Consider the following 115343-nt stretch of genomic DNA (forward strand, 5'->3'; position numbering starts at 1 on the left):
CGGCCACCCCGACCGGCACGCCCAGCGGCACGCCGACCGCGACGCCCACGGGCACCCCGACCGGCACCCCCACGGCCTGCCCGGACCCGACGGCCACGCCCACCGGCACTCCGACCGGCACGCCCACGGGCACGCCCACCCCGACGGGCTCCCCGTCCCCCACCGCCACGCCCACGGGGACCCCCACGACCACGCCCACCGGCACTCCGACGGCGACGCCCACCGGCACCCCCGGCTGCCCGACCCCGACCCCGACGGGCACCCCGAGCGCGGCGCCCAGCGCGAGCCCCCACGCCTCGATGTCGCCCTCGGCGGCCCCGAAGAAGTGACCCGACGGGGGCGCGGTTCTGCACAGCGGAACCGCGCCCCCCGGCCGTCGTCGCCGTTCCGCGGACCGCAAGGACGCACGAATCGACGGAATGAACAGGCCCGCACGGGAGTTGAGGGCTCGTGACCGGTCGGCCCGAGCGCCGCCCGGCCCCCGGCTCCGGACTCCCGTCGAAAGGCCCGTCGTGCCCCAGCTGAGCCTCGGTGTCTCGCTCCAGCCCCACCGCCCGTCGGACGACGGCACCGGACTGCTCCGCGCCGCCCGGCGGGCCGAGGAGCTGGGCTTCGACCACGTCGCCGTCGGCAACCGGCTGCTGGAGAGCGGGTTCGGCCTCGACACCGACCCGTTCGTCCTGCTGGCCGCCGTCGCGGGCGCCACCACCCGGTTGCGGCTGCTGACCTCCGTACTCGTCGCGCCGTACTACCCGGCGGCGGTGCTGGCCAACCAGGCGGCCACGCTGGACGTGGTGTCCGGCGGCCGGCTGATCCTCGGTGTGGGCACCGGGTGGAACCCGGAGGAGTTCTCGGCGGTCGGCGTCCCCGTGCGCGAGCGCGGCGCCCGGACCGACGACCACCTCGCCGCCGCCCGGGCGCTCTGGTCGCACCGGCCCACCGACTTCGACGGGCCGTTCACCACCCTGCGCGCGGCCCGGCTCGGCGTCACCCCGGTCACCCCCGGCGGGCCGCCGGTCTGGATCGGCGGCCACAGCGACGCCGCGCTGCGCCGGGCCCTGCGCCTCGGCGACGGCTGGTACGGCACCGGCGTGGACGCCGAGGACCTCGCCGCCGTACGGGACCGCTTGCGCGCACTCGCCGAGGCGGAAGACTACCGCGCGGAGACCCAGCACGCGCAGGCCGAGCACGGGCAGCCCAAAAACGCGGAAGCCGAGCACGCGGAAGCCGACCACCCGGAAGCCGACCACGCACAGGCCGAGCGGGCCGACGGAGCGGAGCGGACGGACCCCGAGCGGCTGACGCTCGCCTCCGCCGTCTTCCTCACCCCGCCCGGCATCCCCGCCGCCGTGCCCGTCCCCGGCCGGCCGCTCGGCGGCGAGGCACCCACCGCGCCGCGCGTGGCCGAGGAGTTGGCCCGGCTCGCCGACGCCGGGCTGGCGGCCTGCACGCTCTGGCTGCCGATCGCCGGCGAGCGGCTGGAGGAGGCGATGGAGTGGATCGCCGCCGAGGTCGTACCGCTCCTCGACTGAGCCGGGAGCGGAGGCGGGTGGTCGGGCCCGCCCGCCCCGGAGGCGGGCCGAGCGGAACGAGCGCCCGCGTCAGCCGATCGGCAGGGTGAACTCGGCGGTGTGCAGCCGGCCGCCGGTCTGGAACTGCAGGAAGACGCGCCAGTTCCCGGGTTCGGGGAGCATGGCCTGGAAGGTCAGTGTCGGGCCGCCGTGGTCACCGGTGACGGCGTTCGCCGGGTGGAGGTGGGCGAGGGCCTGGTCGCCCTCGTGGAAGGCGCTGAGGTGGGCGTAGCTGTCCAGGTAGGGCTGGAGGTCGGTGACGGGGCGGCCGTCCTGTTCGACGGTGGCGGTCAACTGGTGGGCACCGGACATGGGTTGGGCGTGCAGGGTGACGGTGTAGCCGTCCACGGTGGTGCGGTCGGCGGGGGCGGGCAGCGGGACGGGCGTGGCGTCGCCGGGCACGGTCACGGTGCGGCTGAGGACGTACTCCGTGCTGTGGGGGCCGGTGTTCGGGATGAAGTCGGCGTACAGCCGCCAGGTGCCCGGGTCGAGGGGGGCGAGGTCGGCGGTCCAGCCGCCGTCCGGAGCCTGGTCCGGGTGCAGGTGCTGGAAGCCGGAGAGGTCGGTGCGGACCGCGTAGAAGTGCAGCTTCTTCGTCTGGTGGACGGTGAGGTCGGTGACCGGCGCGCCGTCCGGCCCGGTGACGGCGAAGCGGACGGGCGCGGGACGGCCGGCGGGCGGGGCGGGGGACTCCACCGTGAGCCGGTAGCCGTTCTCCTCCGGCGCGAGACCGCGGGCGAGTCCCGGGGCGAGTCCCCGGGCGGGTCCGTCGGCGGGCCCGGGCGCTTGGACGGGGGGTGTCGTGCCGGCCCGCCCGGGCACGGCCGACGCCGCGGCGGGCGGTGCGCTCCGCGGCACGGACACCGCCATGCCCAGCACGAGCAGCGTGGGTACGCAGGACGCGAGCAGCCAGCCTCGGGCGAACGGACGGGCGGCAGCGGTCATGGCAGGGGTCCTTCGGGTGCGGGTGATCGGCCTTCTCGAAGAGGAGACCCCCGCGGCGGCCCGGGATCACAGAAACCGCGTGACGGCATCCGGCGCTCCCGGCCCGCACTCCCTCCACCGGCAACCCGCCCCGGGCCCGCCCATCCGCGCCCACCGGGCCCGCCCGGTGCCCACCGGCCCGTCCGGCGGCGCCCGCCGCGCCCGTCCGGGGCTCGGGGGCCGCACCCCGCCCGTCACCCGCTCAGAGGTGCTTGACCAGCTCCGGCATCAGGTCCTGGAAGGTCCGGCCGCTGGCCGGCTGGCCGATCGCGGTCATCTGCCAGCCGGTCGCGGTGCGCTGCACCTTGGCCATGATCTGCGCGGTGTACGGGCCGCCGCCGGTGAGGGTGTAGCGGGCCAGCTCGGCGCCGGTGGTCTCGTCCACGAGCCGGCAGAAGGCCGCCTCGACCTCCTGGAAGGTCTGCCCGGTGAAGGAGTTGACGGTGAAGACGATCTGATCGACGTCGGCCGAGACCGTGGTCAGGTCGACGGTGATCGACTCGTCGTCGGTCGCGCCGCCCGAGCCGCCGACCAGGTTGTCCCCGCTGTGCCGCACCGAGCCGTCGTTGCTGGTGAGGTGCTGGAAGAAGACCACGTCCACCGGGCGCCCCTGGGCGAACAGCACCGCCGAGGCGTCCAGGTCGATCTCCCGGCCGGCGGCGAGCAGCTTGGCGAGGAAGCCCTTGCGCTCGGCCGCCTTCCAGCCGAGGCCCATCCGGACCACGCTCAGCTGTTCACCGCCCGGCTTCTCCAGGCTGATCTTCTGCCCTTTGGCCAGCGAAACGCTCATCGCGTCCTCCTCGTTCTGCCGCCGCCGCGTGCCGTGTGCCGTGTGCCGTGTGCCGTGTGCCGTGTGCCGTGTGCCGCGAATCTACAGCACTGTAGACAACCTGGGATCATCCGACGGACGTCCTGCCGGCACCCTTACCCCGCACTCCCCCGCGCCGCACCCCCGACAGCGGTCCGCACACTGAGGGAACCGGTGGTCCGACGTCTGTCGTAGAGACGGACCGGGACCGAACGACCGGGACAGCGCACAGTCTAGGGTCGGCCCCGAGACGCCGCCGGTCGCAACGGCGGAGCGTCTGCGCACCGTTCGTTCCGTGTTCACCACCGTTCCCGTGTCATGCCGACTCACGCTGGGGGGACCACCATGCCCGAGCAGCACGAAGGAAACGACCACCACGCAGGAACCGGACACCACGGCGGGCCACCGGCCGCGAGCCCGGCCACCACCTCGCGCCTCGGCCGTCGGCGTCTGCTCCGGGCCGGGCTCGGCGCGGGCGGCGCCCTCGCCACCGTCCGCCTGCTGCCCGGCGGCCGGGCCTGGGCCGCCGACGCCGCGACACCCGGCCCCGGCCCCCTCGTGGACGCGAGAGCGGCCCAGCCGACCCTCCGCAGCACCGCCACCGGTCAGACCTGGCCCGACTGGGCCCGCTACGCCCGGATCGCCGACGGCACCTTCAACGAGCCCGCCGACATGCAGAGCGCCGTCGACGCCCTGAAGGCGCAGGAGGTCAGCGTCATCGAGCTGGACACGCTGCTCTCCAACTGGCTCACCGACGCCGAGTTCGCGGCCCACATGGCCGAGGTGAAGACCTTCACCGGCCTGGCCCACGCCGCCGGGATGAAGGTCGTCATGTACTACCCGTCGCTGGAGCTGATCTCCCCCGGCGGCGAGAAGGGCCGCTCCTTCTACAAGAACGACCAGGGCAAGAACTGGGTCCAGCGCGACCTCGCCGGCAAGCCCAACGTGTTCTACGGCAGCGTGGTGGTCTGGGTCGACCCGGGCGACGAGAGCGTCTGGCTGAGCCCCGACTCGCCCTGGCGGGACTACTACCTCAAGCGGATCAAGGGCGTGGCCGCGACCGGCGTGGACGGCATCTGGCCGGACGTGCCGCTCTACTTCGACGGCGTACTCACCTGGTGCGACGCCTCGACCTGGGGCGCGGCCGCCTTCAAGGCCGACACCGGCCTCGCCCTGCCCAAGGCCGCCGACTTCGCCGACCCGGTCTTCCGCCGCTACGTCGAGTGGCGCCACCGCAACCTGCTCCGCTTCCAGCTCGACATCGCCGACGCCGGCCGCTCGGTCAACCCCGACCTGGTGACCTTCGTCGAGACCGTCTCGATGGACTACCGCTACGCCACCTCGATCGGCCTGGACGGCGGCTACCTGCGCCAGGCGCCCGGAGCCGTCAGCCAGGTCTGGGAGGTGGACATCCTCGGCAACTACGACGGCATGCGGCACGCCACCGCCTCCGACTGGGTCTGCCTGATCTCGATGTACAAGTACGCCCGCGCCGCCAGCGGCACCAAGCCCGCCTGGGCCTTCTCCTACGGCTGGCAGCCCGACGACGCCTCGCTGGTGCTGTCCCAACTGATCGCGGCCGGCTGCAACCCGTACGAGGTGAAGACCCCGTACAAGAACGACACCGTGGACGCCGCCATGCGCACCCGGATGTACCGCTTCGTCCGGACCAACCAGCAGAAGCTGTACGACCCGGCCTCGATCGCCCGGGTCGGCGTCTACCACTCCGCGCCGTCCCGGGACTACGTGGCGCCGGGCGAGGGCAACGGGATGTACGTCAACGCCACCGCCCCGGCCGGGATCACCGACTGGTGGGGCGGTGACGACCCGCAGATGAGCTGCGCGCAGGTGCCCTGGCTGGGTGAGTTCCGGGGCACCGTGAAGGCGCTGGTCTACGCCCATGTGCCCTTCGACACGGTGCCCAGCCCCGGTCTGACCGCCGAGGACCTGGCCCGGTTCAAGGTGCTGCTGCTGCCCGACCTGCAGGCGGTGTCGGACGCCGAGGCGGCGCTGCTGCGCGCCTTCGTCGCGGGCGGCGGCACGATCGTGATCACCGGCCCGGCACCCACCGCGCTGGACGAACTGGGCGGCCGCCGCACCGAGTTCGCGCTCTCCGACGTGCTCGGCCTGCGCCTGGCCGACCCGCTGCCCGCCAGCAAGCAGAACTCCTACGGCAGCGGCACCTGTTGGTACGTCAAGGCGCGGGCCGGGCTCAGCTACCTGACCAAGACCGACCAGGCCTCGGCGGACCAACTGCTCACCGCCGTCCGGCAGTCCGCGCCGCCGGCGGTCACCCTGGCCGGGGACCGGCGGATCTTCCTGGACGCCCGGCGGCTGGGTGCCGACACCGTCGTCCACCTGGTGAACTTCACCAACTTCGGCGACACCCCGGGGGCCTTCCGCACCACGCCGGCCAACTGCACGCTCTCCTACGCCCTCCCGGCCGGGGCGGCGGCCACCGCCGTCACCGTGGCCAGCCCGGACGGCACCGACCCGGCGCCCAAGCCCGTCCCGTACACCGTCACCGCCGGGACGGTCAGCGTGCCGCTGACCGTGACCCAGTACGCGGTGGTGACCATCACGGTGGGCTAGGCCCCTCATGTGACGTGCTGGTCCATCGGCCGGAGGAGTTGGCGAGTCGTTGCCGGTCGTGCCGTCACTGCCGCCGACGTGCCCCGGGCCTACTCGGGCGGCCCGGGGTCGGCCGGGGCCCGAGCAGGCTAGCGGGGGCTGAGCAGGCAGAACTCGTTGCCCTCCGGGTCGGTCAGGATCCGCCACGAGATGGCGGACTGGTCGATGCCCGGGTCGGAGGCGCCCAGGGCGCGCAGCCTGGCCTCCTCGGCGGCCGGGTCGTCCCCGCGGTAGGGGGCGAGGTCCAGGTGGACGCGGTTCCACCCGCTCTTGGTGTCGGGGGTGCGGACGAACTCCAGGTACGGGCCGACGCCCTGGGCGGAACGCATGGTCGCGAAGTCGTCGGCGACCTCGTGCACCGTCCAGTCCATCGCCTCGCCCCAGAACCGGGCCATCGCCCGCGGATCGGTGCAGTCGACCACCACCGCGGCGATCGGCCCGGTGTCCCGGTAGATCTCCCGGGGCTCCAGGACGCAGAACTCGTTGCCCTCCGGGTCGGCCATGACCGTCCAGGGGACGTCGCCCTGCCCCACGTCGGCGAGCGTCGCGCCGAGGTCCTTCAGGCGTGCGACCAGCTCCGTCTGATGGGCGGTCGAGGTGGTGGCGAGGTCGACGTGCACCCGGTTCTTCACCGTCTTGGGTTCCGGGCGCGCGATGAGGTCGATGCAGACGGCCGCGGGGTCGGGGTAGGTGAAGCCGACCGGTTCGAGGTTGGTCACGCCGGGGCCCTCGCTGTCGACACCCCAACCGAGCGCCTCGGCCCAGAACCCGCCGAGCGCGGCGTCGTCCCGGGCCTTCATGTTGATCTGCACGAGTCGTGTTGCCATACGGCAGATCCTAGATCGGGCGGCGGCCGGGATCAGGTGTCGCCGTCCAGCAGGTGCTGGCGCACCTCGTGGAAGGCCCACGCCCCGCCGGCCGGCCGGGAGAAGGTCCAGATCGTGTCGAACCGGTCCGGCCACTCGGCGGGCACTCCGGTGTGGGCGGCGCCGAGCGCCTCGACGATCCGCGGGATCCGCGAGTGCTCCCAGCAGATCAGCACCGGCTGCGCCTCGCCCGTGTCGGAGGTCGGCCGGGCGGAGTCGGCCAGGACGGCGCCGGCCAGCGCGGACTCCTGGGTCTCGGCGTAGCCGGTGTTCACCGTCAGCCCGAGCGCGCGGGCCAGCGGGCCCACGGTCTGGCGCATCCGGTGCGCCCCGGCGTGCGGGCCGACGTCGGCGGCGGCCAGGATCCGGGCCGGCACCTGCAGGCCGGGCACCGGCGGGGAGAACAGCGTGGGCAGTGCTTCGGCCCGCTCCCAGCCGCGCCGGGTCAGCGACTTGCCGTCCGGCCGGCCGGCCTCGTCCAGGCCCGGGTGGCTTCCGTCGGGCTTCTCGCCGTGCCGGATGATCATCACGAACGCCGCCCGGCCCGGGTCCGGCTCCTGGACCCCCGCGGTCTTCCCCGGCTTGGCCGCTTCGCCGATCAGCGCGCACCCCGCCACCACCAGCGGGGCGACGCCCGCCAGCCCGGCCAGTACGGCGCGCCGGCCGGGCAGGGCACGCCGGGCGGGCGGAGTGGGCGGGCGGCCGGTCACGCGGCCGCCCGTTCCAGCCGGACCAGCGCGTCGACGGCGACACCGCCGGCGTCCCCGCCCGCGTCCCGGTGGCCGGGCTCGCCGACCGTACGGTGCACCCGCTCGGCGCGGACGGTGCGCAGCCCGAGGTCGGCGAGGTCGGCCAGGACGTCCTCCGGGGTGAACAGCACCGCCGGGTCCTGCGGGCCGCCGACGCCCTCGGTGAGGTTGAGCAGGTCGTGCCCGACCACCAGCAGGGTGCCGCCGGGGGCGAGCGCGTCGGCGGCACGGCGAAGGGCGGTCCGGCGGTCCCGGGCGGGGAGCTGGAGGTAGGCGACCAGGACGAGGTCGTAGCCGGCGGCGGGGGCGTCGAAGGTCCGGGCGTCGCCGTGGCGCCAGGTCAGGCGGTCGGCGACCTCGTCGGGCAGGTCGGCGGTGAGCCGTTCGGCCCGTTCCAGGGCGACGGCGGAGAAGTCCAGTCCGGTGACCTCCCAGCCCTGGGCGGCCAGCCAGATGGCGTTGCGGCCCTCGCCGGCGGCCAGGTCGAGGGCGTGGCCGGGGGTGCGGCCGGTCAGTTCGCGGACCACCCACCGGTTGGGCGCGGTGCCCCACACCAGTGCGCTCGCGGCGTAGCGGTCGTCCCAGTCCTGGCTGTCCATCGCGGCTCCTCCGTTCGACGGTCGTTCGACGGGCCCGTTCGTACCGTCAACCTACCGGCCCGCCGCGCCCCGGGCGCCCGGCGGTCCGACCGGCGGACACCCTTGACGCCGAATATTGGTCCAGTCCAATCTGTTCAGTCGTGGCCTTCCCGGGCCGGACGCCCGGGAAGCGTCCACTCACGGCTCGTCAGCACGCGTCATCCGCCCGCGCGCTCCCCACCGCGCCCGGGCCGGCTCCCCACGGCCCGACCGGGCCACCGCACCGCCGGAACCCCCACACATCCGGAGGACACCCCGCATGCACGACCGCGTCCTGCCCGCACGGCCCGACCGCTCCCGCCGGGAGCGCACCGGGCGCCGGGCCGCCCCGCGCAGCAGAGCCACCGCACTGGCCCTGGCCGCCACCCTCACCACCAGTGCCGCCGCCCTCGCCCTGACCTTCGGCTCCGCCGCCGCCGCGCCGGTCAACCTGCTCGCCAACGGCGACTTCGAGACCGGCACCCTGGCCGGCTGGAGCTGCTCCAACGGTTCGGTCGTCACCACGCCGGTGCACGGCGGCACCCGCGCGCTCAGCGGCGCCGCCTCGGCCGCCGACACCGCGCAGTGCCGGCAGACCGTCGCCGTCCGGCCGAACACCACCTACACCCTGGCCGGCTGGGTCCAGGGCAGCTACGTCTACCTGGGCGCCACCGGCACCGGCGTCAACTCCTCGACCTGGACGCCCGGCGGAACGGGCTGGACCCAGCTGAGCACCAGCTTCACCACCGGCGCCGCGACGACCTCCGTCACCGTCTTCACCCACGGCTGGTACGGCACCGGCGCGTACTACGCGGACGACCTCAGCCTGACCGGCCCGGCCGGGCCCACCCCGTCCACCAGCCCGACGGCGACGAGCAGCCCGACAGCGAGCCCGACCGCCACCGGAAGCCCCACTGCCAGCCCGACCGCGACCGGCAGCCCCACGGCGTCCCCGACCGGCACCCCCACCCCGACGGCCACCCCGACGGCCACCGCGAGCGGCCCGGCCGGGGACGGCAAGGTCACCACCCCCACCGGCTTCGCGGTCACCAGGGCCACCGCCGACGCCGTCGTGCTGACCTGGCAGCCGTCCACCCCCACCGGCGGCGACGGCCCGGTGGCGTACAAGGTGTGGTCCAACGGCCAGTTGGTCGCCACCTCGATGGGCACCTCGGTCGCGGTGAGCTCCCTGCTGCCGGGCCGGAGCTACACCTTCAGCGTCCAGGCCTACTCGGGCAGCCACGCCTCCGCCCAGTCCGCGCCGGTGAGCACCACGACGGCCGCCGCCCCCGCACAGCGGCCGGTCCGCTCGGCCTACTTCGACCAGTGGGGCATCTACGAGAACGCCTACTCCCCGAAGTCCGTGGCCACCAGCGGCGCCGCGGCCAAGCTGGACGTCATCCACTACGCGTTCGCCAACATCGACCCCAGCAGGTTCACCTGCTTCCAGGCGGTGAAGGCCTCCGACTCGGCCAACGAGTCCAACCCCGACGCCGGCGACGGCGCGGGCGACGCCTACGCCGACTACCAGGCCGACTACAACTCCGGCACCAGCGTGGACGGCAGCGGCGACACCTGGGAGCAGCCGCTCAAGGGCAACTTCAACCAACTGCGCCAGCTCAAGGCGGCGTACCCGAACCTGCGGTTCACCATCTCGATCGGCGGCTGGACGTACTCCAAGTACTTCTCCGACGCCGCGGCCACCGACGCCTCCCGGAAGGCCTTCGTCTCCTCCTGCGTCGACATGTTCCTCAAGGGGAACCTGCCGACCGGTATCGCCGGTGACGCCTCGGGCGGCCAGGCCTCGGCGGCGGGGATCTTCGACGGCATCGACCTCGACTGGGAGTACCCGGGTTCGGCCGGCGGCCACACCGGCAACCACTACTCCCCCGCCGACAAGCAGAACTTCACGCTGCTGCTGAAGGAGTTCCGCACCCAGCTGGACGCGCTCGGCTCCGCCCAGGGCAAGCGCTACCTGCTGACCGCCGCCCTGCCCAGCGGCCAGGACAAGATCGCCCAGCTGGAGACCGACCGGATCGGCGCGTACCTGGACTACGCCGACGTGATGTCCTACGACATGCACGGCGCCTGGGACGCCAAGGGCCCCACCAACCACCAGGACCCGCTGCACGACAGCCCGGCCGACCCGACCACGCCGATCACCCCCGGTACCCGCAAGTACAACGTGGACACCACGATCACCGGGTACACCACCGGCCTGCCGGAGTACGGCATCCCCGGCGGCTTCCCGGCGAACAAGCTGGTGCTCGGCATCCCGTTCTACTGGCGTGGCTGGACCGGCGTCCCGGCGGGCCCGAACTCCGGCCTCTACCAAGCCGCGACCGGGCCGACGCCCGCCAAGCCGCTGAGCCAGGAGGCCGGCCTGGCCGCCTGGAAGGAGCTCAACCCGACCGCGGCGCAGACCCATTGGGATCCGGTCACGGAGAGCAGCTGGGTCTACGACGGGACCGACTTCTGGACCGGGGACACCCCGCAGGCCGTCCAGGCGCGCGGGGCCTACGCCAAGGCCAAGGGGCTGGGCGGCCTGTTCGCCTTCTCCCTGGAGAACGACGACACTGCCGGTTCGATGCTCAACGCGCTGGACGGCAGCCTGCGCTGACGGGCCGTCGGACCGGAGCCCGAGGGCGGCCCGCGCGAACCCGCGCGGGCCGTCCGCCGCTCAGCCCTTGAGGTCGAGCGAGGGGAAGAGGTCCTCGAAGGGCTGGGTGGTCACCGAGACGCTGCGCGCGAACGGGTTGTCGAAGTCCCAGATCATGAACAGCAGGAAGGCGATCAACGCGCTGAAGCAGAGCGCCAGGACCAACTCCCTGCGCGTGTTGCGGATCTGCAGCGCGAACAGCATGCCGACCGTCACCACGGCCCCGCCGATCAGTCCGAACCAGACCACGTCCGGCATCGTCGGACCGGCGTTCTGGCCGCGCGAGTTGCGGGCGTCGGAGGCCTGGTCGATCCGGTCCAGCATCGGCTGGTAGGCCTGGGACTCCAGGTCGGAGGCCGGCGGCCGGGTGGCGACGTCCGTCTGCAGCTTCTGCAGCAGCTGGCCGCCCTTCTCGGTGAGCTCGCCGTTGTCCTGCATGTAGCTCCACTCGGTGTTCACCACGTACGTGACGTAGGCGTCCACGTCGGCGCGGACCTGGTCGCGGAACTCCGCCGGGTAGACCACCGCGCGGTCGCTCACCTCGCGCAGCGACTGCGCTTCGCGGAACAGGTCGTCCTGGGCGGCGCCGCGCGCCTCCCAGACGCCCGCGATGGCGAGACCGAGGACGATCGCGTAGACCACGCCGATCATCATCGTGATGTACTCGATGACGTCCGGTGTCTCGTCGACGTTCTCCACGGCGCTCGCGCGGCGGTGCCTCAGCAGCACCACCGCCACCACGACGACACAGGCCGCCGCCATGGCGATGATCAATGCCACCCACTCGGACATGGGAACTCCCTTCTCTGGCTTGGCTTGTGACGGGAACGGAAACTCAGGGGGCAGCCCCGGGCCGAGGCGGTCCCGGGGCCGGGCGGCGGGCGCCCGGGCCCGCGGGGTGGATCAGGACCGGCCGGAGCCGCCTCGGCCGTTGCCCCCACCGCGGCCGCCGCCACCGGGGCGCAGGGCCGCCGCCGCGAGCACGGCGGGGACCATGACCAGCAGCATCGTCTTGGTCATCGAGCCGCCGTGGTGGCGCTGGGGCGCGGCCATCGGCTTCGCCACCGGCACGTGGAACGACGGCGGCGCCGGCGCGGTCGGCCAGATCGGGCTCGGACGCGGCGGCGACGGGACCGGGCTGGGCGCCGCCGGGACCGCGGGCGGCGGGACCACGGGGGCCGGGACCGGTACGGGCGGTGGCGGCGGAGCCGGAACCGGGGGCGCGGGCGGCGCCGGAGGCGGCGGTGCGGGCACCGGCGGCGGGGGCGCCGGTGAGGAGGGCGGCCGCGTCGGGTCCGGCGTCGGGCTGGGCTTCGGCGGAGTCGGCGTGGGGGTCGGTGTCGGCGTGGGGGTGGGAGTCCGCGTCGGCGTGGGCGTCGGCGTCGGGGTGCGCGTCGGTGTCGGCGTCGGGGTCGGCGTGGGAGTCGGACTCGGGCAGGGGTGCGGGTGGTGGTGGTGCGGGGGCTTGTGACCGTGGTGTCCCGCGCCAGCGTGGGGGGCGACGCTGACCCCGACCTGGACGTCGACCCCGACGCCCACGTCCACGCTGCCGCCGGGCCCCACGGAGACCGAGACGTCGGTCTCGGTGCAGACGCAGGTGTCCACGACCGGGCCGTGCGGGTGCCCGTCGCCGTGTCCGCCGTGCCCGGCGACGGACGCGGAGGCACCGGTGGCCAGCGCGAACATCGCGACCACCCCGACCGCCGCGCCGATCAGCCGTACCCTCCGCCCAGTGGCCGCCGCCCCACCGCCCTGCGGCGATATCCGTCGTAACTGCCGACGCTGGGACATGGGCTCCACACACCTCTCGGGTCGCCTAGGGAGTACGGGGAACGGGGCGCGGGGACGCGCTCGATCGACCCGCCGGGTCGGAGCGGGCAGGGGGTGACAGCAGTCGCGTCCGATCGACAACCAAGCGGGATTCGATCGGGCACGACCAGAAACGATCAGACCCGCTCAGCCGGACGGCCCACCTCCGGGGGCGGGCCGTCCGTCATCAGGTCAAACGATCATCGAGCAGGCCGGTTACGGCTCGTGCTCGTTGTTCCGCGTACCGGGCAGCGGCGCTCAGTGGCGGCGGTGCGCGATCTCCACGTTCTCCAGGACGCCGACGGCGTCCGGCACCAGGATGGCGGCCGAGTAGTAGGCGCTGACCAGGTACGAGATGATCGCCTTCTCGTCGATCCCCATGAACCGGACCGAGAGCGAGGGCTGGTACTCGTCCGGGATGCCGGTGTGGTGCAGGCCGATCACGCCCTGGTTCTCCTCACCGGTACGGATCACGAGGATCGAGCTCGTGTTCTCCTTGGTGATCGGGATCTTGCTGCACGGCAGGATCGGCACCCCGCGCCAGGCCGGCACCTGCTGCCCGCCGAGGTCGACGTGGGTGGGGTACAGACCCCGCGCGTTGAACTCGCGGCCGATCGCGGCGATGGTCCGCGGGTGGGCCAGCAGGTAGTCGGGGTCGCGGCGGCGGTTGAGCAGCTCGTCCAGGTCGTCCGGGGTGGGCGGGCCGGAGTGGGTCTGGATCCGCTGGTCGAAGTCGGCGTTGTTGAGCAGGCCGAACTCCGGGTTGTTGACGATCTCGTGCTCCTGGCGCTCGCGCAGGGCCTCGATGGTCAGCCGGAGCTGGTGCTCGATCTGGTTCATCGGCTCGTTGTACAGGTCCGCGACCCGGGTGTGGACCTTGAGGATGGTCTGCGCGACGCTCAGCTCGTACTCGCGCGGCTTCAGCTCGTAGTCCACGAAGGCGCCGGGGAGTTCGAACTCGCCGTGGTGGCCGGCGGACATGGCGATCTCGGCCTCGCCGCGCTCGTTCTGGGCCTGCAGCGGCAGGGCCAGGAAGGCCTGGAGGTGCTCCTGCAGGCTCGGCGCGTTGTCCCGGATGGCGGCGAAGTCCGCCCGGGACAGGGTGAGGGCGACACCGGAGGTGGCGGTCTTGGCGGTGAAGTCCCAGGCGGCGTCCGGGTTCAGCAAGGCGTCGTCGCCGAAGCGGTCGCCGTCCGCGGCCACGCCGATCTCGATCTCGTCACCGTACTTGCCGGTGCCGACCAGGTTGACCCGGCCGTGCGCGATCAGGAAGATCCGGTCGGCGGCCTCGCCCTGGGTGGTGAGCACCTCGCCGGGGCCGAAGTCCCGCTGCTGGCAGCGGTCGGCGAGGGCGGTGAGCACCTCCACGTCCTCGTACCCGCGCAGCAGGGCCAGCTCGCCCAGCTCGGCCGGGATGACCCGGACCTGGGAGCCGGTCTTGATGAACTCCACCACGCCGTTGCCCACGGCGTAGGTGAGCCGGCGGTTGACCCGGTAGGCGCCACCGGCGGCCTGCACCCAGGGGAGTACCTTGAGCAGCCAGCGGGAGGTGATCTCCTGCATCTGCGGGGCGGACTTGGTCGTGGTGGCAAGGTTGCGGGCAGCGGCCGTCGCAAGGCTCTGCTGCTTGACCTGCTCTGTCTCCGGGGTCGTGTCCACGGGCATCGGCAGGGTCTCCATTCCTGTGGTCGGGTCACGCGGCCAGGGCCATGGGGACCGCCCTGGGCGCATGCCGTGACGGATCATCAGATCCGCAGACTGGTGGGGGCGTTGGCGAATTGTCGCGAATGCGGCCGTCGTCACCCGGCGGCCCATCCGGAACCCTAGATCACCAGAACCCGACCGGGCCCGTACGGACGCCCAGTACCCCCCGATAGGGTGAATCTCCCGTGATCGGCACCCACCGCACGGAGATCGCGAGGAACATCCGTTCGCTCCTGCGGTTCCCGTCCCGCCAACGGCTTTCCCACCCGCGCCTCCTCCCGCCGAGCACCCCCGGGGCCCCTCGCCCGGCGTCAACCCGGCACACCGGGCGGGTGGTTCGTCGGCACACCGGCCCAGTGGTTCGACGGCACACCGGCCGGGCTCCCGGGAGAAAGCGAACGGCCCGCCAGGTGCCGGAACGGGGGTGGCCGGCACCTGGCGGGAGAACGGGGGGCGCGCCGTGGGGGACGTGCACCGGGACGGTCAGGCGCAGGCGACCTGCGTGCCGGGGACGCCGACGATGCCCGACTTGTTGTTCAGTCCGCCGTTGTACTCGAAGTACAGGTAGGAGTAGAAGTCGATGCGGGTGGCGTCGCCGCAGGCCGAGTCGGGGGCGACGGCGTAGGTCACCGTGAAGGAGCTGCTGGCGCCGGGGTCGAGCGGCACGTTGTACCGGGCGATGCCGCCGTGGACGTTGTCGCTGCAGCCGTTGGTCTGGGTGCCGCAGGCCGTCGCCGTGAACTTGAGACCGGTCTGCAGACTGGTCCCGTAGGTCTCCTGGACGCTCTGGTAGACGAACTGGATGGGTGTGTCGTACGGGTTGGTGAGCGTCAGGGTGAGGGTGAACTCGCCGCCCCGGACGGTCGTCTGTTTGTCGGAGACGGCCGTGAGGGGCAGCGGGGAGTCGGCCCGGGCGGGAGCGGAGGAGAGGAGCAGACCGACGACGAGGGCCGGGCACGCGACGAGCGCGGCGCGGATCGGATGTGTACTGCGCATGACCAAGGAGCGTAGGCGGAGCCACCGCTTCGGTTGCCCTCCTCGGCCCCGGTCCGTACCGACGCAGGAGGGGGGAGCGGACGCCGTGCACCGCCCGGTCGCGTTCCGGCCCCACCGGGGCGCCCGGGGGCCTATGCTTCGCCGCTCCCCCGGCCCGGATCCCCGGCCCTCGCCACTCCCGCCCGTCGCCTCCCGTTCGCCCCGGCAGCCCCTCGTGTTCAGGCCGACGGCGGCAGGACGTCGCAGAGCGCCGCGACCGCCGCCGCGTAGGCGTGGTCGGGCGGGGTGGCGTAGCCGACCACCAGGCCGTCGGCGGCGGGCATCTCCTCGGGGGCGATCGCCGGGTGCCGGAAGTCGGCGAGGCCGTCGACGGCCAGGCCCCGGTAGGCGGCGGCCTTGAGCACCGAGCGCTCGGTGCCCGGCTCCAGCCGCAGCACCGCGTGCAGGCCGGCCGCGATGCCGGACACCCCGACGTGCGGCGCGCTCGCCGCGAGCGCGCCCACCAGGTGGTCGCGGCGGTCCCGGTAGTGGCGGCGCATCCGGCGCACGTGCCGGTCGTAGCCGCCGGAGTCGATGAACTCGGCGAGGGTCAGCTGGTCCAGGGCGCTGGCCCAGCCCTCGCGTTCGCCCTTGGCGGCGAGCACCCGGTCGACCAGGTGGTCCGGCAGCACCATCCAGCCGAGGCGCAGCGCGGGGCTGAGGCTCTTGCTGGCGCTGCCGAGGTAGACCACCCGCTCGGGGTCGAGGCCCTGGACGGCGCCGACCGGCTGGCGGTCGTAGCGGAACTCGCCGTCGTAGTCGTCCTCCAGGAGCAGTCCGCCGCGGCCGCGCGCCCAGTCGACCACGGCGGCGCGCCGGCCCGGGTGCAGCGGGCCGCCGGTGGGGAACTGGTGGGCGGGGGTGAGCAGAACGGTGCGGACGTCCCGGTGCCGCGCCAATCCGTCGACGACGGCGCCCCGTTCGTCGATCGGCAGCGGTACGGCGGTGACCCCGGCGGCGGCCAGCAGCCCGCGGTGGAAGCCCAGTCCGTACGCCTCGACGGCCAGCGGACCGTACTCGGCGGGCGGCAGCACCGGTCGCGCGCCGTCGAAGAGCAGCCGCAGCGCGTGGGCGAAGCCGGAGCAGATCACGATCCGGTCCGGGTCGGTGCGCACTCCGCGGGCGCGGGCCAGGTAGTCGGCGAGGGCGGTCCGCAGCTCGCGGCGGCCCTGCGGGTCGCCGGGGCCGAAGGCCTCGTTGGGCGCCACGGACAGGGCCCGCCGGGCGGCCGCGAGCCAGGCGGTGCGGGGGAAGGAGGCGCCGTCGGGCTGGCCCTGGCGCAGGTCGTGCCGGGGACCGGGCCGGGGGGCGGGCCGGCGGGCCCGGGTGGGCGGGACGGGCTCGGCGCGATCGGCGACGGCGGTGCCGGAGCCCTGACGGGCGGTCAGCCAGCCCTCGGCGACGAGTTCGGCGTAGGCCTCGGCGGCGGTGTTGCGGGCCAGGCCGAGGTCGGCGGCGAGCGCCCGGTACGGCGGCAGCCGGGTGCCGGGCGCCAGTCGGCCGCTGCGGATCGCCTCGCGCAGGGCCGTCATCAGCGCGGCGCGGCGGCCGCCGGTGGCGGGGAGGTCGAGGTGCAGGTCGTTCCCGGTCGGGTGGGCGGGCTCGGAGGGGTGCGTGCCCCGCGTGTCCGTCATGTTCACGCACCCTACCCGCCGCCCCACCCCGCCCCGCGCGCGGTCCCGCCCGCGCTCCGGGCCCCCGCCGGGCACCCCTCCCACGGGACGACGGGCACCTCCTATGGGACGGCTTCCGGGACGGCGGCCACCTCTTCACGGGGCGACGGTCACCGGTCACCTCCCTACGGGACGACGGTCACCGGCCAGCGGCCCGCCTTCACCAGCCGGACGGCCACCGATCCGATCACCTTGTGCCCGGCCTGCTCCGAGACGCCGACCACCACCGCGTCCGCGCGCAGCTCGTCCGCGAGCTTGGCCAGTCCGCCGTACGGGTCGCCGCGCATGGTCAGGAAGCGCCATTCCACCTTCCACACCTCGCGCACCCGCTCCTCGGCCTCGCGCAGGGCGGCCAGCAGTTCCTCGGCGATCTCCTGGGTGGTCTCCTCCACCGCGGCCCCGGCCAGGGCGGTCGCGGCGCCGAGGACCGGCTGGATGTAGGCCACCGCGAGGACGGCGCCCTGCCGGCGGGCCAGGCCGGCGGCGTAGGCGGTGGCGCGCCAGGAGGAGTCGGAGCCGTCCAGCCCGGCCAGGACCACCTTGGGCCCGTCCGTGCCCAGCTCGAAGCCCCGCGGTGCGGCCGCGGCCTCGGGGCCCTCGTCGCCGATCGGCACCCGGGTGGGCGCCCCCTCCGGCGTCCCGGCCCCGGCCGCCCCTCCCCTGCCCGCGTCCGCCGCTCCGGCGGCCGCGGTGTCCGCTGCATCGCTGTCGTTGCTCATGCGCCAGAGGCTATGCCCGACACCGTGCGTGAGCGCAGCGGGCACCCCGGGTGAGGCCTGTGGTGCGGGCCACCCGGAGCCGCGGCGGGGCGGGCGGAACCGGCACCGCCGGCGCGGGCGCCGTCACGCGCTGTCGACGATGTGCGGGGCCTCACACGGCTTCTCGTGTGGCCCGGGCCACTTCACGGCCTGGTTTGATCTTGGAAATAGGTGCAAATCGGGCGAAATTGCCACAATTCCTTGATCCTTACCGACGGTAACAGGCCTCTGACGTGGCTAAACCTTCGAATCCTTGAACCCGGCACCACCGCCCCCGTAACTTCGAACCCGTTGCACCGAGCGATCCGCTCCGGAGGGCCTCACCGCCCCCGAGCAGGACACGGTGCCGGACCACGCGAGTGACGTGTCCCCGAAACCGACGGCCTTCCGAGGGCCTGGTTCCGCGCGCTCGCAACCCCCTCCGAAAGGAAATCCATGACCTTCCGTAACGAGACCGCCGCTGCCACCACCACTGCCACCCCGAAGCGCCGCAACCGCGTCCGGATGGCTCTGATGGCCGGGGCGCTCACCGCCCTGCCCGTGGCCGGCCTCGTCACGGCGACCAGCGCCTCCGCCGCCCCGTCCACCGTGTGGGACAAGGTCGCGGCCTGCGAGGCCACCGGCAACTGGGCCATCAACTCCGGCAACGGCTTCTACGGCGGCCTCCAGTTCACCTCCAGCACCTGGGCGGCCTTCGGCGGCACCTCCTTCGCCCCGCGCGCCGACCTGGCCACCAAGGACCAGCAGATCTCCGTCGGCGAGAAGGTCCTCGCGGCCCAGGGCCCGGGCGCCTGGCCGATCTGCTCCGTCAAGGCCGGTCTGACCAAGTAAGGCCTGCGCACGCAGGGCCTGAGCAGCAGAGGCCCGAGCGAGCAGAACCCCGCGAAGCCGCCGCACCCCCACGGGTGCGGCGGCTTCGTCATGCCTCCGGCTCCGGCCGGGGCGGGAGCGGCAGCGGCAGGGCGGGCAGGCCGTCGATGCTGGAGACCACGAGCGGCTTGCGCTCGCAGTACGCGCCGAACTCCTCTTCGCCCTTGCGGTCGAAGTACTGGGCGTGCAGATCGCGGTCGGCGCGGTAGTCCATGAACGGCACCGCGTAACCGCAGGAGTCGCTGACCCGCTCGGCCCGCACCAGCACGATCGCCCGCAGGCCCGCACCGTCGGCGGCCGGACCGAAGTGGCCGAGGAGCTCCGCGAAGCGCGGATCGTCCCGGAAGACCGGCTCGCCCCGCCCGTGCACCCGCACCACGGTCGGGGGCCCCTCGAACGCGCACCACATCAGCGTGACCCGGCCGTTCTCCCGCAGGTGCGCGACCGTCTCGGCCTGCGAGCCGCCGAAGTCCAGGTAGGCGAGGGTCAGTTCGTCGAGCACCGCGAGGGTGCCGGAACGCCCCTTGGGCGAGAGGTTGACGTGCCCGTCGGCGGCCAGCGGAGCGGTCGCGACGAAGTAGACCGGCTGGCGCTCGATGAAATCGCGCAGCCGCCCGTCGATGCGTTCGTACAGCTTTCCCATGGGCGCGATTCTGCCCCCATCTCGGCTGGCGGGAAAGGAAGATCCATTCCCCGAGACACCCGCGCGGCAGCGGCGGGACTTCCCCGGACGGTCCGCGGACGGTCCGCGGACCGTGCCCCGCGGTGCACCCGGGATCATCCGTGCACACGTCACCCACCCCGCCGAGCACGGGAGTTGGGATGGCCCCGAGCACCCCGCCGACGACCGCGCCCGTCCTGGTGCCGGGCGCACCCGCACGGGTACGAGACGCGCCGCGGCCCCGTCCGGCACCTTCGGGTGGCCCGGCCGGCCCGGGGGCCGGCCGGTCACCGATGCGCGGACGGGGCCGGCAGGGCGGGGCGCGAGGTCACTGCTTCATGTAGACGCTGTCCATGAAGTCGATGATCTGCTGGTCGGTCAGCCGCTGGCCGTCGCGGTGGCCCATCGCCAGGTCGGCCTCGCTGATCATGCCCACCAGCCGCTCCCCCTCGATCACCGGGATGCGCCGGATCTGGTGCTGCTCCATCTTGCGCAGCACCGCGTCCATGCTGTCGTCGGCGCGCACGCAGTGCAGGTGGCCGGACAGCTCCATGGCCGTCATCGTGTTCGGGTCCTTGCCCTCGGCGATACATCGCAGCACGATGTCGCGGTCGGTGATGATGCCCTTCAGCTTCTGGTCGTCGCCGCAGATCGGCAGCGCGCCCACGTTCTTGTCGCGCATCATCATCGCGGCCTCGGCCAGCGTCTGGTGGGCGCCGATGCACTGGGCGCCGGTGTGCATGATGTCTCGGGCAGTGGTCACGGGGACTCCTTCGTCGGTGGTTCCCCCCGCCATCCCCCCGGACGGTGCTCCCGCACGCCCGGGCCGGGCGTGCGGGGGGTGACCGCGCCATCACCATAAGCAACGCCGGGCCCGTCCGCGACCGCGACCGGACGCCGCCGGCCGGCGCCGCCGATACTGGAGGAGTGACCACGGACACCGGGAATCCGGCCGACCGGGCCGCCGATCCGGCCCCCGGCGGCGCCGTCGACGAGGCCGTCCGGGCACGGCCCGCCACGGCGCTGCGCCCGTACGTGGCCTGCTACTCCGGCTACCGGCAGCGCGGCCTGGCCCCCGCCGTGCACCGCGGCCTGCCCTCCCCGTACCTGACCTTCATCCTCACCCTCGACGAGCCGCTGGTGATCGCCGGGCATCCCGACCCCGCCCAGCCGCCCGGCAGCTACCCGACCCTGCTCGGCGGCCTGCACACCACCCCCGCGCTGATCACCCACCAGGGCGCGCAGTCCGGGGTGCAGATCGCCGTGCACCCGCTCGCCGCCCGGGCGCTGTTCGGGCTGCCCGCCGGGGAGTTGGCCGGGATCGACGTGCCCGCCGACGAGGTGCTCGGCCGGCTCGGCCCGCGGCTGCAGGAACGCCTGCAGACCGCGCGCACCTGGGCGGAGCGGTTCGCCGCGCTGGACGGCGCGTTGCTGCGGGCCGCCCGGCCGTCCGGGCAGGTGCCGCCCGAGGTGGGCTGGGCGTGGCGGGCGCTGCGGCGCAGCGGCGGCGCACTGCCGGTGGCGGCGCTGGCCCGGGAGACCGGCTGGAGCGCCCGGCACCTGCAGGAGCGGTTCCGCCGGGAGACCGGGCTGACGCCGAAGGCCGCCGCCCGGGTGATCCGCTTCGACCGGGCCCGGCACCTGCTCGCCGGCACCGCCCCCGCACCACGGCTGGCGCAACTGGCCGTGCACTGCGGGTACTTCGACCAGGCGCACCTGGCCCGCGAGTTCCGCGCGCTGGCCGGGGCGGCGCCGAGTGCCTGGCTGGCGGCGGAGGGGCCGGAGACCGCGAAGTTCCGAAACGTCCAAGGCGGGGCACCCGAGGCGGCCGCAGAGTGGGAGGCGTAGCGGAACCCGGGACCCCGGACCCCGCGCACTCCACCGACGATCCCGAGGAGAGCGGCCATGGACGCCACCGAGACCCCCGCCCCGCAGGTCTGGCCCAGCCTGCGCGCCACCGACGCCCGAGCCCTGATCCGCTTCCTGGTCGAGGCCTTCGGCTTCCAGGAGGTCGTCGCCTACGGCGAGGACGACTTCGTCGCCCACGCCGAGCTGGCCTGGCCCGAGGGCGGCGGCGTGATGCTCGGCTCCGACCGCGAGACCCCCGAGGGCGCCGCGCCCTGGGCGGGCAAGCCGGGCGGCTTCACCGCGTACGTGGTCACCGCCGACCCGGACGCCGTGCACGACCGGGCGGTGGCCGGCGGCGCCCGGATCACCACCGCGCTGCACGAGACGGAGTACGGCTCGCGCGACTTCGCCGCCGCCGACCCGGAGGGCAACCGCTGGTACTTCGGCACCTACCCGGGCGCGCCCCGGCCCGCCGCGCGGTGAGCCCGGTGCCCCGGGCGGTGGCCGCCGAAGCGGGGCAGACTGGCCTGCGGGGGCCACCCACCGGAGGCGTCGGAGGCGGACCGTGCCGCAGATGACGGTGGACGGGCGCACCCTCGCCCTCTCCCACCTCGACAAGGTGTACTACCCGCGCACCGGCACGCCCAAGGGCGAGGTGCTGCGCTACTACGCCGCCGTCCACACCGCCCTGCTCCCCCACCTGCGCGACCGCCCGGTCTCCTTCCTGCGCTGCCCGGACGGCGTCGAAGCGGAGGTCTTCGTCGCCAAGAACCCGCCCCCGGGCACCCCGGACTGGGTGCGCACCGTCGACGTCCCCAGCAACACCGGCGAGCTGCGGCAGGTGGTGCTGGAGGACGGCGCGGCGCTGCTGGCCCTCGCCAACCTGGGCTGTCTGGAGCTGCACGTCCCGCAGTGGCACGCGGCCGCCCCCGCCCTCGCCGACCGGCTGGTCCTGGACCTCGACCCCGGCGAGGGCGCGGACGTGCTCACCTGCCGGACGGTGGCGCTGCTGCTGCGCGAACGGCTGGCGGCGGACGGCCTCACCGCCTGGGTGAAGACCTCGGGCTCCAAGGGCCTGCACCTGCTGGTCCCGATCGAGCCCACGCCCAGCACCAGGGTCTCGGCCTACGCGAAGGCGCTGGCCGCCGCTCTGGAGGCCGAGCACCCGGAGCTGACCGTGCACACCATGGCCAAGGCCCGCCGCCGCGGCCGGGTGCTGGTCGACTGGTCGCAGAACAACGCCAAGAAGACCACCGCCGCGCCGTACACCCTGCGGGCCCGGCCGCTGCCGACGGTCTCCACCCCCCTGTCCTGGGCGGAACTGGAACGGGCCGCCGGCGAACGGGAGCTGACCTTCACCCTCGCCGAGGTCCCCGGCCGGCTGGCCGCCGACGGCGACCTGTTCGCCCCGCTGCTGGACCCGGAGCGGGCCCGCCCGCTGCCCGGCGAACCGGCCGCACCCGCCCCGGCCCGGCCCCGGGCACCCCGGGGGCGGCCCCAGGTGCTCCGGCCGCCCGTCGAGGTGATGCGCCCCGCCGCCGTCACCGCCGTCCCGCCCGCCGACGGCCTGGGCGGCGGCGGTGTGCAGTACGAGCTGAAGCTGGACGGCTTCCGCTGCGTCGCCTTCGCCCGCGGCGACGACCCGCCGGTCCTGCAGTCCCGCACCGGCCGGGACCTCGCCCCCGAGTTCCCGCCGATCGCCGCCGCCGTCGCCCGGCTGCCCGAGGGGGTGGTGCTGGACGCCGAACTGGTCGCCTGGCGCGGCGGCCGCTTCGCCTTCGGCGAGCTGCTGCGCACCCGCCAGGCCCGGGCCGCGGCCCCGGACGTCGCGCTCGGCCTGATCGCCTTCGACCTGCTGGCCCTGCCCGGCCGCGACGTCCGGGGTCTCCCGCTCACCGACCGTCGCCGTCTGCTGCTCGCCGCCCTGGCCGACGTCCCGCCGCCGATCCAGCCGGTGCTGGCCACCACCGACCGGACGGAGGCGCTGGAGTGGATGGAGCAGCTCGCCGACACCGGGGTGGAGGGCCTGGTCTGCAAGGCCGCCGCCTCCCCGTACCGCCCGCGCGGCGCTGGCCGCGCCTGGGTGAAGTACCGGCGCAGCGACACCCTCGACGCCACCGTCCGCGCCGTCACCGGGCCGGCCGCCCGGCCGCACGCGCTCATCCTCCAACTCGACGACGGCCGGGTCTTCCTGACCACCCCCCGGCTCACCCCCGTGCAGTCCCGCGAGGTCGCCGACGTCATCCGCCCCCTGCTCGGCCCGCCCTCCACCGACCCCGACCACGGCCCGGTCCACCCCCTCACCGCCCCGCTGCGCGCCGAACTCACCCTCACCGGCCGCCCACCCACCGCCACCTTCGTCCGCCTCCGCGGCGACTGACCCGGCGGCCCGGCCGCCGCCCGGGCCCGGGCGCGGCGTCATGACCGTGCGCCCCCCGCACGGAAGCCGCCCGCCGTGTCGCGCGCCACCCTGGTGTCCGCGCTGGGCGCTCCGGGGCCGCCCTTGCCCCCGCTAGCGCCGCTTGGCCGCGGCGTGGGCGAACTCCGTCACGAAGGCGTCCTCGAAGAGCGGGAGGTCGGCGGGCTTGCGGCTGGTGACCAGGGGGCCGGGGCCGTCGTGGCAGACGTGCACCGGTTCGTCGACCCAGTGCGCGCCGGCGTTGACCAGGTCGGTGCGCAGGCTGGGCCAGGAGGTGAGGGTGCGGTCGCGGACGGCGTCGGCCTCGATCAGGGTCCAGGCGGCGTGGCAGATCGCCGCGGTCGGGCGGCCCGCCGCGCAGCAGCCGTGCACGAAGGCGACCGCCGCCCGGTCGAGGCGGAGGTGGTCGGGGCTGGCGACGCCACCGGGCAGGACCAGGCCGTCGTAGTCGGCCGGGTCGGCGTCGGAGACCAGGGCGTCCACGGCGAAGGTGTCGCCCGGGGCGCGGTGCCGGACGGCCTGCACGCGCCCCGCGGCGGTGGACAGCAGGCGCGGGGTGCCGCCGGACTCGGCGACCGCCTGCCACGGGGAGGTCAGCTCGGACTGCTCGACGCCGTACGGCGCGACCAGGAAGGCGATCGTCCGGCCGGTGAGCGTGGTGGACGGCCAGCGCATCGGTGCGGGCCGCTCAGCGCGGTCGGGGGGCGGTCAGGTCGACGGCGGCGGGCGGGGCGGAGCTGAGCCTGGCCCGCGGGCAGTCGAGGTGGACGGCGAGCACCAGGTGGTCGACCCGGGCGACCAGGCCGACCGGGACGAGCACCCGGGTGCCCGGCACCCAGGGCTCGGCGTCGACCAGCAGGTGGTCCCCGGTGTCCTGCTCGACCCGGCCGACCGGGCCGTCGGTGGCCAGCACCTCGTACCCGACCAGGCCGAGGTCGGCGGCGGGGTGGGTGCCCGGGCGGTGCTCCCACAGGTCGGTGGTCATCGCGTCACGCCTCCGGCCGGTCCCAGGGCCGTCGTTCGCGGCGCTCCTCCGGCTCGGCGGCCGCGGCCCGTTCGGCCCGCGCGGCGCCGCGGCGGCGGAGCAGTTCCGAGGTGGCGACGGCGGCCGCCACGGTGGCCGCCCAGACCACCCCGAGCGCGGCCAGTACGGCCGTGGTCGGGGTCCGCACGCCCACGCTGAGGCAGATCGCGCTCATCACCAGGGCGGTCAGCACCACCCCCGCCGTGACCCGGCGCCCGACGGCGCGGAGCACGCGCCGGACCCGGCCGGGGCGCTTGGCCCCCATCGTGCTCAGCTTCCGGTCGAGCCGTGTGTCATGGCGCAGATCGGACTCGATCTCCTCGAGGAGCCGCCGCTCCCATCCGCTCAAAGCGGGTCCGTCCATCTCGGTCACCTCCGGCACTTCCGGTGACGTGCTCGCACCGGGGCGGTTGCCCGGTGCGAGGCGGCGCTAACCGTTCCGGGCACCGCCCGTCCCCGCGCCCACGGGTCCGAAGGCCCGGGGGCGGGCGAGCAGGCTGTCGTCCAGGACGCGCAGCAGGGCGGCGGCGTCGCGGTGGACCTCGGCCGCACCCGCCGCCCGCAGCTCCGGACCGGCGTTGCCGCCGGTCTCCAGGGCGACGCACGGCACCCCGGCCCGCCGCGCCGCCCGTACCTCGCGCACGCTCCCGGCGACGGCCACGGCGTGCGAGGGCTCGCCGTCCACCAGCGCCAGCGCGGCCCCCACCGGGTCTCCCCCGGGGTCGGCCACGGTCAGGACCGGGACCCCGAGGGGACCGGGCCCGGTCAGCACGACCGTCCAGCCCCGGGCGGCGCACTCGCGCAGCAGCTCGGTGCCGCCGGGCGGCGCGGGCCGCCAGCCGGTACCGAAGAGAGCTGCCGAGATCACCGTCATGGCCACCGCTTCCGTTCGAGGGCCAGGCACCGTATGCGCCCTTCCAGGTTAGGCCGCTCCTCCGCCCGGCGCGCTGCCTACCCGGCGCGGACGCCGGGGGACGGGGGGAGAGCGGGCACGGGGAGGGCACGGCCCGGGGCGGCCGGGAACCGGCTGGGTGGCGGGCGGGGACTGCCGGCGACGGCGCGGGACGGGGACTGCCGAGGCCGGGGGCACGGGCGAGGGCGCCGGGGGCCGGGGAACGGCCGGGCGGGGAAAAGGGCTTGGCGGCCCGGCGGGGCCCCGCGATACTCCGGGGGTCCGTGAGTGGGGGGAGCGCGAGTGGCAGTGTTCGTGTGTGCCGGGTGCGAGGGGGAGCTGAGTGTTCCGGTGTCCCGGGTGGCGCTGCCGGCCCATGCGCACGGGGAGGGCGGCGACCGGTTCCTGCCGCCGGTGCTGCAGCCGGGCAGCTACGCCGTCGATCCGGAGCCGTCCGGGCCGCCGTTCCGGAGCTGGTCCGGGATCGGAGCGCGGGAGGCCGCCGCACGCGGGGTGTACGCGCCGGTGCCCGCCCTGTCGTTCGCTCCCCCGGGCCGGATCCTGCTGGCGCCCGGGGACACCCGCGGCACCGTCCTGATCCCCGAGCGCTGCGACGGCTGCTGCGCCTCGGACGGCCGGCTCGGCCCCAACCTGGCCTGTGCCCGGTGCGGGCGCGAGGTGGGCACCCGGATCGACGACTGCCACCACTGGCAGGCGGTCTGGTTCGAACCGGACGCCGTGCGCGAACTGCCCGTCGAGGGCCCGACGCGGCCGGCCGGGGACGGCTGGAGCGTGCCGGGCCTACCACCGGTCGAGCCCCAGGGCTGGTGGAGCGCCCAGTGGCGGGCCGCCGTCGGGACGACGCTCGCCGACCTCCTGGCGGCCTCCGGGGGCGAACCGCTGGACCTGCCCGAGGGCCTGCTCACCGAGACCTTCGGCCACACCCTGGCCGGGGTGCTCCCCTGCGGCACCCCGGCCCGGCGCGTCGCCCTGGCCGGGCCCGGCCTCGTCCCCCCGATCCCCCCGGCTGCCCCGGTCTCCCCGGTCGCCTCGCCGGACATCGCGCTGGTTCCCCGGCACCCCTGGACGGGCGCCGTGTGGCAGCCCTCCGACGGCTCGGTGCCCGTCCCCCTGGACGCCGAGGTGTGGACGTACCTCGCCTTCCCGCAGCCGGCGTCCCCGACCCGCCTGCCCGAGGGGGTCGAGCGCGACGACCCGCTCCCGCTCCGGCCGCACCGGCTGTTCACCCCCGACCGGTGGCTGCTCCTGCACCGCCTGGCGCGGCTGCCCACCGTCCGGGAGCCGTGGCTGCGGGCGATCTACGACCGGCTCGCGGCCGACGGTCCGTTCTGAGGGCGGGGGCGGTCCCGGGCCGGCGTCAGGCCGCCGTCGGCACGCCCGCGTTGGCGAGGACCTCCCGGGCCGGCAGCGCGACGCTCGCGGCGGCGGTGAGGCCGGTGGCCGCGAGGTGGGCGTCCGCGATCCGCAGGCCGGCCGCGTACCCGGCGAAGTCGGGCAGCCCCACCGGCTCGCAGCCCATCAGCCGGGCGGTCGCGTCACCGTGGACGTACGGGGGCAGGTTCCGCATCCCGGCCACCTCGATCCCGGCGGCGACCTTCCGGTACGCGCGCTCCAGCTCGGCCCCCGTCAGGGCCGTGGCCCACGGACCGAGGGCCCGCTCCCCGGCGAGTTCCCGGACGAAGGCCTCGGCCAGTCCCTCGGCGACGACCTGCTCGCCGACGGTGACGGTCACCGGGTTCCAGGCCACGTTGGCGTAGCGCACGTTGTGGTGGAGCTCGTGCGCCGCCGCGTGGCCGATCTTCGCCAGGGCCGTCGCGGTGGGCCACATCAGCAGCTGGATCGCGCCGGGGAAGCCGCCCATCCCGACGTAGCCGTGGTTGCGGACGGTCAGGTGCTCGTCGTCCGGGTCGCCGAGCACCAGGACGACGTGCACGGTGTCGGCGTGCGCGATGCCGGGCACCGCGCCGTCGATCCGCTCCCAGGCGGCGGCGAGCGCCTCCTCGACCCGCTGCCAGACCCCCGCCGCCCGCATCTCCCGCACGGCGGGCAGGTACCGCTCGTCCTCGCGGTCGAAGCGGAAGCCGCTGCCCAGCCGGTGCATCCGGACCGGGTCGGCCTCTCCCACCACCCGGGTCAGCACGCCCTCCAGGGGGCGGTACAACTCCCGCAGGGCGTCAGCCCGTTCGGCCACCGGTCGCCGGAGGAGGTCGAGCATGGCGCTCGCCGTGTCGTGAACGATGATCCTCATGACACGGACGCTAGGCCCTCCCGTTGCGTGAGGGTCAACACCTCCGGGGCGGGAGGGCGGCCCCGCCGTTCACGCCGACAGGGCCGGGTACGGGTCGGAGGCGAGCCGGGCGTGCAGGTGCTCGTCGTTGTAGTCCCGGCCCTCGTGGCGGAAGGAGGCGCGCAGGGTGCCCTCGTACGGGAAGCCGGCGCGGACCGCGACCCGGCAGGACGCGTCGTTGCCGACCCCGTGGAAGAGTTCGATGCGGCGGGCGCCGGCGGTCTCGATGCCCCAGCGGGTGACGGCGTCGGCGGCGCGGGTGGCCAGGCCGCGGCCGCGGGCGGCGGTGAGCAGCCAGTAGCCGACCATCGCGACGCCCTCGGCCCGGTCCGTCCAGCGCAGGATGACGTTGCCGAGCAGGCCGCCGTCCGCGGCGTCGGTGATCGCGAAGGAGGCCGTGGTGTTGTCGGCCCAGTGGGCGTCGCAGCGGTCCAGGTAGGCCTCGGCGCCGGCCGGGTCGGTGCTGGTCAGCGGGGTCCACAGGGCGACGGCCGGGTCCGCCGAAGCGGCGACCAGGGCGGGCACGACGCCGCCGGGCAGGTCGAGGGCCCGCCCCCAGGGGCGCAGCAGGGCGTCGCCGAGGTCGAGGACGGTGGAGCGGAAGGTGCGCGGGTCGGTCGCGGGGGCGGTCCCGGCGGCCGTCGCGGGTTCACCGGCGGAAGCGGGGCCGGCGGAAGCGGGGCCGGCGGAAGCGGTGGCGGAGGAGTCGGTGGTGGTCATCCGGCCTTCCTATCCCCGCTCCCCCGGGCCCGCCAGCGAATATTCCGCCCGGGCGGACGGGTCCGGGTGCGAGGATCGAGCGGTGATCGAGCTGCTGACGGCCCACACGGCCGAGGTGGAGCGCGCCGTGCTGGACGAGGCGCGGGCGCTGCTGTTCGAGGTCTTCGACGACATGGCGGACGAGGACTGGGAGCACGCCCTGGGCGGAGTGCACGCGCTGCTGCGCGAGGACGGCGTGCTGATCGGGCACGCGTCGGTGGTCCAGCGCCGGATGCTGCACGGCGGGCGGGCGCTGCGGGCCGGGTACGTGGAGGGCGTCGGGGTACGGGCGGACCGCCGGGGGCGGGGGCACGGCGGGGCGCTGATGGACGCGATCGAGCGGGTGGTCCGCGGCGCGTACGAGGTGGGGGTGCTGGGCGCCGCGGACGATGCGGTCGCGTTCTACCGGCGGCGCGGCTGGCAGCCGTGGCGCGGGCCGCTCTGCGCGATCACGCCGGGCGGTCTGCGGCCGACGCCGGACGAGGAGGGCGCGGTGTTCGTGCTGCCCGGCTCGGCGCCGCTGGACCTGGACCGCCGGCTGGCCTGCGACTGGCGCGACGGCGACGTCTGGTGACCGCCCGGGCGGGGTGATCCCCCCAGGGATGGCCCACCAGGCCCGGTGGCCCGGTGGGCGGGGTGATCCACCGAGCGGGGTGGTCCACCGGACGCCGCCGTCCGTGCGGGCGGGTCAGATCCGGGCCAGGTACCCGTTCTCCACCAGCCAGAGCACGTTCAGCCTGGCCGGGCCACCGGGCACCAGGGCGGCGTCGAGCTGGTACTGCAGGCCCCAGCCGGGCTGGTTGAACCAGGGCGCGATCGGGCCGGCGTGCACCGTGAACGCCTTGACCACCTTGTAGTCGTGGTAGTTGCAGGCGGCCGGCGGGTTGCCGTCCAGGCTCTGCGGCGGGATCGCGCGGTTGGCGTAGGGCAGGCCCTCGGGGGCGAGGAAGGCGCCGTACTCGCTGCCGTAGCGGTCGATGTTCTGGTTCGGGTAGAGGGTCAGGTCGAACTCGATCGGGCTGCCGTCCGGGAAGGTGACGTAGCCGTCGGCGGGCGGGTAGATCCAGCCGCCCTTGCCGCCGTTGGCGGCCGCGTCGTAGTACCTGGCCAGGAAGTCCCGGTCGCTCGCGCCGCCGGTGCGCTGGTAGCCGAGGAGCTGGCGGCCGACCGGGCCGGTGCGCGGGAGGTCCTGCGGGCCGAGGCGGGCGTCGTCGTGGAAGAAGGCGGCCGAGCACTGGTCGGCCGCGGCGGCCACGGGGGCGGGGGACGCGGCGGCGGCCGGGAGGCTCGGGGCGAGGGCGGCGGCGGCCGCGACCAGGGGTATGGCGAGCAGGCGAAGGCGCACGGTGTCTCCGTCAAGGGGGCTCGTACGGAGGGTCGTGTCACTCACCCTCCGCGTTCGGACGACCACCAGGCAAGCGGATCTTCTGATCATCCGTCAACACGGCTTGGCCGAAAGTGCGCTGGATCCGCCGGTTTCCTCCGAGTCCGGCACCTTCCGTTCAGCGCCCCGGGGCGACCCGTCCCACCAGGTGGAGCAGCCGGTCGAGGGAGTCCTTCGCGTGGGGCTCGGTCAGGTTCACCATGAGCCGGAAGGCGACCTTCAGCAGGGCCGGGCTGCCGAGTCCGGCCGAGCCGGCGGCGCCGAGCAGCCGGGGCCGGCCGAGCAGGTCGGCGGCCAGCCGGCCGAGCGCGAAGTAGCCGGCGTAGGCGGAGCGCAGCGTCTGCGGGTAGGCCCGCAGGGCGAGTTCGCGGCTGCGGTCGGTGCGGCGGGCGAGCGCCTGGACGATCGCCTCGGCGGCGTAGCGGCCGGATTCCATCGCGTAGGCGATGCCCTCGCCGGTGCCCGGGCTGACCGTGCCACCCGCGTCGCCGACGAGCAGCAGGCCGTCCGCGTAGTGGGGTTGGCGGTTGAGGCCCATCGGGAGGGCGGCGCCGCGGATCGGCTCGGTGACGCCGTCGGGGGTGTAGCCGTACGCCGGCGGCAGGTCCTCGCACCAGCGGCGGAGCAGCTCCCGCCAGTCCACGTCGGTGCCGGCGGTGTCGAGGACGCCGAGGCCGACGTTCGCGGTGCCGTCGCCCATGCCGAACACCCAGGCGTAGCCGGGCAGCAGGCGCCCGGCCGGGTCGTCGGGGTCGCGCAGGTCGAGCCAGGCCTCCAGGTAGCGGTCCTGGTGGCGCGGGGTGGTGAAGTACGTCCGGTAGGCGACGCCCATCGCCCGGTCGGTGCGGCGGTAGCGCTTCATGGCGACGGACAGCCGGGTGGAGTTGCCGTCGGCGGCGACCACGATCGGGGCCCGGTAGACGGCGGGCCGGCGCTCCTCGCCCAGCTTGGCGGTGACGCCGGTGATCCGGCCGGTCCGCTCGTCGACCAACGGGCCCGCCACGTTGGCGCGTTCGACCAGCCGGGCACCGTAGGAGGCGGCCTTGCGGGCGAGCAGCTCGTCGAAGTCGGCGCGGCGGCGGACCAGTCCGTACCCGGGGAAGGCGGAGAGCTCGGGCCACTCGAATTCGAACGAGCGCCGCCCGGTGACCAGCCGCAGGCCGCGGTTGTGCAGCCAGCCGGCCTCCTCGGAGACGTCGATGCCGAGGTCGGTGAGCTGCTTCACCGCGCGCGGGGTGAGGCCGTCCCCGCAGACCTTCTCACGCGGGAAGGCCGACTTCTCCAGCAGCAGGACGTCCAGCCCGGTCCGGGCGAGGTGGGCCGCGGCGGTGGAGCCGGCCGGGCCGGCGCCGACCACGATGACGTCGGCACTCTCCTCGGGGGCGCCCTGCTCGGCGGTGCCCTGCTCGGCAGCACCGTCCTCGGCGGCGCTCTCCTCGGCGGTCTGCTCTGGGCCGGGCATCGCACTCTCCCACGGGTCGGATCGGCTGCGCGCGCAGCGGATTCAGCGGACTGGGCGGTTCCAGACGGACGATAGAGAAAGCCGGTGCCCGCCCGCCGCCCCGACACGCAGGCCGCCGACGGGGACCGGTCAATACCGGCCACCTCGGCCCCACGGGTTCACCCCCCGGCTCGGGGCCCGGAGTTGACCCGCCGCCGGCCGCACACCGGCCAGAACGCACACGAAACCATGACAACCGGGTGATCGGATCGTTGTAACGAACTAAGCGGACCAACTACTCAGAGCGATGCATTTCGGCCAAACCTCCCTTGCGTCACGTTTCCCACTGCGGGAACTTTTGTGCCCCTCACGTCGTACGGCACCGGCTCCCGCCGAAACGGCCGACCAGAGGCTCCCTCCCGCCGCGCAGGCTCGTCCCGGCCTGCCGTACCCGATGGAACGCCCATGCACATCCGCTCCACCGCCGCGCGCTCCCTGGTGGCCGTCCCGACCGCCGCCGCCCTGATGCTGCTCGCCCCCGCCGCCGCGCACGCCGTCGCGGGCGGCAAGGGCGGTGCTCCCGGCAACAACGGCACCGTCAAGATCCACGACGCCGGCACCGGCCAGGAGGACGTCCGCAACGAGCCCAAGGTCTGCACCTTCTACCTGGACTCCTTCGGCTTCGACGCCGGCCAGGACGTGATCTGGGCGATCACCACCGTCGGCGGCGGCCCCAAGGAGAAGCTGGTCGCGTACGGCGACCTCCCGGTGGACGGCCACGGCCACGTCCGCACCGAGGACATCCACCTGCCGGACGGCCACTACAAGCTGTACTGGCAGTCCGTCGAGCTGGTCGACGGCGAGCTGCCGCAGGACGCCAAGCTCAACAACCCCAAGCACAAGGTCTTCAAGGTGGACTGCGGCGCCGAGACCCCGGCCCCGACCGGCAAGCCCTCGCCGACCGTGACGCCGACCCCGACCAAGACCCCGTCGAGCGGCCCGACCACCGTGCCGACGCCCCCGGCGCACAGCCCGTCCGCCCCGGTCACCCCGTCGGCCCCGGCCACGCCGACCGCCACCACGCCGGCGAAGCCGACCGCGACCCCGAGCGCCACGGCCACCACCCCGGCGCCCACCACCCCCGCACCCACCGCGCCGGCGACCGACGAGCCGACCGTCGCCCCCACCGGCGCGCCGAGCGCCGGCCCGTCGACCCCGCCGACCGCCACCGTGCCGGTGCACCAGCCCACCACCGACACCCAGGTCAGCCCGGACGCGCCGCTGACCCTGCCCACCAAGGTCAGCGTCCCCACCCCGATCCCGGGCGCCCCCTCGGACGGCAAGAAGCTGGCCACCACCGGTAGCGACGGCACCCTGCTGTACGCGGGAGTCGGCACCGCGCTGCTGCTCGGCGGCGCGGGCGCGGTGGTCTACACCCGCCGCCGCCGCACCTCCTCCTGAGGCCGTGCGCCCCGGGGGCGGTGGGCCAGACGGCGCCACCGCCCCCGGGACGCCGGGGTCCGTCGCCGGACCCTGGGGGCCCGAAGGAGCAAGCCCGTCCGGGGCGCTGACCCCGCCCCGGACACCGCGCCGCGTCTGAGCCGTGGCGTGCAGGGCCCCTGGACCCGCGAGCAGCCGCGGGGCCAGGGGCCGACCGTCGTCGGCGGCGCCCGTGTCCCGGGGGGGCCACGGCCGACGGCACCGCCGACGACGAGGGACTCCCGGCCACGGGGGTGAACCGGGGCCCTCATCCGGCTCTACGGCCGATCGGGCGCCCCGGGTTCACCACCCGCACCACGGACACCGGCCGGGCCCCCACGACCACGGGCCACGACCACCGGCCACGGAACGCCGGAGGCCCCTGGCTCCATGGGGGAACCGGCCAGGGGCCTCCACCCTTCAGCACGGACGGCCCGGCCCCGCCGGTTCACCACGCGCACGGCCGGTTCACCGCGCGCACGCCGACCCCGCCGGGCCGGGAACGCCGGAAGCCCCTGGCCGCACGGGGGAACGGGCCAGGAGCTTCCACCCCCCCACTACGGCTGAGCCGCCGTCACGGGTTCACCGCCAGCACCACGTACCCCGCCAGCACCGCCAGGTGCACCGCGCCCTGCAGCGGCGTCGCCCGGCGCGGGATCACGGTGAGGATGCCCAGCACGACCGTCAGCGTCAGCAGCACCATGTGCGCCGGCCCCAGGCCGAGCACGAGCGGGCCGGACAGCCAGGTGGAGGCGATGGCGACCGCCGGGATGGTCAGGCCGATGCTGGCGAGGGCCGAGCCCAGGGCCAGGTTGAGGCTGGTCTGCACCCGGTTGCGGACGGCCGCGCGCAGCGCCGCGATGGTCTCCGGCAGCAGCACCATCATGGCGATCACCACGCCGACCACGGCGTGCGGGAGTCCGGCGTCGTCCACCGCCTTCTCGATGGTCGGCGAGACACCCTTGGCCAGGCCCACCACCGAGACCAGCGCGACGGCGAGCAGCAGCAGGCTGAGCCCGGCGGCCCGGACGGAGGGCGGGCTCGCGTGGTCCTCCTCGTCCAGCACCCGGCCCTCGGGGGTGACGGCCAGGAAGTAGTCCCGGTGCCGGACGGTCTGGGTGGCGACGAAAAGTCCGTAGACCACCAGCGAGGCGGTGGCCGCGTAGATCAGCTGGGTGGTCGAGAACTGCGGGCCGGGCGAGCTGGTGGTGAAGGTCGGCAGCACCAGGCTGAGGGTCGCGAGGGTGGCGATGCAGGCGAGTGCGGCGCCGGTGCCCTCGGCGTTGAAGACGGCGGTCCGGTACTTGACCGCGGCGACCAGGATGGACAAGCCGAGGATGCCGTTGCAGGTGATCATCACCGCGGCGAACACGGTGTCCCGGGCCAGGGTGGAGGACTTGTCCCCGCCGTCGGCCATCAGCGTCACGATCAGCGCGACCTCGATCACGGTGACCGCCACCGCGAGCACCAGCGATCCGAAGGGCTCCCCCGACCAGTGCGCGATGACCTCGGCGTGGTGCACGGCGGACAGCACGGCGGCCACCAGGAAGCAGGCGACCACGCCGACCACCCAGCCGGGCAGGTCCTCGTGCCAGGTCAGGGCGAGGACGACGAAGGACACCACCGGAACGACGACGGTCCATTGCGCGGCGGCCGCGCGGAGCTTCGTGATCATGCCGCCGAGGATCCCAGACCGCGAGCCGGTCACCCGCGTGCCCGCGCCGGGATTCGTAGGGATGTGGCACGAGTCGCCCCGGTGCGTCCCCTCACCCGCCGTAGTCGGACAGGTAACGGAGCATCCGGTCGACGTGCGGCCGCACCCGCTCCGGGACGCCCCGGGCCGTCTCCACGGTCTTGTCGCTGGTCCGGTAGGCGGCCGTGACCAGGGCGGGCAGGTCGCTGCCGAAGCCGGCCCGCTTGAGCTGCTGGTCGAGCCAGCAGACGTAGTTGCCCATCGCGGCGATCGCGTCGCCCGGGTCCAGGTAGGACTTGGGACCGGGGTGGGTGGCCGCCTTGGACCAGGCGTCGAAGACGGAGGGGGTCCACATCGCGATGCCGTACTCGCCGGTCTCCGGGCTGGCCGCGTTCGGGTCGAAGCCGCTCTCGGCCTTGAGCATCGCGGCCAGCAGCACCGGGGTGACCTCCGGTTCGGGGCAGCGCCGGGCGGCGGTCTCGATCATGCCCCGGTAGGCCACCGGGACGTCCGAGCCCGCCGGGATCGCGCCGGGCAGCGGGGGCGGCGCGCGATGGGCACCCGGCCGGGCGGGCTCCGGCCCTCCGGTCAGCGCGAGCACCGTGAACGCGCAGGCCAGCAGGCCCGCCCCGGTCCGTACGGCGGCGCGGCGGCGCCGGGCCGGACGGGCGGTGGCCCGGGCCACCAGCCCGGCGAGGTCGGCCCGGGCCCGCTCCTCCCGCCCGGCGGCCAGGCAGGCGGTCACCACCGGGCGCCAGCGCACCGGCAGGGCCTCGTCCAGCCGCAGCGGCGCCGCACCGCGCGCGTACGCCTGGGCGGCCAGTGAGCGGGCCCGGGCGGTGGCGCCGAGGAAGGGGTGCAGACCGCCGGTGAGCAGCTGGTGGGCGATCACCCCGAAGGCCCAGACGTCGGCGCTCGGGCGCACCGCGACCCCGCGCGCGCCGGTGCGCTGGGACCACCACTCCGGCGGCACGTGGTCGGGCGAGCCGAGCGGCGGGGCGTAGGCGTGGGTGCCCTCCAGCTCGGCGGTGAGACCGAAGTCGGCGATCTTGGCGGTGCCGTCGGGCATCAGCAGGACATTGGCCGGTTTCAGGTCCCCGTGCACCCAGCCGGCCCGGTGCATGTGGGTCAGTCCGGCGCAGACCCCGGTGAGGATCCGCTCGGCTCCGGGCACCGCCGTGCCGGGCCGGGCGGCGGCCAGGACGTCCTGCAGGCTGCGGGCGGCGCGCTCCATCACCAGGGCGACGGCGCCGTCCAGAGCGGGCTGGTCCGGGTCCCGGACGGTGACCACGGCGAGGGTGCGGATCAGGTGGGGGTGGTCGGCGCGGCGGCTGAAGCGCTGCTCGCTGCGGGCCATCTGGACGACGGTCCGGCGCTGGCCGGGGCTGAACCGGGCGGCGCCGAGGAGCTTCACGGCGACGGGGGTGCCGTCCGGGGCCTGCGCGGCGTGGACGCGGCCCCAGGCGCCCGCGCCGAGGAGGGCGCCGAGGCGGTAGCCGGCGATCGGGTAGCCCTCCGGGACCTCGGACAGGCCTTCCGGTGGGCCGTCGGGCGGTCGGCCCTCCGGCGGCGGCCCGGCGGGCGGCTCCGGTCCGGGCGGCCCGGCGGCGGGGCTCACGGCCGGGCGGCCGCGCGCCGGGGCGGGAGGAGCGCCAGGTGTTCCTCCCGGACCAGGTCGAAGCGCAGTGCCAGGGCGGCGAGTTCCTCCCGCTTGCCGCCGCCCGGGCCCTCCTCGTACGGCTCGCGCAGCCGCAGCTTCGTCTCCACCAGGTAGTCGATGTGGTAGTTCACCGCCGAGCGGGTCAGCCCCCGGCAGGAGGGCAGGGCGCGCAGCCGGGCCAGCACCTCGGTCACCCCGGGGACGACGGCGGCGGAGGGGGAGCGCAGCCGGGGCTCGCAGAGCGCCAGCAGGACCAGGAAGTACTTGGCGGTCGGGTCCAGGGCGAAGGGGCTGACGGTGCGCTCACCGCCGGCGTCGCCGGGCCGGCCGTCCAGGTAGGCGTGCTGCGGGGCGAAGACCTTGAAGGAGGCGGGCTCGCCGAGCGCGGGCAGCAGCACCCGGGAGAGCTCGAACGGCACCGGCGCCCCGAGCCGGCCGGGCGCCACCTTGACGTGCTCCCCCGCGCCCTCCAGGTTCTCCACGACGTAGGTGGCCGTGGCGCTGAAGTTGGACAGCCGCCAGTAGTCCTCGGCCGCGACCACCTCGCCGGCGCGGCGCGAGACGCCCTGGTCGGGCAGTGGGACGGCGACCGGCCGGCCGGGCTCGCCGCGCCCGAACACCGCCGCCTCGCCCGGGCCCATCCGCAGCAGTCCGGGGGCGTGGCCGGGCGCCATCTCGGGCCCCGGGCCTGGAAGTTGCACGATGACCGTGTCCACGCAGCCACCTCCGTGGGATCGGAATCGATGGTATCCGCCCTTTTCGCCCCGATGGCACCGCGCCACCCGGACGAGTGAAGGGCCACCGCCAACGCCGCCCGGCCCGCCGGGAGTTGCCGCCCACCCGCAGGGACCGCCCACCCCGCCCCGACGGTGCGTACACGGCGGGGAAAGGGTGATCCAAGACTTGGTCAAGGCGGCGGCGCTCGCCGCGCGGCGGCACCGGCGACCGGCCACCGCGGCGCTTCGGGGCGCCGTGAATCCCTGGGGTCGCTCGTGCATCGTGGAGTTGACGCCGTTCTCCCGGCCGGCGCGGGCCGCGGCGGCCCGCGCCGCCGCTGACCTCGGACATCGCCGAGCACCGGAGGACGCCGCCGAGAGGCCGACGCCGATGAACCGATCATCCGTCAGACGCCGAGTCGTCCGGATACCGAACACTGGGCGAATGGTTGCAGCATGTAGTTGAACGGTCACCATGAGTGTGACGCAACGCACACCATCCGACGTCCACAATGTGTGCAAGACTCATCCCAAGGAGTGAGATTCCCTTAATTTCCAAGGAGGTTCGCATCATGCGCACTCGGATCGCAGCTGTGATGATGACGGTGGCAGGGATCGCCGGACTGACGGCGGGCCCGGCCACGGCCGCCACGGCAACGTCCGAGACCGACACCGCGGCCTGCGCCACGGTGCTCAACCGTCCCTGCATCTCGCACCAGACCGACGGCGAGGGCGTCGTCGGCGTCGCCCAGGTCACCGCCGACCCCGGCCAGTTGACGATCGTCAGGGTCGAGGTCCGCACCCAGGCGGCCTGGGGCAGCCCGTGGGAGACCGCCGCCTCGGCCACCACCGTGCGGCTCGGCTCCGCCAAGGCCGTCACCCCGCGCGTCGTCACCACCGACCTGCACATGATCTGCGCCACCGCCGGCCCGGCGCTGGACGCGGCCAAGCAGGTCACCACCTGTACCAGCCCGTTCTGATCACGGGAGGGCCGGCCGCCGGGACCCCCGTTCCCGGCGGCCGGGCCGTCCGCCCGACGCCCCCGCCCGGCCCCCCGTCCAGCTCCCCCGCCCAGCCCCCGTCCAGCCCCCGTCCAGGCGTCCGGACCGAAGAACAGGAGGTCAAGGACCGCCTCCCACCGGCCCCGGGTGGACCTGGGGCACCCGTTCACGGCAAACTGGTCTAGACCTCGGAGGTCTAGACCTCAGACGCGCCTCAGAACGGTGGACCCAGTATGGAAATCGTGATCGTCCCAGACGCCCCAGCGGCCGGCGAACTCATCGCCGCGGCGATCACCGATCTGCTGACCGACAAGCCGGACGCCCTGCTCGGCGTGGCGACCGGCTCGACCCCGCTGCCGATCTACCAGGCCCTCGCCGCGCGGGTGCGCGACGGCCGCCTGGACGCCTCCCGGGCGCGGATCTGCCAGCTGGACGAGTACGTCGGCCTGCCCGCCGGCCACCCGGAGTCCTACCGCTCGGTGGTGCTGCGCGAGGTGGTGGAGCCGCTCGGCCTCACCGAGGACTCCTTCCTGGGGCCGGACGGCAACGCGACGGACATCGCCGCCGCCGCCACCGCCTACGACCGCGCGCTGGCCGAGGCCGGCGGCGTCGACCTCCAGCTGCTCGGCATCGGCACGGACGGCCACATCGGCTTCAACGAGCCCTGCTCCTCGCTCGCCTCCCGGACCCGGATCAAGACCCTGACCCGGCAGACGCGGGAGGACAACGCCCGCTTCTTCGACAGCATCGACGAGGTCCCGCACCACGTCATCACCCAGGGCATCGGCACCATCCTGGAGGCCCGCCACCTGGTCCTGCTCGCCACCGGCGAGGCCAAGGCCGAGGCCGTCGCCCTCTCCGTCGAGGGCCCGCTCTCCGCCGCCGTCCCCGCCTCCGCCCTCCAGCTCCACCCGCACGCCACCGTGGTGGTCGACGAGGCCGCGGCCTCCCGCCTCAAGCTCGCCGACTACTTCCGCGACACCTACGCGGCCAAGCCCGCCTGGCAGAAGCTCTGAGCCCTCCCGCACGCCGGGGCGCTGCCGTGCAGCCGTGACGCCGGGGCGCCGGCCACCGATCCGTTCGGTGGCCGGCGCCCCGGTTCCGTTCCGGGCCGGCGGTGCGGGTCGGCGGTGCGGGCCGGCGGTGCGGGCGCGGGGCGGTCAGCGCTTGCGGAGCCAGCCGGCGAAGGCTTCCAGGCCGGGGGCGGGGTCGCGGCGGCCGAGGCCGATGCGGAAGCGGTCGGTCGGGGTGGGGGTGAGCTCGGAGCGGAAGATGCTCGCGGGCAGCAGGAGGACGCCGGCCTGTTCGACCAGGCCGGTGCAGAAGTCCTCCACGCCGTCCGCGCCGAGGTAGCGCGGGAAGGCGACGCAGCCGCCGTCGGGGGCCCGCCATTCGAAGAGGTCCGCGAACTCGGCGAAGAAGGCGTCGAACAGCGGCAGGTTCTCGGCGATGAGGGCCCGGTTGCGCTCCAGGATCCGCTCCCGGGCGGTGATCGCGATCCGGGCCAGCACCTCGCTGGGGGCGGCGTTGCAGATCGTGGTGTAGTGCTTGGCCCGTTCCAGGCGGGAGCGCAGCGCGGCGTCCCGGCAGGCGATCCAGCCGATCCGCAGGCCGGGCAGGCCGAGGGCCTTGGAGGTCACGTTGAGCGAGAGGGCGCGTGCCGAGAGGTCGGCGGCCTGGGGCAGGGTGCGGGCGGGGTCGCGTTCCAGGCCCCGGTAGACCTCGTCCGAGAACAGCCGGATGCCGCGCTCGTCGCAGAGTTCGGCGAGCCGGGCGAAGTCGGCGGCGTCGATGACCGCGCCGGTGGGGTTGTTGGGGAAGTTGACCGACAGCACCTTGGTGGTGGGGCGCAGCGCCGCCTCGACGGCGTCCAGGTCGAGCGCCCAGTTCCGCCGTTCGTCCAGGGCGACGCCGGTGACCTCGCACAGGGACAGCGGGATGGTCTCGGCGGACTGGTAGTTGGGGGTCAGCACCACGGCGTGGTCGCCCGGTTCGAGCAGCACCTGCATGGCGAGGTTCAGCCCCTCCTGGGCGCCGCCGAAGCAGATCACGTCGTCCGCGTCGACCTGGTCGTACATCCCGGCGATCGCCCGGCGCAGCCCGGGGTCGCCGTAGGTCTCGGTGTAGCCGAGGGTGAGGGTGTCCCAGGCCTCTCGGTCCTCGGGGCCGGCCAGGGCGAGCAGTTCGCCCAGCGTCATGGTCTGGGCGTCGGAGGCGGTGAGGTGGTACCGGGCGGTGAACTCCCAGCGCGAGAAGTGGGTTTCCAGCCGGAAGTCGGGGAGCTGGGGCATCGGGGCGGTCCTTCCTGGGGTGCTGTGGGAGCGCGGGCCCGGCGGGTCACCGGTGGGCGGGGGTCACGGGCCGGCCGGGGGTCACGGGCCGGCGGGGTGCTTGAGTTCGGCGAGCAGGCTGTAGGCGGTCGAGCGGGAGATCCGCAGCGCGGTGGCGACGACCGGGACGGCGCGGCGGACGGCGAACACCCCGGCCTCGTCGAGCTCGCGCAGCACGGCCAGCCGGTCCTCGCGGGTGAAGCGCTCCAGCGGGCGGCCCCGGGCCCGGACGTGGCCGGCGATGACGTCGTTCATCCGCTCCGTCCAGTCGCGTTCGAAGAGCGGTTCGGGGCGTGGCGCGGAGGGGGCGGCGAAGCCGGCCAGCAGGGCGGCGGCCTGTTCCAGCGGGCCCCGGTCGAGGTTGACGCAGAGCACCGCGGAGGGCAGGCCGGCGTCGTCGCGCAGCACGGCGCTGACGGAGGAGAGCCGGCGGCCGTCGGGCAGGGCCTTCTCGTACGGGCCGTAGACGTCGGGGGCGGAGGGGTCGACCTCGTCGAGTTCGCCGAGCATCGACGGGTCGCCGGGGGCGCGGGGGGTCATCGGGTTCCAGATGGCGAGCACCCGGTCGGTGGCGGGGTCGTGCAGCACCACCTCGGCGTACGGGCCGAGCAGCAGGGCGACCGCGCGGCAGACCGGGGCGAAGGTCCGGACACGGGGGTCGGTGTTGTCCGCAGGCATGCCTGGACTGTACGTCCGGTTCGGACGATCCGTCCAGGAGCGGGAGCGGGGGAGGCCCCGCCGGATCCGTCCGGCGGGGCCTCCTGGGGGTGGGCGGCGGGCCTACTTGCAGCTGATCGACAGCCCGAGCACGGCGGAGCAGCTGCGGGTGGCCTTGCTGGTGGCGGGCGAGGGATCCGCGGGCACGCCGGCGGCGCGGGCCACGGTGACGTCCCAGGTGCGGATCGCCAGACCGACGCCGATCGAGAAGTGCCGGGTGGTGCCGGCGCCCTTGGCGAGGGGTGCGGCCAGCGTGCAGGTGAGCTTCCCGGCGGCGACGGTGCAGTCGGAGGAGGTGGTGGTCAGCCCGGAGGGCAGGCCGGCCGCGACGGTGGCCGAGGTGATCGGGTCGGGCCCCTGGTTGGTGAGGGTGACGGTGTAGTCGACGCGGCTGGCGAGCAGCTGGGTCACCGGCGTCGCGGTCAGCGCCACGGCCAGGTGCGCGCTGGGCGCGGTGTAGGTGAAGCGGTCGGCGGCGACGGCCGCGCTGGTGCCGCCGGGCGTGGTGACCTGGACGTCCACCGGGCCGGTCACGGTGGTGGCGGGGGCGGTCGCGGTGCAGCTGGTCCTGGTGCAGCTGAACGAGGTGGCGGGGCCGGCCGCGCCGAAGGTGACGGCGGTGGCTCCGTTGAGGTCGGTGCCGGTGACGGTCACCGTGGTGCCGCCGGCCCCGGAGCCGCCGTTCGGGGTGATCGCGGTCACCGTTGGGACGGGCAGCGGGAAGTCCAGCACCTGGACGGCGCCGCCGGTGAAGTCGGCGAGGTAGCCGTGCCGCCCGTCGGCGGTCAGCGCGAGGGTGTACGGGCTCGCGCCCACCGGCACGGTCGCGGTGACGGTCCGGCCGGCGGTGTCCACCACGCTCAGCGTGTTGTCGGCGTAGTTGGACACGTACGCGGCCGAGCCGTCCGGGGCGACGCTGACGGCGTACGGGCCGGAGCCGACCGGCACGGTGCCGAGCAGCGCGTTCGCCGCGGTGTCGATCACGGCGGCGGTGCCGTCGTCGCCGTCGGCCACCCAGAGGCGGCTGCCGTCCGGGCTGAGCGCGAGGCCGAAGGCGCTGTGCCCGACGGGAACGGTGCCGCTCACCGTGCTGCCCACGGTGTCGACGACGTTCACCGCCTTGTCGCCGGAGGCCGCGACGTACAGCCGCTTGCCGTCCGCGGAGAGGGCCAGTCCGTGCGGTTCGGCACCGACCGGCACGGTCGCGGCCACCGTGCCGGTCGCGGTGTCCAGCACGCTCACGGTGTTGGCGGAGGCGTTGCTCACGTAGGCACGGGTGCCGTCGGCCGAGAGGACGAGGCCCCAGGGCTGGGCGCCGACCGGCACGGTCGCGGTCACCGTGGCGGTCGCGGTGTCGACCACGCTGACCGTGTTGTCCAGGTGGTGGGTCAGGTAGGCGCGGTGTCCGTCGGGCGAGACGGCGACCGCGTAGGAGCCGGTGCCGGCGGTGAAGCTGCCGGTCACCGTCCTGCTCGCGGTGTCCAGCACGCTCACGGTGCCGCTGCTCTGGCTGGTCACGTAGGCGTGGGCGCCGTCCGGCGTCAGGGCGACGCCCGCCGGGTACGGCGCCACGGGCACCTGGGCGATGACGGTCGGCGGCGGTGCGGCGGCCTGGGCGGTACCGGGCTGGGACAGCAGTGCGGCCGTGGCCGCGGCTATCGCGGTCACGGCCGTCAGGGTCCGGCGGGGGGCTCGGCGTGTTCTCATGCGATCTCCAACTGGTTCATGGGCCAGGGGCCGCACGAAGCGTAGAAGCCACCCTGACGTGCCGTCAGGATGTGATCGTTAATGTCGCCAACTGTTCAGATTCGACCGTTTCTCCGGGGCGGCGGCGGGAGTTCCCCCGACGGCACCGGCCGGCTCGGTACGATCACGAGCCGGCCGGTGCCGTCCGGCCGCCGCACGAGTGGAGGGAGCCCGGATGCGGGTCGCGCTGTTCGCCACCTGCGTCAACGACGCGCTGTTCCCGGCGACCGCGGTCGCCACCGTGCGGCTGCTCGAACGCCTCGGCGTGACGGTCGACTTCCCCGCCGGGCAGACCTGCTGCGGGCAACCGCAGTACAACACCGGCTACCGCCGGGCCTGCGAGCCGCTGGTGCGGCGGACGGCGCGGGCCTTCGCCGGGTACGACCACGTCGTCACGCCCTCCGGCTCCTGCGTGGCGATGGTCCGGGACAACTACCCGCGGATCGGCGCCCGCGCCGCCGCCGAGGGCCGGGGCACCGAACTCACCGACCTCGCCGCCGACCTGGCGCCCCGGACGTACGAGCTGACCGAGTTCCTGACCGATGTGCTCGGCGTCGAGGACGTCGGCGCCCACTTCCCGCACATCGTCACCTACCACCCCTCCTGCCACGGCCTGCGGCTGCTCGGACTGGGCGACCGCCCGCGCCGACTGCTGCGCGCCGTCCGGGGGTTGGAGCTGCGCGAGCTGCCCGGCGCCGAGGAGTGCTGCGGCTTCGGCGGCACCTTCGCGGTCAAGAACGCGGCGGTCTCGGCCGCGATGGCCGCCGACAAGATCGCCAACGCCCTCGGCACCGGCGCCCGGGTGCTGTGCGGCGCCGACAACTCCTGCCTGCTGCACCTGGACGGCACCCTGCGCCGCCGGGGCGAGGCACTGCGCCCGCTGCACCTGGCCGAGATCCTGGCCAGCACCGAGGAACACCCCTGGAGGCCGTCGTGAGCGAACGGAGCGGAGCGGGCGCACCGGCCGGAACCTTCCTCGGCATGCCCGCCTTCCCACCCTTCCCGCAGGCCGCCGCCCACGCCGTACGGGACGAGCGGCTGCGCGCCAACCTGCGGCACGCCACCCACACCATCCGCGACAAACGGGCCCGGGCGGTCGCCGAACTCGCCGACTGGGCGGAGCTGCGGGCCGCCGGAAAGGCGATCAAGGACCACACGCTGCGCCGCCTCGACCACTACCTGGTGCAGTTGGAGGAGTCCGTCACGGCGGCCGGAGGCACGGTGCACTGGGCGGCCGACGCCGAGGAGGCCAACCGGATCGTCGCCGACCTCGTCCGGGCCACCGGCGAGACGGAGGTCGTCAAGGTCAAGTCGATGGCCACCCAGGAGATCGGCCTGAACGAGGCGCTCGCCGCCGAGGGGATCACCGCCTACGAGACCGATCTCGCCGAGCTGATCGTGCAGTTGGGCGACGACCGGCCCTCGCACATCCTGGTGCCCGCGATCCACCGCAACCGCGCCGAGATCCGGGAGGTCTTCGCCGAACGGATGGCCGCCTGGGGCCGCCCGGCACCCGAGGGCCTCACCGACTCCCCCGCCGAACTCGCCGAAGCCGCCCGGCTGCACCTGCGGGAGAAGTTCCTGCGCGCCCGGGTCGCCGTCTCCGGCGCCAACTTCATGGTCGCCGAGACCGGCACCCTGGTCGTGGTCGAGTCCGAGGGCAACGGCCGGATGTGCCTCACCCTGCCGCGCACGCTGATCTCCGTGGTCGGGATCGAGAAGGTCGTACCGACCTGGCGGGACCTGGAGGTCTTCCTCCAACTGCTCCCCCGCTCCTCCACCGCCGAGCGGATGAACCCGTACACCTCGCTGTGGACCGGCACCACGGACGGCGACGGCCCGTCCGAGTTCCACCTGGTGCTGCTGGACAACGGCCGCACCGCCGCGCTCGCCGACCGGATCGGCCGCCAGGCGCTGCGCTGCATCCGCTGCTCGGCCTGCCTCAACGTCTGCCCGGTGTACGAACGGGCCGGCGGGCACGCGTACGGCTCGGTCTACCCGGGCCCGATCGGCGCCATCCTGACGCCCCAACTGCGCGGCGCCACGAGCCCGGTGGACGCCTCGCTGCCGTACGCCTCCTCGCTCTGCGGCGCCTGCTACGAGGTGTGCCCGGTGGCGATCGACATCCCCGAGGTGCTGGTCCACCTGCGCGAGCGCGTCGCCGAACAGGGCGGACACCCGCTGGAGCGGGCCGCGGTGGCCGCCGCCGGGTACGTCCTGGACCATCCGGCGGCGCTCGCGGCCGCCGAACGGATCGCCGGTCGCACCCGCGCGGTCCACCCGCGCCGGCTGCCCGGGCCCGGGCGGGCCTGGACCGACACCCGGGACCTGCCCGAGGTGCCGGCCGAACCGTTCCGCGACTGGTGGCGGAGGAACCGCACATGACGGCGACCACGAGGGACCTGGTCCTCGCCCGGATCCGGGCCGCCCTCGGCGAGCCCGGCGGGGTGGATCACGCCCGGGAGGACGAGGAGTCGGTTCCCCGCGCCTACCTGACGGCCCATGTGCCGCCGGACGACCCGGCGGCGCTGGCCGACCTGCTGCACCGCAACCTGGCCGACTACCGGGCCCTGGTGCACCGCTGCCGGGAGGACGAACTCCCGGATCGGATCGCCGGGTTGCTCGCCGCGCGGGGCAGCCGGACGCTCGCCGTGCCGGACGGGCTGCCGCCCGGATGGCTGGCGACGGCCGCCGACACCGTCGACCTCGTCCCGGACGACGGCACGCTCACCGCCGCCCGGCTCGACGCCGTGGACAGCGTGGTCACCGGCTGCGCGCTGGCCGTCGCCGAGACCGGGACGATCGTGCTGGACGCCGGGCCGGGCCAGGGGCGGCGGCTGCTCTCGCTCGTCCCCGACCACCACCTCTGCGTCGTCCGGGCGCCGGAGCAGATCGTCGCCTCGGTGCCGCTCGCGCTGCCGCGCCTGGACCCCCGGCGGCCGCAGACCTGGATCTCGGGGCCGTCCGCGACCAGCGACATCGAGCTGGACCGGGTGGAGGGGGTGCACGGGCCGCGCACTCTGGAGGTGCTGCTGGTCACCCGCGCCCGGTGACGCCGCCGGAGCTCACGCCGGGGACGGCCTGAGCTCCAGGGTGCAGCACTTGGCCCCGCCGCCGCCCTTCAGCAGCTCGGAGACGTCCACCGGAATCGGCTGGTAGCCGTGGTCGGCGAGCCGGCCCGCCAGGTTCTTCGCCGTCTCCGGCAGCAGCACCCGGCGGCCGTCGGACACCGCGTTCAGCCCGAACACCTCCGCGTCGGCGCGGTCGGCGAGGATCGCGTCGGGGTAGAGCGCGCGGAGCACGGCGCGGCTCTCGGCGTCGAAGGCCTCCGGGTAGTACATGACGTGGTCGTCGGCGAGGACCGCCAGTGCGGTGTCCAGGTGGTAGAAGCGCGGGTCGACGAGGGTGAGGCTGACCACCGGGACGCCGAACAGCTCGCCCGCCTCGGCGTGCGCGGCGCGCGAACTGCGGAAGCCCGTCCCGGCGAGCACCCGGCGGCCCACCACCAGGTGGTCTCCCTCGCCCTCGTTGACGTGCCGGGCGCGGTGCACCTCGCGGAAGCCCCGGGCCCGGAACCAGGCCTGGTAGGCCCCCGACTCGGCGGCGCGCTCCGGGTGTCGGAAGGTCGCCACCAGGGCCCGGCCGTCCAGCACCGTCGCACCGTTGGCGGCGTACACCATGTCGGGCAGGCCGGGCAGCGGTTCGATCAGCTCGACGGTGTGGCCGAGCCGGCGGTAGGTCCGGTAGAGCCGCTCCCACTGGCGCAGGGCGAGCGCGGTGTCGGTGGGCTGGGCCGGGTCCATCCACGGGTTGATCGCGTAGTCCACGGTGAAGTGCGTCGGCCGGCACATCAGGTAGCGCCGTGGTCGCGCGGTGCGCTCCGGGGTCTGCGTGGGCATGGCTCGACCGTCCTTGGCTCGGGGGGAGAGCCGGGGTTCCACCGGTGCGGAACGCCGCTCTGCTTCCAGTGGCGGCTGCCCCGGCTCGACCGTTCGCACACCCGCGCGGGCGCCCCCGGTGGACGCACGCCCCCGCGCAACCGGCGCGAGCCCCGGCGCACGGGCTCTCCGGCGCGGTTCGGGCGACAGCGTGCCCGGGCTACCAGCGGACCGCCGTGAAGTCCACGGGCGCGGGCCGCAGCCTGCGGGCGCGTTCGGCGAGCGAGCGCAGCCGGCGGTCCGCCTCCTCCACGGACATCCGGCGCCGGTCCCCGTGGCCGGGCAGCAGCCACTCGAAGCGGAGCACGCCCAGGCTGCGCTCCAACGAGGCGGCCTGCTCCTCGATCGAGTACCAGGTGACGGCCTCCTGCACCTCCACGTCCCCGGTGGTGCGGGACCAGTAGAGGCTGTCGCCGCTGAAGCAGTACCGCTCGTCCGCGACGAACAGCACGCTGCCGAGGGTGTGGCCGGGGAAGGGGTGGGCGACCAGCCCGGGGGAGATCTCCACCGGATCGGTGCCGCGCAGCACCCGGTCCGCGGCGGGGGCGGCGGCGAGGTCGCCCTCGTGGATCCACAGCCGGGCGCCGAGCCGGTCGGCCCACGCCCGGCCGTGCCTGGCGTGGTCCCGGTGGGTCAGCAGGACGTCGGTGACCGGGCCGAGCGCGGCGTAGCGGGCGGCCAGCGGCTCGCTGTAACGGGGCGTGTCGACCATCACCCAGCCGGTGGAGCGGCGGCAGAGGTAGGAGTTGGCGCCCGCCGTCCGCGGGGAGTTGTGGCCGAGCAGCAGCACCCCGTCGTCGAGCGCGAGCGGGAAGGGGTCGGAGGCCGGGTCGAGGAGGCCGGAGCCGGGGCGGATGGAGCGGGTCGGGCAGGCGTGCGCGGCGGCCCGCAGCTGTCGGAGCTCGGCCTCGTCGCGCGGCTGGCGCACCAGCTCGGAGCGGCCGGCGTGCTCGCGGACCAGCCCGGGCGCGAGCTGCCGGGCGACGTCGCAGTTGGTGCAGCGGTCGTCGATGGACCAGTTCTCGGACGCGTCGGAGCGCGTGTTCACGGCCATGGCTGCCTTCCCCCAGAAGGACGGCGGCCGGGGCGGCCGCTCCCTTCGAGCATCGGCCGGTCGGGGCCAAAAGCGATAGGGGGTAAGGATCTTGTGCTTTCCGGGACGCGGCGCTCTGAGCGGCGGGGCGGGCCCGGCGCGCGGCCGGAGAGGGTACGTGGTCCATCTCACGTGCCACCAGGCTCACCTACGGTGGCGTAGGTCACTTGATTGGGTGAACTATCTCTTTCATGCCGAACCTCCAGGAGACCCTTGACCTCAGTTCGTACGCCGCCCTCGGGGACAGCTTCACCGAAGGCCTCAACGACCCCGGAGTCGACGGCAGGTTCGCCGGCTGGGCCGACCGCCTCGCGGGGATGCTCGCCGACGGCCGGCCCCCGGGCGAGTTCCGCTACGCCAACCTGGCGGTGCGCGGCCGGCTGCTGGACCAGATCGCGGCCGAGCAGGTGCCGCAGGTCCGCCGGCTCCAGCCCGACCTGGTCACCTTCTGCGCCGGCGGCAACGACATCCTGCGCCCGGGCGCCGACCCGGACGAGGTGGCCGAGCGCTTCGAGTCCGCCGTCGTCCACCTCACCGAGGCCGCCGGGACGGTGCTGATCTGCACCGGCTTCGACACCCGCGACGTGCCGCTGCTCAGGCACCTGCGCGGCAAGATCGCGACCTACAACGGGCACATGCGCGCCGTCGCCGACCGCAACGGCTGCAAGGTGGCCGACCTGTGGTCGCTGCGCGCCGTGCAGGACCGCCGCGCGTGGAGCGAGGACCGCCTGCACCTGTCCCCCGAGGGCCACCAGCGGGTCGCCCTGCTGGCCGCCCGCTCGCTGGGCCTGGCCACCGGGCAGGACCCCGAGGCCCCGTGGCCGGACGCCCGCGTGCTCACCCCCGCCGACCAGCGGCGGGAGAACATCCAGTGGGCCCGCGAGCACCTGATCCCGTGGGTCGGACGGCGCCTGCGCGGCGAGTCCTCCGGCGACCACGTCGAGCCCAAGCGGCCGGAACTGCTGCCGCTCTGACGGGCTGCCAGGCTGCTCCACCGGACGCGGCGGGCGGTTCGCGCCGCAGCGCCGCAGCGTCCGGTGGAGAGCAGCCCAGCACCCGCCGGGCGAGCGTGCCGCACCGACCCCCCGGAGCGGGACGCGTCTCACCCGCTCCACCGGAACCGCCGCGCCGCCCCGGACGTCACTCGCAGGCCACCACAGCACGTCCCCACCCCAGCCCCCACATGCCCACCCGCCGCCCGCCGCCCCCGGACCGGGACGCGTCTCTCACCCGCCCCACCGGAACCGCCGCGCCGCCCCGGACGTCACTCCCCCCGTGAACCATCCGCGCAGGTCGCGGGCGGGTAAGGACCGGAAGGGACGGGCGGGGCGCGGTGGCGCGGATGACCGAGGCAGTGGACGGGGTGGAGCCGAGAACGGCAGGAGGCCGGGGCGCACCGCGCGTCGGGGCCCAGGGGGGTTCCGGCCGCGCGGACGGCCCGGGCGGGCCCGCCCGGCGCGGGTTCGCGGTGGCCGGGTTCGCGCCGGCGCAGGACGGCCGGGCGCGGGAGCGGGGGAAGGCGCTGCGGGCGCGGCTGCCCCGGGAGCGGCACGCGGAGTTCGCCCTCGCCGCCGGACGGCCGACCGCCGTCGAGGCGATCGAGGCGTCGAACGCGGGCCGGATCGCCGAGCTGGTGCCGATCCGGGTGGGCCGGATGGCCGCCACCCCGTTCGCCTTCCTGCGCGGCTCGGCCGGACTGATGGCCGCCGACCTCGCGGGCACGCCGGTGACCGGGGTGGGCGTCCAACTGTGCGGCGACGCGCACGCCGCCAACTTCGGCCTGTACGGCGACGCGCGCGGCCAACTCGTGATGGACATCAACGACTTCGACGAGACCGTGCCCGGCCCGTGGGAGTGGGACGTCAAGCGGCTCGCCGCCAGCCTGGTGCTGGCCGGCCGGGAGGTCGGCGCTAGCGAGGGCACCGCGCGCGAGGCCGCCGAGCACGTGGTCGGCTCGTACCGCCGGACCATGCGCACGCTGGCCAAGCTGCCCGCGCTGGACGCCTGGAACGCCGTCGCCGACGAGCAGTTGGTGTCCTTCGCCGAGGCGCACGACCTCACGGACGTGCTGCGCAAGGTCGGGGCCAAGGCGCTCGGCAACACCAGCGCGCGGTTCGCCGCCCGCAGCACCACCCGTACGCCGGACGGCGGTTGGCGCTTCACGGCCGCTCCCCCGGTGCTCACCGAGGTGACCGACGCGACCGCCCGGGCGGTCGCCCACGCGCTGGGCGCGTACGTGGCGACGGTGCCCGCCGAGGTGCGCGCCCTGCTGTCCCGCTACCGGGTGCAGGACGTGGCGTTCCGGGTGGTGGGCACCGGCAGCGTGGGCACCCGCTCGTACGTGGTGCTGCTCACCGACCACCGGGACCAGCCGCTGGTGCTGCAGGTGAAGGAGGCCCGGCCGTCCGCGCTGCTGCCGTACCTGCCGCAGGTGGACCGGGACGGCCACGAGGGCCGCCGGGTGGTGCTCGGCCAGAAGCACATGCAGGTGGTCAGCGACACCCTGCTGGGCTGGACGACGGTCGACGGGCTCCCTTACCAGGTACGGCAGTTCCGCAACCGCAAGGGCAGCGTCGACCCGGCGGCGCTGCGGCCCTCGCAGCTGGACGACTACGCGCGGATCACCGGCGCCCTGCTGGCCCGGGCGCACGCGCACACCGCCGACCCGGGCCTGCTGGCCGGGTACTGCGGCAAGGGCGAGGCGCTGGACGAGGCGATCGCGGCCTTCGCCGTCGCCTACGCGGACCGTACCGAGGCCGACCACGCCGATCTGCTCACCGCCGTGCGCAGCGGGCGGCTGCCCGCCGAGCACGGCGTGTAGCTCCCAGCGGCTTCGGCGGGGGGGCGGTTCGGCGGGAGGCGGGAGGCGGGTTCGGCGGCAGGCGGGTTCAGCGGGAGAGGAACGGCGCCACCACGGCGACGAACTCCTCGGGCCGGGCACGGTGCACCAGGTGTCCGGCCTCGACGGTGACGAGGCGGCAGTCCGGGATCCGCCGGGCGAGTTCGGCGATCCGCTCCTGGGGGACGGGGCTGGTCGGGCCGCCGGCCACCGCCAGAGTGCGGGCGGTGATCGAGGCGAGCCCGGCCCGCCAGGCCGGGTCGGGGTCGTCCAGCTGGGCCTTCACGGCCCTCACCATGGCCCAGTCGAAGTGCACGTCCTGGTCCGGGTCGTCCGGCAGCACGCTCGCGGGGCGCGGGTACAGCGCGGGGATCTCCTCCAGCACCAGCCGACCGATCCGCCGCGGCGCGGCCTGGGCGAGGAGCTGGGCGACGGCGCCACCCAGGGAGTGGCCGACCAGGTCGACGCGGTCCAGCTCGAGCGCGTCGAGGAAGGCCAGCACGTCGTCCCGCATCGCCTGCAGGCCGTACGCCCCGGGCCGGCCGCTGTCGCCGTGGCCGCGCAGGTCCGGCGCGTACACGTGGTGGCGGGGCGCGAGAGCGGGCAGGACGACGTCCCAGTCGGAGCCGCGCTCGCCGAGGGCGTGCAGCAGCACCAGCGGCGGGCCGCCGACGGGTCCGCTCTCGCGGTAGGCGAGCGTCAGCTCGGGCAGGTCCACGGTCCGCATCCCGGTCATGCCGACCAGCGTACGGTCAGCGCCCGGCCGGTGGTCGGGCGCCCGCCTCCTGCTCAGCGGACGGCGGTCCGCGTCCGGCTCGGAGCGGCCGGCTCGGCCTCGGGCCGCTCCCGGGTGGTGGCGCGGCCCGCCAGGACCGAGGCCAGGACGGCCAGTCCGGCCACCGCCGCGCAGACCGCGCTCGCGGCGAGGTAGGCGGAGCGGTGCCCGCCGCCGGCGGCGGTCTCCCGCAGGTAGACCCCGGACAGCGCCGAGACGGCGACCGCCGCCGCGATCCGCTGCGCCATCTGCAGGATCGCCCCGCTGACCCCGGCCGCCTCGGCGGGCGCGTGGCGCAGCACGTAGGCCTGGTTGGTGGACCCCATCAGGCCGATCGAGGCACCGCCGAGGAGCTGCAGGAAGGCCAGCAGCCAGGGCAGGACGGCGGCGGGCGACCAGTGCGCGACCAGTCCGCTCGCGAGCATGGTCAGGGCGGAGCCCGCCATGCCGACGGTGACGGTGCGCCGGCCGAAGCGCTGGACGACCCGCCAGGCGAGCGCGGAGGCCACGCCCATGGCGACGGCGGAGGGCAGCGCGACCAGGGCGGCGCCCATCGGGGAGAGCCCCAGGCCGTCCTGGAGGAACATGGTGAGGACCAGCGAGGCGGCCAGTGAGGAGCCGAACTGTGCCATCGCCGTCGCCGTGCCGAGCGCGTACGGCGCGGAGCGGGTGAGCGCGGGGTGGATCAGCGGGTGGCCGCCGGTGCGGGCGTAGCGGCGCTGCCACCAGGCCAGGGCGCCGAGCAGGAGGAGGGCCACGGCCGCGAAGGCCAGCCAGCCGGTCCAGCCGGGCGGCTGCACGAAGGGCAGCATCAGGACGAGGGTGAGCACGCCGACCAGCATCAGGCCGACCAGGTCGAGGTCGGCGTGCCGGGCGCTGGGGCGTGGCTTGGGCAGGTGGCGGGCGGCCAGGGCGACGGTGGCCAGGCCGAACGGGACGTTGAGCAGGAAGGTCAGCCGCCAGCCGAGCTCCGGGCCGGCCGCCGCCAGCACCGCGCCGCCGATCGGCGGACCGAGGGCGAAGGCGAGGCCGCCGGTGACGGCGTACATGCCGAGCGCGCGGGCCCGCAGCTGGCCGTCGAAGACGTCCTGGAGGGTGCCGATCATCTGGGAGTTGACCAGACCGGCGCCAGCGCCCTGGACCAGCCGGGCCGCGATCAGCACCCCGGGCTCGGTGGCGGTCGCGGAGACCAGGCTGACCAGGGTGAACAGGGCGAGCCCGGTGACGAAGAACCACTTGCGGCCCTTGACGTCGCCGAGCCGTCCGCCGGGGATCAGCGCGAGGCCGAAGGCGAGCGAGAACCCCGCGACGACCCACTGCAGGTCGGCGGACCCGGCGTGCAGGGTCTCGCGCAGGGCGGGGATGGAGGTGTTGAGCACGGACTGGTCGAGCAGCGTGGTGAAGCCGCCCGCGACGCACACCAGCAGGACGCGGCGCCCGGCGGCGTCGAACCGCTCCTTCGCTATCGGGCCGACGGCGGCGCTCACGGCTCGACCACCACCAGCGCGTACCGGGCCTCGCCGGGACCGAGGCTGCGGAAGCGGCTCGTCCCGGCGACGTAGCGCAGGCAGTCGCCGGCCGCGAGCAGCTGCGGCTCGCCGTCCACCGTCAGCTCCAACTGCCCCTCGAACAGCCAGAGGTGGTGCTCCCGGCCGGGCACGCAGGCGCGGTCGTACGCGATGTCGGCACCGGCGGGCAGCCGGCCCTCGATGATCTCCGCACGCAGCGAGCCGTGCGGCGGCGAGACCGACCGGCGGACGAACCCGGTCTCGGCGTCCCGCCAGACCTGCTGCTCCCCGGCGCGCACCAGCCTCGCCGGGCCCGCCTCCACCTCGGCGAGCAGCCGCGACATCGTCCGCCCGTGGACCGCGCACAGCCGCCCGAGCAGCGCCGCCGTCGGGCTGACCTCCGCCCGCTCCACCCGTGACAGCGTCGACCGGCTGACGTCCGCCAGCCGCGCCAACTCCTCCAAGGTCCATCCGCGTTCGAGCCTCAGCTCGGCGAGGCGCTGTGCCAGCCGCTCGTCGGCGGCCGTGTCGATTCCCATATTCGCGATGCTATCCCGGATATGAGATCCCCTCGTCCGGCTTTCGGCCGCCGTGCCGGGCGCGGTGCCGGGCGTGGTCCACTGCTGCGGGGCCGCCGGTCCGCGGCCTATCCCGGCCTTACCCTCGGCCGTACTCCTGGCGCCGGGCGGGGAGTTCTTCGTGCCGGCCCGGGAGCTCCCGCCGGGAACCGGACTCCCGCGCGGGAGCCTCCTGCTCGTCGAGGGCTCGGCCCACGCGCGCCGCTGATCATATGATGTGCGGCGAATCGTGGCCGGTCAGCGGCCCGAAAGGCGAGGGGGACGATCGTGTTCGGCATCATCAGACCGTGCAGGCACCGGCTGTCCGAGCGGCTGCAGACCTCCTGGATGGCCCACCTGTGCGGGCTCTGCCTCGCGCTGCGCGACGACCACGGCCAGCTCGCCCGGACCGCCACCAACTACGACGGCCTGATCATCTCCGTCCTGGTCGAGGCCCAGGCCGACCGGGAGGACTCCTCTTGGCGCCGCACCGCCGGGCCCTGCCCGCTGCGCGGCATGCGGACCGCCTCCGTCGCCAAGGGCGAGGGCGCCCGGCTCGCCGCCGCCGTCTCGCTCGCGCTCGCCTCGGTGAAGATCCGCGACCACGTCGAGGACCGCGACGGCGTGTTCGCCCGCCGCCCGGTCGCCGCCGGGGCCCGGGCGGTCACCCGGCGCTGGGACCGGCAGAGCGCCGGCAGCGCCTCGACGGTCGGCTTCGACACCGCCGTCCTGCTCGAAGCGGCCTCCCGGCAGGGCGAGTTGGAGCGCTCGCTGCGGCCCGGCGGATCCGTCCTGCTGGTCACCGAGCCCACCGAGACGGCCACCTCGGCCGCCTTCGCGCACACCGCCGTGATCGCCGGACGCCCCGGCAACGCCGCCCCGCTCGCCGAGGCCGGGCGGCTCTTCGGCCGGCTCGCCCACCTCCTCGACGCCGCCGAGGACCAGGCCGCCGACGCCGCCTCCGGCGCCTGGAACCCGCTGACGGCCACCGGCACCGACCGGGCCGAGGCCGAGCGGCTCTGCCGCGACGCCGTGCACGGCATCCGGCTCGCGCTGCGCGAGGTCGAACTGACCGACCGGGCCCTGGTCCACGTCCTGCTCGGGCACGAGACCGAGAGCGCCGTCGACCGGGTCTTCGGCGCCCGGCACGCCGCCTCCTGCCGCACCAAGGGCGGCGGCACCGTGGACGGAGTCCCTGGCGGCGTCACGGACGGCGCCACGGGCGGCGCGATCGGCGAGCGCCCGCACGACGCGCCGCCGCGTCAGGCGCCACCCGGCCAGGACCCGAACGCGCCGATCCCGCCGTGGATCCCGCAGGGCCCCGGCTTCACCCCACCCGGCGAGAAGCCGCCGCGCCCGCGCAACCTGCTCGCCGGCTGCGCGGTCTGGGCGCTGATGGCCTGCACGTGCCAGCTGCTCTGCTGCGAGCACAACCACCCGTTCAGCCGCGAGCGCCGGAAGGGCTTCTGCGAGCGGCACGACTGCTGCGACTGCCCGGACTGCTGCGACTGCTGCAACGGCTGCGACGGGTGCGGAGACTGCTGCAGCTGCTGTGACGGCTGCGACTGCTGTGACTGCGGGTGCGACTGCTGATCCACCGTCAGCCCGGCTCCCCGACGGCCGCCCTCCCGGGCTCCCCCACCACCCCCGACTGATCGATCCCGGCCGGCCCGGGGTGCCCCCGCAGCACCCCGGGCCGGTCCGCGTCCGTGAACCCCCCGCCCGCGACCGTGCCCGTGCCCCCGACTGCGCCCGCAGCCGCGCCGCGCAGCCAGAGCGGCAGCACCGCCACCGGGTGCCGCGCGGCGATCTCAGGCATCACGCCCCGCCGCCTCCCGGTCCGCCGCCAGCGAGTTCTCCAGACTCGCCAGCAACTGCCGGAACCTTTCGGCGTCCTGTTCCGTCATCCGCCCCTCGGGCGCCGCCCCCGGCCGCTCGGCCGCTCTCTCGTCCATGCGCCCGACGCTAGGCGGTGACGATCAATGGCCGATAAACGCCCCTGGAGCCGACTGCCGCTGACATGTTCCGCACATCCGGGGTTGGTGGTTCAATGCGTCAGGTTAGGAAGGTTTCCTAACGAGGAAACAAGACCTGAGCACGCCCCCTCCCACCGAGAGGACGACTTCCCCATGGGTCGTAGCACCGTCAGGACACTGGTCGCCGGAGCGGCACTCTCCGCCCTCCTGCTGCCGCTCGCCTCCGCACCGGCCGGCGCCACCGCGTCCGCCGTCGCCGCCCCGGCCGCCGAGCGCCCGCGCCAGGCCGCCTTCCAGCACCCGGGCGTGCTGGTCGGCGCACAGCAACTCGCCTTCGCCAAGGGCAAGGTGGCCGCCGGGGCCGAGCCGTGGAAGTCCGCGTTCGCCGACCTGCGGGCGAGCAGGTACGCCTCCCCGGACTGGAAGCCGAAGCCGCGCGCGACCGTGGAGTGCGGCTCCGGCTCGAACCCGAACAACGGCTGTTCCGACGAGCGCGACGACTCGATGGCCGCGTACACCCAGGCCCTGCAGTGGGTGCTCACCGGGGACCGCCGGCACGCCGACAAGGCGATCCAGATCATGGACGCCTGGTCGGCCGTCATCAAGGAGCACACCAACAGCAACGCCCCGCTGCAGACCGGCTGGGCGGGCAACAACTGGGCCCGTGCCGCCGAACTGATCCGGCACACCGGCGCCACCTGGCCCACCGCCTCGGTGAACCGCTTCGCCACCATGCTGCGCACCGTCTACGTGCCACAGCTCACCCCCGGCAGCCCGCGCAAGAACGGCAACTGGGAGCTGATCCAGACCGACGCCCTGATGGGCATCGCGGTCTTCCTGGACGACCGCGGCCTCTTCGACCAGGCCGTCGACCTGTGGCGCAAGCGCCTGCCCGCGTACGTCTACCTCTCCTCCGACGGCAAGCTGCCCGTCCCGCCGCCGCGCGCCGGGATCGAGGGCCGGTCGGCGCTGGTCACGTACTGGAACGGCCAGTCCACCTTCGTGGACGGGCTGGCGCAGGAGACCTGCCGGGACTTCGGCCACACCGGCTGGGGCCTCGAAGCCGCCGCGCAGACCGCCGAGACCGCCCGGCTGCAGGGCCTCGACCTGTGGGCCGAGGGGCGCCAACGGCTGGTCAAGGCACTGGAGTTCCACGCCGCGTACGAGAACGGCGCGAAGGCCCCGGGCTGGCTGTGCGGCGGCGCGGTGCAGACCGGCCTCGGCCCCGCCGTGCAGCTCGCGTACAACGAGTACCACCTGCGCGAGGGGATCGCGATGCCGCAGACCCAGGAGTACGTGGCCGCGCACAGCCCGTTCGGGGCGAACTACTTCATCGGCTGGGAGACGCTGACCCACACCGACGCACCCTGACGCCGCGCCCCCGCGTCGGGGTCCGGGGGGCCGGCGTGGGGGCCGGCGGGGGCCGGAAGTGCGGGGCCTGGCCGCCCGTCCGCGGTCGCTACCGGACGAGCGCCGCGTCCAGCAGCAGGCGGGCGGCCTCCTTGGCGTCGGCGGCGGCCGTCGGGTCGCCGTGGACGGCGGCCGTGGTGATGGCCCCCTCGGCGAGCAGGGCCAGGTGGGCGGCGGTGGCGGGCGGGGCTCCGGCGGCCTCGGTCAGGGCCGCCAGGTAGGCGCCGAACTCCTCCTTGTGGTGCCGCGCGGCGGCCGCGACGACCGGCGTGGTGGCACCGAGTTCGCCGAAGGAGTTGACGAACGCGCAACCCCGGAAGCCGGGTTCGGCGAACCACAGGCCGAGCCAGTCGAAGACCGCGAGCAGCTGGTCCCGGGGCGAGCCGCCGACCCGGGAGACGTGCACGGCCAGGCTCGCCCGCCAGCGGCCGTCGCGGCGCAGCAGGTACGCCTCGACCAGGTCGGTCTTGGACGGGAAGTGCTGGTAGAGGCGGCGCATCGTCATGCCGGAGGCGGTCCGGACGGCGTCCATGCCGACCGCCTGGATGCCCTGCCCGTAGAACAGCTCCTCGGCCGCGTCGAGGATGCGGGCCCGTGGGTCTTCGTGCTCCATCTGCCGTGCCCTTTGCGCGAGAACGATGATTCTCCTATCGTAGCCACTGACGTGAGAACGATCGTTCTCACCAGCGGAATGCCCGTTCTCAAGGAGTTCACGCATGCCCGAACAGCACGACGGACCGCAGCACGACGGATCCCGCCACGACGGACCGCGGCAGGACGCACCGCGCCCGCCGCTGCCCCCGTTCACCGAGGAGACCGCGCGGCAGAAGGTCCGGGCCGCCGAGGACGCCTGGAACACCCGCGACCCGCAGCGCGTCGCCCTCGCCTACACACCCGACAGCCGCTGGCGCAACCGCGCCGAGTTCCTCACCGGCCGCGACCCGATCGCCGGGTTCCTCACCCGCAAGTGGCAGCGCGAGCGGGAGTACCGGCTGATCAAGGAGCTCTGGGCGTACGACGGCGACCGGATCGCGGTCCGCTTCGCCTACGAGTGGCAGGACGACGCCGGCCACTGGCACCGCTCCTACGGCAACGAGAACTGGGAGTTCGCCCCGGACGGCCTGATGGCCCGGCGGCACGCCTCCATCAACGACCTGCCGATCACCGACGGGGAACGCCTGTTCCACTGGCCGCTCGGCCGCCGCCCCGACGACCACCCGGGCCTGAGCGACCTCGGCCTCTGACGGACCCGGCCTCCAGCGCACTCGGGCTCCCCCGGGGACCGCTGACGCGGCGTCGGAGGATTCCGCCCGGCACTGTTCCACTCCTGTGACACCGCGCGCACCGGTCATTGACCTGGCACTGGGAGTCTTCCTTCGGCACAACGAACAGCACCCGAGGGGGACCTGGAAATGTCCGTGCGCAACAGATTCGGCACCGCCGCCGCGATCGCCCTGATGACCACCGTCGGCGCGGTCCTGCTCTCCGCCTGCGGTCCCGAGCCGACCGCCTCCGGTCCCTCCGCGGCCCCGACCGGCGCCGCCCCCACCTCGGCGGCGCCGGGCACGGCCGCGCCCGGCGCCCCGTCCCACTCCGGCAGCGCCGCACCGGGCGGCAAGGAGGTCAACGGCACCTCCGCCGCCAACCACCTCACCATCAGCACCGGCACCCAGACCGTCGCGATGAACGGCACCACCGTCGACTTCGGCACCGTCGTCCGCGACCTCGCGTGGTCCCCGGACGGCAAGCGGGCCGCCTTCGTCAACGGCAACGGCGACCTGGTGCTCGCCAACCCGGACGGCACCGGGAAGGTCACGCTGGCCAAGAACCCCGGCGGGGAGACCTGGTCCCACCCCACCTGGCTGCGCGCCACGCTGGAGCCGGGCGACACCTCCGGCGCCGCGGGGCTCGAACGCTTCAACACCATCGTCTTCGCCTCCGCCAAGGGCGGTGTGCTGAAGCTGGAGCAGGTGCCCACCAAGACCCCGGGCGCCACCCCCGAGGTGCTCACCCCGCACAGCTCCGAGGGCGGCGACGACAACCTGCCGCAGCCGCCGCAGACCGGCAACGCCTGGCCCAACGCGGGCGGCCACCGCGCCGCGATCGCGTACGCCAACACCCCGGCGAACGAGGTGTACATCTACGACGACTACATCCGGCCCAACGCCCGGGACATGGGCAAGGGCTCCCAGCCGGCGCTGTCCCCCGACGGCGAGCACCTCGTCTTCGTCCGCTCGGTGAACGGGCACGACCACCTGTTCACCCGATCCACCCAGTTCGACCAGAAGGCCGAGAAGGACCTCACCCCGTCGGCCACCACCGACTACACCGAGCCCGTCTGGTCCCCCGACGGCAAGACCGTCGCGGCCCGCACCCCGGACGGCGTCAGCACCCTGCCCGCCGACGGCTCGGCCGCGCCGACCCAGGTCTCCACGATCAAGGGCCTGCCCGCCTACCGGCCGTAAGCCACACCCGGGCGGGCCCAGGCCTCAGCGTTCCCGGCCGGCGGCCTCAGCGCCCCGGCCGGGCTTCGCCAACTCGGCGCGCAGCTCGGCCAGGTGCTCGTCGGCGGAGCCGTGCGGCAGGAACTCGACCAGGTCGAGGAAGCGGAACAGCACCCGGCTCTCGGTGACGGCGTACTCGTAGTCGGCGAACCCGACCACCGCACCCAGGCCACCGCGCGCCGCCCCGCGGACCGCGGCCGACGTCAGGTCGTCGGCCGCGTCCCCGGCGGTCGCCCGCCGCCGGGCGTTCGGGCGCGCCAGGTACGGGCAGACCATCGACGCGTAGAGCATGCAGCCGCGGTGTCCTGGGCCCTCCATGGTCGGCGCGAGGTTGCGGTACGGCCGCCCGTCCGCGAGCGCGCCGGCGATCGCGGCACTCTCGGCCGGCCCCACGACCCGCCACACCGGCCCGCGTTCCATGAACCCGCCGCACACCGAACAGCGGCGCTCCAGCGCGCAGTCGGCGCTGCGCCCGGGGTCGGTCAGCGCGAACTGCGGCTCGCCCCCGTGCCACGGCGTGATCGCCGGCACCGGGTACCCCCGCCCGTCCCGGGGGCGCGCCCCCACACCGTCCGGCATCGGCACCTGTTCGAATCGCACGCCCCTATCGATACCAGCAGCGCGGGCCCCCGGTCGACCCCGGGTGCGAGCCGGCCCTCGACCCCGTCCGCCCGGGCGCGTCAGGCCGGGGCGCGTCAGGCCGGGCGGCCGTCCTCGGGGGCCTCCTGGGCCAGCATCACCTTCCGCAGCAGGTCGGACAGCGTGCGCCGCTCCTCCTCGGACAGCACTCCCAGCAGCCGGCGCTCCTCCCGCCCGACCACGTCCAGGGCCTCCTGCCAGGCGGCGCGCCCGGCGTCCGTGAGCACGATGTCGACCTTGCGGCGGTCCTCCGTCGAGGGCGTGCGCACCACGAAGCCCCGCCGTTCGAGGGCCTCCAGGCGGCCGGTGATCGACGCCGGGGCGAGGTTGAGATCGGCCCGGAGGTCGGAGGGGGCGGCGTGGCCGCCGCGGCCGGCGAGCTCGTGGAGGGTGTCGAACTCGTGCTTCTGCAGGCCGTAGTCGGCGACGCCCTGTTCTCGGACCCGGCGGAAGTGCCGGGTGAGCTTGGACATCCGGGTGACGGCGGCCTCGATGTCCGGGTCGAGATCGGGCAGCACCGGCCGCCAGCGCTCGACGTGGCCGTCCGTCCAGTCGCGGGGCGGGGTGCGGTGCTGGTGGGGGTGCTCGGCCATGGGAGGAGTCTACAAACCCCAAAGCTACGTCACCAAAATATTCGTTGCCAAAATTTCGTCACCGAAATACAGTGCGGCGCGTGACCAGACTTCCGTGGACCCGACACCCGGGGACCAGACACCCGTCCGCCCAGCACCCCTTGCGCCTGCCGAGCTTCCGCCTGCTCTTCCTCGGCCGGACGATCTCCACCCTCGGCGACGCCGTCGTCCCCGCCGCCCTCGCCATCGCCATCACCCGGGCCACCGGCTCCTCCGGCGCACTCGCCCTGGTGCTGGGCTGCGCGATGGTGCCGCGGCTGCTCCTGCTGCCCTTCGGCGGGGTGGCCGGGGACCGGTTCGATCCGCGCGTCGTCGCGCTCGCCACCGACCTGGTGCGGGCCGTCGCCCAGCTGTTCGTCGGCCTGGAGCTGCTCGGCGGGCGTCCGGACCTGGGGCACATCGCGCTCGCCTCGGCCGTCGGCGGCACCGCCTCCGCCTTCGCCATGCCCACCTCCTCGCCGCTGGTCGCGGCGACCGTCCGGGGCGAGCTGCGGCTCCGGGCGAACTCCCTGCTCGGCACCGCGACCGGGGCCGCCCGCCTCGGCGGCCCGGCGCTCGCCGGGGTCCTGGTGTACACCGCCGGCGCCGGCTGGGCCTTCCTGCTGGACGCCGCCTCCTTCCTGGTCAGCGCCGCGCTGCTCGCCCGGCTCACCGTCGACCGCGCCGACGCGGAGGCGACCGCGGCCGAACCGCGCTCGCTGCGCCGGGACCTCGCGGAGGGCTGGAGCGAGGTGCGCTCCCGGGACTGGTACTGGACCAGCCTGATCGCCCACGGCGTGTGGAACGGCGCGAGCGCCGTGCTGCTCACCCTCGGCCCGCTGATCGCCGCGACCCGGCTCGGCGGCGACGGTGTCTGGGTGGCGCTCACCCAGGCCGGGGCGGTGGGCCTGCTGGCCGGCTCGCTGATCGCCGGGCGGCTGCGCCCCCGCCGTCCGGTCCTGGCCGGCAACCTCGCGCTGGCGCTGTTCGGGCTGCCGCTGCTCGCGCTCGCCGTCCCGGCCCCGGCGGCCCTCGCGGTGGCCGCGCAGACGGTGGCGATGGCCGGGCTGGGCTTCCTCAACCCGGTCTGGGAGACGGTGGTCCAGCAGGACTTCCCAGCCGGGACGCTGGCCCGGGTCACCTCGTACGACTGGCTGCTCTCGCTGGGCGCCGCCCCGCTCGGGTACGTGCTGGCGCCGCTGGCCGCCGACGCCTGGGGCAGCCGGGTGCCGCTGCTGACGGCGGCGGCGCTGGTGACGCTGGTCTGCGCGGGCACGGCGGCGGTGCCCGGGGTCCGGCGGCACGGCACCCGGCGGCCGGACGTACGGCCCCTGCCCGAGACCGGGATCGAGACCGCGACCGCGACCGCGACCGGGACCGCGACCGGGACCGAGGCTCAGACTCCGGCCCAGGCCCAGGCCCAGGCTCCGGCTCCGGCTCCGGCTCCGACAGGGGTCACGCCCTGACCGGCGGGGGTCAGCTCCAGATGCCGGTGATGTCGCTCGCGGAGGCGGCGTTGCCCGCGTGGCCGGTGGTGCCGGCCAGGTCCTCCACCGTGCGCAGCACGTTGTAGTGGTTGTAGGTGGTCGAGGAGCTGCTGCCCGGCGTGACGTGGGCGCCGTAGACCACGGTCGGGATCCGGTTGCCGGACAGGCTGTTGTCCTCGTCGAAGGTGACGATCAGCAGGCTGTTGTGGGTCTGCGCCCAGGTGGCGTAGGCGCCGAGGTTGTTCTTGATCCAGGTGTCGCCGGTGCTGACCGAGCAGTCGTGCATGTCGCTGCAGAGGTTCGGCACCACGAAGGAGACGTTCGGCAGGGTGCTGTAGTCGGTCGGGAACTGCGCGAAGGTCTTGGCGGAGCTCAGCGGGACGTTGCCGAAGCCGAACCAGGGGTTGTGCTTCTGGGCGTACTTGCCGCTGCTGCACGTGGTGCTGCCCTGGCTGGGCAGGGACTCGTTGTAGCTGGCCCAGGTCTTGCCGACGGCGATCACCTCGGAGGCCAGGTTGGCGCTCTGGAAGCCGCCGACCTTCACGCAGCTGTCGTCGACGCGGCCCTGGGTGGAACCGGAGAACAGCGCGTAGTAGTTCGGCTCGCTCGGGTGGGTGATGCCGAACGACTGCGTGAGGTTGGCGCCGCCCGCCTTCAGGGAGTTGAGGTACGGGGCGCTGCTGCTGCCGATGACCTGGGTGTAGGCGTGGTTCTCCATCACCACGACGATGACGTGGTCGGGCGTGGGCAGGGCGGCCGCCGACGCGGTGGTGGCGGTCGCCGCCCACAGGCCGGCCGAGGCCGCGACCAGGGCGACGGCGGAGCCGATCGCGGTGGCGGTGCGGCGGGAGCGGGGGCTCTTGGGCTTCGTGGACGTTGTCATGACGAGTCCTTGGGTGAGGAGCGGCCCGACGAGCCGCTGGGCTGAGGGAGTCGGCAGCGCCCGTGGCCGCCGCGGCCGGTGACGGGGTCTCGGGTGAGGGGTGTCGGTGACGGGATGCCGGCAGACGGCCGGTGCGGGGCAGCGGGCACGCGGGGAGCGCCCAACAGTATGAGGTGCAACCGTCAACGCGGGGAGACGACAGCAGGTGAAACCTCGGCCCCGGAGCGGGAAACGAACGGTGCGTCCACCCGGGTGGTGCCCACAACGGTCCGTGCGGGCGAACCGGTTCACTTTGCCTTCGACGGCGCGGCCGGTGATAGTGATCTTCGAACGGCGCGGCCCGACGCCGCGTCACTTGACGAGAGAGCCGAGGAACATGGCGAAGACCAGCCTTCTGCGTCCCCTCGCGGTGGCCGCCGCCGGTGCCGTCCTGGTGGCGACGGGTGCCGCGCACGCCGCGGCCGCCGATCGGGGCACCGCCGACGCGCCCGCCTCCGACCTGGCCGGCGTGCAGGCCGCTCTGCAGGCCACCACCGCGGCCGGCGCGCCGGGCGCCTTCGCGGTGATCCGCGACCACGGTGACCGGGAGGGCACCCGCTCGGTCGCGGTCGGCAAGGCCAACCTGGACGGGACCCCGATGAACTCCTCGTGGAGGTTCCGGGTCGGCAGCAACAGCAAGATGTTCGCCGCCGTTCTCGTGATGCAGCTGGCGGAGCAGGGCCGGATCGACCTCGACAAGCCGCTGCGCGACTACCTCCCGGCCGGCACCCTGCCCGAGGGCTGGACCATGACGGGCCGCCAGGTGCTGGAGCACCGGGCCGGGATCTACGACCACACCAACGACCTGCTGGAGCAGGCCGGCGAGGAGACCACCAGCGCGTTCGAGGCGCGCATCCGCACCACCGTGTACGACCCGCGCGACCTGGTGGCGATGTCGGTCAAGCACGGCGTGCAGTACACCCCCGGCAGCCGCTACTCGTACTCCAACACCGACTTCGTGCTGCTGGGCCTCGCGGTCGAGAACCTGACCGGCCGGCCGTACGCCGAGGTGCTGAACGAGCGGATCATCGAGCCGCTCGACCTGCGCAAGACCTCCTTCGTGGTGCCGGACCAGAAGATCCGGGGCGCCCACGTCACCGGCTACCTGACCAACGACGACCGCAGCAAGCCGCTGCTGGACTCCACCGAGCAGAACGGCTCCTGGGTGTGGAGCGCCGGGGCCGTCATCTCCGACGCCGAGGACCTCGACACCTTCCTCACCGCGCTGATGGCCGGCAGCGAGGGCGGGCTGGTCTCGGACGACTCGCTGAAGCAGATGACCGCCGCCCTGCCCACGCCCACCGCGAAGGTCGCCTACGGTCTGGGCCTCCGCCGCATCTCGCTGACCTGCGGGGACGTGTACGGGCACGGCGGCATCGTGCAGGGCTTCCAGACCCAGTCCTTCGCGACCCCGGACGGGCGGCGCAGCGTGGTGCTCTTCGCCAACGCCTCCAACAACGGCGCGGTGACGCAGGGGCTGATGAACACGCTGGAGCCGGCCTTCTGCGGGAAGAAGCCCGCGGTCGCGCCGCGGTCGGCCTTCGCCCCGGGTGCGCACGCTCCGAGCGCCTCGGTGGAGCAGGTGCCGGTGGCGGACCTGCCCGTGGTGGAGGACACCCGGATCTGACCCGCCGGTCCCCCGGTCCCGGTCCCGGCGCCCGCTCACCCGTCGTGGGGAGAGCGGGCGCCGCCGTCAGTGCCCCGGCGGGCCGGGCCGGGGGCCGTCGGCGCTCAGGTCGGTGAGCGCCTCGGTGAGCAGTTCGCGGGCCTCCTCGGCGCGGCCCTGCTCGATCAGCGCGGTGCCGAGCTCGGTCAGCGTCTTGGTCATGCTGTCCGGCCGGCCGACCGCCTCGAAGTGCACCAGGGCCTGCCGGTAGGCCTTCTCCGCGGCCGGCCAGTGCTTCAACGCCGCGCGGTCCAGGCCCAGTTCGTGCGCGGTCATGGCCGCTATCAGGTTCATCAGCGGCGAGGACCAGCGCTCCACCAGCTCCAGGGCGCCGGCCAGTGCCCGGCGACGGGTGTCCGCCGCCTCCTCGGCCCGGCCGGACTCCCGCAGGCAGTTGGCGGCGCCGCGCAGGGTGACCAGCCGGCCGATCTGCGCGGAGCGGCTGTTCACCTCGGCGAAGGCCTCCGCAGCCCGCTGGAAGGACTCGGTCGCCTCGGGATGCCGCTGCAGTCGGCGCAGCCCGGAGGCGAGGTAGGTGAGCGCCCAGCCCTGCTGCTCGCGGTCGCCCAGCTCCTGCGCCAACTCCAGTCCCTCGGAGGCCAGTTCGATGCCGCGTTGGTAGCGGTGCAGACAGGTGACGTACGTCCAGGCCAGGTAGTTGAGGTGCACCGCCTCGGCCAGCCGGTCGCCGATCGCGCGGGCCGCGTCCACCGAGAGCTGGAACACCTCCGCCCAGAGCCCCCAGCTCAACAGCCGGTCGGAGAACCAGTGCATGGCCTCGGCGGTGTCGATCACCTCGCGGTGGCGGCCGGCCCGCTGCGCCTGGTGCAACGCGGCCAGCCACTCCGGGTGCTCGTACTCCAGCCAGCGCGCCGCCTCGGTGAGGTGCGCGGCTGCGGACCCGGCCGGCTCGACGCCGTCCTTGGCGTGCTCGGGGTCGAACCGCAGTCCGTAGGCGGTGGCCCGGTCGAGGATCCAGCGCCCGGCCCGGGTGCGGGCCCCCGCCAGCTCCTCGGGCGTCTCGTCGAGGTCCAGCCGCTCGGCCGCGTAGAGCCGCACCAGATCGTGCAGGCGGTAGCGGTCCGAGGTGGCCGACTGCACCAGCCCGGCGTCGACCAGCTGTTCCAGCACCAGCTCGGTCCTGGCGGCCGACCGGCCCGCGTAGGCGCCGGCGATCATTGCCGTGAAGTCCGCGCCGGCGGTCAACGCGCAGCGGCGGAGCACGAGTTGGGACTCGGCGGGCAGCCGCCGGTAGGACAGCTCGAAAGCCGGGCGGACGGCCAGGTCGCCGGTCTCCAGCAGGTCCAGCCGGTTCTCCTCGGCGGCCAGCTGGCGCACCAGGTGGGCCACCGGCTGCTGCGGCCGGGCGACCAGCCGCTGTCCGGCGATCCGCAGCGCGAGCGGCAGGTAGCCGCAGAGCGCGGCCAGTTCTGCGGTGGCGTCGGGCGCGGCCTCGATCCGCTCGCGGCCGGCGATCCGGGCCAGCAGGCCGGCCGCCTCGGCCGGGGAGAGCACGTCCAGGCTCAGCCGGTGCACCGACTCCAGGCCGGGCAGCGCGTTGCGGCTGGTCACCAGGGTCACGGCCGGTCCGGCGCCCGGCAGCAGCGGGCGCACCTGGCTCTCGTCGGCGGCATCGTCCAGCACCAGGACCAGCCGCCGCTCGCGCACCAGGGCCCGGTAGAGACCGGCGCGCTCCTCCGTCCCGGCGGGCACCGCGCCGTCCTGGACGCCGAGGGCGCGCAGCACCTGGCCCAGCGCGTCGCGGGCGGACAGCGGCTGGGCGGACATCCCGCCGAGGTCGAGGGAGAGCTGGCCGTCCGGGAAGCACTCGGTCAGGCGGTGCGCGGCGTGCAGGGCGAAGGCGGTCTTGCCGAGGCCCGGCTGACCGCTGACCAGCACCACACGGGGGTGGGCGGGCCGCTCCTCGGAGGCGAGGCCGAGCAGCGCTGCGAGGGCGCTCTCCCGGGCGGTGAAGTCGGCGATGTCCCGCGGCAGGGCGAGGGCGCTCGGGCCCCCGGCGCGCGGCGGCGCGGCGGCGGACGCCGCTGCGGCCACCGGTACTCCCGCGGACGGCGGCGCCACGGGGAGTGGACCCCGGGGCGCGGCCTGGGCCGCCACCCGCGCCGAGCCCGGGCGGACACCGCGCGGCCGCCCGGACTGCGCGGCCCGGTCCAGCGCCTCCGACCGCTCCCCGTCCAGGCCCAGGGCGACGGCCAGGGCCCGTACGGTGCGGCGCTGCGGCCCGCGGGTGCGGCCGCGCTCCATGTCCCCGAGGGCGCGCAGGCTGACCCCGGCGGCCGCGGCCAGCTCCTCCTGGGTCAGCCCGGCCGCCACCCGGTGCGAGGACAGCAGCCGACTGAACTCGCCCGTATCCGTGCCCGCATCCGCTCCTGCGTCGCTGTCCGTGCCCGCGTGCGTCCTCGCCCCGCCGCCAGTCGTCATGTCCCGCCCCCACTCCGTCGGCCGCTCACCCGGCTCCGCCCGCGCGGCCTCGTCCGCCCCGTCCCGCCCATGTCCGCACTTCTGCCTGGGTTCGCCCGGCGAGAGTGCCAGGCAGAAGTATGCCCTGTCGGCGGAAATGCCCCGTACCCGATCGTTCGCTGACGTCCGACCCGCCCCGAGCCGGGCGCCCGACGCCGGAGGATTTCACCGTCCGGGGATGGTTCCACCCGCCAGAACTGCCGGTAGTTCCGCCTGTGGTTCCCGCACTCCGGGGACGGCGCGCGCCGCCGGGCCGGGGAGCAGGCCGGATTCCGCGGCTGCCGCCGGGAGCGGCGGCGCCGGGGCCGGCCGGCGCACGGCCGACTCAGCGGCTTCCCGCCGTCAGCGCCTCGGCACGGCGCCGGGCCTCGGCCGCCTCCGCGCTGCGGCCCAGCTCGTGCAACAGGTCCGCGAGCAGGCGGTGCGAGCGGGCCTCCAGGGCCGGATCGCCGACCGTACGGCCCAGGACCACGGCGAGCCGGGCCGAGGAGAGCGCGGCGTCCCGGCGGCCGAGGGCGTGCAGGGCGCCGGCGCGGCCGAGCGTGGCGAGCACGGCCTCGGCGCCGCCGCCGCGCTCGGTGGCGACCCGGACGGCCTCCTCGGCGTGGGCGAGGGCCGGGCCCGGGTCGCCGGCCAGGACCAGGGCGTCGGCGAGCTCGGTGAGCGAGCTCACCAGCAGGTGTTCGGTGGCCGGGGTGCGGGCGGCGGCCACCAGGTCGGTGAGCAGGGGCAGCGCCCGGTCGGGGCGACCGGCCCGCAGCAGCGCGGCAGCCACCCGGCTCCGGCAGTGGTGGCGCAGCGCCGCGTCGCCGGCCCGGTCGGCCGCGGCGACGGCCCGGTCCAGCTGCTCGGCGGCGGTGCGGTGGGCGGCGCGGGCGACGTGCAGCACGGCGAGGTCGGTGCCGAGCCGGGCGACGGCCGCCTCGTCCCCGTCCGCGTGCGCGGCGCGCAGCCCGGCCTCGACGACGGCCCGCCAGTGCGTGCGGTCGTGGCCGGTGGCCTGGTACAGCTGGGCGATGCGGTGGGCGAGCCTCCAGGAGCCGGCCGTCCGCCCGTACTGCTCGGCGGAGACCACGACGGCCCGCAGCGCGCTCTCCTCGCGTCGGAACCAGGCCGCCGCCCGCACGCCGCCGCTGCCGGCCGCGCCCGCGGCGGTGCACCCGGCCGTCCATCCGGCGGTGGCGTCCAGGTAGTGGGCGATCAGCCGGTCGAGGGCGACGAACCGTTCGTCGCAGGTGAGTTCGGCGCCCTGGCGGGCGGCGTATCGGCCCACCAGCGCGCGCCGGGCGTAGTGGCCGGGCTTCGCTTCCTCCACCAGGTGGACGGTGTCCAGCTCGGCCAGCAGGGAGCGGGTGGCGGCGGGCGGGAGGTCGGCGAGGGCGGCGGCGGTGTCGGTGTCGATCACCGCGCCCGGGTGCAGGCCGAGCAGGGTGAACAGCCGCGCTGCGGCGGGCCGCAGGGTCCGGTAGGTCCGGTCCAGGGCGGTGGTGAGGCCGACCGGGCCGCGCCCGGTGCCGGTGCCGCCGCCGGAGAGCGCGGCCAGCCCGGTCTCCTCGTCGGCGAGTTCGCGGACCAGGTCGGCGACGGACCAGTCGGGCCGGGCGGCCAGCCGGGCGGCGGCCAGGCGCAGCGCGAGCGGCAGGCGGTCGCAGCGCTCGGCGAGGTCCTCGACGGCGTCCGGGTCCTCGGCGGTCCGGTCCGGTCCGAGGGAGCGGGTGAGCAGTGCGGCGGCGTCCTCGGGGGTGAGCGGGTCCAGCGGCAGCGGTACGGCGCCCACCCGGACCAGCAGGTGGCGCTGGCGGCTGCGGCTGGTCACGACGGCGACGGGGGCGCACGCACCCGCGGTGTCCGCGCGCGGCGGGTCGGGCAGCAGGGGGGCGAGCTGTTCGTACGAGGCGGCGTCGTCCAGCACGACCACCGCCCGCCGGCCGGCGACCAGGTCGCGGTAGCGGCGGGAACGGTCCTCGGTCGAGGCCGGGAGGTCGTCCGGGGCGACGCCGAGGGCGACGAGGAACTCGCCCAGGACGTCCCCGGCCGCGCGCGGCCCGTCCGGGCCGAAGCCGCGCAGGTCGGCGTGCAGCACACCGTCCGGGAAGTGCCCGGCGCCGCGCAGCGCCGCCCAGTGCCGGACCAGCGCGGTCTTGCCGACGCCGGCCGGGCCGGTCACCAGGACCGGGCGGCCGGAGCGGGCGGCGGCCAGCGCCGCGTCCAGCCGGGCGAGTTCGGCGCTCCGGCCGACGAAGCGGCGGTCGGGCGGGGCGGCCGGGGCGTCGAACCGCTCAGCGGCGCGCCGCGGTCCGGGCCCGGGCGGGCCGACGAGCCGGGCCGGCGCGCGCTCGTGGCGCTCCCGCGCCTCCGCGCTCCGCCCGGCCTGCTCCAGGCAGCGGACCAGCAGGCCGGCCAGTGTCTGCCGGGAGGGGTGGGCGTCGGCCGCCGCCGCCAGTTCGGTGACCGGCTCGCCGCCGCGGCCCGCTCGCAGCAGCCCCTCGGCCAGCCGTTCCAGGGCGCGCAGCCGCAGGTCGGTGAGGTGAGGCTGCGTCCGTTCGCGCAGCAGGGCGGACCCGCAGTCGGTGAGCGCGGGGCCGCGCCACAGGTCCAGCGCGGCGCGCAGCAGCGGCAGCGCGGGGTCCTCGTGCGCCGTGCCGTCCGGGGCCGTCCCGGCCGGGGCGGGCGGGCCGGGCAGCAGCACTCCCGCGTCCTCGCAGAGCCGGGTGAAGCGCAGGGCGTCGACCCGGTCGGGCTCGCCGACCAGCACGTACCCGGCTCCCCGGGTGTCCAGGACCAGCCCCGGCCCGTCCAGCAGCTGACGCAGCGCGGCGACGTGCCCCTGCAGCGCGGCCCGCGCGGTGGGCGGCGCCGCGCCGTCCCAGACCAGGTCGATCAGCTCCCCGGTGGCCACCGTCTGGTTCAGCCGCACGGCGAGCGCGCTCAGCAGCGCCCGCCGCTTGGGGGCCGAGGGCGTCACCGCCGTCCCGTCCTCCCGCCGCACGACCACCGGCCCGAGCAGATCGATGTGCACGCTTCCCTCTCTTCCCCCAGCCGTCAGCTCCCGTCCGAGCATAGGCCTGACCTGCCCGTTCATCCGGGCGGTCGCCCCGCCCGGGGCCCGCGCACCGCGCCGCCGCAGCCGCAGCCGTCCGGATTCCGAAGGGTTCTACACGAATGATCCCTCGATCCCACGGACTCCCGGCCCGACGCCGGTACGGGCGGCGAGAAACCTCGGCGGCCGGTGCAACCCGCACCCACCCCGTGTGCGTACAGGGGGCAGGACCGACAACCTGGCGCGGACCGGACAGGTCCGCGGACTACACTGCTCCACCCCGGGTCCCACCTGGGGTTTGGTGCGAACGGAATGGGGTACGTGGTGCGGATTCGGCTGCTCGGCCCGGTGGAATTGCGGGTCGGGTCGGACGGCTTCGCCACCCCGGCGGGGGCGCAGCGGCGGGCGATCCTGGCGCTGCTGGCGCTGGAGCTCGGGCGCGTGGTCACCGTCGACCGGCTCTGCGAGGCCCTGTGGGGCGAGCGCTCGCCGGCCAGTGCGCGGGCGGCGGTCCAGGGGCACGTGGCCGCGCTGCGCAAGCTGCTCGCCGGCACGCCGTTCGAGCTGCACACCCGGTCCCCGGGCTACCTGCTCGCCGGGCCCGCCGACGAGGTCGACGCACTGCGCTTCGAGACGCTGACCGTCCGGGCCGCCGGGCACGCCGAGCGCGCCGAGGACGCCGAGGACGCCGAGGCCATCGCCCTGCTGGAGGAGGCCCAGCGGCTGTGGCGCGGCGAGGCCCTCGCCGACCTGCCCGACACCCCGCTGCGGACCGCCGTGGTGGACCGGCTGCAGCAGTCGCGCACCGCCGCCCTGCTCGACTGGGCCTCGCTGCGGCTGCGCCAGGGCACCGGCGCGGCGGCGGTGGCCGCACTGGAGCAGGAGGTCCGGACGGACGGGCTGCGCGAGGAGCTGGTGGCGCTGCTGATGCGCTGCCTGCGCCAGGCCGGCCGACCCGCGGACGCGCTGACCGCCTACCACCGGGCCCTGCGACGGCTGGACGGCGAGCTGGGCATCCGGCCCGGTCCGGCCCTGCAGACGGCGCTCGCCGAGGTGCTGGCCGACGAGCCACCGGAACCCTCCCCCGCCGTGCCGCCCGCGCCCGGGCCCGCCGTCCACGCCCCCGACCAACTCCCCCGCCGACTCGTGGACTTCACCGGCCGACAGGCCGAGCTCGACCGGCTCGACCAGGCCTGCGCACCCGACCGCGGCACGGACGGGCCGGTCCTGGTGGTCGGCCCCGCCGGGGTCGGCAAGAGCGCGCTGGTCACCGCCTGGGCGCACCGCGCCGCCCACCGCTTCCCCGACGGCCGCTTGTACGCCGACCTGCGCGGCCTGGCCCAGGACGGCCAGGCCCGGCCCGAGGCCGTCCTCGCCGACTTCCTGCACGCACTCGGCGTCCCGGCCGACGCCGTCCCCGTCGGCCGCGCCGCACGCGCCGCGCTGTTCCGCGAACGCACCCGGGGCCGGCGGCTGCTGGTGGTCCTCGACGACGCCGCCGGCCCGGACCAGGTCGGCGACCTGCTGCCCGAGGGGCCCGACTGCGCCGCGGTCGTCACCAGCCGGGCCTCCCTGGAGGACCTGATCGCCCTCGACGGCGCCGTGCTGCTGCGCCTGGCCGCGCCGTCCGAGGAGGACGCCCTGCTGCTCCTGGAACGCGCCCTGACACCCGAGCGGGTGCGCGCCGACCGGGAAGCCGCCGGCCGGGTCGTGCGGCTCTGCGACCGGCTGCCGCTCGCCCTGCGGATCGCGGCCGCCCGGCTGACCGCCCAGCCCGACTGGACGGTCACCGAGCTGGCCGACGAACTCGCCGACGAGCGCACCCGGCTGGCCGTCCTGGACGCCGGCGGCCCCCTCGGTATCGAGGCGCAACTCCTCCTGACGCATCGCCAACTCTCCTCCACGGCGTCCGAACTGTTCACCGCCCTGGCCGTCCACCCCGGCGCGGAGTTCGACCTCACCGCGAGTGCCGCCCTGCTCGCGACCGACACCGCCACCGCCCACGCGGCACTCGGCGAACTCGCCGCCCACCACCTGCTCACCGGCACCGCCCCCGGCCGCTACCGCCACACCGGCCTGGTCCGCCTGTTCGGCGCCGGGCTGCTCGCCGAACTGCCCGAAGCCGCCCGGCGACTGTTCCGGGAGCGACTGGCGGACTACTACCTCGCCGCCCTCCAGCACTGCGGGTTCTACCTGGACCCCTGCCAGGAGGACTCCGACTCCCCCGCCCATCCGCCGCACACCCTCCCCGCCGTGGGTGACATCCGCGCCGCCCTCGACTGGTTCCGCGCCGAGGAGCCCGCCGTCCGGGCGCTGGTCGAAGCCGTCACCACCACCGATCCCGAGCGCGCCTGGCGGATCGCCCTGACCACCGGGTCCCTCTACTACGGCGCCAGCCTCTTCAGCCACTGGCTGGACCGCGCCACCGCGGGCCTGGCGGCGGCCGAACGCTGCGGCGACCCGGGCGCGATCGCGCTGCTGCTCAACTGCCGGGCCCAGGCCCTGATCGCGCTCGAACGGCGACGCGAGGCGGCCGACGCCGCGCGGAAGGCGGTCGGCTTCACCGACACCGTGGACGGCCCCCTGGCCACCTCCGCCCGCATCCGGGCGCTCGCCACACTCGCTCTGGCCACCGCGATGCTCGGCGACACCACCGAGGCCCAACGGCTGGCGGCCTCCGCCACCTCACTCGCCGTGGCCTCCGGCAACCGCCGACGGCTCGTCGACGCCAAGATCCACCAGGGCGCGGTCGGCCTGGCATCCGGCGACCCGGACGCCGCGCGGCGCCACTCGCGCGAGGCCTCCGACCTGCTGCCGCCCACCCCGGTGACCCAGGTCCACCTCTGGGCGCTGCTCACCGAAGCGCAGTCCCTCCCGCTGACCGTCCGCGAGGGGGCCGCCGACCTCATCTGGCACCGGCTGCTCGCCGCCTGCGAGGAGGCCGGGCTGCTCTACGGGCACGCGCTCGCCGAACAGTCCTACGCCGCCTACCTGGTGGCCCGCGGCCGCGCCCCGGAGGTGAGCGGCCGGCTGCGCTCGGCACTCGACCGCTTCCGCCGCCACGAGCAACTCGCCGGCTACCGAAGCGAGTTCGCCACCAGCCTGGAGCAGTCGCTCAACCTCCGCTCTCCGGAATGGTCACCGGGGCGCTAGCCGGGCCGCTCACCGGAGCCTAACCGGGCCGCTCACCGGACCGTGACGGCACCGTTCTCCGCCCCCGCCCGGCGCTCGGGCTGCGCTGACCGGCGCTCGGCAGGCGCGTAGCCGTGCTCCGCCGCCAGCACCGGGCGCATCGCCCGGATCGCGTAGAAGTTGCGGGACTTGACCGTCCCCGGCGGCACCCCCAGCCGTGCCGAGGCCTCCAGCACCGACCGGTCCTTCAGGTGCAGCTCGACCAGCACCTCGCGGTGGTGCTTCTGGACCCGCCGCAGCGCCAGCGCGATGTCACGGGCGACCACGACCTGCTCGTACGGGTCGTCGTGCTGCGGGCGGTCCTCCACCGACTCTCCGATCACCTCCTTGGCACGGGCGGCGGCCATCCGGTAGTGGTCGATCGCGATCCGCCGGGCCACGGTGAACAGCCACGGCCGGCTCTGCTCGGCCCCGGCGCTCAGCGCCTCCGGGTTCTGCCAGGCGCGCAGCAGGGTCTCCTGCAGGATGTCCTCGGCCTTGCCGCGGTCCCCGCCGGTGGCGCGCAGCAGCGCGCGCAGCAGGTAGCCGCCGTGCAGGCGGTGGATCTCGGCGAGCGTGTCCGGGTCGAGGGTCGGACGGGCCCGGTCGGCAGGGGCGGTGGCGGGCGCCGCCGGGTCGGTGACCGGACCGGCCGGGGGGGTGACGGCCCCCACCGCGTCCGACGGCTCCCCGGAGGGCCGGGTGACGGACGTGGACGGGGCGACGGACGGATTCGACACGCGCTACCTCTCAGATCGGGCAAGGGGGCACGGCACGGGCAGGCGCCGCTCGGCGCCTGCCGGACATCCCCGGCGGCGGCTACGACCATCACACTGCCGGAGCCCGCCAAGTCCTCACCAACGATCCGCCAACGCCATCCGTCAGCTCCCGACCGGCCACCGGGCCAGCCACCGGACGGTGCGTCAGGATGCTGTGACGCCCGGCCGGCCCGACCGCAACCCGGCGCCCCTCAGCGGAGGTTGAGCTCCCGCAACAACTCCTGCACACCGTCCTCGCCGCGGTGCTCGATCAGCGTCGCGACCCAGGTCACCACCCGTTCCCGCTCCACCGGCGACCACCCCGGCGACGACGGGTGCTCGTCCACCACCATCGCCGAGGCCACCCCCCACAGCCCCCGCGGCGCCGACCCCGGACTCCAGCGGCCGTCCGCTACCGCCCGCAGTGCCAGGCGCCGCGCCACCGCGATCACCTCCTCCGCAGACGCCTCCGGCACCGCCAGCCCGGTCGGCCCCGGCACGCTCGGCGCCCCCGCCCGCACCAGCGCCGCGACGAACGCCCGCACCTCCGGCCCGTCCACGCCCATCCCCTGCTCGTCCCCCGCCGTCCCCATCACGGGACTCACACTCCTTCGACCTCGGTGGCACTCGGCGGGCGCCGAGTGCCACCGCATGACGGTACCCATCGGCATCCGGTCGGGTGCGGCAATTTCGCGCGTACGACGAGGGGAGGCAGCAGCGCTCCGCCCCGCTCAACGGTCCTCCGGCGAAGAACGGTTCAGGTGAACCGGAACGAAGGCTTCGAGCGTTGGGACAGCTGTACGGAGCGGCCGGACGCACCCGCCGCGCACCACGGACCGGAAGGACAGACGGTGGCTCTCTCCGACGGCACCACCGGCACCGCGCCCGGCAGCACGGGCACCCGCACCCAGGCCGCCCCCGACTACTCGCCGACGACCTGGCCCGCCCCCGTCGCCCTGCGGCCGAGGCAACCGCTCGACCCGCTCGGCACCGTCCTGATCCCCGCCCCCGAACGGCAGTTGTACGCCCGCGGCCCGGTCGGCAGCCCACCCTCGGCGCCGACGCCCACCCCACCACCGGCGCCGACCCGGCCCCCGGCAGCGGCACCCCGTCCACCCGTCGAAGCACCCCGCCCACCGGCCGATCCGCCGCGCAGCCGCCTCCTCGCCCTCGGCGGCCAAGCCCGACGCCGACACCTCGTCGACCGCATCCGCGTCCCGCTGCGCGCCTGCCACCGGATCACCGTCCTGGGCGGCCCCACCGCAGGGGGCATCGCCGCCGTCCTCGGAGCCCTGCTCGCCGAACACCGCGCTGACACGGTCCTCGTCCTCGTCCCCGGCGGTCCGACCACCTCCAAACGGCACCCCGCCAGCCGGCTCGTCCTCCACGCCGCGCCACCGGACCCCGTGGCCCTCCCCGCCACCCTCGCCGAACTCAGCGGCCACTACCCCGTGATCCTCACCGACACCACCACCTCCCCCGTCGACCTGCGACCGGCCGCCGTCACCCACGCCGACCAACTCGTCATCTGCGAACCCGCCTCGGCCACCGGCGCCCGGAACGCCGGCGCCCTCCTCGACCACCTCACCGCCCTCGGCCGCCACGACCTGGTCCACGGCGCCGCCACCGTGTTCACCCCCGCCCCACCCACCCACCGCGCCATCGCCGAACGCGACCTCCTCACCCACTTCCGCACCCGCTGCCGCGGCGCCCTCCTCCTCCCACCCCACACCCGCACCACCCCGCTCCGCCCCCGCAGCCGCCGCGCCTACCTCGAACTCGCCGCGCTCATCGGCGACACCATGTCCACCCGCCACCACTGACCCGAAGGCGCATCCGCCCGACCCCGGGCACCCCAGGGCGATGCGAGCACGCCGGGCGAGCGAGACGACCGCGCCCGCCGGCCCGACACCCCGCGACTCGCGTGCCTCCCCCGCTCCCGGTCGCGGGCGCGAGGGCTGCCTCCACCCCGCTCAGCGGCCCGCCGCACGGTCAGGCATGTCGCACGGGAGCGCCCACCCTCGCCCGTCCGAGCCGACGCCGCGGGCCCCTCACCGGCCCTCCACCCCGCACGCTGACCCTCACCGGCCCTCCGCCCGCCCCGGGCCCCAGCCAGGGTGAGAGCGCGAGGCCGGCCAGCGTGGTGGCGGGGCCGTGAGGGCGAGCCGGCCAAGCCCCCCCTCACCAGCCGCCCGCCCGGCCCCGGCACCACGCGCGCGGGCGAGGACGGCGGTGACGGCGCTGGCGACAAGGCAGGCCAGGGCACCGGCTGTCGGACACGCAGCGGGACACCGACCGGGACAACAGGCCGGGGCCATGAGAGCGAGCCGGCCAAGCCCCCCTCACCAGCCGCCCGCCCGGCCCCGGCGCCGGGGCGGCCCTGGTCCGGGAGGCGAGGGGGCGGCGGCGGGGCGAGCGGCGGAGTGGCGCGGGGCGGGGTGGCCGGTTTGGGGGGTGGGGGCGGATTGCCTGCGTCCCTGCGCCGCGCGCCGGATCCCCCGCGGTCCTCCCCGGCGGGCGCGGGGTCAGGGCCATGGTGGTGGCCGGGCGGGGCGTCGGTGGTGGGGCGGGCGGCGTGGGGGCGGCCGTGCGGTCTGATCGGCTGCGCCCCGCTCAGCGGTCGTCCGCGCGGCCCGGGCGCCAGGCGCGGGTGCGGGCGCGGGGGGTGAGGGCGGCTGCTGCGGCGGTGAGGGCGATGGTGGCGAGGGAGGTGAGGGCGATGGTGGTGGCCTGGGTGGGGGCGTCGGTGGCGGGCCGGGCGGGGGGCATGGCGAGGGTGGTGGCGGCGGGGGGCGCGGTGGTGGGGGGCTCGTCGGTGAGGCGGGTGACGGCGGCGACCGGGTCGACGGTGCCGTGGCCGTACCGGGGGTCGGGGCCGTGGTAGGCGGTGGCTTCGAGGCGGCGGGTCAGCTGGTCCACCGTGAGGTCGGGACGGTAGCCGAGGGTGAGGGCCGCGGTGCCGGCCACGAAGGCGGTGGCGAAGCTGGGGCCGATGCCGGTGTAGAAGCCGCCGGGGGCGGGACCGGGGCCGGTGACGGCGTCGCCCGGGGCGGCGAGGTCGACCCGTCCGCCGACCGGGACGGCGGTGGGGCCGTCGGGGAGGGCGCCGCCGGGGGCGAGGTCCCGGACGGCGAGCACCTCCGGGTAGGCGGCCGGGTAGACGGGGCCGGGTTTGGCGGCGCCCGTCTCGGGGGGCGCGGTGTCGGGTGCGGCCGGGGCGACGATCAGCGCGCCCTTGGCGTGGGCCGCCCGGACGGCTGCGGCCAGCGCGTCGCTGCCGCTGGGCAGGGCGATGCCGACGGCGATGATCCTCGCGCCCCGGTCGGCCGCAGCCTTGATCCCCTGGGCGAGGAGGTCCGCCGATCCGACCCCGGCCTCGTTGGTGACCGAGACGGCGAGGATCCGGGCGCGCGGCGCGAGCCCGGCGAAGCCCGTCCCCTCGCGCTGGTCGGCGGCGATCAGGCCGGCCAGGAAGGTGCCGTGGCCGACGCAGTCCTGGGCCGGGTCGGCGCCGCCGGGGAGCGGGGCGTGGTCGAGGCGGCCGGTGAGCAGACCGGCCCCGTCCTTCACTCCGGAGCCGAGGACGGCGACGGTGACGCCTTCACCGCGGCTGAGCGGCCACACCCGCTCGGGGCGCAGGAAGGTCTGCGGCCAGGGCACGAGCCGGGTGCCCTTGGCGGAGGCGGGCAGGCAGCCTGCCGGTCTGCCGCCGGGGTCGCGTCGCAGCTGGGTGACGCCGGGAAGGGCGTCCGGCGTCTCGGCGGCGGCGGGGCCGGCCGTCGCCGGGAGCAGCAGCAGTGCGGCCGTGAGGGCCGCGGCGGTCGTCTTCACGGGCGGCCGCCGATCCGCTGGGCCGGGAGGTCGTGGGGCAGCAGGAGGCTGAGTTCGTCGAGGTCGGCGACGTCGAGCCGGGCGAGCCGGCCCGCCTGCCGGGTGATCATCGCTTCCAGGACCTGTCGGGCGAACCGCCCGTTGCCGAAGGCGTGGTCGCGCGGGACGGCGCCGAACAGCGTGCCGAGGGCGGTGAGGGTGTCCGGGGTGCAGCGGTAGCCGGCGGCCTCGGCCTGCAGCCGGACAATGGTGACGAGTTCGTCGTCGGTGTAGTGGTCGAAGGTGATCTCGCGGGAGAACCGGGAGGCGAGGCCGGGGTTGGAGGCGAGGAAGCCGCTCATCTCGTCCTGGTAGCCGGCCACGATGACGACGACCTCGTCACGGTGGTCCTCCATCAGTTTCATCAGGGTGTCGACGGCCTCCTGGCCGAAGTCGCCGCCGGCGCCGTGCCGGGGGGTGAGGGTGTAGGCCTCGTCGATGAAGAGGACGCCGCCGCGGGCGCGTTCGAAGGCGTCGCGGGTGAGTTGGGCGGTGTGGCCGATGTAGCGGCCGACGAGGTCGGCGCGGGCGGTCTCGACGAGTTGGCCGGCGGGCAGGACGCCGAGTTCGGCGAGGAGTTCGCCGTAGAGCCGGGCGACGGTGGTCTTGCCGGTGCCGGGTGGTCCGGCGAAGACCAGGTGGTGGCTGATGGTGGCGGCCGGCAGACCGGCCTCGACGCGGCGGCGGGTCTGCCGGGTGAGGTTGACCAGGTCCTCGACCTGCTCCTTGGCGGCGGTGAGGCCGACCATGGCGCGAAGCCGGTCGAGCAGACCGGGTTCGTCCGCCGTGCCGTCGTCGGCGACGGCCGCGGCGGCCTGTTCGCCGACGTCCGCGGGCAGCAGCCGGGTGAGCGCGGTGTCGTCGAAGTGTTCCAGTTCGGCGAGCCGGGAGGCCTGCCGGTCGACCATCTCCTCGAAGACCTTGCGGGCGGCGCGGCCGTTGCCGAAGTCGGCGCCCTTGGGCATCCGTTCGAAGTGGACGGCGAGCGCCTCGCGGGTGCCGTCGGCGAGTTCGTAGCCGTGGCCGGCGGCCGCCCGTTCGACGATCGTGGTGAGTTCGTCGGCGCTGTAGTTGCGGAACTCCACGCTACGGCTGAACCGGGAGGCCAGGCCGGGGTTGGAGGCGAGGAACTCCCGGATCTCCGCCTCGTACCCGGCGACGATCACCACCAGGTCGTCGCGGTGGTCCTCCATCAGCTTGACGAGGGTGTCGATGGCTTCGCGGCCGAAGTCGGGCCCGGTACCGCCGGAGCCGGCGGAGAGGGTGTACGCCTCGTCGATGAACAGCACGCCGCCGAGGGCCTCGGTGACCACCTCGGTGGTCTTCAGGGCGGTGCCGCCGATGACCGAGGCGACCAGGTCGGCCCGGGCGACCTCGACCAGGTGGCCGCTGCGCAGCACCCCGAGTTCGGCGAGGATGGCGCCGTAGAGCCGGGCGACGGTGGTCTTGCCGGTGCCGGGCGGTCCGGCGAAGACCAGGTGCCGGCTCATCGGGAGGGCGGGCAGGCCGGCCTGCTCGCGGCGCCGCGCCAGTTTGTTGAGGTTGACGAGGGTGGCGACCTGTTCCTTGACGCCCTCCAGGCCGACCAGGGTCTGCAGGACGGCCTGCGGGCCCCGCGGTCCGGCGTCGGCGGGTGCGGGCCGGGCCGTCCCGTCCTCGGGCGCGGTCTCGCCGTCGGCGGTGGAGGCCGTGCCGGGCGCGGCGGCAGCGACCGCCGCGGACCCGTGGGCGTCCGGCGACCGGTTGTCCCGGCTGTCGAGGTTCTCGACCGCGAGCCGGTCGGTCGGCTCGGTCTGCCGCAGCCCGGCGCCCTGGTTCTCGGCGGTCAGGCAGTCGGTGAGCCGGACGGGCTCGGTGGATTCGGAGCGCAGCCCGTCCACGGTGTTGTCGGTGAGCCGGCAGGAGGTGAGGGTGGCGCGGGCGCCGCCCATCAGGTGGAGTCCGTGGCGGCGGTTGGTCCGCAGCCGGGAGCGGGTGGCGGTGAGTTCGCCGCCGGGTTCGACGCTCGCGCCGTCGAACGCGTTCTCGGTGGATTCGACGTCGCGCAGGGTGGCGACGCCCTCGGGGCCCACCGAGACGCCGCAGGACCTGCTGCCGCGCACCTGGCTGCCGCCGAGGTAGGTGTTCGCACCGTCGGTGATCCGCACGCCGTGCTGCCCGGAGTCGAGCACGGTGGCGTCCTCGATCCGGCCGCGGCCGTCGCGCAGCACCTCGATGCCGTGGCCGCCGGCGGCGGTGACGCTGGTGCGGCGCAGCAGCGGGTTCGCGCCCTCGCGCACCACGATGCCGGTGCCGGCCGCGTCGCGGACCTCCAGCCGGTCGAACTCCGCGGCGCTCTCCCCGGTGAGGTCGACGCCGTCGGCCACGGCGTCGCGCACGACCGCCCGGACCAGGGTGGGGCCGGAGGCCTCTGCGACGTGGATGCCGACCTGGGCGGGGGCGGTGACCTCGCAGTCCTCGAAGGTGCCGCGGGAGCGGCCGGCGATGTGCAGGCCCTGGCCCTGGGGGCGGACGGCGCGGCAGCGGCGCAGCAGCGGGTCGGTGCCGTTGGTGAGCACGTAGCCGTGGCCGCGGACGGCGGTGACGGTGCAGTCCTCCAGGACGACCCGGGCGGTGGAGCCGATGAACACGCCGAGGGCGCTGTCGCGGATCCCGGTGCGCAGCAGGCGTGTGGTGCTCTGCTCCTCCAGGGCCACGGCGGGCTTGTCGGTGGCGGAGATCTCGCAGTCCTCGATGACGCCGCGCGCCTCGCCGTTGGCGCACACGCCGTTGCCGCGGGCGTCGCGCAGCACGCAGCGCCGTACGGTCGGGTTGGCGCGCTCGCCGATGACCAGGGCGGAGGTGCCCAGGTGCTCAATGACGCTGTCCTCGATGACGCTGGTGCCGGTGGAGGTCTCGACCAGTCCGGCGCCGGCCGGGTTGACCACCCGGCAGCCGCGCATGGCGAGTTCGCCCTGCCCGCGGGTGAGCACGGCCGTCCACGCGTTGCCGGCGACCTCGCAGTCCTGCAGGGCGAGTTGGCCGCGCGGAACGTCCACGGCGGGTAGTTCCTCGTCCTGGCCCTGCAGCACCAGTCCGGTCAACTGGACCGCTTCGGCGAGAACTTGGACGACCGTGCCGCGCCGGGGGCTGATCCGCACGCTGCCCCGGACGTCCTCGGCGGTGATGCTCACCACCTTGGTGAGCACCAGGTTCTCGTCGTACCGGCCGGGGCGCACCGAGATCACCGCACCGCTGCGGGCGGCCTGGAGGGCTTCACCGATCGTGCGGTAGGAGCCTGGCTCCCGCTGCTCCGAGCAGACCGTCAGCACCGGGCGCGACATGCCTGGGGTTCCCTTCGTCGTGGGGCGTGGTGGTTCTCGGGCGGCCGGGCGGGGTGCCGGCGCCGGGTCGTACGGGTGTCACGGCGTCACGGCGTCAGGGCGTGCAGGTGGCCCGGACGGCGCTGGCGGCGTGGTGGGCACCGGCGGCGGCTCCCCAGTCGATGCCGCGGTCGTGCAGGGTGAGGGTGATCGGACCGCGGTAGGGGAACGGCCCCTGGGTCACCCAACTGCCGCGACTGGCCGTCTGGTTGATGGTGAAGGAACCGGCGGAAGCGCCGCCGCTCTGGACCGTGTAGTAGCTCGGGTTGCCACCGACCTGCTTGAGGTTGCCACTGGCCGGGATGTAGACGGCCAGGGTGCAGCTGGTGACCTTGTCCAGGGTGAAGCTCCAGACCACCGAGTTGCCCTTGTCCTTGCCGTCGCCGGACATCGGCATCGCGGCGTAGGTCCCGTTGCAGCCGTCGCCGCTGTAGCCGCCGGAGTAGTTGCGCCAGCCCTTGTCGCCGTCGTCGTACCAGCCGTTGGTGCGGTACCCGCCGCAGTACGGGCCGGCGACCGCGGTGACCGGCGCCGGCGGCTTGGCGACCACCGGCGGCGGGGCGGGGTTCTGGCCTGCGGCCGGCGGCGGGGCGGGCTGGTTGGGCGCCGACGGGTTCGGCGCGGGCGGCTGGGGCACGGGCTTGGCCCCGCCGGTGCCGGCGCCACCGCTCGCGGCGCCTCCCGAGCCGCCCTGCGCCTGGCCGGTCCCGCCGGTGGAACTTCCGGCACCGGCACCGGTGTTGGCCGTTCCGCCGCCCGGCTGCGCGGCGCCGCCGCCACCGCCGCCACCGGAGGAACCGCCGGAGCCGTTCGGTGCCGGGGCGGGCTGCTCGCCCGCGGTGGTCGGGGCCGGCCCGGCGTCCCCCGGCGGCACGACGGCCCCCGGCTGCCCGTCCGGGGCGGGGGTGCCGCCGCCGGAGGTGCCGCCGTGCTCGTCGTACCCGGGCACGAAGCCGCTGCCGCCGTCCCCGCCGCCCTGCCCGAACCCGGGCGGGGCGTCGGCCTGGGAGGGGCCGTTCCCGTGGTCGTTGCCGCCGAGCTGGGTCACCACGACCGAGGTCCCGATCAGCACCAGGCCGACGGCGACGGCCGCCGCGATCATCGGGCGGGAGACCCGGCCGGGCCTCGGCCCGTGGCCGGTCCCGGGCTCGCCGGCCGGCTCGACGGCCACGGCGGCGGCCAGCGCTTCGGGCGTCGCGGCCGCGGACGGTGCCGGGGCGGCGGGAGCCGAGGCGGGGGTGACCGGGTCGGGGAGCGCGGCGGCGGGTGGCGTGACGAACGACGGGACCGACCTCCGGGCCTCGGACGCGGGGTCGGGCTCGGCCTCGACGACCGGCTCGGTCTCGACGACGGGCGCGGCCTCGACGACGGGCGCGGTTCGCGGACCGCCACCGGCCGCCTTCCCCGCCCCGCCTCCGGCAGCCGCCCCGACGGACAGCGCCTCGGTCCCGGCGTTCGCCCCCGCTCCCGCCGCAGCCTCCGCGGGCGCTTCCCCGGCCGTCTCCGCAGCGGCCAACGCCCAGTTCATCGCGGGAAGTCGGAAGCCGGACGGCCTCTTCCCCGGCTCGCCGCGCTGCTCCTCGCCCACCATGCATCCCCTGTGCTCGACGACACTCCTGTGGGGAGCTACGGCCGGATCACCCGGGCTGGTTCAGCCGCTGCGGACCGCCTCAGCCTCCTGCCGTCCAGACGGGCTCCGCGGCCGCTTCCGGCGGGGTCAGCACGAAGGAGACGGCCCGCTCCAGCACCGCCGGGTCGGGCTCCGGCCACGGCCCGTCGCCCTGGGCGCGGACGTGCGCCAGCAGCTCCGGGTCGGGCGCCAGCCCGTACTCCTCCAGGTAGTACGCCACCGTGTCGGTCCAGATCCACCGGCCGTCGGTGCGGAAGCCCATCGGGACGACGCCGCGCCGCCCCGGATCGACGACGTCGTCCATCAGCATCGTGGTCAGCAGGACCGCCGCGCCCGCCCGCAGGTAGCGGGCGACCGCCTCGCGCTCCCCGCCCGCCGCCAGCCGCGGCCGGTCCGGCGCGAAGCCGGGCCCGGTCACCGGGTCCACCACGTCGAACACCGCCGCCAGCCGGAACCCGTCCCGCGCCGTCTCGGCCATCCCGCACTCCTCTGGTGCCGTGTCTTCCCTACGCTACGTCCGACGGACGGCGGTGGGGCCGGGGTTCACCGGAACGGGGACGAGGAGGGAACGGCGGATGGCGGGGCTGTGGATACCGGACGTCTACCGCGACCGGAGGGAATCCGTACGGCTGCTGCGGACGTACTTCACCGCACGCCGAGCCCGCGGTGACCTGCACTTCGCGGGAGCGCACTTCGAACGGCTCGGCGGCGGCGGGGACCGGCCCGGGGCCGCGGACCGCTTCACCGCCGACGACCTGCTCGCCGTCACCATGCTGAGCGTCCGGATCCTCCCGCACGCCGCGATCGAGCTGCTGACCGACCCGGGACGCCACTGGCACCGACTGCTGTCGGCGCTCCCGCGCGACGCCCGGCTGGAGGACCCCGCCGCCGACGCCCTGGTGGCACCGGGCGGCCCCGCCCAGGAGCTCTGGGAACGACTCGCCGCCCCCGGACCGGGACACCCGGCCAAGCCGGACGGCGTGGGCCCCGTCATCGCTGGCAAACTCCTGGCCCGCAAGCGCCCGCACCTGATCCCCGTTCACGACCGCCGGATCAAGGCGCTCTTCCGCCGCCCCACCCCCGACCACGCCTTCTGGGCCGACCTCGCCGCCGCCCTCCGCGCCGACGGCGGCGCCTTCCGCGCCCACCTCGCCGGCCTGCGCGCCGAGGCCGGGATCGGCGAGGACATCGGCGTGCTGCGGGTCCTGGACGTCATCGGCTGGATGCACCAGGGCGGGCAGGCAGCCTGAGTCCGGTCGTGCGCCGGCACCACCGACGATCCGGGCACGCCGGCACGCCGGCACGCCGGCGCACCGGCCTCGGCGACGTCGTGGGCCACGACCTGCCGGAGGCCTCCGGGCGGCATGACGACACACCTCGCCGGGGGTGGCAGGCCCGTGCGGTTCGCCCCGACCGGTCCTCCCGCGGACCGCACGGCTCACCCGGCGGCCGCCGCCCCGAGGTCGAGGACGTAACGGGACGGGTCCACGGGCCGGACGCGGTCGGCGGGGGCGACCGCGTCGCGACGGGCCAGCCAGGTGCGGAGCCGGTCGGGGCCCGGACGGACGCCGCCGATCTCGTGCAGCAGCACCCGGGCCGCCCGCCCGGTCTCCGGGTCGGACGGCTCGACCTCGACCACCTCGAACTCCGTCCCCGGGGCGAAGACCACGGTCGGCAGGTGGCCCGGCTCGCCGAAGGCCGAACTGCGGCGGCCGCCGACCGACCAGACGGCGAACTCGACACCGGCCTCCTCACCGAGGTCCGCCCCCGGCGCCGCCAGGCCGGTCACCGGTGCCCGCTCGGTCAGCACCGTGCCCGGGGTGTACCCGGCCGGGCCGCACCCGTCCGCCGGGCCCGCGAGCAGCACGCCGCCGTAGTGACTCGGCAGCCGCCGCAGCCCGGCGGCGAGGCACCGCAGGTACGGGCCGAACCGGCCGGGATCGCCGGAACGGGCCGCCGCCACCAGCTCCGCGCGCGGGGCCAGGGGGGAGCAGTCGCCGTGCTGGAGCAGGACGGCGACCAGCTCGGGCCGGAGGTCGCCGGACTCCGTACGCGAGCGCAGGCTCGGCAGCCGGGTGGCGACGTCCTCCGCCCGCCGCGCCAGCCGCGGGTAGGCGGGGCCGAGCTGGGCGACCAGCGCCGTTCGGTCCTGCGCCTGGGCCCCGGAGGCCTCGGCCACCGGGAGCCGGGGAGCGACGGGCGCGGGCTTCGGCGCGGGTGCGAGTGCGGGCCCCGGTGCGGGCCCGGGCACCGGCTGCGGCTCCGGCTCGGCGACGGGGTCGGGCTCGGCGACGGGGCCAGTGGGGTCGGGCTCGGCGACCGCTTCGTTCTTCTCCTCGACCACCGGCTCGGGCTCGACCACCGGCTCGACCACCGGCTCGGGCTCGGGCTCCGGCTCGACCACCGGCTCGGGCTCGGGCTCCGGCTCCGGCTCGGGCTCCGGAACGTCGGGAGCCCGCTCCTCCTCGGCGGCCGACGGGCGGGGCGCCGCCGAGGGTTCCCCGAACCGTCCACCGGAGGTCGCCACGGTCACGGCGGGAGTCGGCGCGGCTACCACCTCGGGCTCCGGCTCCGGCTCCGGCTGGGGCTCCGGGTCCCGCTCCGGCTCGGCCACGGCTTCGACCGCCGCCTCGACCACCGGCACCGACTCCCGCGCATGCTCCGCCTCCGGCTCGACGACCGGTCCGGGCACAGCCGCCACGGGCTCGCCCACGGCCGGTTCCGGGGCCACGGTCACGGCCGGCACCTCGGTCTCGGCTTCGGCGGCCACCGCCTCCGGAACCGCCTCCGCCTCGGGAACCGCCTCCGCCCCGGCCCAGTCCAGCCCGTACAGCCGCGCGCAGAACCGTCCCACCGCGCCGGAGGCGACGTCCAGGGTCCCCGCGACGGTGAGCGCGAGCCGCGCGGTACCCGGGGGCAGGGCGCCGAGCAGCGTGCCGAGGTGGTCCCAGACCGTCTCGGGCACCGGGCGCCCGGGTGCGCCGACGACGAGGACCGGCCGGGCGGGGTCGGGGCGGCGCAGGCGGGGGCCGCGGTCGGGGGTGGCTTCGGGACGGAGCCACAGGCCGGCGGAGACGGCTTCCAGTTCCCAGCCGGGGAAGGCCGGGTAGCGGGCCGGGCCGGGTGCCGGCGGCAGGTCGGGGCGGGTGCGCCAGCCGACGGCGGTGACGGTGCGGTCGGCCGGGCGGGCGACGAGTTCGGTGAGGTACGGTTCCCAGCCCTCGGCGCCGTCCGGGCCGAGGTGGACGTTGCGGGTGCCGCCGAGGCCGCTGCGGACGGGGAGCCCGACCGCCGCGCGCACCTCGTGCCGCAGGGTCGCGGACAGGACGGCGACCAGTTCGACCAGCCGGACCGGGTCGGCCCACGGGGCGCTGAGGGTCAGCCGCCGGTCGGGCCTCCGGGTGGTGGACTGCAACAACGCCGCCGCGTGGGCTAGTTGAGGGCCTCCCGGGAGCGGACCGGTGGGTTCGCCGAGGACGAGCAGCAGGGTGTCGTCGGCTGCGGCGGCCCGGTCCAGCACGGCGGGCCGGTGTGCTCCGACGGCGGCCTCGGTGATCCAGTACGCGCCGCCGGCCAGCGGGGTGACGGTCGCGGGGGCGGGCCAGTGCGGGCCGAGCGGCGCCGCCTGCTCGCCCGGCCGGCAGCGCCACCAGGTGCCGTCCACGGCCGGGAGGGTGCCGTCCGCCTCCACGCTGACCACGGTGTCCGGCGCGACCACGGTCAAGCCGCTGCGCTCGGCGAGCAGTTCGGCGGGGCGCCGGCCGTCGGGCCCGGCCGCGGCGAGGCCGGAGGCGGCGAGGACGAGCGCCTCGGCGCCGCGTTCGCGTGCGGCTCGCGCGAGTTCGTCGAGCGCGGCCAGCAGGACGGGTGCCGCGTCGGCGGCGGCGGCGAGCAGCAGCAGGGCGCGCGGTTCGGCCCGGACGGGCTCCAGGGCCGCGGCGAGTCCGGCCTCCTCGGCGCCGGGCGGCGCGATGACGTAGTGCGGTCCGAGGGCCCGCAGGGTGGAGCCGGCGGTACCCGGGGCGGTCCTCGGCGTGGTGGCGGTGGCCATCAGCCCTCCTCTCCGAGGTGTCCGGTCTGCACCTGCACGGTGCGCCTCCGGGTGATGTAGAGCCCGCGCCCGGCCGGGAACTGCCGGGGCTTCAGGTTGCCGAACAGGTAGCCCTCCGAGGGCGGGCAGGACATCAGCAGCGCGGGCGAGTTGACTTCCTGGAGCCTGCGCAGCAGCGGGTCGGAGAGGGCCCGTCCGACGCCGTTCGCGCCGCGGGCCACGACCAGGTGGAGGCCGATCTCGGCGCCCTGGGCGAGGTCCTCCAGCAGGGCGGCGAACGGGTGGCTGCCGCTGTTGGAGGCGACCAGGTCGTAGTCGTCGACGAGGATGAAGAGTTCGGGGCCGGTCCACCAGTCGCGCTGCTTGAGCCGGGCGGGGGTGATGTCGGCGGGCGGGATCCGGTTCTTCATGGCCCGCGAGGCGCCGTCGACGATCTGGCGGAGCTTGTCGACGGCGACGGCGTAGCCGAGCCGGTACTCCTCCGGCACCGCGTCGTACAGGCCGCGCCGGTAGTCGACCAGCATGATCCGGGCCTCGGCAGGGGTGTAGGCGGTGGTGATGGCGTTGATCATCAGCCGCATCAGGTTGGTCTTGCCGGATTCGCTGTCGCCGACGACGAGCAGGTGCGGGTTCTCCTCGAAGTCGTGCCACAGCGGGGAGACCTCGGTGTCCTCCAGGCCGATCGGGACCCGCAGCCGCCCTTCCGGGGCGGGGAGCAGGCCGGCGTCCAGGACCAGCGGCAGCATCCGCACCTCGGGGGCGCGCGGGCCGGTCCAGTGCGCGGCGACCGCGTCGACCAGGTCGGCGATGCCCTCGCCGAGGTCGTCGGTGCGGCCGGAGCCGTCGATCCGGGGCAGCGCGGTGAGGAAGTGCAGCTGCTCGTCGGTGAGGCCGCGGCCGGGCAGCTTGGGGACCTTGGCGGCGGCCCGCATGTTGATCACCGAGTCGATGGCGTCGCCGAGGCGCAGCTCGAAGCGGGTCTGCAGCTGGTCGCGAAGGCCGCCGGTGATCTCGCCCCACCGGGTGGTGGCCACGACCAGGTGGACGCCGTAGTTGAGCCCGCGCTGGGACATCAGGGTGAGCGGCTGGACGAGGTCCGTGAACTCCTGGCGCAGGGTGTTCCAGCCGTCGATGACCAGGAACACGTCGCCGTGCTGCTCGTCGGGCAGTTCACCGGCGGCCCGGCGGCGGCGGAAGGAGGCGACGGAGTCGATGCCGAGCTCGGCGAAGTACTGTTCGCGGCGGTTGATGACGCCGTTGACCTCGGCGACGGTGCGCAGCACCCGCTCTCCGTCGTGCCGGCCGGTGACGCCGCCGACGTGCGGCAGCCCGCGCAGCGCCGAGAGCGTGCCGCCGCCGAAGTCCAGGCAGTAGAACTGGACTTCGCGCGGGGTGTGGGTGAGGGCGAGGCCGGTGATCAGACTGCGCAGCAGGGTGCTCTTGCCGCTCTGCGGGGCACCGGCGATGCCGACGTGGCCGCCGGCTCCGGCGAGGTCGGCACTGAGCAGGTCGCGCAGCTGGTGGAAGGGGCGGTCGACCACGCCGACCGGCAGTCCGAGGGCGCCGTGGCCGCTCGGGTCCTCGGTGGTGAGGCCGCGTTCGGGGTGCGGGACGAGCGGCGGCAGCAGCTCGTCGAGGGTGGGCGGGACGTCCAGCGGCGGCAGCCAGACCCGGTGGGCGGGCGGTCCGGCGTCGCGGAGCCGGTCGGCGGCGACCTCCAGCAGGGAGCCGGCGGAGGCCTGCTCCTCCTCGGGTTCCGCCTGGGCGGCGGGCGGCTGCCGTGGCATCACGTAGTCGGTGCCGTAGGCGACGACCTGTCCGGCGATCGCGGCCTGCTGGGCGGCGCGGCGCTTGGGGCGGTACGGGCCGGAGACGTAGGCGGCCTTGAACCGGGTGAGGGTGGAGATGTCGCTGCGCAGGAAACCGTTGCCGGGCTGGGAGGGCAGCTGGTAGGCGTCCGGGACGCCGAGGACGCCGCGGCTCTCCATCGCGGAGAAGGTGCGCAGGCCGATCCGGTAGGACAGGTGGGACTCCAGGGCGCTCATCCGGCCCTCGTCGAGGCGCTGCGAGGCGAGCAGCAGGTGGACACCGAGGGAGCGGCCGAGGCGGCCCATCATGATGAACAGTTCCATGAAGTCCCGGTGGGCCGAGAGCAGTTCGCTGAACTCGTCGACCACGACGAAGAGCGTGGGCAGCGGGCGCAGCGGGGTGCCGGCGTCGCGCGCGGTCTCGTAGTCGAGCAGCGAGGCGTAACCGGCGTCGCGCAGCAGCTCCTGGCGGCGGACGAGTTCGCCGTGCAGGGCGTCGCGCATGCGGTCGACCAGGGAGGCCTCGTCGGCCAGGTTGGTGATCACCGCGGAGGTGTGCGGCAGGGTGTCGAGCCCGAGGAAGGTGGCACCGCCCTTGAAGTCGACCAGGACGAAGTTGAGCACCTCGGAGGAGTGGGTGACGGCGAGCGCGAGCACCAGGGTGCGCAGCAGCTCGGACTTGCCGGAGCCGGTGGCGCCGATCAGCATGCCGTGCGGGCCCATCCCGCCCTGGGCGGACTCCTTGAGGTCGAGGTCGACGGGGCGTCCGTCGGGGCCGAGCCCGAGCGGGACGCGCATCCGCTGCGGGATGCCGCGCTGGGCCCACAGCGCCTCGACGTCGAGGGCGTGCAGGTCGGGGATGCCGAGCAGGGCGGTCAGGTCGAAGTCGGTGGCGAGCGGTTCGGCGGAGTCGACGCCGTCGGCGATGCGGTAGCGGGCCAGCTGGGCGGCGAGGCGGGCCGCGGCGGGCAGGGCGAGCGCGTCGGGCCGGCCGAGGTCGGTGACGACGTCCTTGCGGTTGCGGTCGGAGCCGACCATGGCGAGCCGGCCGTCCTCGATCCGCAGCCGCAGGGTGGTGCGGCCGGCCCGCCACTCCAGGGAGTCGGTGAGGTCGATCAGGACGGCGTTGCGGTAGCCGGTGAGGGCGGCGCGGCTGCCGGTGTGCGCGCCGGGGCCGTCCAGGACGAGGACGGTGAAGGGCTCGTCGCGGTCGGGCACGGCGTCCGGTTCGAAGCCGGGACGGCCGGTGAACTCCTCGCCGAGCAGCTGCTCGACCTCGCCGAGGCTGCCCGCGACCAGCCGGACCGGGCCGGCGCCGTCGGTGTCGGTCGGGTGCAGGGCGTGCGGCAGCCACTTGGCCCACTCCCAGTCGGCCCGCCGTTCGGCGTCGGTGACGACGGCGACGACCAGCTCGTCCGGCCCGTGCACCACGGCGAGCTGGGCGAGCACGGCGCGCACCAGGGCCCGGGCGGCCTCCGGGTCGTCGGAGCGCAGCAGCAGGTGGGCGAAGCCGCGCAGGTGGATGGCCATCGGCTGGTCGGCGAGCGTGCCGTAGGCGTGGATGAACCGGCGCAGCGCGTGGGCGCAGAGCGGCTCCAGGTCCTCCACCGGCTTGGTGGCGAGCGGGGCCAGCGGGGTGGCCAGCCGCTGGGAGCCCAGGCCGATCCGGACGTCGCTGAAGTCCGGGTGGGCGGCCCGGCGTTCCCACAGCCGGCTGGTGCCGACCAGGGACCACAGTTCCTGCGGGGCGGGGTGGCGCCAGGCGAGCGCCTGCCGCTGCGCGTCGATCGAGCGGCGCACCTGGCGACGCATCTGGGAGAGGTAGCGCAGGTAGTCGCGGCGCTCGGCGCGCAGCTGCTGCTTGCGGTCGCTGGACCCGCGGATCAGCTGGGTGACCAGCATGCCGACGGCGGACAGGGCCATCATGCCCATCGCGACGTAGCCGAGTGCGCCGCCGCTGCCCTCCCCGCTGCCGCCGGGGTGCAGGAACATGAAGACCATCGACAGCGAGCCGAGCGCCATCGGGACCATGCTGATCACGCTCGCCATGCCGCTCTGCTTCTCCGGCAGACCCGGCGGCTCCTGCAACTGGACCTCGCCGTCCGGCATCTCGGGCCCGGGACGCCGGGGCGTCCGCTTGACCAGCACCACGCTCACTCAGGCACTCCTTACCGCCGTGGCCGTTCCCTCTGGCTGACGGACGGCGCGCCGCGGGAGGTTCAGCGGGCGGCGGACCGGTTTGAACGCGCCGCGGCGGACCGGCCGTTCAACGGGCGGGAACGGGCAGTGCGCCGAAGCAGTGCGCGAGAGCCGACAGCACCACCGAGCCGGAGGACAGGCGTGAGCAGCAGTGTCGTCGCAGGACTGTGCCGATTGAGGTTCCACGCGCCGGGGGCGGTCTTCGAACTGGCCGTCCCCGCCGACGTGCCGCTGGCCGACCTGCTCCCCGCGATCCTCGGCCACGCCGGGCCCGAGCTCGCCGAGGAGGGGTTGGAACACGGCGGCTGGGTGCTGCAGCGGCTCGGCGAGGAGCCGCTGGACGAGGAGCGCGGCGCGGAGGCCCTGGGCCTGCACGACGGCGACGCGCTGTACCTGAGGGAGCGTCACAAGACGCTGCCGCCGGTGCACTTCGACGACCTGGTGGACGGCGTCGCCACGGGCATGCACGAGCGCGGTGACACCTGGCGCCCGGGCCTGACCCGGATCCTGGCAGTGGCCCTGGCGCTGACCGCACTGGCGGCCGGCTGGGTGTTGCTGGCGCTGCCCGGCCCGGCCGCGCCCCGGGAGACCGCCGCCGCGGCGGCCGCGCTCCTGCTGCTGCTCGGCGCGGCCAGTGCCTCCCGGGCGATGGCCGACGCGGGGGCGGGCGCCGCGCTGGGCGCCGCGGCCGTGCCGTACCTGGCGCTGGCCGCGCTGCTGCTGCCGACCGGACCGGCCGGCGAGGATCTGCTCGGCGCCCGGGTGCTGGCGGCCTCCTCGGCCGGGGCGGGGGCCGCGGTGCTGGCCCTGGCGGCGGTGGGTGCGGCGGCTCCGCTGTTCCTCGGGGTGGCGCTGGCCGCGCTGCTCGGGGTGCTGTCGGGGGTGCTGCTGCTCACCGGTCTGACGCCGACCCAGCTGGTCGCGGTGATTGCGGTGGTGGGCGTGATGGTCGGCGCCTTCGTCCCCTCGACGGCGTTCCGGTTGTCCGGGCTGCGGCTGCCGATGCTGCCCCGCAACGCGGAGGAGCTGCAGGAGAACATCGAGCCGGTGCCGGCCGAGGCCGTGCTGCCCCGCGCGCTGGTCGCCGACGACTACCTGATGGCCCTGTACACCGCGGTCGGCCTGGTCCTCGCGGCCTGCCTGGCCGTCCTGCCGTTCGGGGACGGCTGGGCCGGGCCGGCCGAGGCCGCCGCCCTGAGCGCGCTGCTCCTGCTCCACGGCCGGGCCGTCGGCAGCATCCGCCAGCGCCTGGCGGTCCTGCTGCCGGGGGTTCTCGGTTGCCTCGTGCTGCTCACCCGAACCACCCTTACCGCCTCGCCGACCGGGCGCCTCGGCCTGGTGGGCGGCCTGCTGACGGTGGCCGTGGCCCTGCTGGTCGTCGCCTGGACGGTGCCGGGCCGCCGGCTGCTGCCGTACTGGGGCCGTCTCGCCGACATCCTGCACACCCTGTGCGCCCTGGCGCTGCTGCCGCTGGCCCTGCAGGCCTGCGGCGTGTACCACCTGCTGCGCGGGCTGGCCGGCTGACCGCCCGAGGCGGTCATAGCCGGGGCCCCGACCGGATTCGTCCGGTCGGGGCCCCGCTGCTGTCCGGGGTCACCCGGTCCCGTTCAGGGCGGGGAACACGTAGAAGAACTTCCTGCCGTCGACGGTGATCTCGGTCTCCCGGTCCTTGCCGTAGCCGTACCAGATGTCGACCGGCACCGTGACGGGGCCCGCCGACAGGTCACGGTCGGTCTTCTGCCGACCGTTGTCGGTGTACTTGTGCGCGTCGGGCTTGGCGTAGACGACGATGACCTCGACGTGGGGGAACCACCGGTTGAAGGACTCCACCACGAACTTGCAACTGTCGCAGGTCCCGCGCGAGGACGCGACGACGAGGTGCCCGATCACGTCGGGGTTGACCACGCCCGGCTTCCACCCGGCCTTCGTGTAGACCCCCTCCATCAACCGGACCTCGGCGTCGTTCAGTTGGTGGCCCAGGGTGGACACGTCCGTGAGCGCGGAGCGGAACGCGTTCGCCATCTTGGTCTGGTCGGCTTCGAGCTTCCTCAGCGCGGCCGAGACCCCGGTGGCCTTGCCGGCCGCGGCCGTCGCCGCGTCGGTCAGCGTGGCAGCACGGGATCCGACGGCCTCCGCCAGCGTCCGGTGCGCCTCGCCCATGTCGTGCATGGCGGCGCGCGCCGCCTTGGCGTGCAGCAGGGCGTCCTCGAACGGCCTTCGTGCGTCGGCCCTGCCGAACTCCTTCAGGCTCGATCTGCCCCGAGTGCTTTCGGCCGTTCCGACCGCCGTCTCCGCCTCCTGTCCGGCATCCGCGAGCGACTTGCTCCACTCCGGATACCCGCTCGGGTCGCCGGGGGGCCACGCGAGGTCCTCGTACCTCATCACCACGCCGTTCAGCAGTGCTCCCGCCTCCTCGTGGGCGTGGACCAGCCCCTGGAGCACCTCGGTCCTCTTCTCCCGCCGCCACGCATCGGCCGCTTTCCAGGGCTCCGTGTCCCGGGGCGCCTTCTTCACGGCCTCCGGTACGTCCTTGAGCTTCGGGTCGGCACTGGCGTTCAGGGTCGGCTCGACGGTCTTCTCGTTCGTTCCCCAGACCGACTTCCCCTCGGACTGGAATTGCCGCTTGAGGCTGAACGCTGCCGCGGCCGAGGTCGCTCCGGTTCGGGTGAAGTCGAGGCCCTTGACGACCCCGGCGATCCTGGCCGTGAGCGCCGCTCCTCCCAGGAGGGGCGCGCCGGAGCCGTCGAGGACGGTCGCCCGGACCGGGACGTCCGGGCCGAGCCAGTCGTGGGGCTCGCCGGAGGCGCCCAGCAGCTCCCGCCGGTGGGCGTCGGCCCAGTGGAGCCGGTCCTCGTTGTCCCGCATCAGGGCGACGACCCGGCCCTCGCCGAGCACGACCACGCCGAAGGCCCGCGGTCCCGCGGCGCGCACCTGCCGTTCCACCGTCACCAGGGCGTCCTTCCCGGTGCCGTACGCCCGGAGGTTGGCGGTGATCGAACCGAGCGGAGCGGGAGCGGCCTCCTGCTTCGCCACGGTCGCCGTACCGCCGAAGGACCTGTACAGGGCGAAAGTGGCGGCCACGCCCCGGCCGAGGGTCGGGGCCTCCGCGCCCGGCTCGGCGGGGTTGACCCGCTGCAGCAGTTCCACGGTCGGGGCGTCGTAGCGCGGCCGGCCCTGCAGGTAGTCCTGCAGAGCCCGTTCCTGCGCGGGCTGCTGGGCCGTCTCCCCGGCTGGGCGCACCGGGGTGGCCTGGGGTTCCTGACCGGGGCTCCTGGCGCCCTGGACGACGTGCTCGCCGTCCGCGTCCGGCACGGTGTGCCCGGGCTGCAGGACGTTCTCGCCGGTGTGCGGCGACGCGTCGTCGTGGTGCGCCCGGACGGTGCCGTGGTTCACCGGGCCGCCGTTGAGGACGGCCTGGATGTCCTCGGGGTTCGCCGCGTCCTCGTGGACCGCCTGGCTCCCGTCGTGGCCCTGCCGCGCGTTCTTCCGGGCGAACCTCAGTGCCGCGGGCAGGGGCGCGGCGACCTCGCCGGGCTGCACCTCCGTGTAGCCGGTCGGGACCTCCTCCTGCCACGTGTACCGGGTCACGGTGGACGTCTCCGGCACGTAGGGCTCGAAGGCCTCCCACGTACCGCGGTCGCTGATCACCGGGAGACCGCGGGAGTCGAAGCCGACCCTGCCCGCCGTCACGAAGGCCCGGCCGCCCTCGGGCTGGACGGTGTCCCCCACCCGCGGGCCGGGGACGGGCGCGAACCAGACGTCGTCCCGGGCGGCGCGGATGCGGACGGAGACGCCCTGGGCCTGCAGGTTCCGCTGGAGGTCCTCCAGGTAGCCACCGCCGTCCGCGCGGGCCAGGCGGCAGGCGTCGAACTCCAGCGGGTCCGTTCCGTTCCAGCGGCCGTCGGCGCGGAGCGAGACGACCAGGTCGGCCATCTCCTGCACCGTCACGCGGTGCCCGCCGACCGCGGGGTGGCCCTCCGCGTCGGTGTGGACCACGATCCTGAACGAACCGCCGGTCCCCAGGAGGTAGCCGAACCCTGGCAGCGCGCTGCCGTCCAGCACCCACCCGTAGGGCCTGCCACTGCCGTCCTGGAGGACCCGGCCCCGCTCCGACCAGTGGCCGCCCGGCTGGTGGCCCGGGGAGAGCTCCAGCTCGTGGAGCTCGTGCGTCACGGTGCCGACGTCGGCCCCGGCCTGGACGTCGGGCGCCTCGGATGTCCGGGGTGCCCGCGTCTGCCGGACCCGCTTGCCGTCCTGGACCTCGTCGCCCGAGTCGCTCTCATGGCCCCGCTTGGCCCCGTCGACCTCCATGTCGGCTGCGGGTGCCTCCTCGGGGAGGCGTTCCAGCACCGCGTACTGGTTCTCGGACTGGAAGAGCAGGATCTCCTTGCCCTCGGGAACCGGCCGGGACGCGTCGCGGGGCTCGAACACCTTCCACTCGTGGCCGTCGAAGATCCTCACGCGCCGGTGCAGGACGTTGGCGGCCACCTCCGGCACGAGGCCGCCCAGGGCGCCCGCCCAGCGGCCGGGGGGCTGGACCGTCTCGTTGAGATCGCCGACCCGGACCCCGGCCTCGTCCGCGAGGGCCTTGGCCGTGCCGCCGTTCTTCCTGATCCAGTTGACGATCCGGCCGCGGTTCTGGGTCACCGCGTCGGGCCCGGTCTTCCCGCTCATCGCCATGCTCACGGCGTTGTAGAAGGAGTCGTCCCCGCGGGGCACGTCGACGATCCGGAAGCCCTCGGCCGAGGCGGTCCAGATGTCGGCGAGGTCGCGGAAGACCCGCCAGAGCTTCGGCAGGCCGGGCAGGGCTCGGACCAGTCTCCCGTAGTGCTCCTCGAACGTCCGGTTCGCCGGCTTCTCGGCGCGGAACTCGGCGTCCAGGTCGGCGATCAGCCGCTCCGCGGCGTCCCGGTGGCGCTCCACCTCCACCCGGTAGGCCGCCCGCGGGGGGTGCTCGGCGTTCAGGTACCACTCGACGTTCCGGCGCAGGGTCAGGTACCGGTACTGGAGGTGGGCGACGCGGTCCTCGTGGAACCAGTCGGGGGCCACGTCCTCGGTGGCGAGACCCAGCATCCGGCGGACCTCGTTCAGCGACGCGTGGTCGAAGCCGCGCGCCTGGCGGTAGACCTCGACGGGCTTGCGCCAGAGCCTGGTGTTCCCCGGCGGCGGGTATTCCCGGCCCGCGTACCGCGCGTGCTGGTCGTCGAAGGGGATCGTGAAGCGTCCGGACGCGGTCGGCGGATCGTTGACGAGCACGCGTTCGTAGCCCGGCGCGAGGCCACCGCCCTTGGTCGCGTAGCCGCCGCGCTGCGCGTCGTAGGTGTCCGGCACGGCGTGCCAGCGCTGCATCCGGTTCGCGCCGCTGGACCCGTGCTCCTCCAGGTAGAGGACGCGGTGGCCGATCAGCGCGGCGGACTCCAGGTTCCCGGACCGGGCGCCGATGTGGGTCACGTAGTGGTTCCGGTGCAGGTGCTCGTAGAGCCTGAGCTGACCGATCCTCGTGCCCCCCGTCCAGTCCGTGACGGCCTGGTCGCCCTGGGCCCAGAAGCCGGTGATGTCGTGGATGTGCCGGCCGCCGAACTCGGTGTTCATCTGGTCGACCAGCGACCTCCACTTCTCCGGCCTGGTGGGGTGCGGGTCGCCGGTGATGATCACGGCGTGGTACTGGCCGCCCAGCGCGCGGAGGAGCTGCCGCGTGCCCTGGAAGCTCGTGTCGTGCTCCATCCGGCCCCGCACGTCGGCCCAGTCCGTCTTCTTCCCGGTGAACCGGGACCAGAGCACCAGGACGTTCCCGCGCTCCGCCGGCAGCGTGATGCCCCGCTGCGTCAGCCACGCCGCGATCGCGGCGTCCGGGGTCTCGTTCAGCCCCCAGGCCTCGCGGACCGTGTCGCGCAGCTCCGGGCTGAAGCTCTTGCTGATCGTGAACGTTCCGTGGTCGGCCTTCTTGATCGCGTCGGCCTTGACGTGCCCGGTGAGCCCCCACTCGGAGGCGAGCTTGTCCGCCGCGGCGTCCAGCCCCTTGTACAGGGTGTTCGTGCGCATGCTCGGCACGTCGACCATGACGACGCGGTCCCGCTCGATGCCGGTGGAGAGGTAGAACGCCTCGATCTCGCGCGACTTGTCCTTGACGTCGTGCCCGGGCTGCCCGTCCCCCGGCCCCCGCGCGATCAGGACGTGCAGTTTCGGGTCGTGGAGCATCGCCGCCGCGATGCCGAACTGGTCACCGCTCGCGTACCCGGGCTGCTTGATGACCGTGTTGGTCCGGGCGAACCTCAGGTCGTCGGGCAGCTGCGTGACGACCTGGTCGTGCTCGACCGGGAGGTAGCTGCCCGGAATCTCGGTGATGGAATCCTCCCTGAAACCGCCGTCCGTGTCGGAGTGGGGATGGATCTCGCGCCATCTACTGCTGTCCTTGGCGATCACCGGGTAACCCTGGGCGTCGTACCCCAGCTTGGCCGCCGCCACGAAGGCGCGGCCGCCGCCGGCCGGGGGCTGGTCCGTGGCGTGCTGCCCCGGTACGGGCGCGAACCAGACGTCGTGCTCGGCGGCCCGGATCTTGACGTTCAGGCCCCCCTCGTGGAGCTTCTCCTGCAGGATCCGCAGGTAACTGCCCTGGCCCGTCCGTGCGAGGCCGCACGCGTCGAACTCGAGGTTCGTGGTGCCGTTCCAGCGGCCCTCCCTCCAGAGCCTGTGGATCACGTCGCGCATGCCCTCCGGCTCGAGCCGGTGTCCGCCGACCGTGGGGTACCCATCGGCATCGGTGTGCACGACGATCCGGTACCAGCTGTCCGACCCGTCGAGGAACCCGAACTCCGGCAGTGTGCTGCCGTCCAGCACCCAGCCGTGCGAACGGTTCGCCTCGTCGACGAGCGGCCGGCCGAGATCCGACCAGGTCACCTCCGGTACGACGGGCGGGCCCGCGTTCTGCTGGGCCGGGTTCTGCTCGGCCGGGTTCTGCTGGGTCGTGACCTGCTGCGGGTCCGCCCCGGTCTGTTCCAGTCCGGCGTGCTCGAGCCAGAACTGCTCCGGGGTGTCGGCGCTGCCGACCGGCACGGTGTGCGGCGCCGGGCCGATGATGTCGGCGGCGGCCACCGTTTCGACGAGATCCGCGGTGATCTCGCTGGCGAAGTAGGAGTTCGTGGTCTCCGGGGGCGCGTCGTACTTCAGCCGGATCCACGTGCCGGGGTCGGCGTACACCGTCTCCCCGGCAGCGTTGCGCCCTGCCTTCTCGGCGGCCACGACGTGCCAGGTCTCGTAGGCCGTCTGGAGGAGCCAGACCTTGCCCCTCGCCGCGTAGGCCTCGACCCGGTGGTCCATCCGCCACAGGTGCTCGAGGACCTGTTCGGCGAACGACCGGTAGGCGCCGTCGTGCAGGTCCGTGGCCAGCAGGCGCAGCGGTGTGCGCGCGGGGTCCCACCCGCCCTCGGTCGTGAGCGCGTACAGGGCGTGGGCGACCTGGTCCGGACTCAGACGGATGCCGTCGCGCTGGGGCCGGCCGTCGACGGTGGGGATCAGGACATCGAAGTAGTCCCCCGCGAAGCGGCTCTCCGTCAGGGCCCGCACGACGACCTCGTGCTCCCGGGGGCGGTCGCCGAGCAGGTGCACCCGCGGTGCGACCTGCTCGGTGCCGGCCCACGTCACGGCGTTCCAGACCGCCTGGAGCCGCTTGATCGTCGGTCCGTGCTCGGTGTACGCGACGTCCTGGACGGCGGCCAGCAGCTGGCGGAGCCCGCGCTCGCGCGGCACTTCGTCCGCGATGGTCATCCGGTCGGTGAAGCGGTGCAGGTCCTCCAGGGAGATCCGGTGGTCGGGCGGGAGGCCGAGCTCCTTGCGGGCCAGCCGCGCGAGCTTCACCGCATTGGCGAGCTCGTCACGGCTGGTACCGGCCGTGCCGTGCAGGGTGGCGACGATCCTCGCCGTGTCCCAGGTGTGCTCGGCCGCCCGGCGAACCAGCTCCGGGTGGGGGGTGGCCGTATCGGCACCGTCGGCGCCGGGCATGTCCAGGTGGGCGCCCACGGACGTCGCCAGCGGCCACAGGTCGTCCGGGTGACTGATGTCGGTCCTGCTGCCAAGACGGGCCAGCTCCGCCCTCACCTGATCGTGGAGCCTCCGTGGCCACCCGGGCGAGCTCCCCGACCACTCGAACGGTCGCGGTGCCCCGCTCTCGACCAGGTCGATTTGCTCGTACGCTCCCCGGCCGACCGCGGTTCCCCGTCCGATGTGGGTGGATGTGAAGACCGCTCCGGGCTTGACCAGGACCTCCTGTTCCGTGGTCGGGAAGCGGGAGAACGGCGTGATGTCGACACCGCTCTGCCCGGCCAGACGGATCCGGCGCAGGACGCGGTGGGCCAGCACGTACTTGTCGAGCTGCCGGTCGTACGGCAGGAACCCCTCCGCCGTCTGTACGAGCCGGCTCGTGCTGAGCAGGATCGAGTTCTCCTCCGTGCTTCCGGGCCCGGCCCGGAGCACGCTCTCCCAGCCGTCCAGCCGACCCACCCCCCATGAACCGCGGTAGACGACCCCGGTCGCGCCCGGGAGCTTGTCCAGCGCCTCCACGATCATCTCGGAGTGGATCCGCAGTTCCGTGATCAGGGCCGGGATCATCCGCTTCGCGATCCGGTACGCCTTCGCGGAGTCCGCAGCCGTCCGATTCTCCGGAAGGTCCTTCGCGAGCAGCGGACCGAGCTCCGGGTGCTCCCGGAAGACCGACGGGACCTTCTCCAGCGGCCCGTTCAGCAGGTTGTCGATCTGCTTGCCGAGCGCCTGGTACAGCACCACGTCGCCCATGCCGTCGTACTGGAGCAGCACATTGATCAGCGGGTACGCCGTCCCGGTGTAGATGTTGATCGCCTCGACGTGGGCCAGGCTCAGCCGTGTACGGAGCTGCTCCTGCGTCAGCCCGACGGTGACCAGCCACTGCTGCTCGTGCGGGAGGAGGGCGCCAACGCTGAGCCCCGCCATGCGCTCCCACACCGCGCGCACCCGGTCCAGGGGGCCCTCGTGGTACCCGCCGTCCCTGCGCGGCCGGGTGACCAGCTGGTGGTAGACCGACTCGTGCGGGAGCATCCCGCCCCCCTCGGTCCGCGTGCCGTCGCGCAGCATGCCCTCGGACAGGCCGGGGACGTGCTGGTACATGACGGACGCCTCGGTCAGCAGATGAGGGGGTGCCGGCGGGAGCTCCCCGGCGAGTTCGGCGCCCTTGAGGATCTCGTAGAGCGTGTGGTCGCGAAGCGGCAGCATCCAGCCGACCAGGGCCACCAGCAGGTCCTCGGACGGCACCCCGGGGACCTTCAGCGCCTTGAACGCGGTGAGCATCTTGGCCGTCGTGGCCGACAGCCCGACCGCCAGGTGCATCCCCTTGTCGTTGCGGTTCGCCCTGTACCAGGGCGACGCCGTGTCGAGTTCGTACCGCGAGCTGCCCGTCACCCAGTGGACGCCGCCGGCCGGATCGGTCACCTGGAAGGTCAGCTCCCGCGGGCTCAGCGGCATGTGCCGGTTGACGTCCGCCATGTCCACCGTGTCCTGGGACGGGCGCTCCTTCCGGGAGCGGCTGCTGGCCATGAAGGTCCGCTGTTCCGAGTAAGGGGCCTTGTGGAAGGTCGCTCCCGTGGCGAAGTAGTCGGTGTCGTAGTAACCGGACTTCGTGATCGCGGCGGGGATCGTCCGGGTCGCGCTGTTCAGGAAGCTCAGCCGGTCCGGCACCTGGGAGGTGTCCAGGCCGAACTTCTTCAGGAGTTCGGTGACCTCCGCCTTCGGGCGGCCGATCTGCCCGTTCAACAGGTGCTTGAGGCTGAGCGGGGCCGTGTCCTCGTTCCGTTGGGCGTAGGAGGCGTTGAAGAACGCGGTCATCAGCTCACGGAGGTTGCCGTTCCTCTCGATCATCGTGTGGAACTCGTCCAGGGTGAGGTTCTCGCCGACCTGCCCCGCCGAGGTCTTGTCCCCGCCCAGGAAGACCTTGTACACCCGTTCACCGGTCGGGTCCTGGTGGACCGTCTTCAGCACGTCGTACAGGTGGCGCACACTGCTGCGCGCGGCCCGCAGGGCCCTCACGTCCGCGTAGGCGAGAAGGCCGACGGCCTTCTCGAACGTGCGCACGGCGCCGTCGTACTCGGGCATGGCGTACAGACCCCGCCGTCCGGGGCCGAACTCGTGGGCCTCCGGGTCCGATGCGACGATCCGGTGCTCGGGCGCGGCCGGGTGCTCGGGCGTCGGATGCCCGGGGTTCGCGGGCACCGGTGCGGACTCCTCGCCGGGGTGGCCCTTCACGTGGGTGACCTGCAGCTCGGCGTGGTCCGGCGAGGCGGACAGCCGCACCCAGGACCCGCCGCCCTCGACCCGCGGGAGCCCCGCCGCGTCGAAGCCGACCGTGCGGGCGACCACCAACTCGTGCGTGCCGTCGGCCTTCTCCCGGTCCGGCCGCGACCAGAGCGAGCCGCCCGGCGCGTCCACCCGGACCTTCAGCTCGGGCCGCAGCTCCCGCAGCGCACCGACGAACCGGGCGGCGTACGAGTCCGCACCGCCCCGGCCCGCGTCGCAGCCGGCCAGCCGCAGCGGACGGCCGTCCCAGACGCCCCGGTCGTACAGGTCGAGGGCGGTCCTGGCCAGCTCGTGCGGCGTGACCGGCCGGCCGTTGAGGCTCGGCGCGCCGTCGGGGCCGGTGCCGTGGAAGGCGAGGGTGAAGTGGTCCGGGTCGGACGGGAGGTGAGCGAGCGCCCGCTCGGTGGCCCGGGGGGCGGGCCCGAGGTCGGCCACCCAGTGCACGCCGGGCCGGACCTCGGTGGTGTGGACGGCGTCGACGGACCCGTGCGGGCCGAACGGACCGTGGACGGCGGTCGACGCCTCGGCAGGTGCGTCGACGTGCTGCGTCGGCGCAGGTGTGCCGTCCGAACCACGGCCGACGGTCCGGACCGGCTCGGCGGGGGCGACGGGCTCCTCGGGCCCCTCGCGCGGGGGCTCCTGTGCCTCGTGCGCCGGTTCCTTCTCCTCCCGCACGAGGTCGTCGTCCCGGCGCGGCTCGGCGTCCTCGCGGGTCTGCGGGCGCTCGCGGCGCCCGGCGCCGGACTCGCGCTGGACGGGGGCCAGGACGTCGAGGATCTCGTCGACGGCGCGCTCGCCGCCGCGGTCCTCCACCTCGTCGGCCCGGGGCTCCTCGGCCGGGGAGACGTCCTCCGGCCGGAGCTCGTCCCGTCGGGCGAAGGCGTCCTCGTGGGTGCGCTCGTGGCTGCGCCAGGAGACCTCGTCCAGGTGGGCGAGCTTCCACAGTTCGCGGTAGCGGTCGAAGAACTCGTCACCGTACTCGCGCTTGAGGGCGGCGGCCCGGTCCTCGGCGAGGACGTGTGGCCGGGCGAGGTCGTCGAAGCCCCGGGCGGCCTCCCGGAGGGCGGGCGCGACCTCCCGTTCGAACGCGGCCTGCTCGGCCAGTTCCTCGGCCAGCCCGTCCTGGCGCCGGTGCCATTCGTCCCGGCGGGCCGTCAGGTCCTCGCGGGTGCGGAACACCTCGTCGAAGGCGCGTCCGGTCCGGTCGGCGTGGCCCTCGGCCAGCCGCTCCGCGGCGTGCTCCGACAGGCCGTCACGGCCGCGGGCCGCCACCTCGGCGGTGGTCCGGGCGACGCGGTGGGACGCCTCGCGGACGGCCCGGTACAGCAGCAGGTCGCGGACGTTGCCGGCATCGGTGAGGCCGTCGATCGCGCGCCGCAGGACGTCCGGGCGGTCGGCGTGCTCGGTGACCTCGCGGTCCAGGGCCTCGGCGAGGTCCCGGGCCGTGTCCTCCTTCGCCCGGTGGACGTCCCCGGCGGTGACGCCGAACCGCTCGGCGAGAGCGCTGTCCTCGGGCTGCAGGTGCCAGGACCCGGCGGCCTGCTCCGCCTCGACGAAGGCCCGGCGGATCGCCGCCTCGCGGGCCGCGTGGACGGCGAACTCGTGGGGCAGGCCGCTCACGTGGCCGCCCAGGGCCAGGGTGAACCGCTCGACGGCCTCCGCCCGCCCGCGGCGCGGTCCCGCGGAGGAATCAAGCGGGCCGGCGATCTCGGCGAAGTCCTGGGTGACCCGCTCGCGCAGCTGCTCCTTGACCGCCTTCACGGCGGCGTCGGACAGCTTCACCGGCCCGGTCACCCCGGCGGCCGCGAGCAGTTCCCGGTCGGTCGCCGACAGCCGGTCCTGCCAGCCCGTATCCCGGGCCGCCAGGTCGACCAGCCGGTCGGCCTCGGCGAGGGCGCGTTCCCGGTCGGCGCGCACGGCGAGCTCCTCGCGCAGGCGCTCGGTGAGCCGGTCCAGCGACTCGACCGCCCGTGCCCTGGCCTCCTCGACGACGTCCTCGGCCTGCCGGACCGGCCCGGCGCCCTCCGACGGAACCGCCGTCGGGTCGGCGACGTCCTCCGGCCGGGCGTAGAGCCGGGCCGCCTCGTCCTCCGCCCGCCGGAGGAAGCCGCCCTCGGAGTCCCTCCGGATCGCGTCGCGGCCGGCGTCCGTGATCCGAGAGGGTTCACGGGTGGCCCGGGTTCCGTCGCCGAGGAGCCGCTGCGAGGCCAGGGAGTCCAGGGCGTGGTCGAACCGCTCGCGGGCCATCCGGACGAAGGCCTCGCGCACGGCCGCGACCCGCACCAGCCCGTCGAGCCCGTCGAGGACGCGTTCGCGCTCCTGCGGCCGCTCGGCCAGCTCCTGGTACATCAGGTCCCTGGCCCGGCGGCGCACCGCCGCGGGCAGGTCGGCCGGGGCGTGCTCGGGAAAGCGCACGGAGCCCTCGGCGAACCGCTCGGCCAGCCGCTCCTCCGCGGCCGCGTCGTACGGGCGGCCGCTGTCGTCGGCCTCCCGCCGGGGCTCGGCGGCGGCGTCGGCGAGCTTCTTCCCGTACGCGTCCTGGAGGTCCTCCTGGGTCCGCCGCCACCGCGCCGCGCGCTCGCCGTCCGCCTCGGCGCGGACGTGCTCGGGCGCGTCGGTGTAGTGGTACTCGTGCGCGGGCGCGGATCCGTGCGGCGGCGCCTGCCCGGACGACGGCTCCTCGCCGAACCGCCCGGTGTGCGGCATCGGCCCGGCGACCTCGCCCGGGGCGTAGTTCTCCGGCCGCGTCGACGGCTTCGGTTCCGTGACCAGCAGGGGCTCCGCGGCGGACCCCTCGGTGGACGGCTTCTTCCCGGCGTTCGCGTTGGTGTACTCGTGCCAGTTGCCGCCGCCCTCGACGACCGGGCGACCGTACTTGTCGAAACCGACCTTCTCGGCGACGACGAGGTGTCCGGTGCCGCGGCCCGGCTCCGTCATCGCCTTCGGGCCGCTGAACCCGGGCACCACCCAGACCGGTCCGTCGGCGGCCCTCGCCCTCAGACCGCTGAGCCCCTCCGCCCGCCAGACGTGCTCCATCACGTCGGCGACGAAGTGGACGTGGTCCGCGCCGTTCAGGCCGCAGGCGACGAAGTCGAGGACCCGCACGTCCTGGAGCTGCCCGTGCCTGCCGAGGTCGACAACGGCGTCCGCCACCTGCTTCGGCGTCAGCTCGACGCCGTTGCGGACCGGCAAGCCGCCCTCGTCGGTGTGCATCACCAGGGTGTAGTGGGTACCGTCGTCGGGCCGCTGCACGAGGGCGTCCAGGACCTCCTCGGACGGTCGGCGACCGATCACCCAGCCGCTGCGGTCCCCCTCGGGGAGCGGGCTGCCGTGCGTCGACGCCGCGCCGTAGTCGGGGGTCGGCACGTGCGGGGTGCCAGGGTCCTGTGCGGGCGTGTGGGTGACGGGGATCTCAGCCCCGGGCCGGTCGCCCCGGGTGGGTGGCGGCAGGTCGGTGTCCGACTCGTGCCGCACGACCGGCTGGGGCCGCTGCTCCTGGCCGTCCTGCCTGCCGGTCGTCGGCACCCGGACGGGCGGCGTCTCGCTCGCGCCGCTGGTGGCGTGCGAGGGAGCCGTCACCGGCGGGGTGGTGGTCTCCTCCGCGGACGCGTGCCGCCGCTGCTCCTCGCCGCCGACCACCCGGGTGCCCTGCGTCGGGGCCTTCGACGCCCCGGCCTCGGAGGAATCCGGCGACCTGTCGGAACCCGGCTTCCCGGACGAGGGTCTGGTGTCCTCGCCGCCCGCCGTCCTCGTCCGGTTGCCCGCGGGGGGCTCCGCGGTCGCCCTGTTCCCGCCGGTTCCGTCCTTCCCGGAGGAGGACGGGGACGAACCGTCGGAGTCCAGCTTGATGCCCTTCGGCTTGAGGCCGTCCAGCGGGCCGGTCCCGTGGAGTCCTTCGCCCGCCGCCGTCCCGCCGCCCTCCGGCCGGGAGACCCACAGGGAGGTCGGGTGGCCCATCAGGTTGGAGACCACGGCCAGCGGGAACCGGGCGTAGTTGGGCAGGTGCAGGTCCTGGAGCTTGAGCCGGAGCGGGCCGCCGGCCATGTGGCCGAGGTGGCCGAGCGCCCCCATCGCGACGCCGCCGTAGAAGCTCTCGGGGGTGACGGTGAACGTGTGGTCCTCGCCGAAGGTCAGGTTGTAGCTGCCCTCGGTCAGGATGTTCTGGACGCCGCCCCTGAGGTAGCCGCCGACGCCCTCGCCGAGCCGGAACAGGAACTGCCCCGCGGTCTGCGGGTGCAGACCGTCCATCAGGCCCACCGCGCGCTGGGCGAGGTCCTGGGTGGCCTTGACGGTGTCCTTGAGGTGCTGCTCCTCCGCCCTGAGGAAACCCAGGTCCTTCAGCCCGCTGTCCAGCGAGCTGCCGCTGAGGTGCTTCAGTTCGTTCTGGACCTGGCTGATGTTCTTGACCACGGCGTTCAGGTCCGCCTTGATCGCACCGAACTCGACCTTGCCACTGGCCTCGGCCAGCGTCTTCACCAGCTTGTTGAAGGTGCCGAGGTCGATGGCGTAGCGGGCACCCTCGCTGGCGAGCCGCGAGGCGAGCAGGCGCCCGGCGGCGTTCGAGAGCTGCGGGTCGATGCCCAGCTTCACGAGTTCCTGCTCGAAGGTCTCGCCCATTCGCCTGGTGAGCGTCTCGACCTTGGTGAGCTTCTCCTCGACCTCCTTGGCGACGTCCTTGCCGACGTTCTCCGTGACGTCCTTCGCCGCGTTCTTCTCGACGTCCTTGGCGACGTCCTTGGCGACGGTCTTCTCGACGTCCTTGGCGACGTCCTTGACGACGTTCTTCTCCAGGTCCTTCGCCACGTTCTTCGTGACGTTCTTCCCGAGGTCCTTGACGGCGTTCTTCTCGACCTGCGCGATGGCCTGCTTGAGGGTGAGGGTGGCGTCGTTGCGCAGCAGCGTGACGACCTGCCTCAGCTCGGCCGTCCCGAGCGACTTCAGCTCGTTCTCCGCCAGGTTCTTGAACTCGGCGCCGGCCAGTGCCTTGAGGTCGGCCTGCAGGTCCTTGCCGAGGCCGCGGCCGAAGACCCGGCCGAAGGCCTTGCCGAGGCCGAAGGTGAGCAGTTCCAGCGGGCCGGTGAGCAGGCCGTTGATCGCGCCCATCTCGATGGCCTGGAGGAAGGATTCCTTCTCCCAGTGGTCCTTGTGGCCCTTGCCGATCTGGATGCCCTGGATGATCCCGTCCATCACCATGCCGGTGGTGATGGAGAGGAACTCGTGCAGCAGGAGCTGCTTGAACAGCCAGATGAAGACCTGCTTGACCAGCTCGCCGGTGACCTTGTAGGCGACGAAGATCTCCGCGAGCGAGCCGCCGAAGGTGATCGGCGCCATCGCGATGGCCCAGGCGATCTGGGCCACGAGTTGGATCAGCTGGGCGATGATCATCCACTTGGCGTACTCGACCTGGTTGGCGACCTTGTGGGCGAAGTCCCCGAGCTGCTTGGCGACTTGACCGGCCGAGGTGATGTAGTCGTCACCGCCGGTGCCGCCGATCAGCTGGTTCATCTGGGCCACGAAGGCATCGGCCGCCTCGCCCTCGAAGCTGTCCCGACAGACGGCGACGAGCTCCACCAGGTAGGCGCGCAGCTCGGGGACCTTGCCGGCGATCACCAGGTAGTCGTCGCCCGCGGTGCGCAGCCTGTCCTCGTCCGCCTCCGGCCACTTCATACCGGTCACGATCCCGAAGAACTTCGCCAGGCCGGGCGGCAGCATGATCGACACGGGTGGTGACTCCTGGCGATGGTTGATCGGGGGGATCGGGAGGATCGGAGGTGCGCCGCGGCGACCTGGACTGACGGGACGTCAGCTTTGGCCACCGGCCTCGTGGTCGGCGTCGTTCATCATCTGGGAGGTGTTCTTCCCGCCCTGACCGGCGGCGTCGATGGTGTGCTGGACCTTCGCGAACAGCTCGGTGATGGTGGCGGTCGGCTCGTCCACGTTGTCGTGGTAGGTCTTGCCGAGTTCATCGTGGCCGGCCGAGTTCGTGTTGAACTCGTTGATCTCGGTGGTCTTGGCCTGGATCTCCTTGAACAGGTCGGCCAGTTCGGGGTACTTGGCGAACTTGTGGATCAGGTCCGACAGCGCGGTGAGCTTCTCAGCCACGGAACTCCTCCTGCCGGTCCCGCTTGCGGCGTTCCTCGGCGGCGGCCTTGTCGGCGAAGCCGGGGCGCATCTGCCGCAGCGGGGTGAAGAGGTCCTCGAGTTCACTGCCTCCGGTCATCGAGGCGGCCAGGGTTTCGCCGAGTCCCTTGAACTCGGCCATGGCGCCCGCCACACGGTCGCCGAGGTCGGCCCGGGCGGTGTTCAGCAGGTCGGTGAGCACCTTGCCCAGCTCGCTGGGGGCCATCGTGCGGTAGGCGTTGGTGTGGAAGGTCAGCGACACCACCTGGCCCTGCGCTCCCACCACGGCGGTGACCATCCGGTCCTTGGAGGTCACCGAGGCGGTCGCCGCCTCCAGCTCCTTGGCGGTCCTGGCCATCCTGGCCTGCTGCTCCTCCAGCGCGGCCATCGCCTGCTCGATCTGTTCGGCGAACGACAGGTCCATCCGTCCGCACCTCCGTCTCCTGCCGAGGGTGCGTTCCGGGCCTGAGGTGTCGGGCCCGGAACGACACCGGTCCATGGGGTCGTACGGTCCTCTCTACGGCCGTACCGGGCCCCGGGGTTCGACGGCGGCGGAACGTCCGCTCAGCGACCGATGACGCCCGTCACTCCGCCCGCGTCGGTGCCCCAGACCTCCTCGTCCTCGGACAGCCAGGTGGTGCGCTGCCGCTCCTTCTCGCCCTGGCCCGCTCCCGCACCGGCGCCCGCCCCCGCGCCCATCGGAGGCATCATCGGACCGCCCATGCCGCCGGTGGTCGGGATGCCCCGGCCCATCAGCTGGGACTCCTCGGCGGCCGCGGCCCCCGCCCGCCCGGCGGCCGCGCGGGCCGCGGCGGCCTCCTCGGCGGCCGCCTGGGCCGTCGGCTTGACGCCCAGGGCATCGGCCAGCCTGCCGCCGACACCGACGGTCGGCGGCCCTGACGCCGCCAGGCCGCCGACGGTCTTGGCGGAGATGCCGTTCTTCCCCGCGTAGGGCTCGCCGAACAGATCGGTGCCGCCCTTGGTCGAGCCCACCCCACCGGAGCCGCCCGACCCGAAGGAGAAGTCACCGCCGCCTCCGAACGAGCCCGGCAGTCCGATCGTGCCGCCACTGCCCCGGCCTCCGGTTCCGATGCTCCCGGAACCGCCGGCGTAGGCGTGCTCGGCATCGGTCAGCAGTTGCTCGAACTGCGAGACGGGGCGGCCGTTCGCGTCGCGGACGGTGCCGTCGGTGTCGATGGTCCGGTCCTTGCCGAGGACGACCGGGTAGCCGTTGGCGTCCTTCAGCAGGTTCCCGTCGGGGCCGGTGACGGTGCCGTCCTCGTTCTTCTTGGAGCCGACCGGCACCTTGAACGGCGCACTGGAGCCCGTGTTCCCGGTGTTCCCGGAGGTGCCACCGCCGGTCGAGGGCTGTCCGACCACGGTGCCCAGGGGCACGTGCCGGGGCTTGCCGTCCTTGTCGAGCAACGGCTTGCCGTCCTTGCCGATCAGCTCGCCCTTGCTGTTGACGGTCGTCCCGGCGGGGACGTACATCGGCTTGCCGTCCTTGTCCAGGAGCGGCTTGCCGTCCTTGCCGAGCAACGGGACCTGGCCGTTGGTGCCTCCGACGCCCCCGATCCCCCCGATCCCGCCGATCCCGCCGGCGCCCTTGCCGCCGGCGCCCTTGCCGTCACCGCCACCGATGCCGCCCGGGCCGCCCTTGATGGTGGTCGGCGGCGGCGGTCCGCCGGTGCCGCCCCCTCCCTTGCCCCCGGCGCCGCCACCGCCGGGACCGTTCGAGTCGGGGGCGCCCTTGGGAGGGTCGACCTTGTCCTTGGGCAGGTTCATGCTCGGGTTGCCGAACTGGTGCAGCATGTCGCCGGCCGCCTGGTAGGCCCCCATCACGAGGTTGCCCGCCGCGGTGGCCGCGGCGTCCAGGACCTGGACCACGTGGCCGGTCCAGATCTCCGTCGCCTTGGTGTTGACGTTGTCGGTGAAGGACTGGACGGCCGAGGCGATCGGACCGGACTCCTTCGACGAGAGGACGTAGCCCGCCCCGCCGACGTCCGCCTGGTGCTTGGTCGTGTCGAGCACCACGGTGGTGATCTTCTCGACCTCCCGCTGGAAGGCGTCCCGGACGCAGGCGTACGGCCAGGCCCACGAGTTGTTGTGCTCGTCCGACGGAGCACGCGCGATGTCCTCGGCGTAGTCCTTGTAGTTCCAGTCGGACGTCTTCGTCTCCCGGACGGCCACCCCCCGCCAGGGGTTGTAGCCGAGGTTGTACATGTTCTGCTGCGCCAGGAGCAGCTGCTCCCCGGCCTTCTTCAGCTTCTCGGCGATGCTGCTGCCCACGGCGGGCGGGGTGGCGCCCTCGGCGTCGTCCCGCCAGGACGCGACCGTCCCGTTCAGGCGGTAGTGCAGCTCCCGGACCTCGTTCTTCAGCCCGATCAGCACCTCCTTGAACCGGCCGGCGGCGCTGCCCTGGAAGTCGCTGCCGGCGCCGTCCACCCGGTCGGCGAACGCCTGGATGCGGGACCGCAGCTCCCCGACGGCCTTCTCCACCTGGGCGAGCTTGTCCCCGGCGTCCACCAGGGACTTCGGTGAGGTGTTCTCGTTGCCCGGCCCACCGTTCCAGATGGACGGCCCGAGGACGTCACCGGGGTCGGTGTGGAAGCGGTGCAGCACGGAGCCGCTCTGGTTCCCCGCCTTGTCGTCCCAGAACGGCCAGTTCAGGGTGATGCCCAGGATGGTGGTGTAGGTGACGCTGCCCGCCGCGGCGTAGGTCCACTCCGCCCACAGGTCGTAGCCGGAGTTGCCGCCGGCGCGGCCGTCCTTCTTCTTGCGCTGGTTGTTGTTGTCCTGGGTGTCCGTCGCGAGCTCCCGGCCGGTGATCCACGGCGTGCCGGTGACGTCGGTCCGGTGCACGACGGTCGTGTGCCCCTCCCCCGCGAACGCCTCCAGCATCTGTTCCCAGGTGAACTTCATGGTGGGCTGCGGATCGGACATGGTTCCCTCCGGGCGGGACGTGACGGGTCGATTCGGGCAGGGGGCACCGTCGGACCGGGGTGGTGTCCACGGTCCGACGGCGGGTGGGCGGACGGCGCGACGTGCCGTCAGGCGGCGGGCGGCTTGGCCGGACCGCCACCGTTCAGGACGTCACCGATGATGTCCATCATCTGGGCCTCGGTCAGGGCTTCGCCGTTGCCGAGGTGCAGCCGGTCCCGGGCGCGCAGGAGGTCCAGCGAGATCTTGTCGACCTCGTTCCAGAGGAAATCCAGGGAGCTGATGACGCTACCGGAGAACGCGTTGAAGTTGGCCTTCAGCGTCTTCGCCGGGGAGAACACGTCGCGGCCGGGTTTGATACCCGCACCATGCACGTCCTGCCAGGTGTTCTTCTGGCTGCTGACGCTCTCGTCGAGCTTGACGAGCTCGGAGACGAAGCCCTCGATCCCCTCGACCGTCATCTTGATCTGCTCGGCCATGCGTGGGGCCCCCGCCTCAGTGGATGAACTGCTTGCTGGCGTCCTGGTCGGCCTGGGTCATGGTGTGGTGCATGCTGGTGAGCGTGGCGCCCGCGGCGATGATGTCCTGGTTCATCTGCCCCGCGTTGGCCGTCACGGCCGTCTTGAACTCCGCGAAGGCGATGGCGGCGGCGCCCTGGAAGTCGCCGCTCTCCTCCAGGGTCTTCAGCTTCTGCTCCACCTCCCACAGGGCCTCGTCCATCAGGCTGCCCGCCCGGCCCAGTTCGCTCGCCGCCTGGGCGACGGTCTCGTGGTGGAGCTGGATGCTCCCGAAGTTGTCCATCGGCTGTGCCATGTGTCCGCTTCCTTCCCGTTGGTGACGCGCCGTCAGGCGCCGTTCAGCACGCCCTCGATGAACCCGTCCGCGGCGTGCAGACGGGCCTCCTCCTCGGCGTGCGTGATGACCTGGTCGGCGACCTTGGTGGCCTCGGCGAAGCGCTCGAACGCCCCGATGACCTGGTGGTAGCGCTGCATCCAGTCGTCGACCTTCTGCTGGAACGTCGAGCTCGCACCGGAGATGTAGCCGGAGGCCAACTCCTGCTTGATCCGCTCGACCGTGCGGCCGGCCGTGATCATCCCTTCGATCTGCTGCTCGATGTCGGACAGCGCCTTGCGGATCGCCTCGTCCTGTTTGGTCAAGTTCGCCGGCGTGGTCACCGGGGGCTCCCTTCTCACCGCACGGGGGTCGCGCGGGTTCTGATCGACTCAACGGGGCTGCCCGGAGCGGTGGTTCAGCCACAGGCCGACGAGCCCGTCGCCGGTTCGACGGCCGCCGCGACGGCTGCGGCGGGCACCCCGGGCACGGCCGTCCCTGCGGCGGGCACCCCGGGCACCACGGCCCCCACCGCGGGCACCCCGGGCACCGCGGTGGCCGTCCCGGCCGTCGGGCCGGCGTCGGCCGCCGACACCGCCGCCGGATCGAGGAGCGGCCCGGACGGCAGCAGTCCCAGCACCGGCGCGGGCACCGCGACCGGTGTGGTGCCGCCGTAGCCGAGTTGCTTGGCCGCCGCCGCGGAGGGCAGCGGGTAGCGGACCCCGGCCTCGGTCACCAGGTACTCGGTGCTGCCCGCCCCGGCACCGGAGAGCGTCCGCACCAGGGCGCCCCCGCCCGGCCGCACGGCGATCCGGTCGGCCACCGCGCAGACGGCCTGGGGCGCGCCCGCCGGGGCGACCGGCGGGCGGCCCGCCTCGGCCCGGTCATTGGGCAGCACGGTGACGGAGGTCACCGGGGCGCCGGTGCCGGTGCCGGTGCCGGTGCGCAGGTCGGCGCAGACGCCCTCGCCGCGCAGCAGCGGGACGAGGACCGGTGGCGACTCCGGGAGTCCGGCGCCCGGCGGGCCGCCGGGTGCCTTGTGTCCGGCGAGGTCCATCGCGCCGATCGGCGCGGCGGCCGGCGCGGCGCCGCCGTACGCCTCCTGCTGGGTGCGCGGGTCACCGAGCAGCAGGGCGTACAGGGTCGGGCTGAGCGGGACGAGACCGTCCTTGGTGAGCAGGTAGTGCGCTCCGCCGGGGGCCTCGAAGAGCTGACCGATCCGGGTCGGCTTGCCGCCCAGCGCCGGACCGGCCTCACCCCGCCCGGGCACCGCGGGTGCGGCCAGGTCGGGGCCGGCGGGCAGCGCGTTCAGCACGCCGGCCGGGACGGGGAAGGGGGTCGCGCCGCCGTAGCCGAGCGCCTGGAGGGCCTGGTCGGCGGTGTCCACGCGCAACCGCTGGCCCTGCCAGAGCAGGTGGACCGAGCCGTCCGGCAGCGTGACCAGCACGCCCTGGGCGGCGGTGAGCGCCCGGCCCTCCGTGGCCGGGTCCATCAGCAGGCCGAGCCGGGGCACGGGTGCGCCGGTCGGGCCGGGCTGGACGGTGCCGCAGACCAGCCAGGTCGCGCCGCCGAGCTCGGTGACCGGCGGCAGTCCGTCGGGGGCGCCGACGATGCCGACCGGCGCGCCGCGCGGCGCGTCGGCGATCGATGCCCGGCTCACCTGCCGGACCGTCATCCGGTCGCCGGCCACCAGCCGGGCGCTGGTGTCGTTCAGCACCGGGTGAAGCTGCCCGCCCATCGACAGGTAGCGGGCCCCGGTCTCCTCGACCACCACCAGCGTGCCGGGCTTGGCCCAGCCGTCGCTGCCGCCGGGGCTGATCACCCCGTACACCGTCACGCCGAGGCCGATCAGCACCGCCACCGCGAGCCCGGTCACGGTGCCCCGGGTGGTCCGCCCGGTGGGGGTGTCCGGCGCGTCGGGCTCCGCGCGCAGCATGCCCGAGGCCAGCCTGCTCATCACGAACAGGTGCGCCTGCACCTGGTCGCGTCGGGACTGCATCCGGTTCCTCCCCGCCTCGTGGGGCGCACTGGTCCACCGGGGGCGGACGCCCCCGTGCCACGCCTTCCTTCGAGCTACGGGCGGTGGGTCGGGCCGGGTTCACGGTCCGTCCGGAGGTGGCGCGGGAGGTGGGTGCGCCGGGCCGCCGAGGCGGTCCAGGCGGGCCCGGACGGCCTCGGCGTCGCGGTGCTGCAGGTCGTCGAGGATGACCAGGCCGCGCGTCCAGGAGGCCCGGGCGGCCTCGGTGTCGCCGAGGGCGAGGTGGGTGTCCCCGATGTGGGTGTGGATGTCGGCCTGGAGGAAGTAGTCGCCGACCGCCCGGCGCAGCCGCAGGGACTCCTGGTAGGCCGGGAGGGCCTCGTGGTACTCGCCGAGCTGGTGGTGGACGTAGCCGATGCTGTCCCAGATGGACGCCTGGCCGGGGAGGTTGCCGGTGTGGCGGGCCAGGTCGAGGGCGCGCCGGCAGTAGGGCAGTGCCTGCCGGGGTTCGCCCTGGAGCACCAGGTACCACCCGATGCTGTTGAGCGCGAGGGCCTGCCCGGAGGGGTCGTCGATGGCCCGGAACAGCTCCAGCGCCCGGCGGGACTCGGCGACCGCGTCGGGGTAGGCGTGCACCTCGCCGTACGCGATGGCGAGGTCCAGCTGGGTCTTGCCCTGGCGCGGCCGGTCCCCGAGCGTCTCGAACAGGTCGTGGGCCAGGCGCAGTTCGCGCTGGGCCTGGGGCTGGCGGCCCTGGGAGCGGTGCACCTGGCCGAGCCAGCGGTGCGCGTGGGCCCGTCGGCCGAGGTCCCCGGTGCGTTCGGCGGCGGCGAGCGCGGTCTCGCTCGCCCGCTGCCACTGCTGCCACAGCCCGGACTTGAGCAGGTACGGGACCTGGGCGCCGACGAGCTGCCAGGCGTGGACGTCCGCCCCGGCCCGGTGCGCCGTGTCGACGATCCGTTCCAGCACCGGCTGCTCGTCCCGGTACCAGGCGAGCGCCCTCCGGCGGTCGGGGAGGTCCTCGGGCGTCGCCCCGTCCACCGGTCCGGCGAGGTCGAGCGGGTACCAGGAGGCGTCGTCGGCGTAGGCGAGGCAGCCGGCCCGGTGCGCGGTGTGCAGGTAGTGGTCGAGCATTCGCAGGGTGGCCCGCTCCGGTCCGTCCGGGCCTTCGACGGCGGCGGCCAGCTCGGCGGCGTAGGCGCGCAGCAGGTCGTGGAAGCCGTACCGGCCCGGCTCGGGCTCGGTGATCAGGTGGGCGCGGCACAGGTCCTCCAGCAGCGCGCGGGTCTCCGAGCGGGGCAGGCCGGCGAGGCTCGCGGCAGCGGCCGCCCCGGTGGACGGGCCCGGGTGCAGGCCGAGCAGCCGGAACAGCCGGGCGGCGCGCGGGGCCAGGGCGCGGTAGGACCAGGAGAACACCGCCCGGACGTCGGCGTGGTCGTCGCCGGCCGACAGCAGGTCCAGGCGGGCGCGGGAGTCGCGCAGTTCGCGCGCCCAGACGGCGAGCGGGGTGCCGGGCTGCTCGGCCGCCCGGGCGACGGCGATGTTCAGGGCCAGCGGCAGCCGGGCGCACAGCTCGATCAACTCCTCGGTCGCGTCCGGCCGTTCCTCGACGGCCCCGGGGCCGAGGCGGCGGGCGAGCAGTTCGCGGGCCTCGGCGGGGGTGAGCACGTCGAGGGCGAGCGGGACGGCGCCGTCCAGGGCGACCAGGCCGGGCAGCCGGTTGCGGCTGGTGACCACCACCAGGCAGCTGTCGGTGCCCGGCAGCAGCGGGCGGACCTGCTCCGCCTCGCGGGCGTTGTCGAGCACGATCAGCGTCCGGGTGCCGGCCAGGCGGCTGCGGAGCAGGGCGAGTCGGCCGTCCGGGTCGGCGGGGATCCGGGGCGCGGGGACGCCGAGCGCGTCCAGGAAGCCGCGGGCCACGTCGGCGGCGCCGACCGGGGTCCGGTCCGGGTCGAAGCCGCGCAGGTTGGCGAACAGCTGGCCGTCGGGGAAGCGGTCCGCCACCCGGTGGGCGAAGTGCACGGCCAGCGAGGTCTTGCCCACCCCGGCC

At 74.9% G+C, this 115343-nt stretch carries 85 protein-coding genes and 1 pseudogene (2 of these 86 cut by a window edge); 29 read left to right on the top strand and 57 right to left on the bottom strand.

Annotated features, from left to right (window positions below; all coding sequences use genetic code 11):
* Positions 1-329: the 3' portion of a lytic murein transglycosylase gene (locus tag ACIRD3_RS06690; RefSeq protein ID WP_402212599.1), read on the top strand. It extends 1102 nt beyond the left edge of the window; only the last 329 of its 1431 coding nucleotides appear in the window; its start codon lies off the left edge, out of view; the stop codon is at positions 327-329.
* A gap of 183 nt (positions 330-512) precedes the next feature.
* Entirely contained in the window at positions 513-1532 is a 1020-nt protein-coding gene (locus tag ACIRD3_RS06695; RefSeq protein WP_402212601.1) for a TIGR03619 family F420-dependent LLM class oxidoreductase, read from the top strand.
* A 69-nt stretch (positions 1533-1601) separates the two neighbouring features.
* On the opposite strand, the gene ACIRD3_RS06700 is transcribed toward ACIRD3_RS06695, so the two are convergent.
* A complete protein-coding gene (locus tag ACIRD3_RS06700; RefSeq protein ID WP_402212603.1) occupies positions 1602-2516 on the bottom strand; it encodes a hypothetical protein in 915 nt (304 codons plus the stop codon).
* A 241-nt stretch (positions 2517-2757) separates the two neighbouring features.
* The gene (locus ACIRD3_RS06705; protein WP_402212605.1) at positions 2758-3345 is read right to left on the bottom strand and encodes a TerD family protein; all 588 of its coding nucleotides are present in this window, start codon (positions 3343-3345) and stop codon (positions 2758-2760) included.
* A 363-nt stretch (positions 3346-3708) separates the two neighbouring features.
* Between ACIRD3_RS06705 and ACIRD3_RS06710 the strand changes: the two genes are divergently transcribed.
* On the top strand, positions 3709-5955 hold the full coding sequence (locus ACIRD3_RS06710) for a hypothetical protein (protein ID WP_402212607.1): 2247 nt from the start codon (positions 3709-3711) through the stop codon (positions 5953-5955).
* A 128-nt stretch (positions 5956-6083) separates the two neighbouring features.
* On the opposite strand, the gene ACIRD3_RS06715 is transcribed toward ACIRD3_RS06710, so the two are convergent.
* Genes ACIRD3_RS06715 through ACIRD3_RS06725 form a run of 3 tightly spaced genes read right to left on the bottom strand, consistent with a single transcriptional unit; the run spans position 6084 to position 8208 of the window.
* Entirely contained in the window at positions 6084-6821 is a 738-nt protein-coding gene (locus tag ACIRD3_RS06715) for a VOC family protein (RefSeq protein WP_402212610.1), read from the bottom strand.
* Positions 6822-6853: 32 nt separating this feature from the next.
* Positions 6854-7570 (bottom strand): hypothetical protein, encoded by a 717-nt coding sequence (locus tag ACIRD3_RS06720; protein WP_402212613.1) that lies wholly within the window; start codon positions 7568-7570, stop codon positions 6854-6856.
* A complete protein-coding gene (locus ACIRD3_RS06725) occupies positions 7567-8208 on the bottom strand; it encodes a class I SAM-dependent methyltransferase (protein WP_402212616.1) in 642 nt (213 codons plus the stop codon). Before ACIRD3_RS06725 ends, ACIRD3_RS06720 begins: the two co-directional genes overlap by 4 nt.
* A 298-nt stretch (positions 8209-8506) precedes the next feature.
* Here ACIRD3_RS06725 and ACIRD3_RS06730 point away from each other — a divergent pair, with 298 nt between their 5' ends.
* On the top strand, positions 8507-10846 hold the full coding sequence (locus ACIRD3_RS06730) for a glycosyl hydrolase family 18 protein (protein ID WP_402212619.1): 2340 nt from the start codon (positions 8507-8509) through the stop codon (positions 10844-10846).
* A gap of 60 nt (positions 10847-10906) precedes the next feature.
* Here ACIRD3_RS06730 and ACIRD3_RS06735 read toward each other — a convergent pair whose 3' ends face one another.
* From ACIRD3_RS06735 to ACIRD3_RS06760, 6 genes are all read right to left on the bottom strand, one after another.
* On the bottom strand, positions 10907-11677 hold the full coding sequence (locus ACIRD3_RS06735; RefSeq protein WP_402212621.1) for a hypothetical protein: 771 nt from the start codon (positions 11675-11677) through the stop codon (positions 10907-10909).
* A gap of 111 nt (positions 11678-11788) precedes the next feature.
* The gene (locus tag ACIRD3_RS06740; protein ID WP_402212623.1) at positions 11789-11950 is read right to left on the bottom strand and encodes a hypothetical protein; all 162 of its coding nucleotides are present in this window, start codon (positions 11948-11950) and stop codon (positions 11789-11791) included.
* 1002 nt (positions 11951-12952) lie between these two features.
* Positions 12953-14359 carry a family 2B encapsulin nanocompartment shell protein gene (locus ACIRD3_RS06745; protein WP_402212626.1) on the bottom strand — a complete coding sequence of 469 codons (1407 nt, stop codon included), beginning with the start codon at positions 14357-14359 and terminating at the stop codon, positions 12953-12955.
* A 522-nt stretch (positions 14360-14881) separates the two neighbouring features.
* Positions 14882-15394 carry a hypothetical protein gene (locus tag ACIRD3_RS06750; protein ID WP_402212629.1) on the bottom strand — a complete coding sequence of 171 codons (513 nt, stop codon included), beginning with the start codon at positions 15392-15394 and terminating at the stop codon, positions 14882-14884.
* A 218-nt stretch (positions 15395-15612) separates the two neighbouring features.
* The gene (locus tag ACIRD3_RS06755; protein WP_402212632.1) at positions 15613-17067 is read right to left on the bottom strand and encodes a PLP-dependent aminotransferase family protein; all 1455 of its coding nucleotides are present in this window, start codon (positions 17065-17067) and stop codon (positions 15613-15615) included.
* 164 nt (positions 17068-17231) lie between these two features.
* On the bottom strand, positions 17232-17714 hold the full coding sequence (locus ACIRD3_RS06760) for a universal stress protein (protein ID WP_402212871.1): 483 nt from the start codon (positions 17712-17714) through the stop codon (positions 17232-17234).
* A gap of 585 nt (positions 17715-18299) precedes the next feature.
* Here ACIRD3_RS06760 and ACIRD3_RS06765 point away from each other — a divergent pair.
* On the top strand, positions 18300-18695 hold the full coding sequence (locus ACIRD3_RS06765; RefSeq protein ID WP_402212635.1) for a transglycosylase family protein: 396 nt from the start codon (positions 18300-18302) through the stop codon (positions 18693-18695).
* Positions 18696-18783: 88 nt separating this feature from the next.
* Here ACIRD3_RS06765 and ACIRD3_RS06770 read toward each other — a convergent pair whose 3' ends face one another.
* Together ACIRD3_RS06770 and ACIRD3_RS06775 are read right to left on the bottom strand one after the other, a co-directional pair.
* Positions 18784-19377 (bottom strand): pyridoxamine 5'-phosphate oxidase family protein, encoded by a 594-nt coding sequence (locus tag ACIRD3_RS06770; RefSeq protein ID WP_402212637.1) that lies wholly within the window; start codon positions 19375-19377, stop codon positions 18784-18786.
* Between the two features lie 346 nt (positions 19378-19723).
* Positions 19724-20158, bottom strand: coding sequence for a CBS domain-containing protein (locus ACIRD3_RS06775; RefSeq protein ID WP_402212639.1), 435 nt, complete (start codon positions 20156-20158; stop codon positions 19724-19726).
* A 164-nt stretch (positions 20159-20322) separates the two neighbouring features.
* On the opposite strand from ACIRD3_RS06775, the gene ACIRD3_RS06780 reads away from it, so the two are divergent.
* From ACIRD3_RS06780 to ACIRD3_RS06795, 4 genes and pseudogenes are all read left to right on the top strand, one after another.
* Positions 20323-21243: a helix-turn-helix domain-containing protein gene (locus ACIRD3_RS06780; RefSeq protein WP_402212641.1), complete on the top strand. Its 921-nt coding sequence runs from the start codon at positions 20323-20325 to the stop codon at positions 21241-21243.
* A gap of 57 nt (positions 21244-21300) precedes the next feature.
* Positions 21301-21726: a VOC family protein gene (locus ACIRD3_RS06785; RefSeq protein WP_402212644.1), complete on the top strand. Its 426-nt coding sequence runs from the start codon at positions 21301-21303 to the stop codon at positions 21724-21726.
* Between the two features lie 91 nt (positions 21727-21817).
* A pseudogene (gene ligD / locus ACIRD3_RS06790) lies at positions 21818-22687 on the top strand (non-homologous end-joining DNA ligase); the annotation flags it as partial.
* An 81-nt stretch (positions 22688-22768) separates the two neighbouring features.
* Complete coding sequence (locus ACIRD3_RS06795) at positions 22769-23623, top strand: DNA ligase (protein WP_402212872.1); 855 nt, start codon at positions 22769-22771, stop codon at positions 23621-23623.
* A 132-nt stretch (positions 23624-23755) separates the two neighbouring features.
* Here the strand turns inward: ACIRD3_RS06795 and ACIRD3_RS06800 are convergent, their stop codons facing one another.
* The 4 genes from ACIRD3_RS06800 to ACIRD3_RS06815 form a co-directional block, all read right to left on the bottom strand.
* Positions 23756-24337 carry a type 1 glutamine amidotransferase domain-containing protein gene (locus ACIRD3_RS06800; RefSeq protein WP_402212646.1) on the bottom strand — a complete coding sequence of 194 codons (582 nt, stop codon included), beginning with the start codon at positions 24335-24337 and terminating at the stop codon, positions 23756-23758.
* 13 nt (positions 24338-24350) lie between these two features.
* The gene (locus ACIRD3_RS06805; RefSeq protein WP_402212648.1) at positions 24351-24647 is read right to left on the bottom strand and encodes a PRC-barrel domain containing protein; all 297 of its coding nucleotides are present in this window, start codon (positions 24645-24647) and stop codon (positions 24351-24353) included.
* A gap of 4 nt (positions 24648-24651) precedes the next feature.
* A complete protein-coding gene (locus ACIRD3_RS06810) occupies positions 24652-25050 on the bottom strand; it encodes a DUF3040 domain-containing protein (RefSeq protein ID WP_402212650.1) in 399 nt (132 codons plus the stop codon).
* A gap of 66 nt (positions 25051-25116) precedes the next feature.
* Positions 25117-25560: an HAD family hydrolase gene (locus tag ACIRD3_RS06815; protein WP_402212653.1), complete on the bottom strand. Its 444-nt coding sequence runs from the start codon at positions 25558-25560 to the stop codon at positions 25117-25119.
* A gap of 321 nt (positions 25561-25881) precedes the next feature.
* On the opposite strand from ACIRD3_RS06815, the gene ACIRD3_RS06820 reads away from it, so the two are divergent.
* The gene (locus ACIRD3_RS06820; protein ID WP_402212655.1) at positions 25882-26931 is read left to right on the top strand and encodes a hypothetical protein; all 1050 of its coding nucleotides are present in this window, start codon (positions 25882-25884) and stop codon (positions 26929-26931) included.
* A 25-nt stretch (positions 26932-26956) separates the two neighbouring features.
* Here ACIRD3_RS06820 and ACIRD3_RS06825 read toward each other — a convergent pair whose 3' ends face one another.
* Positions 26957-27847 (bottom strand): DUF2268 domain-containing protein, encoded by an 891-nt coding sequence (locus ACIRD3_RS06825; RefSeq protein WP_402212658.1) that lies wholly within the window; start codon positions 27845-27847, stop codon positions 26957-26959.
* 69 nt (positions 27848-27916) lie between these two features.
* On the bottom strand, positions 27917-28606 hold the full coding sequence (locus tag ACIRD3_RS06830; protein ID WP_402212661.1) for a GNAT family N-acetyltransferase: 690 nt from the start codon (positions 28604-28606) through the stop codon (positions 27917-27919).
* Between the two features lie 82 nt (positions 28607-28688).
* Between ACIRD3_RS06830 and ACIRD3_RS06835 the strand changes: the two genes are divergently transcribed.
* Positions 28689-29219, top strand: coding sequence for a GNAT family N-acetyltransferase (locus ACIRD3_RS06835; protein ID WP_402212663.1), 531 nt, complete (start codon positions 28689-28691; stop codon positions 29217-29219).
* 114 nt (positions 29220-29333) lie between these two features.
* On the opposite strand, the gene ACIRD3_RS06840 is transcribed toward ACIRD3_RS06835, so the two are convergent.
* Together ACIRD3_RS06840 and ACIRD3_RS06845 are read right to left on the bottom strand one after the other, a co-directional pair.
* Positions 29334-29990, bottom strand: a complete 657-nt coding sequence (locus tag ACIRD3_RS06840; protein WP_402212666.1) for a TNT domain-containing protein — start codon at positions 29988-29990, stop codon at positions 29334-29336.
* A 157-nt stretch (positions 29991-30147) separates the two neighbouring features.
* Positions 30148-31491 (bottom strand): geranylgeranyl reductase family protein, encoded by a 1344-nt coding sequence (locus ACIRD3_RS06845; protein ID WP_402212669.1) that lies wholly within the window; start codon positions 31489-31491, stop codon positions 30148-30150.
* A gap of 444 nt (positions 31492-31935) precedes the next feature.
* Here ACIRD3_RS06845 and ACIRD3_RS06850 point away from each other — a divergent pair, with 444 nt between their 5' ends.
* Positions 31936-32931 (top strand): LPXTG cell wall anchor domain-containing protein, encoded by a 996-nt coding sequence (locus ACIRD3_RS06850; protein ID WP_402212671.1) that lies wholly within the window; start codon positions 31936-31938, stop codon positions 32929-32931.
* Between the two features lie 592 nt (positions 32932-33523).
* Here the strand turns inward: ACIRD3_RS06850 and ACIRD3_RS06855 are convergent.
* The 3 genes from ACIRD3_RS06855 to ACIRD3_RS06865 form a co-directional block, all read right to left on the bottom strand.
* Positions 33524-34624: a calcium:proton antiporter gene (locus ACIRD3_RS06855; protein ID WP_402212674.1), complete on the bottom strand. Its 1101-nt coding sequence runs from the start codon at positions 34622-34624 to the stop codon at positions 33524-33526.
* Positions 34625-34715: 91 nt separating this feature from the next.
* Complete coding sequence (locus ACIRD3_RS06860) at positions 34716-36260, bottom strand: serine/threonine-protein kinase (protein WP_402212677.1); 1545 nt, start codon at positions 36258-36260, stop codon at positions 34716-34718.
* The gene (locus ACIRD3_RS06865) at positions 36257-37018 is read right to left on the bottom strand and encodes a serine/threonine protein kinase (protein WP_402212680.1); all 762 of its coding nucleotides are present in this window, start codon (positions 37016-37018) and stop codon (positions 36257-36259) included. The genes ACIRD3_RS06860 and ACIRD3_RS06865 overlap by 4 nt, the downstream gene beginning before the upstream one ends.
* 572 nt (positions 37019-37590) lie before the next feature.
* Between ACIRD3_RS06865 and ACIRD3_RS06870 the strand changes: the two genes are divergently transcribed.
* Both ACIRD3_RS06870 and nagB read left to right on the top strand, forming a co-directional pair.
* Positions 37591-37998, top strand: a complete 408-nt coding sequence (locus ACIRD3_RS06870; protein WP_402212683.1) for a hypothetical protein — start codon at positions 37591-37593, stop codon at positions 37996-37998.
* Between the two features lie 254 nt (positions 37999-38252).
* Positions 38253-39035 (top strand): glucosamine-6-phosphate deaminase, encoded by a 783-nt coding sequence (nagB, locus tag ACIRD3_RS06875; protein ID WP_402212685.1) that lies wholly within the window; start codon positions 38253-38255, stop codon positions 39033-39035.
* 144 nt (positions 39036-39179) lie between these two features.
* On the opposite strand, the gene ACIRD3_RS06880 is transcribed toward nagB, so the two are convergent.
* The 3 genes from ACIRD3_RS06880 to ACIRD3_RS06890 all read right to left on the bottom strand — a co-directional run bounded on the left by ACIRD3_RS06880 (position 39180) and on the right by ACIRD3_RS06890 (position 42734).
* Positions 39180-40310, bottom strand: a complete 1131-nt coding sequence (locus ACIRD3_RS06880) for an aminotransferase class I/II-fold pyridoxal phosphate-dependent enzyme (protein ID WP_402212688.1) — start codon at positions 40308-40310, stop codon at positions 39180-39182.
* Positions 40311-40391: 81 nt separating this feature from the next.
* Positions 40392-41027, bottom strand: coding sequence for a transcriptional regulator (locus tag ACIRD3_RS06885; protein ID WP_402212691.1), 636 nt, complete (start codon positions 41025-41027; stop codon positions 40392-40394).
* A gap of 102 nt (positions 41028-41129) precedes the next feature.
* Positions 41130-42734, bottom strand: a complete 1605-nt coding sequence (locus tag ACIRD3_RS06890; protein WP_402212694.1) for a beta-propeller fold lactonase family protein — start codon at positions 42732-42734, stop codon at positions 41130-41132.
* A gap of 253 nt (positions 42735-42987) precedes the next feature.
* On the opposite strand from ACIRD3_RS06890, the gene ACIRD3_RS06895 reads away from it, so the two are divergent.
* From ACIRD3_RS06895 to ACIRD3_RS06905, 3 genes are read left to right on the top strand one after another with little or no spacing between them, the layout of a single operon-like run.
* On the top strand, positions 42988-43749 hold the full coding sequence (locus ACIRD3_RS06895) for a (Fe-S)-binding protein (protein ID WP_402212696.1): 762 nt from the start codon (positions 42988-42990) through the stop codon (positions 43747-43749).
* Positions 43750-43793: 44 nt separating this feature from the next.
* The gene (locus ACIRD3_RS06900) at positions 43794-45197 is read left to right on the top strand and encodes a LutB/LldF family L-lactate oxidation iron-sulfur protein (protein ID WP_402212874.1); all 1404 of its coding nucleotides are present in this window, start codon (positions 43794-43796) and stop codon (positions 45195-45197) included.
* Positions 45194-45865, top strand: a complete 672-nt coding sequence (locus tag ACIRD3_RS06905; RefSeq protein ID WP_402212699.1) for a lactate utilization protein C — start codon at positions 45194-45196, stop codon at positions 45863-45865. The genes ACIRD3_RS06900 and ACIRD3_RS06905 overlap by 4 nt, the downstream gene beginning before the upstream one ends.
* Before the next feature lie 12 nt (positions 45866-45877).
* Here the strand turns inward: ACIRD3_RS06905 and ddaH are convergent, their stop codons facing one another.
* Positions 45878-46711 (bottom strand): dimethylargininase, encoded by an 834-nt coding sequence (ddaH, locus tag ACIRD3_RS06910; RefSeq protein ID WP_402212702.1) that lies wholly within the window; start codon positions 46709-46711, stop codon positions 45878-45880.
* A gap of 199 nt (positions 46712-46910) precedes the next feature.
* Positions 46911-47804, bottom strand: a complete 894-nt coding sequence (locus tag ACIRD3_RS06915) for an MBL fold metallo-hydrolase (protein ID WP_402212704.1) — start codon at positions 47802-47804, stop codon at positions 46911-46913.
* A gap of 230 nt (positions 47805-48034) precedes the next feature.
* Here ACIRD3_RS06915 and ACIRD3_RS06920 point away from each other — a divergent pair, with 230 nt between their 5' ends.
* Positions 48035-48817, top strand: a complete 783-nt coding sequence (locus ACIRD3_RS06920) for an SGNH/GDSL hydrolase family protein (RefSeq protein ID WP_402212706.1) — start codon at positions 48035-48037, stop codon at positions 48815-48817.
* A 368-nt stretch (positions 48818-49185) separates the two neighbouring features.
* Positions 49186-50664, top strand: a complete 1479-nt coding sequence (locus tag ACIRD3_RS06925; protein WP_402212708.1) for a DUF2252 domain-containing protein — start codon at positions 49186-49188, stop codon at positions 50662-50664.
* A gap of 67 nt (positions 50665-50731) precedes the next feature.
* Here the strand turns inward: ACIRD3_RS06925 and ACIRD3_RS06930 are convergent, their stop codons facing one another.
* From ACIRD3_RS06930 to ACIRD3_RS06940, 3 genes are read right to left on the bottom strand one after another with little or no spacing between them, the layout of a single operon-like run.
* A complete protein-coding gene (locus ACIRD3_RS06930; protein ID WP_402212710.1) occupies positions 50732-51418 on the bottom strand; it encodes an alpha/beta fold hydrolase in 687 nt (228 codons plus the stop codon).
* A gap of 53 nt (positions 51419-51471) precedes the next feature.
* Entirely contained in the window at positions 51472-52944 is a 1473-nt protein-coding gene (locus ACIRD3_RS06935; RefSeq protein WP_402212712.1) for an MFS transporter, read from the bottom strand.
* Positions 52941-53504, bottom strand: coding sequence for a helix-turn-helix domain-containing protein (locus tag ACIRD3_RS06940; RefSeq protein WP_402212714.1), 564 nt, complete (start codon positions 53502-53504; stop codon positions 52941-52943). Before ACIRD3_RS06940 ends, ACIRD3_RS06935 begins: the two co-directional genes overlap by 4 nt.
* Positions 53505-53810: 306 nt before the next feature.
* On the opposite strand from ACIRD3_RS06940, the gene ACIRD3_RS06945 reads away from it, so the two are divergent.
* Positions 53811-55115, top strand: coding sequence for a DUF5685 family protein (locus ACIRD3_RS06945; protein ID WP_402212715.1), 1305 nt, complete (start codon positions 53811-53813; stop codon positions 55113-55115).
* 7 nt (positions 55116-55122) lie between these two features.
* Here ACIRD3_RS06945 and ACIRD3_RS06950 read toward each other — a convergent pair whose 3' ends face one another.
* On the bottom strand, positions 55123-55341 hold the full coding sequence (locus tag ACIRD3_RS06950; protein WP_402212717.1) for a hypothetical protein: 219 nt from the start codon (positions 55339-55341) through the stop codon (positions 55123-55125).
* Positions 55334-55477 carry a hypothetical protein gene (locus tag ACIRD3_RS06955; RefSeq protein ID WP_402212718.1) on the bottom strand — a complete coding sequence of 48 codons (144 nt, stop codon included), beginning with the start codon at positions 55475-55477 and terminating at the stop codon, positions 55334-55336. Before ACIRD3_RS06955 ends, ACIRD3_RS06950 begins: the two co-directional genes overlap by 8 nt.
* A 174-nt stretch (positions 55478-55651) precedes the next feature.
* Between ACIRD3_RS06955 and ACIRD3_RS06960 the strand changes: the two genes are divergently transcribed.
* Complete coding sequence (locus tag ACIRD3_RS06960; RefSeq protein WP_402212720.1) at positions 55652-56869, top strand: alginate lyase family protein; 1218 nt, start codon at positions 55652-55654, stop codon at positions 56867-56869.
* Between the two features lie 88 nt (positions 56870-56957).
* On the opposite strand, the gene ACIRD3_RS06965 is transcribed toward ACIRD3_RS06960, so the two are convergent.
* Positions 56958-57521: a TetR/AcrR family transcriptional regulator gene (locus ACIRD3_RS06965; protein ID WP_402212722.1), complete on the bottom strand. Its 564-nt coding sequence runs from the start codon at positions 57519-57521 to the stop codon at positions 56958-56960.
* Between the two features lie 103 nt (positions 57522-57624).
* Between ACIRD3_RS06965 and ACIRD3_RS06970 the strand changes: the two genes are divergently transcribed.
* A complete protein-coding gene (locus ACIRD3_RS06970; RefSeq protein WP_402212724.1) occupies positions 57625-58152 on the top strand; it encodes a DUF1348 family protein in 528 nt (175 codons plus the stop codon).
* A gap of 168 nt (positions 58153-58320) precedes the next feature.
* Complete coding sequence (locus tag ACIRD3_RS06975) at positions 58321-59373, top strand: hypothetical protein (protein WP_402212725.1); 1053 nt, start codon at positions 58321-58323, stop codon at positions 59371-59373.
* A gap of 24 nt (positions 59374-59397) precedes the next feature.
* Here the strand turns inward: ACIRD3_RS06975 and ACIRD3_RS06980 are convergent, their stop codons facing one another.
* Entirely contained in the window at positions 59398-60012 is a 615-nt protein-coding gene (locus ACIRD3_RS06980) for a hypothetical protein (protein ID WP_402212727.1), read from the bottom strand.
* A 95-nt stretch (positions 60013-60107) separates the two neighbouring features.
* Complete coding sequence (locus ACIRD3_RS06985; RefSeq protein WP_402212729.1) at positions 60108-60644, bottom strand: MarR family winged helix-turn-helix transcriptional regulator; 537 nt, start codon at positions 60642-60644, stop codon at positions 60108-60110.
* Positions 60645-60724: 80 nt separating this feature from the next.
* Between ACIRD3_RS06985 and ACIRD3_RS06990 the strand changes: the two genes are divergently transcribed.
* Complete coding sequence (locus tag ACIRD3_RS06990) at positions 60725-62128, top strand: MFS transporter (protein ID WP_402212731.1); 1404 nt, start codon at positions 60725-60727, stop codon at positions 62126-62128.
* A gap of 10 nt (positions 62129-62138) precedes the next feature.
* Here ACIRD3_RS06990 and ACIRD3_RS06995 read toward each other — a convergent pair whose 3' ends face one another.
* The gene (locus tag ACIRD3_RS06995; RefSeq protein WP_402212733.1) at positions 62139-63032 is read right to left on the bottom strand and encodes an alkaline phosphatase family protein; all 894 of its coding nucleotides are present in this window, start codon (positions 63030-63032) and stop codon (positions 62139-62141) included.
* A gap of 376 nt (positions 63033-63408) precedes the next feature.
* On the opposite strand from ACIRD3_RS06995, the gene ACIRD3_RS07000 reads away from it, so the two are divergent.
* Positions 63409-64698 carry a serine hydrolase domain-containing protein gene (locus tag ACIRD3_RS07000; RefSeq protein ID WP_402212734.1) on the top strand — a complete coding sequence of 430 codons (1290 nt, stop codon included), beginning with the start codon at positions 63409-63411 and terminating at the stop codon, positions 64696-64698.
* A 66-nt stretch (positions 64699-64764) separates the two neighbouring features.
* Here the strand turns inward: ACIRD3_RS07000 and ACIRD3_RS07005 are convergent, their stop codons facing one another.
* Both ACIRD3_RS07005 and ACIRD3_RS07010 read right to left on the bottom strand, forming a co-directional pair.
* Entirely contained in the window at positions 64765-67179 is a 2415-nt protein-coding gene (locus tag ACIRD3_RS07005; protein ID WP_402212736.1) for an ATP-binding protein, read from the bottom strand.
* Between the two features lie 364 nt (positions 67180-67543).
* Positions 67544-70237: a BTAD domain-containing putative transcriptional regulator gene (locus ACIRD3_RS07010; protein ID WP_402212737.1), complete on the bottom strand. Its 2694-nt coding sequence runs from the start codon at positions 70235-70237 to the stop codon at positions 67544-67546.
* A 342-nt stretch (positions 70238-70579) separates the two neighbouring features.
* On the opposite strand from ACIRD3_RS07010, the gene ACIRD3_RS07015 reads away from it, so the two are divergent.
* Entirely contained in the window at positions 70580-73411 is a 2832-nt protein-coding gene (locus ACIRD3_RS07015; RefSeq protein WP_402212739.1) for a BTAD domain-containing putative transcriptional regulator, read from the top strand.
* A 32-nt stretch (positions 73412-73443) separates the two neighbouring features.
* On the opposite strand, the gene ACIRD3_RS07020 is transcribed toward ACIRD3_RS07015, so the two are convergent.
* Both ACIRD3_RS07020 and ACIRD3_RS07025 read right to left on the bottom strand, forming a co-directional pair.
* The gene (locus ACIRD3_RS07020; protein WP_402212741.1) at positions 73444-74169 is read right to left on the bottom strand and encodes a sigma-70 family RNA polymerase sigma factor; all 726 of its coding nucleotides are present in this window, start codon (positions 74167-74169) and stop codon (positions 73444-73446) included.
* Between the two features lie 230 nt (positions 74170-74399).
* Positions 74400-74792, bottom strand: coding sequence for a hypothetical protein (locus tag ACIRD3_RS07025; protein WP_402212743.1), 393 nt, complete (start codon positions 74790-74792; stop codon positions 74400-74402).
* A 246-nt stretch (positions 74793-75038) separates the two neighbouring features.
* Here ACIRD3_RS07025 and ACIRD3_RS07030 point away from each other — a divergent pair, with 246 nt between their 5' ends.
* Positions 75039-76010, top strand: a complete 972-nt coding sequence (locus ACIRD3_RS07030; protein WP_402212745.1) for a hypothetical protein — start codon at positions 75039-75041, stop codon at positions 76008-76010.
* Between the two features lie 790 nt (positions 76011-76800).
* Here ACIRD3_RS07030 and ACIRD3_RS07035 read toward each other — a convergent pair.
* The 4 genes from ACIRD3_RS07035 to ACIRD3_RS07050 all read right to left on the bottom strand — a co-directional run bounded on the left by ACIRD3_RS07035 (position 76801) and on the right by ACIRD3_RS07050 (position 83527).
* Positions 76801-78018, bottom strand: coding sequence for a S8 family serine peptidase (locus ACIRD3_RS07035; protein ID WP_402212747.1), 1218 nt, complete (start codon positions 78016-78018; stop codon positions 76801-76803).
* Positions 78015-81380 (bottom strand): right-handed parallel beta-helix repeat-containing protein, encoded by a 3366-nt coding sequence (locus ACIRD3_RS07040; RefSeq protein ID WP_402212749.1) that lies wholly within the window; start codon positions 81378-81380, stop codon positions 78015-78017. The genes ACIRD3_RS07035 and ACIRD3_RS07040 overlap by 4 nt, the downstream gene beginning before the upstream one ends.
* A gap of 94 nt (positions 81381-81474) precedes the next feature.
* On the bottom strand, positions 81475-82947 hold the full coding sequence (locus ACIRD3_RS07045) for a hypothetical protein (RefSeq protein WP_402212751.1): 1473 nt from the start codon (positions 82945-82947) through the stop codon (positions 81475-81477).
* Between the two features lie 142 nt (positions 82948-83089).
* Positions 83090-83527 carry a hypothetical protein gene (locus ACIRD3_RS07050; protein ID WP_402212753.1) on the bottom strand — a complete coding sequence of 146 codons (438 nt, stop codon included), beginning with the start codon at positions 83525-83527 and terminating at the stop codon, positions 83090-83092.
* Between the two features lie 97 nt (positions 83528-83624).
* Between ACIRD3_RS07050 and ACIRD3_RS07055 the strand changes: the two genes are divergently transcribed.
* Positions 83625-84299 carry a DUF6308 family protein gene (locus tag ACIRD3_RS07055; protein ID WP_402212755.1) on the top strand — a complete coding sequence of 225 codons (675 nt, stop codon included), beginning with the start codon at positions 83625-83627 and terminating at the stop codon, positions 84297-84299.
* A 188-nt stretch (positions 84300-84487) separates the two neighbouring features.
* Here ACIRD3_RS07055 and ACIRD3_RS07060 read toward each other — a convergent pair whose 3' ends face one another.
* Together ACIRD3_RS07060 and eccCa are read right to left on the bottom strand one after the other, a co-directional pair.
* Positions 84488-87100: a hypothetical protein gene (locus ACIRD3_RS07060; protein WP_402212757.1), complete on the bottom strand. Its 2613-nt coding sequence runs from the start codon at positions 87098-87100 to the stop codon at positions 84488-84490.
* The gene (eccCa, locus tag ACIRD3_RS07065; RefSeq protein WP_402212759.1) at positions 87100-91065 is read right to left on the bottom strand and encodes a type VII secretion protein EccCa; all 3966 of its coding nucleotides are present in this window, start codon (positions 91063-91065) and stop codon (positions 87100-87102) included. Before eccCa ends, ACIRD3_RS07060 begins: the two co-directional genes overlap by 1 nt.
* A 183-nt stretch (positions 91066-91248) precedes the next feature.
* Between eccCa and eccD the strand changes: the two genes are divergently transcribed.
* Positions 91249-92631, top strand: coding sequence for a type VII secretion integral membrane protein EccD (gene eccD, locus ACIRD3_RS07070; protein WP_402212760.1), 1383 nt, complete (start codon positions 91249-91251; stop codon positions 92629-92631).
* Between the two features lie 69 nt (positions 92632-92700).
* Here the strand turns inward: eccD and ACIRD3_RS07075 are convergent, their stop codons facing one another.
* From ACIRD3_RS07075 to ACIRD3_RS07115, 9 genes are all read right to left on the bottom strand, one after another.
* Positions 92701-107145, bottom strand: coding sequence for a hypothetical protein (locus ACIRD3_RS07075; protein WP_402212762.1), 14445 nt, complete (start codon positions 107143-107145; stop codon positions 92701-92703).
* An 81-nt stretch (positions 107146-107226) separates the two neighbouring features.
* Positions 107227-107526 (bottom strand): hypothetical protein, encoded by a 300-nt coding sequence (locus ACIRD3_RS07080; protein WP_402212764.1) that lies wholly within the window; start codon positions 107524-107526, stop codon positions 107227-107229.
* Positions 107519-107968 (bottom strand): YbaB/EbfC family nucleoid-associated protein, encoded by a 450-nt coding sequence (locus ACIRD3_RS07085; RefSeq protein WP_402212766.1) that lies wholly within the window; start codon positions 107966-107968, stop codon positions 107519-107521. The genes ACIRD3_RS07080 and ACIRD3_RS07085 overlap by 8 nt, the downstream gene beginning before the upstream one ends.
* Positions 107969-108108: 140 nt before the next feature.
* Positions 108109-110487, bottom strand: a complete 2379-nt coding sequence (locus ACIRD3_RS07090; protein WP_402212768.1) for a hypothetical protein — start codon at positions 110485-110487, stop codon at positions 108109-108111.
* A 107-nt stretch (positions 110488-110594) separates the two neighbouring features.
* The gene (locus ACIRD3_RS07095) at positions 110595-110963 is read right to left on the bottom strand and encodes a hypothetical protein (RefSeq protein ID WP_402212770.1); all 369 of its coding nucleotides are present in this window, start codon (positions 110961-110963) and stop codon (positions 110595-110597) included.
* Positions 110964-110979: 16 nt separating this feature from the next.
* The gene (locus tag ACIRD3_RS07100; RefSeq protein WP_402212772.1) at positions 110980-111297 is read right to left on the bottom strand and encodes a WXG100 family type VII secretion target; all 318 of its coding nucleotides are present in this window, start codon (positions 111295-111297) and stop codon (positions 110980-110982) included.
* 32 nt (positions 111298-111329) lie between these two features.
* The gene (locus ACIRD3_RS07105) at positions 111330-111641 is read right to left on the bottom strand and encodes a hypothetical protein (protein WP_402212774.1); all 312 of its coding nucleotides are present in this window, start codon (positions 111639-111641) and stop codon (positions 111330-111332) included.
* Between the two features lie 92 nt (positions 111642-111733).
* A complete protein-coding gene (eccB, locus tag ACIRD3_RS07110; protein WP_402212776.1) occupies positions 111734-113314 on the bottom strand; it encodes a type VII secretion protein EccB in 1581 nt (526 codons plus the stop codon).
* A gap of 99 nt (positions 113315-113413) precedes the next feature.
* Positions 113414-115343 carry the 3' portion of an ATP-binding protein gene (locus tag ACIRD3_RS07115; RefSeq protein ID WP_402212778.1) on the bottom strand. 470 nt of this gene lie beyond the right edge of the window, so 1930 of the gene's 2400 nt are visible here — the last part of the coding sequence; the start codon falls outside the window, past its right edge — the gene reads right to left on this strand; its stop codon occupies positions 113414-113416.

Source organism: Kitasatospora sp. NPDC093550 (assembly GCF_044764985.1).
GTDB lineage: Bacteria > Actinomycetota > Actinomycetes > Streptomycetales > Streptomycetaceae > Kitasatospora.

Bases quoted from the DNA above. Each gene is read 5' to 3' on its own strand.
- ACIRD3_RS06960 (WP_402212720.1), top strand. From the start codon at position 55,652: ATGGGTCGTAGCACCGTCAGGACACTGGTCGCCGGAGCGGCACTCTCC.
- ACIRD3_RS07060 (WP_402212757.1), bottom strand. From the start codon at position 87,100: ATGGCCACCGCCACCACGCCGAGGACCGCCCCGGGTACCGCCGGCTCC.
- ACIRD3_RS06955 (WP_402212718.1), bottom strand. From the start codon at position 55,477: ATGGACGAGAGAGCGGCCGAGCGGCCGGGGGCGGCGCCCGAGGGGCGG.
- ACIRD3_RS06805 (WP_402212648.1), bottom strand. From the start codon at position 24,647: ATGACCACCGACCTGTGGGAGCACCGCCCGGGCACCCACCCCGCCGCC.
- ACIRD3_RS06925 (WP_402212708.1), top strand. From the start codon at position 49,186: ATGACCGAGGCAGTGGACGGGGTGGAGCCGAGAACGGCAGGAGGCCGG.
- ACIRD3_RS06850 (WP_402212671.1), top strand. From the start codon at position 31,936: ATGCACATCCGCTCCACCGCCGCGCGCTCCCTGGTGGCCGTCCCGACC.
- ACIRD3_RS07090 (WP_402212768.1), bottom strand. From the start codon at position 110,487: ATGTCCGATCCGCAGCCCACCATGAAGTTCACCTGGGAACAGATGCTG.
- ACIRD3_RS06940 (WP_402212714.1), bottom strand. From the start codon at position 53,504: ATGGGAATCGACACGGCCGCCGACGAGCGGCTGGCACAGCGCCTCGCC.
- ACIRD3_RS06970 (WP_402212724.1), top strand. From the start codon at position 57,625: ATGCCCGAACAGCACGACGGACCGCAGCACGACGGATCCCGCCACGAC.
- ACIRD3_RS07040 (WP_402212749.1), bottom strand. From the start codon at position 81,380: ATGTCGCGCCCGGTGCTGACGGTCTGCTCGGAGCAGCGGGAGCCAGGC.
- ACIRD3_RS06725 (WP_402212616.1), bottom strand. From the start codon at position 8,208: ATGGACAGCCAGGACTGGGACGACCGCTACGCCGCGAGCGCACTGGTG.
- eccB (WP_402212776.1), bottom strand. From the start codon at position 113,314: ATGCAGTCCCGACGCGACCAGGTGCAGGCGCACCTGTTCGTGATGAGC.
- ACIRD3_RS06710 (WP_402212607.1), top strand. From the start codon at position 3,709: ATGCCCGAGCAGCACGAAGGAAACGACCACCACGCAGGAACCGGACAC.
- ACIRD3_RS06880 (WP_402212688.1), bottom strand. From the start codon at position 40,310: ATGCCCCAGCTCCCCGACTTCCGGCTGGAAACCCACTTCTCGCGCTGG.
- ACIRD3_RS06830 (WP_402212661.1), bottom strand. From the start codon at position 28,606: ATGACCACCACCGACTCCTCCGCCACCGCTTCCGCCGGCCCCGCTTCC.
- nagB (WP_402212685.1), top strand. From the start codon at position 38,253: ATGGAAATCGTGATCGTCCCAGACGCCCCAGCGGCCGGCGAACTCATC.
- ACIRD3_RS06750 (WP_402212629.1), bottom strand. From the start codon at position 15,394: ATGCGCAGTACACATCCGATCCGCGCCGCGCTCGTCGCGTGCCCGGCC.
- ACIRD3_RS07005 (WP_402212736.1), bottom strand. From the start codon at position 67,179: ATGACGACTGGCGGCGGGGCGAGGACGCACGCGGGCACGGACAGCGAC.
- ACIRD3_RS06735 (WP_402212621.1), bottom strand. From the start codon at position 11,677: ATGTCCGAGTGGGTGGCATTGATCATCGCCATGGCGGCGGCCTGTGTC.
- ACIRD3_RS07050 (WP_402212753.1), bottom strand. From the start codon at position 83,527: ATGGCCGAGACGGCGCGGGACGGGTTCCGGCTGGCGGCGGTGTTCGAC.
- ACIRD3_RS06885 (WP_402212691.1), bottom strand. From the start codon at position 41,027: ATGCCTGCGGACAACACCGACCCCCGTGTCCGGACCTTCGCCCCGGTC.
- ACIRD3_RS06995 (WP_402212733.1), bottom strand. From the start codon at position 63,032: ATGACAACGTCCACGAAGCCCAAGAGCCCCCGCTCCCGCCGCACCGCC.
- ACIRD3_RS06765 (WP_402212635.1), top strand. From the start codon at position 18,300: ATGACCTTCCGTAACGAGACCGCCGCTGCCACCACCACTGCCACCCCG.
- ACIRD3_RS06755 (WP_402212632.1), bottom strand. From the start codon at position 17,067: ATGACGGACACGCGGGGCACGCACCCCTCCGAGCCCGCCCACCCGACC.
- ACIRD3_RS06915 (WP_402212704.1), bottom strand. From the start codon at position 47,804: ATGGCCGTGAACACGCGCTCCGACGCGTCCGAGAACTGGTCCATCGAC.
- ACIRD3_RS06930 (WP_402212710.1), bottom strand. From the start codon at position 51,418: ATGACCGGGATGCGGACCGTGGACCTGCCCGAGCTGACGCTCGCCTAC.
- ACIRD3_RS07100 (WP_402212772.1), bottom strand. From the start codon at position 111,297: ATGGCACAGCCGATGGACAACTTCGGGAGCATCCAGCTCCACCACGAG.
- ACIRD3_RS07085 (WP_402212766.1), bottom strand. From the start codon at position 107,968: ATGGACCTGTCGTTCGCCGAACAGATCGAGCAGGCGATGGCCGCGCTG.
- ACIRD3_RS06905 (WP_402212699.1), top strand. From the start codon at position 45,194: ATGACGGCGACCACGAGGGACCTGGTCCTCGCCCGGATCCGGGCCGCC.
- ACIRD3_RS06770 (WP_402212637.1), bottom strand. From the start codon at position 19,377: ATGGGAAAGCTGTACGAACGCATCGACGGGCGGCTGCGCGATTTCATC.
- ACIRD3_RS06705 (WP_402212605.1), bottom strand. From the start codon at position 3,345: ATGAGCGTTTCGCTGGCCAAAGGGCAGAAGATCAGCCTGGAGAAGCCG.
- ACIRD3_RS06870 (WP_402212683.1), top strand. From the start codon at position 37,591: ATGCGCACTCGGATCGCAGCTGTGATGATGACGGTGGCAGGGATCGCC.
- ACIRD3_RS06800 (WP_402212646.1), bottom strand. From the start codon at position 24,337: ATGCGCTGGCCGTCCACCACGCTCACCGGCCGGACGATCGCCTTCCTG.
- ACIRD3_RS06845 (WP_402212669.1), bottom strand. From the start codon at position 31,491: ATGCCCGGCCCAGAGCAGACCGCCGAGGAGAGCGCCGCCGAGGACGGT.
- ACIRD3_RS06895 (WP_402212696.1), top strand. From the start codon at position 42,988: ATGCGGGTCGCGCTGTTCGCCACCTGCGTCAACGACGCGCTGTTCCCG.
- ACIRD3_RS07000 (WP_402212734.1), top strand. From the start codon at position 63,409: ATGGCGAAGACCAGCCTTCTGCGTCCCCTCGCGGTGGCCGCCGCCGGT.
- ACIRD3_RS06730 (WP_402212619.1), top strand. From the start codon at position 8,507: ATGCACGACCGCGTCCTGCCCGCACGGCCCGACCGCTCCCGCCGGGAG.
- ACIRD3_RS06715 (WP_402212610.1), bottom strand. From the start codon at position 6,821: ATGGCAACACGACTCGTGCAGATCAACATGAAGGCCCGGGACGACGCC.
- ACIRD3_RS06825 (WP_402212658.1), bottom strand. From the start codon at position 27,847: ATGAGGATCATCGTTCACGACACGGCGAGCGCCATGCTCGACCTCCTC.
- ACIRD3_RS06795 (WP_402212872.1), top strand. From the start codon at position 22,769: ATGCGCCCCGCCGCCGTCACCGCCGTCCCGCCCGCCGACGGCCTGGGC.
- ACIRD3_RS07045 (WP_402212751.1), bottom strand. From the start codon at position 82,947: ATGAACTGGGCGTTGGCCGCTGCGGAGACGGCCGGGGAAGCGCCCGCG.
- ACIRD3_RS06810 (WP_402212650.1), bottom strand. From the start codon at position 25,050: ATGGACGGACCCGCTTTGAGCGGATGGGAGCGGCGGCTCCTCGAGGAG.
- ACIRD3_RS07055 (WP_402212755.1), top strand. From the start codon at position 83,625: ATGGCGGGGCTGTGGATACCGGACGTCTACCGCGACCGGAGGGAATCC.
- ACIRD3_RS06745 (WP_402212626.1), bottom strand. From the start codon at position 14,359: ATGCCCGTGGACACGACCCCGGAGACAGAGCAGGTCAAGCAGCAGAGC.
- ACIRD3_RS06900 (WP_402212874.1), top strand. From the start codon at position 43,794: ATGCCCGCCTTCCCACCCTTCCCGCAGGCCGCCGCCCACGCCGTACGG.
- ACIRD3_RS06965 (WP_402212722.1), bottom strand. From the start codon at position 57,521: ATGGAGCACGAAGACCCACGGGCCCGCATCCTCGACGCGGCCGAGGAG.
- ACIRD3_RS06920 (WP_402212706.1), top strand. From the start codon at position 48,035: ATGCCGAACCTCCAGGAGACCCTTGACCTCAGTTCGTACGCCGCCCTC.
- ACIRD3_RS06950 (WP_402212717.1), bottom strand. From the start codon at position 55,341: ATGCCTGAGATCGCCGCGCGGCACCCGGTGGCGGTGCTGCCGCTCTGG.
- ACIRD3_RS06855 (WP_402212674.1), bottom strand. From the start codon at position 34,624: ATGATCACGAAGCTCCGCGCGGCCGCCGCGCAATGGACCGTCGTCGTT.
- ddaH (WP_402212702.1), bottom strand. From the start codon at position 46,711: ATGCCCACGCAGACCCCGGAGCGCACCGCGCGACCACGGCGCTACCTG.
- ACIRD3_RS06785 (WP_402212644.1), top strand. From the start codon at position 21,301: ATGGACGCCACCGAGACCCCCGCCCCGCAGGTCTGGCCCAGCCTGCGC.
- ACIRD3_RS06700 (WP_402212603.1), bottom strand. From the start codon at position 2,516: ATGACCGCTGCCGCCCGTCCGTTCGCCCGAGGCTGGCTGCTCGCGTCC.
- ACIRD3_RS06985 (WP_402212729.1), bottom strand. From the start codon at position 60,644: ATGGCCGAGCACCCCCACCAGCACCGCACCCCGCCCCGCGACTGGACG.
- ACIRD3_RS07095 (WP_402212770.1), bottom strand. From the start codon at position 110,963: ATGGCCGAGCAGATCAAGATGACGGTCGAGGGGATCGAGGGCTTCGTC.
- ACIRD3_RS06815 (WP_402212653.1), bottom strand. From the start codon at position 25,560: ATGACGGTGATCTCGGCAGCTCTCTTCGGTACCGGCTGGCGGCCCGCG.
- ACIRD3_RS06975 (WP_402212725.1), top strand. From the start codon at position 58,321: ATGTCCGTGCGCAACAGATTCGGCACCGCCGCCGCGATCGCCCTGATG.